Here is a 115,343-nt window from a genome sequence, read left to right as displayed (position 1 = left end):
ATTAATATTTTCAATCACATTAATGACAAAACCTAAGTTAACAATGTCAGATTCAATCTTGGGGCAATTAGGCGCAAAATAAGGATCCCAACCATTAGCCGCTATAGAATTAGCTTGTAGATTTCGAACATCATCTCCTTTACCACAGCCATAATCAAACACTGTTTTTTCTTGATTAAAAAAGCCAAAGCGTTCTAATAGTTGCATAGGTGCTGATAAGTTATAACGTGTTAATGCCGTTCTATGCCGTTGTACAATAATATTCTCAACATCAATTTTGTCATCAGCATTTTCAGGACTATTATCTTGCTCATCATTACCTAAAGGAATTAGCGTATGATCAACCAGTTGATAGCCTTTTTGAGCGATTAATTGAGACCACGTTTCTTTGAAACCAATAATCTTTGGTTGATCAAACAAGCCCAATAACTCAGCAGCTTGAGTTAAGGATTGATACTCACTGATTTTAGGATGATCAACTGGCAGAAGTAATTCTTTTCTATGCAATATAGGTGGATTACGCGACTCATCGTAAGAGCGGCAATTGACTGTTTTTGCAATCAAGTCAACCGTGTAACTAGACCACAATGAGGGAAAAGGATTATCAAAAAACTGTGAGTAGTCTAACAAAGAAATTTTCTGACCATCCTCAGCATATTTAATGACGTTATAGGTTTGCATTCCTTCTAAATGGGCCAACTTAATCGCTTCTGCTACATGTGCTTGTACATGACTCGGCTGTTGACATAACAAGCTTTCATGCCAGTAATAGTGATTTAAAACCTTTTTGCCTTGTATCACGTTGTATTCCACTATCTAAAGTCAAAATTATTTCTAAAATTTATAGCCATTACTTACACGAAAAATCATGCTTAAATTTAAATTACGTTATTTTTAATAACGTAACACGATCACATTACGTTATTTTTTGGTATAATATACAGTATATACGTTATCTTAAACTGCACTAGGATATTCTCTTTGCTCTATAGGGAAAATAAAATGAACAACCTTGACTCAGACTACTGTTATTCATTTCCTGCTGTCCGTGGTGTGCAAGCTGGTCGGCCTTTTTATATTGCCACTTGTCCACTACGAATCATTCCTAAAATTTTCAGCTTTGATGAAAATGAAGTGCCACCTGAATTACGGGCGCAACGCACTTTGAATAAATCACGTATTCCTGAGATGGTGCGTTATATCTTAGATAATCCCAAAGACTATGTTTTCTCAGCTTTAACCGCCTCTATTAATGTAGATGTTAAATTTGACGAACATACCAAATCTAATAACTTAGGAATGCTACGCATTCCGCTAGATGCACAAATTCTTATTAATGACGGCCAACACCGACGTAAAGCGATTGAGGAAGCTCTCGCTGAACGTCCTGAGCTTGGTCAAGACAACATCCCTATCTTATTTTTTGTTGATGAAGGTTTAAAACGCAGCCAACAAATGTTTGCTGACCTTAATAAATATGCTGTCAAACCCAGTCCTTCTTTAGCAACACTGTATGACCATAGAGACCATAATTCTGAATTAGCTCGGCATTTAATTAATCATGTAGAACCATTTATGGGTTTTACTGAAATGGAAAAATCAAACATTTCAACGTTGTCCAATAAACTATTTACCTTAAGTAGTATTAAGCAAGCAACAAGAGCATTACTTGGCAAAAGCTCAAAAGATACTTACACCGCAGAAGAAATGGCTCTTGCAACAGAGTTTTGGCAGCTTGTTTATCTTAATATGCCCGATTGGCAAATGGCCATAAAAAAAGAAGTTTCTACTATGCAACTCCGCCAAGAATATTTACATGCTCATGGCGTAGGGCTTCATGCTATTGGTTTATTAGGCAGAACATTACTTTGTGAACGCCCTGATCACTGGCGAGATGATTTAGTTAAACTTAAGACTATTAATTGGCGTAAAACAAATCCTGAATGGATGCGTAGAACGATGCCTCACGGTAAGTTAAGTAAAACAACTGTCGCCATTCACTTAACCTGTAATGCGCTTAAGCAAGCACTTAACATTCCCCTTAGTCCAGAAGACACCCTCATTGAACAACAGGTTATTAAATAATGAGTGATTTATTACAGGCTTATGATTTATCCGATTATGAAGACTATATTAATCAGGAGAGTTTTGCTGGCCGTCCTTTAGCAGAATACATCTCTGAAGTTCAACGTATCTATTGTTCAGATAAAAGGCCGTGGGTTATTGGTTATAGTGGGGGTAAAGACTCTTCTGCTGTGATGACATTAGTCTATTTAGCCCTTTTAGGATTGCCACCAGAATTACGAAATAAACAAGTTTTTGTTATTTCTTCCGATACATTAGTAGAAACCCCTGTCGTTGTTGATCTTATTAGTCGCACAATGGCGTTAGTAGAAAAAGCAGCTAAGCGAGATAAGCTTCCTATTACTTGTCATTCCGTTATACCCAAAGTTGGTGAGACTTTTTGGGTCAATTTATTGGGTAAAGGATACCCTGCACCTACAAAAAGTTTTCGGTGGTGTACAGAACGGATGAAAATTCGCCCCATCAGTGAATTCATTAAAGATAAAGTCAGTCTTTTTGATGAGGTTATCGTAGTTTTAGGTTCTCGTAGCAGTGAAAGCATTTCTCGGGCGCAGGTCATAGCTAAACATAAAATTGATGGTACTCGATTGGCTCGCCATACAACACTTGCTAATGCTTTTATCTACACCCCTATTGATACATGGAATGTAGAAGACGTTTGGCGGCTACTACGCGGAGCTTTCCGTTATACATCAGATATTCCAGAATGGGAAACACCTTGGGGAAGTAGCAATCTCCCATTATGGATTCTATATATGGATTCATCCAATCAAGGCGAATGCCCTTTAGTGATTGATGACAGTACCTCTTCTTGTGGTAGCTCTCGTTTTGGTTGTTGGACTTGTACCGTTGTAACCAAAGATAAAGCGATGGAAGGTTTGATCCAAAGCGGCGAAGACTGGATGCTTCCTTTATTAAAATTTAGAGATGTATTAGCAAATACAACATTACCAGAGCAAAAGGAAATCTATCGGAACTACAAACGACGTATTGGCAAAGTCAGCTACCAATATGCTAAGGAAGGTGAAGACATTAGTGTAGAACGAAAGCACGTCCCTGGCCCTTATTGGCTAAAATATCGTCAGGCATGGCTTAAAGAGTTATTACAAATTGAATATACACTCAATCAACAAGGCCATAAAATTACTCTAATCACTAAAGATGAGTTACATGCCATTAGGCAAGAATGGATTAAAGACCCCAACGAACCCGATTGGAATGATTCCTTACCCCAAATTTATCGTGAAGTATATCAGCAAGATTTAGAATGGATCGTTAATGATCAATCACGATTTGATTCATCTGATGCTGAATTATTACGTCAAATAGCTGGCGATTATACTATTGAAGCCGAAATGGTGATGAAGCTGATAGAGCTAGAAACCTCACTGGAGGGCTTAGGCCGTCGTAGTGGGATATTTGATCGTATTGAAAATATCCTTAAACAAGATTGGGGTTCTTTAGAAAAAATCGAGCAAAAACAGGCCATGCTCCAAAAAAGAAATGAACTTGATTTACATCAAGCAGATATTGACTTAATAGAGTCCGAACTTAATGTTATCCAAAGACAGATAGATAACATAGCCGAAGCGAATTTAATCTTGGGGCATACAGGACTATGATCATTAAAAAATTGGTGCTACATAATTTTCGTGTTTTTCGTGGCACACATGAAATCGATTTATCACCTCGTAAAGAAAAAGGATTATCTAAGCCCATTGTATTATTTGGCGGTCTTAACGGTGCTGGAAAAACATCAATTCTAACAGCGGTTCGTTTTGCACTATATGGCCGCCTTGCCTTTGAACATTTAGTAAATAATCAAGATTATATTAATCAACTTAACGAACTGATTCATAATGGTATAAACAATACTCAAAGCCCCAAAGAAGCCTCAGTGTCTTTAACATTCACTTATAATAAAGATGGAAAAGAATCAGAATTTACGGTCATTCGCAGTTGGGAACGTGATAAAAAAGACCAACTCTTTTTACAACAAGATGGAGAAGCTCTAACCGAGTTAAACTACGATCAATGTCAAGGTTTTTTGAATGAGCTTATTCCTAGTGGCATTGCAGATTTATTTTTCTTTGATGGTGAAAAAATCTCCGCTTTAGCAGAAGATGAATCAGGTAAAGTGTTGCAAACAGCCGTACGCCGATTACTCGGCTTAGACCTTGTTTCTAAACTTCGTAATGACTTAGTTATTTATTTAAAACGCCAAGATGCCAAAGGTTTAGGCAAAAACTTTCAAGAGCAATTGATACAGTTATCTCAATCAAAAGAAATGTTTAGCCACCAAGCAGAGCAATACCGTTTTGAGGCCGATCACATTAAAATCAACATCGAAACCTTAAAAGCTGATATTCGCACTCAAGAAGCAAAGCTATCTGCTCAAGGTGGAGCATTTGCCTATACCAAAGCACAAGAACAACAAAAGGTTAATACGCTACTTAAAGAGAAGGAGCAGTTAGAAAAAGAAATTCGCCAAGAATTTGAAGGCACACTTTCCTATGCTCTTGCTCCGACTGCTCTCTCTAAGTTGCTAGCTCAACTTGATGCTGAAAGTATCATTAAACAAGAAAAATCCGTGTCAAAAGAACTAAAGCTTTTTGCCAAAACATTAAGCAAAAACCTTAGTCGTCACTATGCAAAAATAGAAACAGAAGTCGAAGAGTCCTTAAAAAAATATTTGCATGATCATTTAAAAACGGCAAAAACCAATATCATCTTTGATCTTTCTGAAAGAGAAACAAGCGCAATTTCACATGCTATTAACAACGACAGCGCAAAGTCATGGCAGACTTTTAATCAGGCTCGTAATAAATTAGCAGAAGTAGAAATTGAACTAGAGAATGCCTCTACTAACATTCAACGCGCACCTGATGATGAGCAACTACTTGATATATTTAAAGCAGTACGTGAGTTAGATGCAAAGCTACAACTTGAAACGCAAAAATATATTGCGCTTCTTTTAAAGGCCAAACAAGCAAAACAAAACGAACTGAATTGTGCGCGGCAAATTCAAAAACTTCACGATCAGCACAAAGCGGAGTATGGCTCAAGCAGTGCGATTGAACACGCTCAAGAAACCATTCGTTTACTAGATGAATATGCCGAAGCTCTTACTGAGTCTCGTGTACAAACCTTAGCTGCTAATTTTACGCAGGCTTATCGAAAACTTGCTCGCAAAGAAGATTTGCAAATTTCTGCAAGAATCAACCCTCAAACTTTTGATGTTGAATTAGTTAATGAAGATAGTCTCGCTATTCAACGCAAATCGTTATCGGCTGGCGAAAAACAGATTTATGCTATTGCAATCTTAGAGGCATTAGCAAAAACATCAGGTCGTCATTTGCCTGTGATTATTGATACTCCATTAGGTCGATTAGACTCTAAGCATCGTGATAAGCTTATTGAGTATTATTTTCCTCATGCCAGTCATCAAGTTATTATTTTGTCTACTGATACCGAAGTGGATGAACAGTATTTTGCCGAACATTTACAGGCACATATTTCACACTCTTATCAAATCAATTTTGATGGTGCGGCTAAGTCGTCTTGGTTGACAACTGGTTATTTTTGGGAACAACGTTGTTTGGAGATTAGTTAATGTTACCTAACAGAATGCAATTGACCCTTCAAACCGAAGACCAATTAAAAAAGTTAAAAAATGCTACAGGTGTTACACCTAATGTTTCGGCTAGATTAGCGTTTTTTCGTTCTATTGAGACTGACTTTCGCTATCAAAAAAATGATCGTAAATTAGATGGTGGTTTAGTATTAGACAAATTTACTTGGCTTGGTGATACTCTAACAGTGACTGAGTTAATGCTTGATTTTTATTATCCTGAGCTGAGTAGCAAGGATAAAATGAAGGCATGGGCAGCACATGTTGAAGATGGAATTGCTGCCCTACGTAATCATCGGAGTTTAAAGGACTTTGCAGGCTCTTTATAGCCTGCATTGAGACTTAATAACTATAGAAATAACTTTCTATAATGGAGATGGCCGTATTAATTCATATCTTTAAGAAACTTTTGATAATCCTGATAATCTTTGTTTTGAATAAGCTCATTTAAAGATTTGTAATTAAGCAAAATAAAACAAACATTTTTTATTCTTGAGGCTCCTATACCTGATGCCGTAAAAAAAATGTCAGAAAAATCTACCTTCTCCAAAACAGATAATGCCTTTTTAGTTTTTTCATAATCAAAAGTACTATTATTATCAGAAAGACTTCTTTTTAATAATTCAAAAAGAGACTGAAATCCAACACTTTTAAACAAATAACTATTCGGTTTTTGCTTATCTCCTAAGACCTGATAGATAGCCTCAAAGTATTGAAAAATAATACTTTCTATTTTGGCATCCTGACCATCTAAATACAGCTGTCTTAGAGGTGTGTTTTTTGAGCCATTACTTAAACCATTCCTCCCTTTTGTGTTTTTATAGTTCAGTAGCTCATCACGATCTGACTTTGGATTAGTTGTTATTAATTTTAAAATACCATCAACTATAGTCGCTAATGATACAATCCCCTCTGCTTTTTCGCCATCAATCGATGCACCAAGTTTTATTTTTCCTTTAAGAAATGAGTGATGTGCATTCATTCTTCTTGCAATATATACAGCAAGTTTTTCAGGAGACCATTTCGCTTTGGGTTCATCCTCTAACTTGAAGCCATAGAGTTCATATGCAAGACTTTTATCGACTTTCTTCTGATTAATATTAATTGTTGCAAAAATATAAGCATGGTATGGTGCTGGGAGGTCAATAAAAACAGAACATAAAAGAGGCATTGTTTTCCTTTCTGAATGAGAAAATCCAGAAAGTCTGTGTTGACCATCTATAATAGTTACAACTTTATTTTTAGATGGAATAACAAGCTCATAGCCATCACTCTTTTCTTCTATCCTCCATCGACTTGCATTATCCTCAATTAAGCTCCCATCTTTATCAATATTTGCACCTATTATTATCGCATTAGGAAACGTTGCTTCTGTGCTATCTATAAATCCTCCAATATCGTCACTTCTTTTCTCATCAAGTTTTCTTTGATTTCCGCTATTTAAAGAAAGAATACCATCTAAAAAATCTTTTCTCTTATAGTCAGCTCTCGTACTGAACGATACATCACTAAGAAACTTTGCATCCATACATACAGCATAAAACACACCTATAGGTTGCTCTACTTTTATAGCAGGCAATCTTATTTCCTGTGTCATACCTCACCTCCTAATGAGTTTTTACTATTTACAATATTATACTTAGAATGGTTTATACGATCATAAAACCAAGTAAGAACCACCCAGAACAATCCACAAAAGGCCAATAAATAACTACGTGAAGAGACTGACTTCCAGAGAATTAAAACTGATACAAATATGCCTATAATTACAATAAGTTTATTCAAATCGCTAAGCGTTTCATCACCAGATGACTTAGTGAAAAATCTTGAGTCAAATATAACTGCCAATGTCGCTAATCCAAATGTAAAGACTGACTTTGGCTCAATGAGTGAAGTATCCCAATTTGCTAAGTATGGAAGCCAAAATCCAGCTCCACCACAACATATAACGATAAAAAATTCTTTATAAAAATAAACGTCTCTCAGAGCTTGAGACTCTCGTCTTTTCAATGATTCGCGAAAGTCCTCTCTAGAAGAAATCATTATACTTCTCCACTTGCAAAATCTCCCAAAATGCCCTATCTCGCATCTTTTTCACTTGCTTATCACCATCAATATAAAGGCTATAGTGCTTATCAAGTTTGCGAATAGTTTCCATTAATTGTTCTTGTTCAGATTTATCATCTTTATTAAAAATAGCCTTAATATCAGCATTTTTAATCTCTGACACACGGTGAATAACCCACGTTAACACATAAGAAGCATAATTATTATCACCTGTTTTAAAGTGTGTAATATCCTGCGTAGATAAAACAACACCTACACCATATTCACGCCCTTCTTTCAAAATTTTGCGTAGGCTAGGAAAGTCCTGAGACATAAAATTATCCGCCTCATCTACCAAGATCATCTTAGTAATTTGCCGATAATCACCCTGCACTTTTGGCTTACCTTTTTTCTGCATCTGCGAATAAAACAAATCTAATGTGAGAGCCACAATTAGATTTTGTACTTCACTTGGATAGCCTGCTAATTCTATAACCGTCACACCTGACATTAAATCGTACAGGCTAAGCATTTTCTCAGGGATCGTTTCAAAAATCTTAAAGCGAGCCAATTTTGATAAAGCTGCATACAAAGAGTCTTCATCAATTTTTTCAGCAGACAAAAAACGTTGCCAAACATCTTCAATCGTGGGTGCAACAAGTCCCCACGTTGAAGAATCTTCTGCGTAAATTCCAGCCGCTTCGTAGCATTCCAAAATCAGATTTTCTAATTTAAGTTGTTGCTTTTTACCAAGACCATAAGCGCGTGTCATCGTCTCGGCAAACCCAGCGGCAGTATGCACAGGTAACATTGGCGTATCGCCATACAAACTTAATGGGTTATATGGCAACTTAAACAATTTGAATTTCTTTGCACCTGTTGCCGCTATAAAAGCATCATCTACATAGTCAGATTTGTAATCAAAAATCAGAATGCCAATAGGCTCACTATTCACATTACAATGCTGATTCCGCATTAACTGGGTAATCACCGATTTAGTAAACTGAGTCTTTCCTGTCCCCATTGTGCCAATGATACCTGTATTAGTATTCATAAACTTGGCAGTATTGGTTGGCTCCCAGTAAAGTGGTACTTTGGTAAACGAATCATGACCAAATAAGATTTGTATTGGCTTTTTTTCTTCCACTGGCACAACAACAGTAACAGGCTTTACTTCTGCTTCATCTAAAGCTGTAGAGATTGTAGCTGATATAGCCTCACTGGCGTTTGCTACAGTGTTGGCTTTAAGAACATATTCAGAATTAATTTTATACGTTTTCACCAACTCAACTAACGCATTATCATCAGTTATATTTAGCGAAATTAAAGACGGTAACAGTGAGTAAGGCAATTCTATTTGCAAAATATTATCGTTGCTTAATTTGTAACTTGGTTCAAAACAAGTATCATTTTCAACATGAGCTAAAACAAAACCATCAACATAATCAGGCACGCTTGAAACATGATATTCACCATTTAGCCACCATTCGCGACGTAAAAGTAACGCATCCAACTTTTGATGACTAATCATTTGGTATAACTGAAACTTTTCAACCTGCATCAAAACTTGACGGATAAACAAACCACGATATAGACGCGATGCTAAAGTCTTTGGTTGTAATACCTCTTCTATTAAGTATCGTTTCAGCTCTTTTGCTTGCTGACCTGCATAAGCATAATCAGGACGAACACCAGTTTTAACTTCTAGAGGCAACAAATAGAGTGTATCTTCTTTAAACCCCACAAAAAGTACATCATCAGAAATGGCTCCTTTACGATAGCCATGAACAGCGCGAGAAAATTCACTATCGTTCATCTTTAATCCGACATTACCTGAAACGCGAATAATTTCAGCAACTGATAACGGAATCCAACTAATATCCGACTGACAAAGTAATGCGCTAACAAACTTATACCCACCAATAATGCCATTTTTTTCTTTACGGTCTTTTGGCGGAGCGGTTAGCATTCTCAATAGCCATTCACCATTAAAGGCATTAAACTCAGAAAGTAAGTTATCAATAGCAGAGCCACCACTCTCTTTATATAAGAGTCGTTTAAATAAATCGACTTGCTTAGTCACAGTGATCGCGTCATAACCAGCGGATGTCGTATATTGATCTGAATAATGAATCAGAACTACATCTTTTTGTGTTGTAAAAAAATCTAGTGTCACTTTGGGATCAATAATAGTTGTCCATAAGGCACTATCGTAAGAGCGTTCCAATAGTCCTTCAAAGTCTGTACTGACCGCTAAACCAATCCCATTGCCCAAATAAGGTGTATTAGCTTGCTGTGATGGCTGCCAAAGATTACCAAGTAAAGCGGCTAAACGTAATGCTTGAGAGTGATGTTCGACTTGGCGTAAGCCAAAGCTAGTAAAATATGCACCACCTTTGATTTCAGATGCCTCGCCTGCAATTAAACCGCCACATAACACACCACTTAAGGCTTCATGCGTATTAATTAAGCGACAATCGACAGGTAAATTATTTTTAAAGAATGCTAAATGAGCATAAGCAAGTTGGTCATTTTCCTTGGGAATCGTAAATTTACTATAAGTGAGTCGGCTTCTAATAATATCAATTAATAAGTCAGCCTCTCCACGAAAAGCACCGCTATTAATTGTCAACCAATCCTTTAATTCATCATAAGAGGAAGTCTCTGAGAACCGATCAAATTCATTACGAATAAGCACGTCATCATAAAAGTTCACATGAATAGAAAATGCTTTTTCTTTACGCTCTTTAAAATACTCCATCAACCCTAAAAACAACTCAGCAGCAACACCTTGATTTATAAAATTAATAATCAATGTGCTTCGAGAACCCACACTAAATAGACGTGAGTAAGCTCTAGTAAACTCATCCAATTTATCTCTGACTAGGCGTTTAACATAGTTGTAACTCACTTGTTTTTGCGGAACAATTTCGAGCCAAAATGTATTTTCTTTGACAGGAACAACATGCGCAAAATTTGATTCTTTGTGATATACAAAAGGTAAAAGCCCCGAAGGCACTAAACGGTCTAAAGTCACTGACGGTAATTTAGTAAATGAAGAATTTCCATCTGCATCTCGATCATTATTAATCTCACGTACTAATTGAAGATAATATGCCAAGACTAATGGATGTATAGGGCTAATACGCTCTCTATCTGCTTGCTTGTGTATTCCTATTTTTAATACTTGCTTATGTTCATTTTTCAAAACGTCATTTAGCGGAATTGATAGCAAATACTCTTCATAGGCATCTAATACACTTTGAACAATGCCACAAAACCCACTGCCCCACGCAACTAGGCTGGGTAGTGTTTTGTATTGGTCGAGATATTTGAATAGAGTGTCATAAGTTTGGTACAAAGTAGGAGAAATAGCTTGAAGATCATCTATTGATAATTGTTCGGAATCATTAATGTATAGCAAACGCTTGCTGACCATATCCGACTCAAAGGCCAATAAACTTTGGCGAACACCGACTACAAGGCTTTCGGAATTATCAATAATGATTTTATTTTTAGGCCGATTATATTCAGCGTTGTAATCATCAGTCAGTAATTTGTGAAAACGATCTTGATCAAATAATAATGGCGTATTGACGCTATCTTCCGCAGCAGGGCCTTCAATATTAAGTAATAGTGTTTGCTGACCAGAGCAAACATTGAATTGTACAGTATCAGTTTGATTCGCCAAGTCCTCAAAATCAACTATGCTGTAATCTTCTAAGCTAACGTTATTTATAGCACCTTCCGTAATAGCATAAACATCATCACCATCTGCTTTAATACGAAGCTGATTGCCTTCAATTAATAAAGTCATCCACGCCTTTGCAGAATCAATTCTGAAACAATTTTTAATTTCCTCTAAATAAAAACGATCTTTTTCTACTAAAAGACATTTGAATTTACATTCTTCTGAGCGATTTTCCCTCTTAATATCAATACTGATAAAAGTTGGCTCTCCCGTAAATGGTACTTGTATTTTTACCCTGCACCGTTTACCACCTGCTCGATTAACTTCAGGTATAGCTTTAATAGATGGTGACTTAATTTGCACTTGCTCTGCTTTAAGATCATTACCTAAAAAAGTCAGTACCAAGTCTATACTTTGTTGATTTTGGGGAATTTGAAAAAGTAAACTACGCTCTTTTAAACCTGCCTTAGTTTGGCTTTTTGCTCGCTCGTAGAGGACAGCATCAGCTATCTCGGCGGATTCAAATAAAAGCTTCTGTACTTTATTTGCATTTATCTCATCAAGATATTCTTTAAATTCTAAAGACTGCCAATTACTCTGGTCTTCAAAATGCTCTTTAATAAATCTTGGACTAAAATCATCCAGTGTTTTTTCTAGTTGGTCTGCATAATGTTCAACATCATGCTCAATTCTATTATAAAGATTACGGTTCTCATCTAAACGACGGCGTACCTGCTCTGTTTGACCTGCCATATTTAACAGAATAGGATCATTAAAAAGACCAAATGTATCTAGTTTTAAGCTGTCTTCTATAATTGCACTAAATAACGGTGAAAACCCAAAAACAGTTGCCCCCTCTTCGATAATTAGCTCAAGCTGGTCTTCAAGCAAACATTCATAAAGTGATCGTTTATCACTACCACTTTGATGTATTTGCTCTCTCAGTACCTTTGCAATAGTTTCTGGACTCCAAACTGAGCCACATGCACCAACATCTAATGCACTATTTATCAAGGTATCCAACATGCTATTATGGATAATAAATAAAGCACTATGCTCAAATACTCCACTACGGCCTGCTACTTCATCGCGAAGGTAAGAAATATAATTTTCGGTAAAACCTTCCCCATCTGAATTATGTAAAACAGGGATAATTTGCACACCCGAACAACTTAAAAATGGTAATTTTACGTTATTAATCTCAATGTATTGATTATCCGCTCTTCTCAAAAAAGCGTCATATAACGCTAAAGAGTTTTCAGTATTTGGTGACTTAAATTGATAGCGAAACCCTGCCTGTATATCTTTGTTAACTTCATCAAGAAAACATTGTACTAGGTAATCATTATATTGTTTTGCGGACATATACTGCATCTCCACTGTCACTCATACGTGCCACATTTCCCATCCGCTCATAAAAATCAACCAAAGCCTGCTGCGATTGCTTGTCTAAATAAAACCCTCTTCGCTCAAACTCTCTCATCAAATCATTCATGAGTAACTTATCTTTATTACCAATCGATATATTTGTCAGCAACATTAACTGATCTTGATTTAGCACTAGTACCTGACCAGACCTACCTCTTGACTGAATAAAATCACTACATAGCTCTTTTAAAGCTCTTGTATATTTTCCATTAATTTCATGGCGTGATGAGGTTGATACCTTAAATTGCTCAATTGCCAAGTCTATTATTTGTTGAAAAGCTTCAGAAGTCGATGCAGCTTGCTGATGCTGCTCAAGCCTAGTTTGACCTATACGATCAACAATAAATATTTCTAGGTATGTGTTAATATCTGTCAGTAATCTATCCTGATCAGCGTAATTAATAATGTCTTGATATACTTGCCAAAGTGGACATTTATATTCATCAAACTGCAAGTTTTCTAATGCCGATAAAACAGGAAAGACTTGCTCAAATGTATCTACTAAAAGTCTGTATCCATATCGTTGAGGTTGTGTTCTTTCTGAACTAGCCTTTTCTGTGTCCAAAATAAAATATAATGGTTTGCTTACAGGCTGCTCACATTTCCAGTCTTTTATATTTAACGATAATTGGGAGCAATACGCAAAAGCATATAATTTAAGCAAATTAGTCAATTCTTGTAGTAAATACTGCGGACGTATAGCCAAAAAAGATAAATCACTTTGAAAGGCATGAGATAAATATGGTAGATAGGCTTGTTCTCTTGCAGCATCCACATCGTACTTTTCTAACTTATTACCAAAAATTGTTAATATCTCATGCTCAATAAAATTATGCTTCTGTACAAGTTCATCTTTTAAAATCAAGTCACCCATGAGATTTGAAAATAAGTCACTCATGCGAAAATTAGCAGCACCAATGTCTTTTTTCTTTTCCCCTTGACGTTGCACTTTAAACAATAAAAATAAAGGTGAAATTTTACAAATAGACTCCTCAGTAAAATACATTCTATTTATTACATCCCAAAAATTTGGGGAGTCTATTAATTTTGACTGTAATAATAATTTGCAGTCATTTCTAAACTGATCAAATTCATATTGCTTTATTTGCTTTCGCAAAGCATGGCTCAATACAAGTCCTGTAATAATGTCCCAAGCAAAATCATTTCCTTTATTACGAACAGGAATATATGAACTAGGCTTATTATTACTGGTAAGACTTAAAACCTCTGGAATAGGATACATCTTAAACTACCCCTTTGCTTACAATAAACAAGCCATCATCTTTATGAACCTCATAGCAATTTCTACCCTCATAAAACCGTAAAATGCTCATTGACTGTGCAAACTCCGTCATTTGCTCAATAATTCCATCCAATAAAACAATGGCATTTTTATCGTATTTATTTGGGCGATAACCACGATTAAGCTTATAAATCAGTTCAAACAAATTGAGACTAACAGAGATTGGGATAAGTGATTGATTATCAAATTTTAAATAAGCATCAAAATAGGCACTCTTAGGTAATTTTTTCTTCTGAATCTCAGGGTAATCAGGCTTTACGCTCAAAGGTGCAGCAACTTGTATTGAGCCAAACTCTCCTAAAAACAAGTCACCTTGTCTTAAAAAGGGTGCGTTACGATTAGCATAGTTGAAGACTGACCTGATAAACTCATTCATATAGAATTGACGCAACTCATTCTTTAACAAATCACTCCCATCGTAATTTTTATGTAAAAACCAAATCCGTGAATACTTTTCTAGTAATTCTTCATTAAAGTCTGATGCAAAAAGCTGATGATAATTATTACCAATTGACTCGTGACGCATCAAATAAAAAAAACGAATTAAAGAGGCCGATTTACCCTTTTTAAAAACAATATGTTCTTTTTCTAATACTGATAAAAAATCTGCAAGTTCGGGATCAGGTAGCTCTAACTCATATCGCAACACGAATTGATCAAGAGCCTTCGTATGATTTAAAAGCGGATCAAAATCAGATAATCGCTGTACTAACTCATTATCTGTTGCATAAAACAAATTATCTGAAAGATACCCTTCCCCTAATAACAAATGATGTATTAAATCAAGCAAAGCACGAGTCGTAATAAATTGATCTTTCTTTAGACGTGCTTTAAATAAATTGGTAATAATGACATCTTGAACACTCTCACGAGCTAAAAGCCTAAAATTCGCAACCAATCTAAGATCCTTTTTCGCTTCCTCATCATTTTTTGCTGCAATATAAAAAGGATTACTGCTGTTAGGAGCCGTTAATCGTTGCATTAATTGTTTAGCAAATCTCGAATAATTGGTTTGATTTTCCGCGACATAAAACTTAGGGTATTGTTCAAAATCTAAAAACTGGCACTTATTATTTTCTTGCTGACCTTGCTCAAGAAAATGATCAATAAGAACTTTAATATGATGATGCCGCTCTGCACCTTCTTTTGCATAGTTTGCAAGCATGCCAACATTAATTCCTAGAATTAAAGGTTGTAGACTTTCAGTTATAGTATCAAATACCTGATCTAAAGCCTGAATAGCTGATTGATCTGGAGCAAAACTATGTGTTGCATCTAAGTGGAAATAAAATTCATTTTTATATTCATCATGACATCGCTTTAGAATTTCTGACTTTCCATCACCACTACTACCACAAAGAAATAAAATATCTCCTTGTTTTAGTTGAGTTAATCGCTTACGAAACTCTTTTTCTATATCTTGCTCGATATAAAGATAGCGTTTAATATCATCAAAGGCATCATGTTTACGATGCTCTGATACAGTAGTGACAGAAAAAGGTGAAGACTTAGCCAGAACATTTACAAGCTGCTTAAGAGTAAACGAAGTCACTTTACTATCCATATAATTCATTCTTATAGTTACAATTTAACTTACGATTAATGTATTTTTAAATTTGGCAACCCTGCAAGACTAACGTAGATTCTTGCACCATCATAAATCCGACAGTTATATCCCCAAGGTTTTGTCTGTTTACTAAAAATAAACGACTATCACCAAATACGCAACCAGTTTCAAAGATAAAAAATCCGTTACACTCGAAGACGATTTAGGCAGCCTCTACTATATCTGTCGCCAACAATAGGCTAAATCCTTATAATCCTTTACCAATTCCCCCTCTTTAATCCGTAGCTGCTTTTATGAACGTGCGTTTTATTGACGATATTCATTCCATTTCTGCTGAGACATGGCATAGCCTAGTTGGTACAAACTACCCTTTTTTACGTTATGAGTTTTTAGCGGCTCTAGAAGAAAGTCAAAGTGTTGGTGGTGAGAGTGGTTGGCAAGCCATGCACTTGTTGGTCGAATCGGATGATGGTCGTTTGTTGGCCGCTATGCCCTTATACTTAAAAAGCCATTCCTACGGCGAATATGTTTTTGATTGGTCTTGGGCAGAAGCCTACGAAAATCATGGTTTAGCCTATTATCCAAAGTTATTAGCGGCTATTCCGTTTACTCCTGCCACGGGGCAACGTTTGGTGAAAACAGCCGATTGTTCGGATGATGTCACCGCCATTGTCGCACAGGCATTACAAGACAAAGCCCAACAACTAGGCGCATCAGGTTGGCATGTGTTGTTTGTTGATGAGCAAGAATTAGCACAATGGGTAAAGACTGGGGCTGATATGCGCTTAGGCTGTCAGTTTCATTGGTATAACGAAGGATACACTGACTTTGATAGCTTTTTAGCGGCAATGAATTCTAAAAAACGCCGTACGCTGCGTAAGGAGCGTAACAGTCTAATTGCTCAAGGCATTGAGTTTAAACGGCTAACAGGTGATGCCATTACCCCAACGCTTTGGCAACGTTTTCAGGCTTTTTATCAATTAACCAATCTAAAATATAATCGACATCATGGTTATTTAACCCCTGACTTTTTTGAGCGTATTTATCACACTATGCGCGATAGTTTGTTGTTGGTTGTCGCATTTGATGGCGATGAAGCGATTGCAGGAGCATTATATTTTTTAGGCAAAAATACTTTGTATGGCCGTTATTGGGGCTGCATTCGTGAGGTGGAGTTTCTACATTTTGAGACCTGTTATTATCAAGGCATTGAGTATTGTATCGAACAGGGCATTCAACGATTTGACTCTGGCGCACAAGGTGAGCATAAAGTGCCGCGTGGTTTTAGACCGACGCTCACCTACTCTGTACATTGGCTTAAACACACTGGCTTTAAACAAGCTGTTAAACGTTTTTTAGTCGAAGAATCGGTCGCGATTCAACATTACCGTGATGAGATGAGTAAAGCCTTGCCGTTTAGGCAGGTTGAGGGAGATTAGTTAAATTGGCTTAGCGTCATTAAGATAACATTTAATCATCCTCTAGCTAAATATGCCATATCGTTATTAGCTCATAAAGAAGTGTAAAGTTGAGTGCCATCACGCAACCTTACATCTTGGTTATACCTTGCACTGAGTATCACCTTTAACGGTAATGCACAGTATCAACATAAACAACGACACGGAGGCATATCACAAATGCTACAACGGCTACGATGATGACCACCACAATACTCACAGGTATAATGCTGCGCTCTTAAAATTCTAAAGCCAAGCGTGTTAACTTTTTTAAGTTGATGAATCTTCATGTCTGTCTCCATCCTCTCAAGATAATCTTGATAAGCTATTCAGAAGAGAGGATTTTTCTGCCCTAGCCTATTGGGAGTAAACTCAATAAATCTAAGACTCGTTCATTTGCCTTTACCAAACAACGTAATTGCTGCAATAAAGACGACAATCACAATCAAAGCCACCACTTGCCCTAAAGAGGGAAACATCACCACAGGCCAAAACAAGCCACGCCCCATGTTGTAGGCAACACCCTTGTAATCGTACTGCCCCCAAATTGAGCCATAAATGCCTGTTAAAATACCAATTACGAGATAGGCACTGATTATCATGTGTTTAATTTTCATTCTCTTATCCTGATTAATTTATTGATTTTCCAAAACACATAACTTAGTTGACTCAACCATCTTGTCCATAAAGTCAGCTGGTACATAGCCTTTTTCAATCTTGTTAAAATCATCCTCTGAATACATGCTTTTTATTTTTTCATAACTGCATTCGCATAATTCTTTAGGCGCACCATTGGCTACACACCCTGTCATGTAGTCACGTTCTGATTTACTGGTACACGCTACTAATGTCGTTAAGACGATACCTGTCATTAAGATTTTGAAAGTCATCTTTTGTCCTCATCAGCCTGATTATTCCAAAATGGGATTATTCCAAATAAGGATAACACTGTCAACTTTATTACGCGGTAATGAGGTTTATGGTGAAAACGATTTATCAAGAAAGTTATCAAGCATTTATTAAACAATTGGTTTTAGCAAGAAAGGCAGCAGGCTTAACCCAAATGCAAGTCGCTGAGAAACTGTCAAAACCTCAATCGTATATTGCAAAGGTGGAAGGAGCCGACCGTAAATTAGATGTGATGGAATTTGTCGAGTTGTGTGATGTCATTCATCAAGACCCGAGCGAATTGATTAAACTACTCAAGCCCTGATAACGCCCCCACCTAAATAACCCAGTAAGTGACAATGTATGTCGCCTTGTGGGTTATTTAAGCTATAAAAGAGATAAAATCTGCTCTAAGGTTATTGATGCTTTATTGAACACCTTGGGTAATATCATGCTTTCTACGTGGACTAAAATTGAGCCTACGCGTAATTGTTACCGCTTTTATGCGATTTCATTGGCTGATGACTTATTTAACGCTTATGTGGTGTCGTGTGCGTGGGGGCGTATTGGGGCTAAAAAGTTTAGGCGTAAAGTTGTTGTTTTTAATTCTTTAGAGGAAGCAATGACTAAAATTAAATACGAAGAATCATTGCGTCTAAAACATCAGTATCAACCTGCTTAACCCCTGCTGTTTTTGATTTTAGATTCAAGCCATGCGTTGACTTCTGACTCTAGCCAACACACGGTTGCTTCTGTGAGTTTAATGGCGCGTGGAAATGTAGGGTCGTAACGCTTTGACCTCGCATCCATCATATCGTACAGCGTTGAGCGGCTTAAGCCTGTACATTCAATCAATTGTTTCATACGCAACATTTTGTAGCTTGGTTTATTGCTAATGGATGTATTGATAGGCATGTTCATTTTAGTGTCCTCAGTTATACGGGACGCTTTCCCGCATAATAGAAGCCGTACGAATAAAAAAATACCCATTCAGATCAGGAGAGCGAAGAACACCGCTCACTCCCCTTATTGCAATTTTTGCACTTTACTGCGTTTTACCAAACGTTCTTCGGCCTTTGGGCTTCATTCTCAAATATTGGTCGTCTTTTTCAGGCTTTGCCAAATAGCCTAAAGCATGAACCATGTTTTCACAGCCCACTCCATTACCTCGATGAATCATACCAATCCCTAACCGATTAGCTCGTTCATAAATTTCCTTACTCTCAGGTGTGTTACAACTGTGATACCCACCACCAAAATCAACGGCTATTGCCTTCCATAGTCGGCCAATTTCTTGCGCTAAATACCAATCTTGCTGATGCTTCGATCCCTTGAAACAGTAAAATGCGTGAATGTGATAGCCTTTTTCATTACCCTGCTCAATACACCAACCACTGGCTACCAAATGCTCAAATAAGGGTTGACGATCACGCTCACGATTCATCGTATCTAAATGCCTATAAACATCCGTAATTTTGACAAAGTTTTGTTTTTCTTTGGCATAACCAAAATCGACCCGAATGACTAATAACCGAGAATGCTGTTGTTGTAGTTGGCGTATATAATTTTCTAGGCTTTGCCTATTTTGCCGCGCTTGATAACAACGATCTGAAACCTTACGTTTAAATTCTTTTTGTTGGCTATACTGCCAAATATGATTAATTAAACACTCTATTTCAGCGTCACTTAAACACTGTCCATCATAGTAACCACCATCTAACAAGCCTAGTTGATCACAACCATACCAAAATGCGTTTATGTGCTCACTGTAGTCAAAATATTCAGGCTGAAATAAAGTAAGATGCTCATTAAGCGTTAATTTTATTTTGATCATTGACAGATGGTTCAAGACTTCTCTCAAAGGAGTTCTCTGTACAATAAGATCAACAAAGGTTTCAATTTGAATGAGTAAAAAAGATTCACTAATACTACATAATGGTCTAGCTAATATTGACATGTCTGACACTCTTATAACTAATTGGCAACATTGCCATAACAAGAGCAATCCTCATTAAATATTATTATGGATTGGCTCTATCTAAAGATAGAGCTTTCTTTAAGATTATTTTTTAATAGTTTACTAATCTTATAGGTTAACTATTATTATGTAATAAGTATTGATTATATTAATAATATTTATGGGTATAGGGGATAAGATAATATTATTTACCCACCAAATTCATCATTATTTTGATGGTGAATTTTTATAAGGGTCTATGCCGTCACTTAGGGCTAAAAAGGGCATAAATTCATGATGGAAAGTTAGCTGAGATTACGCTATCTTTACTATCAGCATCAGAAGAAAAATCAGCACCAATTTGATTTAATAGATTTAAATCATAACCGTGATTATCAAAGGCTGCTATACAATCTTCTTCAAATAATCGAACACAATATGGCTTTAGACTTGATGCGTCCTTCGGATCTTTACCGCCGAACTGCACTGCCCAAATTTTTTCTACGCTCTCCTTTTGTCCAATTAAATGGATTGAAATTAGAAAACTAGTACCCGAAAAATGATTTTTTAGTTTAATCGGTAAGAAGGCCAATTTTGCTTTATCAAAGCTAATTTTGCTTGGTAATGCACATGAAAGCAATGCTTTAACGATCAGGGCATGCTGATATGAAATACAGTAAATAAAAAATATCAATGCCATTTTTTTGTTGCTATCAATCGAACTATGTCCTTTGTCTTTAAAGGGGAAAACGTTTAATTCAATTTCACATAAAACAGAATCATCAACATAAAGGGTTTCTAATGTAATTTGCCTCCCAGACTTTTCTAATAATAATGAAGCAAAGTAATCAATTTGGCTATGCAAATACTTTAATAATGAAGTAGTTACTTCATCAGGAAAAAACTCATGTAATTTGTATGGCGCAAATAATTGAACCCACTCAATCAGTTGAACGTTAAATTTCCCAGCATAAAAATTAGTTGGATCTATTACATAATTTTTATAATCTCGAAAATACAACCCTTTCTCTTCAAGCATTTTTCTTATATTCTGTAATAGTTCAGGTAATCTATCGCCCCAATCAATATCACATTGGGAGTCATCGGTTGTTACATACTTGATAAGAGATGAAACGTCATTAGCACTATAATAAAATTTATCTTTGAGATCCTTGATGAATTTATAAACCCTGAATCCCAAATAATACTGATTATAATGATTGATGGCTGTAGTATTTAAAGCAAGCCACAACGAAGGTGCTTCAATACCCGCTAGATTATCACCACACACATTTAAGAAAAATATACCTTTGGCATGCCCAAAAATGTGCTTATGAGTGATGCCTGATACCCTACTCAGCAAATACCCCATCTCTTCAATGATACCTAACTGTGAATCCAATCGATCTGATGACATACCTGTAAGCTTTGAAACTTCAACTAAACCAAGATTTCTCACTGAGCCACAAACATCCGCATGCAAATAAAGAACTGCTAAAAGAATCCGCGTTGCTGCGGTGAAGGTATGTCCACTAGACTGCACCTCCTGTGATTCTGATTTTATTTTTTTCTTATTAATACTACGCAGAAAGTCATTACCTACCCCCCAAAATAACAAGCTTTCTAAACGTAGATCATGGTATATACATCTTGATTTAACATTTATCCCATCCAAATCATCAAACAATAACTGCGTCAACTGTATCTTTATTCTAGGACGACCAACAGTACGAACAAATTCTGGATCATTTTTTGTGTCTTTTAAATACCCCAAATCCAACAAAAGGCTTCTAGCCTTTCGGAATACAGCATCTGAGATTCCAAATTGTTTAACCACCTCCTTTGTTGACAACATCAATGTTGTATTGCCATACAAAAATAAAACTCTGATTAACAAATATTTAGCTTCTGGTGTCAGCTGATTGTTTTTCATAAGTAATACCTTATGGCAAAAATCCTTACTTAAACCGACCATCACAAGCAACTCCGAAAAAAGTTTTGTGTCCAACGTTATAGTGGGTACTGCTAACTAAAAGCAATACCCACTATCTGCCAAGATTAATCCATTAACTAGCCGCCAATCGTTTATCTCTATCTTCAATTTTATCCATAATCCAATCTTCAATCTCTGATTTAACCCAACCGACAGCTCTATCTCCTAAAGGAACAGGTTTAGGAAAAGTGCCAGCGGCAATAAATTTATAAATGGATGAGCGACCTAGACCAGTATGAAACATTACATCAGTTAATCGCATGATAATCATTTTGAGAGTCCTCGTTAATTCCTCATGTGATAAGTGAGCGATGTAATTTTTTACTCAGACGTAGATTAGCAACCTATGTGCGACTACAGTCAAAACTCTGACGCTCAAAAGCACCACTCTTAATCAATTAAAAGAAAAATCCATCTTCTATACACCAACTATCAAACACCATAAAAGCCAGTAATTCACAGCTAAAAGCCACTCTTGCATATTCCATCAGCACTGACCATTTGTTCTTGAGTGGACTGACCACGGACTCTTTTAAGTTGACCACTTTGCTTAATGTTACTGACCACCACACTGCTGTTGATGACCAGATTATTGGCTACGCTGACCACTTTTAATTATCTATTATCCATCAATAAACTATTTTTTAGCTTTACTCAGGCTATCATGCAGATACAAAAATCCCCGACTTTTATCGGTAATGACTATCTGACTGTCATCCATGTGGGCGCGGAAATACAGACCTTCTGAACCAATGAGGATGTCCACCAAATACCAGCCAAAAAATACTACTGCCATCACTTTGGTATGACCTTGTTGAAGTTCCGATCTTGCACCTTTGAGGTTCTTCGCTGGTATCACGACACACCGAGTCAAATGGCCGTCTGTGATAGTTACTTTGTAAAATCGTATCCTCCCGCGTGAGACAGGCTGTTCTCAACTATTCATTACCTGCAAAACAGAGCTAGTTTTAGACTCGCTCCGTTTTGCGTGAATAGTTGATTATTTTGCAGGCTTAATCGCCGTCACCAGTGCATTCATGCCACCCTCTGATTTCAGCTCAAACGCTACTTTTTGACCTACTTTCAACCCCTTCAACAATTTGGGGCTGGCAACCTTAAAGTCCATATTCATCGGCGGCCAATTCAGCTCTTTAATGGCTTCATGATCCAATGTGACCATACCTTGTTTGGCATCAATTCCTTTTACCACTCCGATACCGTGCGCCATTTTACTGGCAGGCTTTGCGGCAGCTTGGGCGGCGGGCATAGCCATGTCCATCTTGCTCATATTCATGTTACCCATGTTGTCATCAGCAAAAACAGGGAGTGTATAAATAAGAGATACTATTGCAACTAAGGCTAAACTACGTTTTTTCATCATCATATCCTCTACGTTAAAAAGAACAATTCAGGCATTTTTCACCTTCAACCCACCTCGCCGCAGCAATAAATACGCCGCAGGAAGCACAAACAACGACAACAACGGCGCAGTCAACATTCCGCCCACCATTGGTGCCGCAATACGACTCATCGCTTCTGAACCTGTTCCTGATCCAAACAGAATTGGCAATAGACCTGCTAAAATGACGGCAACGGTCATCGCTTTAGGTCGTACCCGTAATACCGCGCCATCAACTAAGGCGCGGTGTAAATCATCAAGCGTATTCAGTTGCCCTGCTTGTTGATAGCGGGCAATAGCCTCATCGAGATAAACCAGCATAATCACGCCAAACTCGGCCGCCAGCCCTGCCAAGGCAATCATGCCCACCCCCGAAGCAATGGAAAAATTGTGTCCCAGCAGATATAAAAACCAGACCGCGCCCACCAAGGCAAAAGGCAAGGTGCCAAGAATTAGTAGCGCTGGTGTGATACGGCCAAAGGCGAGAAATAGCAGAATAAAAATAATGGCGATGGTCATCGGCACGACCCACAACAAGCGTTTGGCTGCCCGTTCAAAATATTCAAACTGCCCAGACCACGCCAGCGCATAACCTGCGGGCAACTGCAATTCACGCTCAACCTTGGCACGAGCCTCTTTAACAAAACCCGCTAAATCACGGTCACGAATATCGACATAGACCCAGAGATTGGGGCGAGCGTTTTCACTTTTAATCATCGGTGGGCCATCGCTAATACTCAATGTGGCGATAGTGCTGAGGGGGATTGTTGCACCACTGGCTGTGACTAAGGGTAAGTCTTGCAGGGTTGCCAGTGAGTCACGGCGCTCGCGCGGAAAACGGATGTTGATCGGGAAACGGGCGCGGTCATCCAATAGTTCACCAATGTTTTCTCCGCCGACTGCGGTGGCAATAAAGTCCTGTACTTCCTGAATGTTAAGGCCATAGCGCGCGGCTTGTAGACGGTCGATGTGAATATCGACATAACGCCCACCTGTCACTCTTTCGGCAATCACCGACGCTGCGCCAGGTATCTGTTTGACGATTCGTTCAACTTCCTGCCCCAACTTCTCCAGCGTCGCTAAGTCGGCTCCTGATAATTTGATACCGACAGGGCTTTTAATCCCCGTCGCCAACATATCAATGCGATTACGAATCGGCTGCACCCAGACATTGGCCATGCCTGGCACTTGTAGTCGTGCATCCAGCTCCTTGATGAGTTTTTCGGGGGTCATACCAGCACGCCATTCGCTACGCGGTTTTAACTGGATGGTGGTTTCTAGCATTTCCAGTGGTGCTGGGTCAGTGGCCGACTCGGCACGACCCGCCTTGCCAAACACGGTTTGCACTTCGGGCACGGTTTTGATTAAACGATCGGTGAGCTGGACGATTTCAGCAGCTTTATCTGCCGACAAACTTGGCAACGCGGTGGGCATATACAGCAAGTCGCCTTCATCAAGCGGCGGCATAAACTCTGAGCCTAGTTTTGCTAACGGCCACAGCGTCAGTAATACGGCTATCATGGCGACCATGAGCGTCTTTTGGGGGTGATGTAACACGCACACCAGCACGGGTTTATAGCCTTTAATCAGCCAACGATTGATGGGGTTTTCCTGTTCTGGGCGAATATGACCCTGAATAAAAAAGGTCATTAACACAGGAATTAAGGTTACCGATAAACCCGCCGCAGCCGCCATCGCATAGGTTTTGGTAAATGCTAACGGAGCAAACAAACGGCCTTCCTGTGCTTCCAAGCTAAAGACGGGAATAAACGATAAGGTGATAATCAGCAGTGAGAAGAATAGCGCGGGGCCAACGTCACAGGCTGCGTCAATAATCACGGCCACTTGCTGCGCTCGCGTCGGTGTACCGCGTTCAGCTTGCCATTGCTCCAGTTTGCGGTGGGCATTTTCAATCATCACAATGGCGGCATCGACCATCGCGCCGATGGCAATCGCAATCCCGCCTAAAGACATGATATTGGCGTTGATGCCTTGATAGTGCATGATAATAAACGCCGTCAGTATGCCTAACGGCAGGGCAATAATCGCCACTAATGCCGAGCGTAAATGCCACAAAAACAGCGCACAAACGACAGCAACCACCAAAAACTCTTCCAGTAATTTGTGCCAAAGATTAGCCACGGCACGGTCAATTAACTGCGAGCGATCATAGGTGGTCACGACCTCTACCCCTGACGGCAGACTACGTTGCAGTGTGGCTAGTTTTTCTTTGACGGCGATAATGGTTTGACGAGCATTTTGACCAGAACGCAAGACAATCACCCCACCCACTACTTCACCTTCGCCATTTAATTCGGCAATGCCACGGCGCATTTCAGGGCCGATTTGGACACGGGCAATATCGGCCAAGAGAATCGGTGTACCTGTTTGCGAGACACCAATAGGAATCTGGCGAAAATCATCCAGTGTGTGCAAATAACCTTGTACCCGCACCATGTATTCCGCTTCACCCTGCTCCAGCACCGAACCGCCCGCCTCACTGTTAGCGGCTTTAATGGCAGCCGTCACCGTTGCTAACGGCAAGCGGTAACTTCGTAACTTGTCGGGGTCAACCTGAACCTGAAACTGTTTTACCATGCCGCCCAAGGTGGCAACTTCGGCAACATTAGGTACAGTTTTTAACTCGAATTTGAGAAACCAGTCCTGCAAGGCACGCAACTCGGCTAAATCATGCTGGCCCGTTTTATCAACCAAGGCATATTCATAAATCCAACCGACTCCTGTGGCATCTGGCCCTAAACTCGGTTTTGCGCCTGCGGGCAAACGACTGGCTACTTGACTAAGATATTCCAGCACGCGTGACCGCGCCCAATACAAATCGGTATGGTCATCAAAGAGGATATAAACAAAGGAGTCGCCAAAAAACGAATAGCCGCGTACCGTCTTGACTCCAGGCACAGACAACATGGCTGTCGTTAACGGATAAGTAACTTGGTTTTCCACCACTTGCGGTGCTTGACCTTGCCACGGTGTGCGAATGATGACTTGGGTGTCGGATAAATCAGGGATAGCATCCAACGGCGTACGCAGTAGCGCAAATATGCCCCATGCTGTGAGTAATAGAGTCGCCAGCAACACTAATAATCGTTGTTGGGTAGACCATTTAATCAGATGTTTAATCATGACTGGCCTCCGCCTGCAACGCGTCAATGACGTACGCACCATTGTCGGGCGTAGCGTTGACCTCCATCCTGACACGCTCACCAACCTTGATGTTTTTGAGTTGTTCACTATGACGCACCTTAAACGTCATGGTCATCGGTGGCCATGCCAAGGCGGGAATAGCTTCATGATCGAGTGTGATGGAGGCCGCTTGGCGGTCTATAGCGATCACCTTCGCACGGATTCCCATGTCTGCTTGAGCTGACTCATTCATGGCAGTAGGTGGGGTCGGGATGGCATTTTTGTTATTCACTGCCGCAAGACGAGCCAATACACCATTTAGTGACGCTTCTGAGTCTATTAAAAACTGCCCAGAAGCGACGACTTCTTCACCCGCCTGTAAACCCTGCACAATCTCGCTTTGACCGTTCTTCTCCGCACCTAAACTGACTTCTGCTGGCCGAAAGTGTTGGCCATCCTTGACAATGACAACGGTGCGCGTGCCTGTACTAATCACGGCTTCTGAGGGTACGCTCATCACTTCACGGCTATGCCCCGCCAATGTTGCGGTGGCAAACATGCCTGTTTTTAATACGCCTGAACGATTGGCCAAAACCACGCGCACACGAACACTACGTGTTGTGCTATCAAGTGTCGGATACAAATAATCAATTTGTCCTGTAAAACGTTGAGCAGGCAAACTCTCTAACTGCGCGTTAACGCCATCTCCTATTTTGAGACGAGAAGCATCACGTTCGGGAATGTCTAATAACAACCAAATATGGGATAAATCAGCGATTTGCATCAGGTTCGTGGCAGGCAGAATTTGCCCGCCTTCGCGTACCAGTAATTCTGTCACCACGCCTGACGCAGGGGCATAAACACCAATCCGAGGATTGGCGCGAGCAGCTTTCGTAATCGCGTTAATTTCGCCCTCATTCATGCCCAACAGTTGTAAGCGTTGACGTGCCGCTTGGCGCAAGCTGTCAATATCTCTTATGCCTGTGACTTTCAGTAATGCCAAGTATTCTTGTTGGGCGGCCAGTAATTCGGGAGCATAAATATCGGCCACTTTTTGCCCTGCGCGTACGGTATCCCCGACCGCACGCACCCATAAATGTTCAATAAAACCTGCGCTACGGGTTTGCAGGGCATACAGCCGATGCTCATCCGCCTCCAGACGACCAACGGCGGACAAGCCATCAGAAAACTGGCTGCTTTGTACTTTCACCACGCGGATACCCAAGTTCTGCGCCATACCTGCACTGACGGTTACACCGCTATCACTGACACTATCGACATATTTAGGCACTAATTGCATATCCATAAACGGCGATTTACCTGCCTTATCGAACTTTTGCTCAGGCACCATTGGGTCATACCAGTACAAGACTTTAGGTTCTGATTTCTGTTGTTGTGTGGTGTGACTTGCCATTGGCAAAGATGATGCTTGATGGCGATAGAACCACCCTACGCCTCCCCCTGTTAGCACAACGCCAGTCAGGGCAATGATGATTAATTTCGATTTGTTCATAGTGATACTTCCTCATTACCCACAACATATTGCAAACGGACTAATGCCCGTAAACGGTCAATACGAATCAGCCAATGCTCCAGCTCCACGTCCAGCACGGCACGGCGCGCCAGCCATACCGAGGACAATGGCGTTTTCCCTACTTGATAAGCAGCTTGCGCGGTTGCCAAGGCCGCTGTCGTGGCTGGAATCAGTCGCTGCATATATTCTTGTTCTCGGGCTTGAGCGGTGTCGTAGTCCGATTGTGCATCGGCGGCATCGGTGCTTAAGGCGCGTCGTTGGTCTTCAGCCAGAAACTCGGCTTGTTGAACATTTGCTAACGCAGCCGCTTGTTGATGACGTTGACGATTCTGTTTTTGCCACGGTAAATCCACCGTCAACTGCACACTAACCATATCGGCGCGTGAGCTTTGCCGTTGACCGACCATCACCTCCCAACTCCAATTGGGCAGGTCTTCAGCAGTGGCTAATTCGGCCTGATGACGATTGGCTTCGACGTTATGTTCAGCGGCTATGACCAGAGGATGTTGAGCAATACTGGCTTGTTCGGCGGTAAGTAGAGGGGTATTTAGAATAGGTAAATTGGGGCTTAAAGGTCGAGCGGCGACATCGCCCAACCACCGTGTCAGGATATTACGGGCTTTACGCGCCTCCCGTTGCGACATCAATAATTGGTCGTTCGTCATCGCTATCTGTGCATCTTGCTGTAGCAGTTCCGTCGCTGTGACGGCTCCACTCGCCAGTTGTGTGGCGGCTACTTGCCGTTCGGCATGTAGTTCATCAAGCAAACGCTGACGCATCTCTGACGTTTTTTCGGCAGCAAACACATCCAGCCAAGCAAGTGCGGCATCTCTTTTAATTAGTCGTGCCATGTTTTTGCTATTAGCACTTAGCACCTCGGCTTGTTCCTGTAATTGCGCTGAAGCGGCGACTCGTTTTACAGGTCTAACCATGTTTTGCATTAGGCCAATAGTGCTCATGGTCATGTCGTCACGGTTCAGCCGTAAACTATCGCTGCCTGTTATCGGCATATTAATGACACCGAATTTGAGCTGAGGGTCAGGCAATTGAGCCGCCTCTTGTGCTTGTTCACGCGCTGCACTGGCGGCTGACTGATAAGCCTGCACCGATGGTTGTTGGGCTAAGGCGCGTTGCAGAGTTTCGTCGAACGTTAACGGTTCCATCGCCCAACTAATTGCAGGCAGGATGAGCAGCCCGAGTAAAATACGTCCTGTTAAAATGGGCGTTAAGTGCCAAGCGTTATTCATGGGTCATCTCTCAAAAACGAACAGACACAGCCGTGGCCAGCAGGCAAATGCCCACTAGCCAGCGTGCTGGTAACTAATCTTTAGAAATACTGGAAATAACCTTGCCATCGTCGTGCTGCATCCATTGATAATGAATGTGAGCACCGACGCTGATGTCTTGCACCTGCTCAGACGTGACCCTGTATTTGCTATACATGACAATGCCTTTGCCTGGAATGATGGTGTCGTGGGCAATGGTGAGTTGAATACCATCAATCGCCGAGACACGGCCAAAGCCTGTGTGCATTGTCATTGGCGATTCTGGAACAGGGTGAATAATGCGTTCGTAAGACGCAGAAGATTGACGTGGGTCGGCATTAGCCACCACGGACGCAGCAAGGGTCAACGCCATTAGGCTGACCCCAAGGATGAGAGTACGCATGATAAAAACCTCTAGGTTAGCAATACAATTTCCCAAGCAAATACACGCAGGTATTCACTTGGCGTTAGAAAAAGTATTCAGACTCTAGGCGGTTTATCGGGGGGAGAAAGAGCGATTTTGGGAACAAAGGCAGGGGCGAGTGGCACAACAGCCGAGTAAGTTGTAAGGGTATTAGTCGTTAAAGGTGCGGTATTAATACCCACCGTTAAATGGCAAATGATATTTGCCAAACAAGGCGTGGCTTTATCGGCCATTGCTTTATCTGCGGTAGAAGGATGCGACTGATCGGCCTGAGCCATACCCGTCCCTTCATGGTGACAAGGCGACATACCAGCCATTACTTGTTGTTGGCCTGTCTCCATCATCTGCTCACAACCAACGGCACACTCACTGGCGCAGGCAAAGGCTATCGGCGGCATCAAAGCCGTCAACAGCATTAACCACAGTGTCAGTAGCAAGCGAGTGTTCTTTTTCATATTCCACAAGTGTAACGTGTTTTGACAACTAGAATATAGCTTTTTGCTGTACTTATTCAATACGCTACATGAGTGATGGTCAATAAATCACGGCAAAATGACGAAATTGTAATGTTGAGGTCATGCTCGCGTTTACTACGATGACTTAAATTTGAATTGAGAATAACACCCTCCTCCCAACTTTATTTAATGTCGAGAAATAACATGAAAACCTCTATTCGTTCCCTCCTTGTACTGAGTTTGATAATGGCAGCGAGTTCAACCGTATGGGCGCACGACCCTGCTGAACATGCCAAAGAAGCCGCCGCAAAAAAAGCCAAAGCCGATTGCGCCAGCATGCAAAAAATGGATATGACCAAAATGAACATGGATGATCCTGTCATGCAGGCTATGCACAGCAAATGCGCCAAACAGATGGCTCAAAAAAACAAGGATAAAAATACTAAAGATACAGGCCATGAAGAAATGAACCATGCCGACATGGATCACTCAAAAATGCCGATGAATGATGCCAAAATGCCTATGCCTGAATCATCCGCTGCACCTGCATCACACGCCGAACATAAACACAACTGATCTCGCGTTCATAATCAACCCGTGTGCAAGGAGAGACTGATGAAGACTGTGCTGAAAACTTTAACCGTGGCCGCCGTACTGGCTGTGTTGGGCGCATTGACTTTTCTGTACTCTGGGTTGTACCCGATGGGGGCAGACAACAAACACTTTAAGCTGACGTATTGGGCACTCGAAACCCTGAGAGAACGCTCTATCGCCCGCGACATTCGTGATATTAAAGTGCCGCCACTGGTTGACCCACAACTTTTATTAGCAGGTGGACAAGACTATAACGATATGTGTAGTAGCTGCCACTTACAGCCAGGCAAAACGCAATCTGACTTGAGTATTGCCCTGTATCCACAACCACCGAATCTGTCGCTTCAACCCGCCAAGGGCTTGTACGGCGATGCCAATGCTCGCGCTGCTCGTCATTTCTGGTACATCAAACATGGTATTAAGGCCAGTGGCATGCCTGCGTGGGGTATGACGCATACAGATGATCGTATTTGGGCGATGGTAGCTTTTATCCAAAAACTGCCGACACTAACACCTGAGCAATATCAAATTCTGACGGCACCAGAGGATGGAGAAACGGGTGGACCTATGGCTGGTATGTGAGGATAGCATCTACGTCAAAGTAAGCATATTTTGCGTATGGCACAAAGCATTTGTTGATAAGAGAAAGCTATGACGACTCGTTACGACACCCTCAAAAAGAAAATACATGGCAAGGATACAGCCTTGTTACTCGTTACTATATTTAGTTTGACTCCCGTGAGTCCTGCCATTGGACATGTAGCCCAAGTACCGTATAAGGTATTACTCGCAATGGAAAGCGATGAGTTGGACTGTGGTCGCCGAGGCTCAATTCGAGACTTGACGGACAGTACAAAGCTTATCTTTGATGGCGTGTCATCACCATTAAAAGAAGTTTTGATGGTCTCTGTTGGTAAAACTATGCGCTTGGCTATGACAAACCTTCAAAACACAGATATCTTGTTTGCATTGGGTAGCCATCCTGAGTTAGTTAATTATGGGCGGCTACTCCAGAAGCAACGCGACACTCAGTTAGTTTCTCCTAATATCGTGGCTATCGCTGCACAGGAGCATACACAATTGATTTGGCAATTTACACGGGTGGGTGAGTTTGAGATTACGGCTTTTCAGCGTGATCGCTATGGGCGATGGCAGGCTGGTGTCACGGGGAAAATTATGGTGCAGCCTACTGAACCATGAGGAGCTGTTATTACTCCGTAACGCCTGTGCCATTTGCTTCTCCATCCAAAATTTGAATCACACTCTTCTGAAAAAAGGCCACTTTATTTGTGCAAGATAGGTGATGGGCATAGATTCTTTCATGCCCACCTCGCCTGCGCGTACGCCATTTTTCTGGTAACGGTAAGTACCAAACACATGATCCCAAATCATCCAAAACTCACCAAAGTTGACTTGAGCATCTTCGTATTCTCGTTTGTGGTGCCAGCGATGAACCTCAGCAACGCCCAATAAGCGACGGAACGACCCAACACTATAATCGAGATTGGCATGTTGAAAGGCGAGATGCACGGTAATGATGGACAACCAGCAGCCAATGATCTCGGGTGGTGCGCCTAGCAGTACCACGACACTAATGCCTGGTGCTGCCAAAACAACAGCACTCAACGGATGACGACGCTCACCATTAAGCCAGTATAATCGCTCAGCACTGTGGTGTAGGGCATGCAATCGCCAAAGGAGGTCATTTTTATGACTGAGCCAATGCATAAACCATAATCCAAAATCAATGATAAATCCCGCCGTTAATACCTGAACCCCAATAGGCCAGTCTGTAGGCCATATTGCTGACACAGGCATAAATTTAAGAATGACAGTGGCTATTTCGATGCTAGTAAAAATGAGCGTTAGACTCGTTAACGCGTGGAGTATATCAACGTTGGTATCGTGGTGATCGTTCAGCCATAGGGTCTCGTAAGGCTGTAAACGCTCTAACAAAGCAACAGCCGTGAGACCAAGAGCAGCAATAATCGGAGCGAGTGGCCAATACGGCAGATGTAGCCAAAGAATTGCTAATTGCATACCTGTGCATACGCCAAAAATCAGGGGGTAACTGCCCCAACGAATCAGCGGTGTTAATATCTTCATCATCAATCTCCCATTTTATCTTGCTGGAGAGACTATAATGAATACTAGATTTCAATCATTGAACGAAAGAGCTATGCGAGTGTCAGGTGAGTCAAAAAGATCGAAGGATTCACACCAAACATTTGTACACACGTCCTAGAAAAATGCGCTTGATCCGAAAAATCTCCTTTATAGGCGGCATGAGTGAGCGTTTGACCATGCAATACTTGTTCAAGGGCATACACTAGCCGTAGCCATTTGCGATAACTGCGTAGTGGCATTCCCGTTTGCTCACTGAACCAATGAGAAAATCGCGTTTCGGACAGCTCCATTAGCATGGCGAGTTCTTTTCGACTAGAAAAAGTGGAAACTGACATATCACGCATTAATACGGATAGGACTTTTTGCAAGCGCGGGTCAACTTTTGCAGAAGTATGAGGCGCAAGCGATGTACTAAAGCGCGCTATTGCCGCTTTCAGTGAGTTGCAAGCCATTAAGCTATCACGAAATAAAACTACCAAGTCTTGAGGTAACTCACAAATAGCCGTTTGTTCACCAAGACGAGAGATCAGTGTCTTTGCCTGCACGATAGTGGGGTCAAGATAAATAGAAAAGACTGAACTCGCAATGAGTTGATGAGATGTTCCTGCTTTGACGAATAAGGCAATGGATTGATAGGACTGACCATTGGCGGTCATTTCAATGATACCCTCTAAGGCAATACTGATTTGATGCGACCAATGACGATGCTCTTTATTGTCGCCAGATTGACCAATAAATACGCCTATTCCAGGTTGCAGAGATACGTCACCTCTCCAATGGTGCGGAGTAGCGTGGTTGTAATGGTTCACGCGCCAACTACTTTTGCTATTTTTCTGAGCGTTTCTTTACTTTCGCCAAAGGTGCATATTGCATCACAGTGCTTCCTTAAATCCGAAAAAAGTATGTAGTGCATTTCAATCTTACTGATGTGTGTTGAGTTTAGCGTATGAATGGATTTGGGATAAATCAGGCAGCCATTTTAAAGCCCTCAAAGACTTGGGCTGGCGACCTAAAATTTAGCTTAGCTTGAATTCGCATTCGATTGTAGAAAGTCTCAATAAAATGTTGAATATCCTTGATGGCTTCTGCCCGTGTAATATAGTGCTGATGGTAAACCAACTGGTTTTTTAACGTTGCCCAAAAGCTTTCAATCGGCGAATTATCATAACAATTACCCTTAGCACTCATTGAACCCACAAATTGATGCTGTGTTATTACGTTACGTTACGATAGGCGTGGCTACAGTATTGACTTCCTCTGTCAGAATGGACAATTAAGCCTTTCGCCGTTTAATCGCCATATTTAATGCCTGCACCACTACTACCCCATTTAGCTGTACTCAATCAACCTCACGACGTAAACGCAACGCATTAAAAACGACAGACACAGAACTCAGGCTCATCGCTAAAGCAGCAATCATCGGTGACAGCAGCCAGCCTGTTAGCGGATATAGTACGCCCGCAGCAATCGGCACACCAATGGCATTATAGACAAAGGCAAAAGCCAAGTTTTGCTTCATATTGGCGACAGTCGCAATGGAAATACCGCAGGCCAAGGTAATACCTCGCAAATCCCCTTTCACCAACGTTACCTGTGCACTATTCATGGCGACATCGGTGCCTGTTCCCATCGCAATACCGACATCAGCTCGAGCCAGAGCTGGCGCGTCATTGATACCATCGCCCGCCATCGCCACACAGCGGCCTTCACGTTGCAGACGCTCCACTAAAGCCAGTTTGTCTGCTGGTTTTACCTCGCCATATACTTCATCTATGCCCAAACGCTGCCCCACCGATTTTGCTGTGGTCAAACCATCGCCAGTTGCCATAATGACACGGATATTGGCCGCTCGTAACGAGGCTAAGGCGTCTGCGGTCGTTGCTTTAATGGGGTCAGAAACGGCAAGTAAACCTGCCAATTGCCCATCTACAGCGAGATACATCACGCTCGCTCCCTGCGTTCTCAACTGTTCCGCCGAGCTTTGGAGGGATGCCGTCGCAACGCCTGTTTGTTCCATGAGCGTGGTGTTACCCATCACCAATTTCTTCCCTGCCACTTCACCATGGACACCAATGCCTGTATTGGACTCAAATTGTGTCACTGTCCCGAGTGTGATTCCGCGCACACGAGCGGCACTGACAATGGCGGCGGCGAGTGGATGCTCACTACCCTGATCCAGACTGGCGGCAAGATACAGCACGTCCGCCTCGCTAAAACCCTCTGTAGGTACAACACGATCAAATGCAGGGCGACCTTCGGTGAGCGTGCCTGTTTTATCGACAATTAAAGTGTCAATTTTCCGCAAATTCTCAATCGCAGAGGCATCTCTAAACAGCACGCCTTTACTCGCCCCTGTGCCCGTTGCCACCATAATGGACATCGGTGTCGCTAAACCTAGCGCACAAGGACAGGCAATAATGAGTACGGCGACCGCATTAATTAAGCCAAATATCCAGTTAGAAGCTAATAGCCCCCAGCCAAAGAACGTCATCAACGCAATTACAATGACCGAAACAACAAAATAACCTGCGACGGTGTCTGCCATACGCTGCATAGGTGCGCGTGAGCGTTGCGCTTGCATCACCATTTGTACGATCTGCGCAAGCATGGTGCTGGAGCCGACACGTTCAGAACGGATGACCAAAGCACCGTTGGTGTTGAGCGTCGCACCAATGACCTTGTCGCCTAGACGTTTGCTAACGGGAAGTGGCTCGCCTGTGAGCATGGATTCATCAACCGCACTACTTCCTTCAATGACAATGCCATCAACAGGCACTTTTTCGCCTGGACGAACGCGTAGCTTGTCGCCGACATGGACATGAGTCAACGGCACATCTTCTTCCGAACCATCCTCACTGATGCGACGAGCTGTCTTTGGTGCCAGTCTCAACAACGACTTAATCGCAGCAGAGGTCTGCGAACGCGCCTGTAACTCCATAACCTGACCGAGCAATGTCAGAGAAATAATGACAGCAGCCGCTTCAAAATAGACGGCAACTCGTCCCATCGAAACAAAGGATACGGGAAACAGACTGGGAGCCACTGTCGCAACCACGCTATAAATATAGGCGGCACCCGTGCCAAGACTAATCAGCGTCCACATATTGGGACTGCGATGAATGACCGACTGCACGCCGCGCACATAAAACGGCCAACCTGCCCACAACACAACAGGCGTAGACAGAGCCAGTTCCAGCCAACTTTGTACACCCATATCAAACCAGTGGAAGCGATGACCAAACATCGCTAGCACAAAAACCACCATCGTCAACGGCAGGGTTCGCCAAAAACGCTGACGAAAATCCTTTAACTCAGGGTTTTCCCCTTCTTCTAAATCAGGCTGCACAGGCTCCAGAGTCATACCGCATTTGGGGCAATTGCCTGGGCCAAATTGCCGTATTTCGGGGTGCATCGGGCAAGTGTATTCGGTGTCAGTGCTGGCAGAAGTTTCAACAACGGCAGGTTGTGGCGTTAGGTATCGGCTTGGCTCTAGCTTAAATTTGTCGAGGCATTTTGGGCTGCAAAAATAAAACCGTCTGCCCTCATAATCCTGTTGATGAGCCGATGCCGTAGTCACCGTCATTCCGCATACAGGGTCTTTCAGTTCAGCAGCACCCCCAGTAGGCATGGGCGCTTGTGACGAATGTGGATGACCTGCGTGGTCATGATGATGCTCATGGTCGGACATTAGAAACTCCTGTCGCCGACGGAGGTCGGCGGGGTCAAGATTCAATTGGTGCCGCAGACAGGGCGGCAAAGATTAACGCTTCTGAGAGAAGTGGTCTATTGCGTCATTTTTCATGCGTTGTAAACACCAGCGAGCGTAATAGCGAGCTAGTAGTCGTCCTAAACACCACGAAAGCCAACCCTTCGGCTTAGCATAATCAATAAATATCCGTAACTGACAACCCGCTACACTAGGGGTTAACTCAAAGCCCATGCGATAGTGACCAATCACCAGTAGTCGAGTCTCACCAATAGTTTCCCACACTTTAGATAGGGGTGGGCTTCGGTCGCTGACAATCTCTTCAACGAACAAAGGTACTCCAAGAACTCGTCCAGACATGGAAATATGCGAACCAACAGCCTGACCACGCAAAGCATCGAATGTCAGCTGCATAGAGCTTCCAGCCATCATCCATGACGACTTATTCATATGTTCTGTCAACCGTGAATGGTCGTCGAGATGAACAAAAGCCTGATCTACCGTAACCTCTAGCAGCGTATTGCATTCATCGTGATACGGAAACCGTGAGCTCAAAACTATCTCCCACTGTTGACCATTGCCACTTCATGATTATTGCGCAGGTGCTGCACCGTGATTGTGATCATGCTCGGCCGCTGGTTTAGCTGTCGATTTTTTCTGATGCTTGCGGGTTGTGCTATTTTTGCTCGGCTCTTTGGACATGCCTTTCATGTTATCCATACATTTTTTATGCATCTGCTCCATGTTAGCAGTCATGCCTTCTCCTGTTTTGGCACCCTCCATGCACTTCTCATGCATATCTTTCATGCCATTCATATCCTTCATGTCTTTCATGTCGTGCTTAACATCAGCAGGACTCATATCAGGGCCAGACATGGGTTTGTCTACAGCAAAAGCATTAGACATAGCGAGTGTAGCGATCAGCGGTAACAGCAAGGTATAGTGTTTCATGGTATTCACTCTACGTTAAAAATAACAAAAATATCAGGCTGTCCTTGAGGACAGATTAGGCAAGAAGCGCGGTGTTTTAGCGGCATAAGCTTGATAACTATCGCCAAACTCGGCTTGCATTTCTCGCTCTTCGACAATGGCCAAATGACCATACATAAACATCAGTAAGGGAAACATCAACAAGGTTAAAATCGTTGGCCACTGCAACAGAAAGCCGAACATAATGAATGTAAAAGCCACATATTGAGGGTGGCGTATGTAAGCATAAGAACCTGTTATCGCTAAGGTATGGGCGCGTTGGGCGTGATACAGCACATGCCAACTGCTAGAAAGTAGCCAAAACCCTAAAATAATAAGGGCATTACTGACGATGTGGAGTAAACCAAAATGCGGATTGCTCTTCTCGCCCAGTAAGGTTGACCATAAGTGACCCGCATCGTGTGACAGAAGATCAATTTCGGGATAGCGCACTTGCAACCAACCAGAGAGCAGATAAATCGTCAGTGGAAAGCCATACATTTCAACAAACAGTGCAACAATAAACGCCGAAAATGCGCTAAATGTACGCCAGTCGCGGCTGGTTTGGGGCTTGAAAAAACTAAAGGCGAAGATCAAAAACACCGCTGAATTAAGGATAACCAATGACCAGAGTCCGTATGCTGCTTCATGTGCGGCGTGCATGGCTACTCTCCATCCTGACGACTGCTATCTTTAGGCTGATCGGGTGCAGAATGCTCCGACCCATGATGATGGCCGTGGTGCATGAACAAGTGCATCAGAGGACAGGCCAGTAAAAACAAGTACGGCAACACTCCCAACATGTGTGCTCGATGCTCTTCTAGCAGGAAAAATAAAGCAACCACCGACATCACCAGCATGGCTAGCGCGCCTCGTGATCGCCCAAACGATGGGCTATGATTCATCGGAATTTCCCTTAGTGGTCGTTTTAATCAACTCAAATCGAACACGATAAAGTTTTTAATTCAATTATTATCACTCTCTTAAATGACAAACAAATTGTGTGGTATTTATCCTGTCATCTTCATGACGTGTAAATGACATTTATGTCATCTAGATGTTATTTTCGATAGATTGAGAAAAGTTAACTCAAATGACACCCTTTCTACTCATTTTCATGAACAGAAAGGAATAAGCGCAAAAATGTTAAGCTGCCATTTTGCTACATTCTTCCGCACAGTGACGACAAGCCTTCGCGCATTCTTGACAGTGATCATGCTCGTGTTTTGCACACTCATCGGCACATGCCGTGCAGATTGTGGCGCACAATTGACAGACCTGTGCGGCAAAAGGACTATTACGCGCCATGAGCGCAGCGGCAAGGCGGCACATATCAGCACAGTCTCTATCGAGCTGAATACATTTCGCCATTTGCTGTACATTGGCTTCGGTTAGGCAAGAAGTGGCACAATGTTCACATGTAGCAGCGCATTGGTTACACGCTTCGATACAACTAGCGTATTGGTGATGAGACATGTTAAGTATTCCATTGTTTGTGATGGGAGCTTGCAACATAAACCCATAACCTGAGCGTGTATGTTCGATGATGTACTTAGCGAAGCTTTAATTCTTATTTTTGTTTTTTAAAGTTTTTAGCGTATTTTGCACCCAGCAAATCACAACAATGGCAGAGTGCCACACAGCAACTCTGCCAGACTAACCTCTTAAGCTGACGTAGTTTCAACCACATCGTACCCCGCTTCCTGAATGGCCAATACCACCTCCTCCTGATCGGCATCGCCATCAAAACGGACTGTTTGTGAGGCTTTGTCAATTTGGATTTTGGCCGTTTTGTCCAGTTCAGCCAAGGCTTTAGTAATAGCACTGACGCAGTGACCACAACTCATACCATTCACTTTAATAACGAACATTTTATCTCTCCTAGGGTTGGTGTAGAAATACTGTGAACCTTGCCATCGTGGTAAGCTCAAGAATTATTTTCATTATTTTTTTGTAGAAAAACGCTTGACCTTCCCATCATGGTAAGCCTGATATTTGCTAAATCGCTCTTCTCAGGAAGCAAATCATGAATACTTTAACTCAGCCCAAAACACCTGAAATAGCCTTACAGCAGTTTTCGTTTACTGTTGAGGGCATGACGTGTGCTTCTTGTGTCGCCCGTGTTGAAAAAGCACTGAAAAAGCTTTCAGGTGTACAAGAGGCCACCGTCAACTTAGCCACTGAAACAGCAACCGTGCAAAGTATTGACGGCGGCGTTACGCCAGAACAATTAATTGCAGCGGTGCAAAAAATCGGTTATCACGCCGCTTTGTCTACAGACACGGTTGTCAATGATGGCAACGTACAATCAGATAGCGAGTGGTTAAAAGTCATGTGGGGGATGGCTCTCTCTCTGCCACTGATAGCACCCATGCTGTTGTCAGTATTTGGCATACATTGGATGTTATCAGGCTGGATTCAATGGCTGCTGGCAACAGTGGTTCAATTCTGGCTAGGGGCACGTTTTTATCGGTCTGGCTGGAAAGCATTGGCAGCACGGGCGGGTAATATGGATTTGCTGGTCGCCTTGGGAACTAGCGCAGGCTATGGGTTAAGCGTCTATCAGTTGTTCCATGCGAATACAGGTATGCCACACTTGTACTTTGAAGCGTCTGCTGTAGTGATTACCCTCGTGTTGCTGGGTAAATGGCTAGAGACCCGCGCCAAACGGCAAACCACTTCCGCTATTCGCGCCTTGCAAGCACTTAAACCTGAGTTTGCGCGTGTACGGCGTGCAGGGATAGAACAAGACATTGGGATTGCCCATGTCCGTCTTGGCGATTTAGTCGTCGTTCGTGCTGGCGAGCGCGTAGCTGTCGATGGTGTTATCAAAGAAGGCAGTAGCCATGTAGATGAGTCCTTTATGACGGGTGAAAGCCTACCCGTTGCTAAAGAAATCGGCGATCAGGTCATTGGCGGCTCTATTAATAGCGATGGCTTGCTGCTTGTTGAAACCACTGCGATGGCAACAGAAAGCACATTAGCCAAAATCATTCGACTGGTGGAAAATGCCCAAGCGGCTAAAGCCCCTATTCAGCGGCTCGTCGATAAAGTGAGTGAAGTGTTTGTCCCTGTTGTCATCGTCATTGCCCTCGCTACATTTATTGCGTGGTGGGTCATCAGCAGTGATGTTCAACTAGCGATTATCAATGCCGTCGCCGTCTTGGTCATTGCTTGTCCTTGTGCGCTTGGTTTGGCAACACCGACCGCGATTATGGCAGGCACGGGTATTGGTGCTCAGTACGGCATTTTGATTAAAGATGCAGAAGCATTAGAGACTGCTCATCGAGTGACAATGGTCGCCTTCGATAAAACAGGAACATTGACAGAAGGCAAACCTAAAATCGTTGGATTACACGCGATAAATGGCGATGACCACGCCTTATTGCATTTGGCTGCGTCCTTGCAGACAGGCAGTGAACACCCTTTGGCGAGAGCCGTTATCGACAAAGCGCAGGAGTTAGCTATTGATATTAGTCTCGTGACTGATATTAAAGCACTCGCAGGACGAGGTATTACTGGGCGGATGGGTCAGGTGTCCCTGTATTTAGGCAATAGCCGACTTATGCAGGAATTGGGTATAGACACAACAGCCGTTACCACGACTACGCAGCAATGGATACAACAAGGACGCACTATTTCTTGGCTGGCCTGCATCGAATCCTCTTCTGCCGTATTAGTAGGTGGGTTTGCATTTGGCGATCAGATCAAAGCCAGTGCTCAACGAGCAGTGCAGCAATTGCAGACGATGGGTATTAAAACCGCGCTCATCACAGGCGATAATGTCGCTAGTGCTACTGTCGTGGCGCATGAACTCGGTATTGACTGCATGATGGCAGACGTTTTACCTGCGGATAAAGCCTCTATCGTCAATGCCTTCAAAGCTGAAGGCTATGTTGTCGCGATGGTCGGTGATGGTATCAATGACGCGCCCGCACTAGCGACTGCCGATGTCGGTATTGCCATGAGTACGGGGACAGATGTCGCCATGCACACCGCAGGGATTACCCTGATGCACGGTGATCCTGCCCGAGTAGCGGATGCCTTAGATATTTCACGGCGCACCTACAACAAGATTAGACAAAATCTGTTTTGGGCATTTATCTATAATTTGATTGGTATTCCGTTGGCCGCGATGGGCTTATTGAACCCGATCATAGCGGGGGCAGCGATGGCGTTCAGTAGTGTTAGCGTCGTCTCCAATGCCCTGCTACTGCGTCGCTGGCGACCTGTTAGTCAACGTAGCTCGGTCAAGAATGTGGTTAATACTTAAGGGGTAAGATGATGAATATTGGTGATGCCGCGAAACAGACCCAGATATCGGCGAAGATGATACGCTATTACGAAAGCATCGGCCTGTTGCCAGAAAGCATGCGTAGCGATGCAGGCTATCGTATCTACCGCGACAAAGACTTGCATGTATTACGTTTTATCAAACGCGCCCGTAATCTTGGTTTTTCTATGGAACAGCTCAAAGAGTTGTTGTCATTATGGCAAGATCAGGAACGCGCTAGTGCCGATGTTAAAGCGATTGCCGAACGCCATGTCGCTGAACTGCAACAACGCATCACTGAACTCACAGAAATGCGTGATGCCTTGAATTATCTGGTGACTGGCTGCCACGGCGACCAGTCACCAGACTGTCCCATATTGAGTGGGCTTGAAGGTGTCGTTACAGGAAAGCACTGTGGTTAATTAGACAAGCACGTGCTTTTTCATCGTGTGTAAAGCGCATCGCTCTAATCAGTACTTGTTCACTTCTACCGTCACATGCACCAGTTCTTCATGAATGCTTATTTGTCGCCTGAAGTAATCAGGCTCAACAACCTCAGTAACTGCCAGTGAGAGGATGCAGGCGTATTTGCCTTTGCCAACACGCCAAACATGCAAATCAGTGATTTCAGCCTTAATAGGGCTTGCTTCGATAACTTCGTGGATTTCAGCCACAACAGGAGCGTCCATCTCGGCATCCAGCAATACACGCCCCGTATCGCGCAGCAGCCCATACGCCCATGTGGCAACCAGTCCAGCACCGACTATCCCCATGAGCGGATCGAGCCAGCTTGCTCCCCAAAGCTTACCGCCAAATAGCGCGAAAATGGCGAGCACGGATGTTGCTGCATCGGCTACCACATGCAGATAGGCTGATCTCAGATTCAAGTCATGATGGTGGTCATGATGATGATCGTGGTCGTCGTGATGGTGATGGTCGTGACCATCCTTCAACAGCCATGCACAGGCAAGATTGACGCATAGGCCAACCACGGCAATAGCAATAGCTTGATCATAGTGGATGGGTGTTGGTGAGATGAGACGTTCAGCAGACTGATAGAGCATCAATATAGCCACCCCCACTAACAACATCGCACTGCTATAGCCTGCCAGCACCTCAATTTTCCATGTACCAAAAGCAAAGCGTTTATCGTGGGCAAAACGTCTGGCTGCGCTGTAGGCCAATACCGAAAGCCCCAACGCCAAAGTGTGCGAGCTCATGTGCCAACCATCAGCCAACAACGCCATTGAATTAAATACCCATCCGCCAATGATTTCGACCGTCATCATGATGGCCGTCAAGGCGACAGCCCAGCGAGTGTTTCTCTCCGCGAGAGGATTACCCTCATTAAAGACGTGCGAATGCCGCCAATTTTCGACAGAAGACTGCATATACCTTTATCCTCATAACCCAATCAAATATACTATACCCCAGTATACTTTAATAAACTAAGAAAGAGGAAGTCATGTCTCATACCATCAAGAACAAAAAACAGTTGCTGACTCGCGTACGCCGTATTAAGGGACAGGCTGAGGCAATAGAAAAAGCGATAGAGCAAGCGGCGGACTGTTCAGCAATTCTGCAACAGATTGCCGCAATTCGTGGGGCTGTGAATGGCTTGATGACTGAGGTGCTGGAAGGACACATCCGCGAGCATTTAGGTACAGATGACATATCCCCACAGCAACGCCATGAGGATCTAGAGCAAGTACTTACTGTGCTGCGGTCTTACCTCAAATAACAAGGATTAATTTGGTTTTCGCTCTTTGAAAAAATCCTTTCGCCTTTTATTTTTGTTTGGGAATTAAAAGGCGACTTATCCATCCTTGGTTTTTTTGCTGGATATGCGTTTCATCCACAATATCAAAGATTTCAATAACCATATCCCAAACAGGTGGTGCCTTCAAGTTTTTGTACATAGATATGACGCAATGACCACCCTTAGCAAGGGCATCTTGATATGAGACCAGCGTTTGTAAAGGATGTTTGCTGTAATAAAGACTTTCACCAAAAACGATTAGGTCAAATTTATTAGTTGGTACGTATGCGTCAAAATCTGCTTCAATAAGGCAGTAGTTAGGCCGTATGTCCATTACTTCTTGAGCCTTCGCCAAAGCAATCCGACTCATGTCAATGCCCACATAAGACTCCATTAATGGAAGTAAACGTATCAAATTACCATCACCACACCCCACATCAAGGACGGATTTTGCGTTCAGATATTGGGCGTAACCAACAATGATGCTATACCGTCCTAACTCTTCAATGGACTGCATATAATTCCATTTACCATTCAAATACTCATTATTCCAGCGTTATTGTCGTAATTTGCGGCGATATTCTTTTAAACTCCACATAATGTCATCACTCTACTTTATTTGCCTGTGACTTTCTTTAACTCTGTAATCACCATTAGCCCTTTCTCTAACTCAACGACAAACTGCACCGCATCACCTGCCTTGACGGTTTTTACCATTGCAGGATCTTTGACACGAAAGACCATCGTCATGCCAAGCATACCCAGATTTTTGATGTCGCCATGTTTAATCGTCAGTTTGCCTTGGGCAGTATCCACTTTGCGAATTTCGCCTTGGGTATAGCGATCATCGACAGCGGTCGTGGTGTCCGTGGCTTCAGTTTTTAGCTCTGTTGCAGCAACGGGTGTCGCGCTGGAGGATTGTTCAGGGCTGGCGGTAACCGTGATTTTTCCTTCCATGCCTGCGGGTAAATGGCCAGGAATCAGACAGGCAAAGACAAACTCACCCGCCTGACTAAATTGCCAGATAATATCCGTACTTTTACTCGGCAACACATGAGCGATATTGGCACTGCTATGCACCATCGTTGGCATCGATTTCATCATCTGGGCATGCTGCATAATTTCGTCACGCGTACCCAACACAAATTCATGGGGGATTTTGCCGTTATTGGTGATTCGCAACCGTATCGTTTCGCCCTGCTTCACTAACAGATTATCAGGGTTAAAACGCAGCATGTCGTTCATGCCAATTTCAATCGTCCGACTCACATCTCTAGGCATACCTTGTTGGCCAACGGCTTGTGTCTGTGCCGTAATCGGGTTATCGACTTTCATGTTGGGATCAAGGTGTTCATCACCATGTGCCCAAACCAATAACGGGCTGAATAGCGTGGGGATGACGAGTGCTAAGGCTAATAAATTATGCTTTTTACTGTTCATGTGAATGCACTCCTGACAATAGACAATAAAATAAATAGTGGCCATGTTTAGGAATTGGCTGGTAGACGAGATAAAGATGGACAACACATCAATGCCCTTCATGCCCCGTCGGTTTGCGTACTTTCAAATCATGGTCTGTTGAAGTTGCTGGGCTGGCTCGAACGGTTGAAGGTTCTTCCCCTTCATATAACCATGCGACCGTACCCGCAGGATTGTCATACCAGCCAGGATCGCTGTAATCGCCTTTTTTTTGATTGTCTCGCACTTTCAACACAGTAAACATACCGCCCATCTCAACCGCACCAAACGGCCCCTGCCCACTCATCATCGGTAGGGTGTTGTCAGGCAAGGGCATTTCCATCTCGCCCATATCGGCCATGCCTTTACTGCCCATACCCATATAATCAGGAATGAGCTTGCGTACTTTCGCTGTCAGCTCACGTTGCGGTACACCAATCATTGTCGGTAGTTTATGCCCCATCGCGTTCATGGTGTGATGCGATTTATGGCAATGTAACGCCCAGTCACCAGCCGTTGCCGTGAACTCAACCGCGCGCATCTGCCCTACCGCAACATCGGTCGTCACTTCTGGCCAGCGTGCTGATTTGGGTACCCAGCCGCCATCGGTACACGTCACCTCAAAATCATGGCCATGCAAGTGAATGGGGTGATTGGTCATGGTCAAGTTGCCGACCCGAATGCGAACCCGCTCGCCTGTACGAGCGACTAAGGGATCAAGACCTGGAAACACCCGCGAGTTAAATGTCCACAGATTGAAGTCCGTCATCTCCGAGACACGCGGCGTATAAGAGCCAGGATCAATATCGTAGGCACTCAGTAAAAACACATAGTCGCGATCAACTTTCATAAAGTCGGGATTTTTTGGATGAACCACCAAAAACCCCATCATGCCCATCGCCATCTGCACCATTTCATCGGCATGCGGGTGATACATGAAAGTACCCGATTTTTTCATCGTGAATTCATAAACATAAGTTTGCCCTGGCTTGATATGAGGCTGACTCAACCCACCTACCCCATCCATGCCCGACGGCAGTAATACGCCATGCCAATGGATAGTCGTATGCTCTGGCAGTTTATTGGTGACAAAAATGCGGATGCGATCACCTTCTACACATTCCAGCGTCGGGCCAGGACTTTGACCGTTATAGCCCCACATATGCGCGACCATGCCTGGCGCAAATTCACGCACGACAGGTTCAGCAACGAGATGGAATTCTTTCACGCCATTTTTCATTTGATGGGGTAAAGACCAACCGTTAAGCGTCACCACGGGGTTGTAGGGCCGACCACTGGCAGGCATCACGGGCGGTTGTGTACTCGCCTCTGTTTGTATCACAGCTTCGGGAATGCCTGCCGCTTGCACTTTGGATACCAAACTAGCACCCAGCGCAGTAAGTCCCGTCTTCAACAAAAAATCACGCCGACTGTTCATGTCTATGCCTCGTTAATGCATGGTTGCCGATAAATGGAGAGTGCGTTTAGCCCGCATCGACTGTGCCTTGCAAGCTGCTGGTCAGCTCGGCTTCGGCAAGCCAAAAGTCCTGAAGTGCCGCCAGATAAGCATTCATGCTGTCAACTTGCGCCTGTGATTGTGCGAGTAATTCAAAGGTGCTAATCAGCATGCCGTTATAACGAAGCAGGACTTCATCGGCGATTTGTTGCTGCAACGGCATCACTTCATCACGATAGTGTTTGGCTAATTCATAGCTGGTACGGTAATGGGCATAAGCCGTGCGGGTTTCACTGCGGGCATTAACCGCCGTTTCTGTCACTTGCGCTAGGGAACGCTGATAAATCGCTTCCGCCTGAGCAACACGGGTACTACCAAAATCAAACAACGGCAATTCCAAGCTCACTTCAACACCCGTTTGTTTGGGCGCATCCGAATAGGTATTGCGCTGATAACCAACATCTAGCACATTAACCAAACGCGTCACTTTACTGAGTTTCAGTGCTTTCGCCGTACTCTCGGCATGGCGTTTGGCCAACTGCACATCAATGCGCTGGTTCATTGCCAACTGTTCGACCTGATTTAATACGCGGGGTGTCGCAGGTAGCTCTGGCAGTGTTTCGGGTAAGGCCAGCGATTGGTCATTGGCAAGTCCCAACTGGCGGACAAGACGCTCACGAGCCAGTGCTGCATCAGCCTGAGCACGAACACGATTTGCTGTTGCTGAGGCATAAAAAGCCTGCTCCCGCGCCGCATCCAAGCGACTGATATTTCCTGCCATTGCCAAACTACGCGCCAAATCACGACCTGCCTCAGCAGCCGTTTGGACATCAACGGCATAACGCGCACGCTGCCTACTGGCGATGGCTTCAAAATAGGCGACACGAGTATCATGAGCCAGTTTCAGTACCGACTGGACGGCGACCATTTTGGCGTTCTGGTATTGTTGTTTAGCAATCGGTGTTCGTAAGGGTGATAGCAACAAACCAATGACATCAACAACAATACTGCGACCCACTTCACTCTCATTATCTTGTGTCAGCCGCGCCAAAGTCACGCTGGGGTTGCGTGGTCGGGTGCTGGCCACTAACTCTGTTTCCGTAATACGCAAGTCGGCAAATTGCCGCTGGAGACGAGGATTGTTCAGTAATGCCAAGGTGACGGCATCTTCCGCAGACAGTGGTTTGGCCAGTAGCGCAGCCGATGCCTGACGACGACCCTCCGTCGTGGTGGGTGTCGCTTGCTGATTGAGTAGACTTGCCGCCTGAGCGCGCACTTCACCTTCACCACCATCAGATGATAATGTGGCACAAGCCCCTAAGCTGCCTGCTAACAGAAGTGTCAACCCTAATTTATGCGGTAGTTTTAAGGGCTTCTTCATTTATGCTGACCTTTTTTTGAGGTATGGTTGGATGGCATAGTCTCAGGTGACATGGTGGGCATTTTCATGTCTTGATGATTCATCCCGCCATGCCCATCCTGTTTGGTCATATTGTTCATATCCATGACAGGCTGCGATGGTTGAGCTTTAGGTTGAGGCATATCAGGCATCGCCATACCCGAATGGCCTGCATGTCCCGATGATTCAGCGGTGACTAAGCGATGAGTCTCCTGCCAATCACGCACCGCAGGTTCTTGCCAGCCCTGATAATCTTGCAACGGACTGACATAAGTATCCTGCTCGCCCACACCTTCCGCCAAGGCCAGCACAGGCTGTTGTAATAACGCACAGGCCAAAAAGAACCACTTCATAATCGCCCCATCGTCAATGAGTTAACACAAAACGCTCTCCTACTCAGTAGATAACAAGGTCTGTCTGAGAGGAGTCATGGTCATCATGGACTGGCCGTACCAACACAAAGATGACACAAAAATTACATTTTTGTTATCTTGTCCTCAGTGAGCACAAAAGCGTTTATTGTGACGGTCTTACAATCACTAACGTGATGACTTGGATAGCAAACTATGAAAATTCTGCTCGTCGAGGACGAAATAAAAACAGGTGATTACCTAAAACAAGGTCTAACCGAAGCTGGCTATATCACCGACTGGGTCAAAGATGGCCTGAGTGGTCAGCATCAAGCGAGTACCGATGACTATGATTTGGTGATTCTGGATGTCATGTTGCCTGAATTGAATGGCTGGCAAGTGTTAGCCGCAATTCGGCGTGCAGGCAAAACCATGCCCGTGTTGTTTTTAACCGCCCGCGATCAAGTAGAAGATCGGGTGAAAGGCTTAGAACTAGGCGCGGACGACTATTTAGTTAAACCATTCGCCTTCGCCGAATTGTTGGCGCGAGTAAAAACCTTGCTGCGTCGCGGACGTATTCGGGAAGACGATATGCTACAAGTGGCCGATTTAGAGCTGGATATTCGCCGTCGGCGCGCTGTGCGGGCAGGCAGGCGGATTGACCTGACCGCCAAAGAGTTTGCGCTACTGGAGCTACTGATGCGCCGCGAAGGAGAAATCCTCCCGCACTCGTTAATCGCTTCTCAGGTCTGGGATATGAATTTTAATAGCGATACCAATGTCGTTGAGGTCGCCATTAAACGGCTACGCACCAAGGTAGATACGCCTGTGGACACTAAGCTGATACGCACCGTGCGCGGTATGGGTTATGTGCTGGAGGAAGCGTCCGATGACTTTTCGGCTACCTAATACCATTGCAGTTCGCACCAGTCTGTTATTCACCCTGTTAGCGGCGGGCGTTTTAATCGTGATGGGATTGATGATTAGATCATCAGTGAGTCACCATTTTAATGAGTTGGACTCGGCTTTACTCGAAGGCAAACTAGAGCTGATTCATCATATCCTGCTCGATAACGCCATGCCTGATGACGTAGCGCGGATTCAACAATTGTCTAACGCACTGGTGGGTCATCATGACTTAGTCGTGCGCGTGGATCGTCCCGCAGGCCACACGTTTTTTGCCGAAGGCCATACCGCCATTCCCGACCAAACTCTATTAGAACCGCAACTTAGTCGCAGCAAACAGGCTTTCAAACTGAGTGCGTGGATTGCTGATGGTATCTCTTATCAAGGCTTTGCCGCACAATTGCCCACAGGCATCAACAATGAGGGATTTGTGGTTGCCATTGGCACAGAAACCACTCATCACCAACTATTTCTGCATGATTTTGAACGTCAACTGGCGCTGGTGGGCGGCAGTGGTCTGCTACTGATTGCCCTGTTAAGCTGGTTAGCAGCACGGCGCGGATTACGCCCCGTACAAACAATGGCAGTGGTTGCCGAAGGCATCTCCGCTCAACAACTACAACAACGCCTAAATTCAGAGAGTGTCCCACTTGAGCTACAACCCTTGGCACGCGCATTTAACGCTATGCTGGATCGTTTAGGTGACTCGTTGCAACGCCTATCTGACTTCTCATCTGACCTTGCTCACGAACTGCGGACTCCCATCAATAATTTGATGACTCAGACTCAAGTGTCATTGGCCAAGCCGCGTACGGCGCAAGATTATCAGGAAATTCTTTATTCTAGCCTTGAGGAGTATGAGCGATTAGCACGGATGATTTCAGATATGCTGTTTTTAGCGAAGGCGGACAATGGCCTGATGATGCCGAACCAGCAGACGATAGAACTGTCCGCCGAAATAGATGCGCTACTGGAATTTTATGATGCGCTGGCTGCCGAAAAATCTATCCATCTGCACCGTGAAGGTCATGGTGTTATTTTGGGCGACTCGCTGATGATTCGCCGTGCGTTCAGCAATTTGTTGTCGAATGCCATTCGCCATACACCCGCAGGCGGCAGCATTACGCTGTCAATCACCCAAGAAGAAAATACCAGAACCGTGCATATTGAAAACACAGGGGCTGATATTCCACCTGAGCAGATTCCACGAATTTTTGACCGTTTTTATCGTGGAGATGCTTCACGTCAGAGAACGGATGAAGGGGCTGGTTTGGGGTTGGCGATTACTAAATCTATCATTCATGCTCATCATGGGGATGTTTATGTGAGTTCTGGGCAGGGTAAAACGCGGTTTTCGGTGACGTTGCCTATTGTTATGAGCAAGTAATCCCAGCTATTGCAGAGCTTCAATTAAAATCTCTAGTTGATTTGATGTAACAAGCTTCAGCTATTGCCGAAGCCTGTTTCTTCACTTACGGTCAGACCACTTTTTGCTTCCGTAAAGAGTCACCTTTCAGTGACAGATGATGAGCCGTATGCACCAGTCGATCCAAAATTGCATCCGCCAAGGTTGGATCACCGATATAACTGTGCCAAGCACTCACAGGCAATTGCGAAGTGATAATGGTCGTTGTGGTATTGATTCTATCGTCTAGTATTTCCAACAAATCACTACGCGCCATCGCATTCAGCGGAGCCAGTCCCCAGTCATCCAAAATGAGGACATGCGCTTTCGCCAGTTGCTGCCGCAATTTGGGTAATGTGCCATCCGCATGGGCGATCGCCAGCGACTCTAGTAATCTTGGGGCACGTCTATAAAGTACAGAATATCCTTTCCGAGCGGCTTGATTGCCTAGTGCACAGGCGAGCCACGTCTTGCCGCAACCTGTTGCTCCTGTAATCAAAATATTCTGCTGGTGCTGTACCCAATCGCAACGCGACAAGCCTGCCATTTGACTTCGATCTAGCCCACGCCGAACATCATAATCAACATCCTCCATGCAAGCGGCTGAAAACCGAAGCTTGGCATCTTTAAGTAATCGCGTCAGTCGTCGATTTTCACGAAAGCTCAACTCTTCATCTACTATCATGCCTAGTCGCTCGTCAAAAGAGAGCATTTGTAGGCTAGGCTGCTGGATTTGCCGCTCTACTGCTTGCGTCATGCCCGATAGTTTAAGATGTTTAAGGGTAGTTAATGTTTGTTGAATTAACATGAGGAATCTCCAAAATAATACGCATTACCTCGCACGTTGTCGTGTGAAGTAATGGGCTGATGTTCGGCAACAGTAGTCGGTAACGGGAGCTCATCCAGTTTATTTTTCAAGATTGAACGAATACTGCCCAACGTGGGGCTTTGAATAACTAATGCTCGTTGGCAAGCTGCTTCTAATCGGGTTTCGCCGTAAGTTTTAGTCAAGCTTTGCAACCCCATACAACTGCGATAACCAGCCTCGGGATGCCGTCGCTGGAGTTGATGCTGTACCACGCCGACTGTCGATACTCCCAAGCGTGCCGCCCAATCCAGTAACCGCTCTTTGTCAGGATGAGCATAACGTTGATGAGCTTTTGGCATGTGAACGACTAATGTGGTGTGACCACCGCGTATCACACTGCGCTCATGAGTAGCTACTCGTTGCCGATTATAGAAAAACTCAATTACGGTTGCCGTTAATCGCGCTTCCACTTTTTCATGGGCCAAGTGATACGGCAGTGAGTAGGCATGATGGTCAACGATCGCATGGTAATCGAGTCCGACATGCAGCGCAGTAAGCCACTCCGCCAGTTCAAAATGATGGTCAGGCAGTGGGCGCATCGCCGACAAATCCATCGTTTGGTACACAGACTGACGACAACCATCCTGTTTTTTGAATGGTCTGGTATTGAGGTCAATCAGCAACTCATGGATAGCTGCGTTTAATGTCGTTAGTGAGTAAAAAACCTGATTACGAAGACGAGCGAGAATCCAGCGTTGTACCAAACGCACACCCAATTCAACTTTGGCTTTATCTTTGGGTCGTCTTTTACGGGCGGGTATGATGGCGACATTATAATGTAGAGCCAGTTCATGATAAGTGGGATTAATGACGGGATCATACTGACAGGCTTTACTGACTGCTGAACGTAGATTATCAGGCACAATCATTTGAGGGACAGCACCTAAAAATGCAAACATTCTGACATGGGAAGCAGTCCAGTCAGGAATCTTTTGGGTTAATGTAGCTTCCGCATAAGTAAAATTGGATAGCCCCATGACCGCGATGAATATCTCCGCTTTATGTACATTGCCTGTTGTCGCATCAACAATCGGAACAGTTAGACCTGAATAATCGACATATAAACGCTCGCCAGCTTTATGTGTCTGACGCATCACCAGACCCAAACGACGACGGTATAAACGGTAATGTTCAGTGAATGCTTGATAAGAGCAACCCTCTGGCCAAGATGCACGATACTCATGCCAGAGCAGTATCAAAGTAACGCCTTTGCGCTGCATTTCTTGATGTATGTGGGGCCAGTTTGGCTGCCATTCGCAAGCAGTCCCTTTATGCCGCTTAGGGTACAATAAGGCTTGTAACGCTTGATCTGGCATGGCTTCCAAAGCACCCCAGTCCAACTTCTGTGCATCAACTAATGCACGGAAACGCCCAGCGGTATTGTGAGAGACTTTCACCAACCTACCTGCTTGGCGATTGCTCAAGCCCAGTGAAAATAATAAACGTAGTAACTCTCGTGCTTTACGCATGAGTCATCCTCAGATAAAAAACTGATCTCAGAGCCGAACGTGTTCTAGCTCCGCCAAAAGGGAAAGGATTAACGCAGAGTAAAGCGGCTGTACGGCATCAGGTTGACAACCTGCTTGATGCCGTACAAAATACGAGCGTCTGGTTTCTACATAGACACCCGTAACGATGGCTCGTGTTCTCGTAAAACACGAGTCATCGCACTTTTCCCTGCAACCCCCTGTTTTGTTTTACCCATCATCTGTATTAGTCATTTCTCTCTCCTTTTATTGATTACATCATGGTAAAAATCAGGCGTGATTCGTCGTGCCTGTGTACCGTAATCTGGTTAACCAAACGGCTAAATCTTGTGCTAAGGCAAATTTACCTCGCCGATGAGGAATGGCAAAAATTGGTACAGGAATCGAACCTCGACTAAGTGCCTGCCGAAAAGCCTCTGATGACGGAAATCCCAATATTTTTAGTAAATCAGCCCCACCGACTAGCGGCCCATACTGACGCTGAATGTCCATCAATAATCGAGACTCTAGAGCTGAAACCTCTGATTCGGCTACTGTTCCCGTCAGAGAATCGGCATCAGGAAAAGAAGGTAAAATGGTCATCATGGTTAGCTCACGGCAGGTTACGTCTAGTTATGAATTATGTAATGAATAGACAAAAATGAACAACCTTCGTATTATTCGGAATAACTCGACTCCATGAGCTAAATACATGTCGGATACTAAAGATGGCCGAAGACGTGGTCGTCCAACACGCTGTCCAGTCGATTCGCTTCGTACTCGCGTCTGGTTCCATACGGTAAGCCTACGAACAGGTATGAGTGCCTATGCACTGGAAAAGTGTTTTCACCCTCTACAAGTTCGCTGTGTGGATGGTAAAAGTGTTCGTCCTCGTCTTTGGGATCGTTATCGGGATGGCGTGATGATTCCCAAGGATAAACCTAGCGTAGATAACCTGATTGATCGGGTTGAAGAGCATGTGCCGTTCACGGCTTGGTGGTTTAGGCATGTGCTTTGGCGAGTTTTACAGCCAAAGTTGCTATCACAGGAAGAAATCGACGAAATGCTATTTGATTTTCCCGACGATATTAAGGCCGTGTTGTTTGATGACTTACAGGCGCAGTTTCCAAAACAGAAACCTTTCAAACAAGAAATAGTAGCGCAACTATCCAACTTTAGGCATCTGGATAGCTTGGCGATAGCTATATTGATGGTACGAAGATCAGAGCTGATTGGCTCTCTTGAATTGCGTGATTTAGTACTATCACTTTATTATGCAATTCAACCCGCATTGATGCAGTTGAATGAGCTTGAACTATGCTTTCCTGATTTATTCAGCTACATCGACTCTCAATATCCACCATGGATTTATCCTTCGCCCAGTGAGCGCATGAGGGTCGTTGTTTTTTCAGAGGGGAAGTTTGGATATAAGCAAAGCTATGCTACAACGGGTAAAACACTGATCAAAAAACCGATTGATGGATTTGCCTTACACTCTGGTGATTGTGATTTAGGAAAATAAAAAAGCTCACCAACACACGATAGCGCAGCTCTAATTGCTGAGGTATGGGAGGCGTTGATGAGATTTCTCTATTGTATGCAAAGACTCAAAAATGATCAACGACAAAACTGGAGTTTTACAAAATAGGTATGGTTGTTAAAGTAATTTATTGGTTGTTGATTTGCCTTTAATATCAGGAAGAAAACGCTAAAAAACCTCAGAATCTGCCTCTTCAATATGTATTCAAATGAGCTAGACCAATACTTCTTTTAAATCTACCTAAGACTGGTCAGCAAAAAGTTGCGTGGTCAGTAGAAATTGGCGGGCTGGTCAGCGTACTCAAGAACAAATGGTCAGTGTGGTTGGAATATGCAACTCTGTAATTATATTAATTTGTCTTAATAAAATCAGATATAGAATAATTATTCTTACACCACTAATTACACGCAAAAAACAAGATATACGCTTATCTTAACTAGATAATACATGCAAAAGTGTTTATATTTATATAGTTTTAACCCCCTACATTTTTAGGAAGGCTATTACAAGAAATAACGTGTAACAAAACTTATAACAAAACTTATGACACTACGTTTAACATTGCTTGTATTACTACTTTTAACACTATGTGTTGTATAACGTGTTACAAATTAATATTGGAAAATATTTGCTTAAAATTAAGTGCGAGATAAAACAATAAAAAGGCAATGATTAGTGGAGAACTTGAATGAAAAAAATCTCTGACTTACTCAACTGGGTTGATATAAAAGATGCTGAACAGCTTGAATGGATAAAGGAGTATTTACAAAAACACGCAGCAGGAAGATATTTTATTCAGACCAACGAGTCTAATGCAGAAATTGGAGTGTACAACTTATTTAACCCTTTTGTTGAATCAGACCTACTACTACTGATTAATAAAATGCGTGCAGCTTGGCGGCAAAAAAATTTAGAAGTAAACAAAACGGCAAAAAGACTTACTCGTTTATTATGAGTACCAAGATCGAAAAAAAACTTAAAGATTTAGCAGGAAAAGGTAACGTCCGAGAGCTATTAGAAACGTTAATTAGCAACTATTATTTACAAGAAGCCCCGAAAATAAAGGAATTAAAAGATCATAATAAAGAACTACAATCCATGCTTTCTCTAGAGAAAAAAGATAACTTAGAATTAAAACAGTCAAACAAAGAGCTTAATAAAAAAGTAGAAACTCAAGATAGTGAAATAGCCAACCTTGAAGATAAGCTTAAGTCGTTAGAACAACACTATACTTATCTATCTCGCGATTTAGGGCGACTCAAGCAAGAATATGACACACTTAAGGAAAATAAAAATTAGAACGGAATAATAACAATCAAGCTTACTCGCAAATTCCAAACCATCTTTAATCAAAAATCTTTTTGTAGGTAAATTTGTAGGTAGAAATATCAGACATAAAAAAACCCATGAAAAATCATGGGCTTTTTTATTTATCTGGCGGAGAGAGAGGGATTTGAACCCTCGATAGGAGTATAACCCCTATGCCGAATTTCGAGTCCGGTGCATTCAACCACTCTGCCACCTCTCCGTAAGGTCGCAAAATATATAGTGATTACGACCAGAACTCAAGTACAAATTACTTAAAGAGGCACATCATCTACCGTATCTGCTGCTTTATCAATCGATGTATCTACTTTTTCTAAGGCAGCATCCACTTTATTGCCCGCAACTGGTACAACAGATACGACAGCCCCCACCATGCCCGTTGTCGCGCCCACAACACGCATGGGCATCGTCACGACTTTTGTTAAAAAGCAACCACTTAAGCTAGTGATTAACAGACCAATCATACTCAGTTTAATGACTTTCAACATGATACTTTCCCTAGAATTGAATGCCTAAACGCTGGCCTACCTCTTCGTACGCTTCTACCACGTCACCTAAACCTTGACGAAAGCGGTCTTTGTCTAATTTTTTACGGGTTTCTTTATCCCACAAACGACAGCCATCTGGCGAAAACTCATCACCCAAAATGATACGGTCATGGAAGAGACCAAACTCGAGCTTAAAGTCGACTAACAACATGTTACCGTCTGCAAACAAGGCTTTTAATACCTCATTCACTTGAAAGGACAATTCTTTCATACGGCTTAACTGCGCCTCCGTTGCCCACCCAAAGGAGACAGCGTGAGACTCATTAATCATGGGGTCACCCAAGGCATCATTTTTTAAGAATAATTCAAAAGTCGGAGGGCTGAGCTCCAAACCTTCTGTTACCCCTAAACGGCGACATAAACTGCCTGCGGCATAATTACGCACCACGCACTCTACAGGAATCATGGTTAATTTTTTAACCAGCACTTCATTGGGTGTGATGAGACGTTCAAAATGTGTTTCTATGCCTGCTGTAGACAATTTATCCATAATAAATGCATTAAAGGTGTTATTGACGCGCCCTTTACGTGCTAATTGTTCTACTTTTTTGCCGTCAAACGCGGAGGTATCGTCTCGAAAGACTAATACTAAATAATCGGGATTATCAGTGGTATATACAGACTTTGCTTTGCCAGTATATAACAATTCACGTTTTTCCATGATGTCTACTCAACTCTAAGAATGCCTCTACACCGCGGTTCGCTCATGGTCGGCGGTTAGTTATTTGGCCAATGTGTTAATAAAGTTTCAAAAAGACGCTGACTAACAACTGCATCAGCCAAGGTATCATCGTCTTTCTGCAAAGAAATGACATTATCATTACTCGTTCTCGTCAATTTAAGCTGATAAAGTTGTTTAACACTTTTTTCACTTAGCTCAACAAAATACAAACCCAAACTTTGATTACGGTCACTGATTTTGATATTTGCTTTGGTTAATACACGCTCTAAATCATCCCAAATTAGACGAATATCACCCGCTGTTTGTAATACAGGGTGATTGTTGCCATCTTTCACGATAATGGGTTTAAGCGGGCTGTCTTTAATAGGCGCCGCATTTTTTACTTCAGCAATCGCCAGCGGTTTAGGCAGAGGTGCAGCAAAATGCTGCTTTCTACCTTTACCTTCGGTGACAACCGCCACATTCTCTGCGGGAGTCGTGACATCTGGAATTGCAAATAAAGGTTGTATAGGACGTGTTGTTTGTCCCTCTGTGAGCACTAAAGGCGCTAACATCGGTGATTTTTGGTAATCCAACGAAGTCTCTGGCAACAGACTACATGCCCCTAGAGTCAAGACAATCCCTGCAACGAGGAAATTCCGCATCTTATAGACCAGCCTGTGTTAATGCTTGACGTACAGTATCTTGGCACTGTGGAGCCAATACGGTCAGAGGCAAACGAATACCTTGAGCAATACGTCCCATGCTAAATAATGCCCATTTCACAGGGATAGGATTGGACTCAACAAATAAATCGCGGTGTAAAGCCTCTAATGGCTGATTGAGAGCATTGGCTGTTTGTGCATCGCCCGCTAACGCAGCTTCACAAATAGCACTCATGGCTTTAGGCGCAACATTGGCAGTCACAGAGATATTACCTTTAGCCCCCATCAATATCAGGCGATATGCGGTGGCATCATCACCCGAATAGACAGCCATTTTATCCCCTACCAACGTCAATAATTCTTGACCGCGTTCTAAATTACCCGTCGCATCTTTTATACCCACAATGTTGGGGACACCTGCCAAACGTGCGACTGTTGCATTACTCATATCCACGCCTGTACGACCTGGCACATTGTATAAAATTTGCGGAATATCTACGGCTTCTGCGATGGCTTTGTAGTGTTGAAACAAGCCTTCTTGTGTCGGTTTATTATAATAAGGCGTGACCAATAAACAGGCATCTGCACCCGCTTCTTTGGCCGATTTGGTTAATTCAATCGCTTCACGCGTGGAGTTGGCACCCGTACCTGCAATAATAGGAATTCGTCCAGCAGCGGTATCAACCACAGCTTTAATGACAGCACAATGCTCATCAACATCTAAAGTAGCCGACTCGCCTGTTGTACCTACAGCCACAATAGCATGTGTTCCTTCTGCAATATGCCACTCAACCAATTGTTTGAGGGCTGGCCAATCTATGTCACCGTTATCTTGCATTGGGGTAACAAGGGCCACTAAACTGCCAGTAATCATGCGTGTATCTCCACTGTGTTAATACTGATGACACAAGCCACTTCATCACTTGCTGATTAGTTACCAGCTCAAGGGGTTGATATCAGGTGTTTGTCTGTGCGCGTCATCATTGAGCCGATAATCTTAGCTGTGGGCTCACCTAAAAAACAAGTATGGTCGGCAAATGCGCTCTATCAAACAACAAAAAAGCTAAATAACCGAACCACATCAGACTCGAAGTCTAAAATATATTGTTGGTACCTAGGGTCTGTTGACGTTTTGCGTGTGAGCCGCGTTGCTGATAAAAATGGACTCAGGCAAGGCACAAAACGAAGCTAATAGTTATTCTATTGGCAAGTTTTGTAACGCAGAATGAGTCAATTTTTAACGCAACCCACAGGGAAAGAGCTATTTTTTGAGGTTACTTCGTTGCTCATCGCTTATTTGGAATAACCAAACTACGCGATTCACGCCTCGTATCCTCTAAAAAACAGTCTCTTTCGCAACCACAATCAAAACGTCAACAGACCCTATACTAGCACGCCAAACAAAAAAGCCGACTATAAAGTCGGCTTTGATGTATAATTTGGAGCGGGAAACGAGACTCGAACTCGCGACCCTAACCTTGGCAAGGTTATGCTCTACCAACTGAGCTATTCCCGCATTCGTGGACGGCGATTTTAGAGTTTTTTTTCTGTTCGTCAAGCATCCTTTTTGAATTGTGCATTTTTTCTCAATTATATGCACACTTTTCAATCACTTAGCTTGAATTAATCAGCCTTACTTAAGTCTGGCCATGCCGCTTTGAGATAAATCAACATCGACCAAATAGTTAATATCACCGCAATATACAGCAAAACATAACCGATACGGTCTAGTAGCGGGTGTTGCACCAATAAAATGGCAATCGCACTCATTTGGGCAGTTGTTTTCCATTTGCCAATCGCTGAGACAGCCACATTTGCTCGTTTGCCTAACTCTGCCATCCACTCACGTAAAGCCGAAATTGTAATCTCACGCGAAATAATCACAATGGCAGGAATCACAACCCAAATCGTAGGCTGATTTTGTACTAAAATGACTAAAGCCGCCGCCACCATCAATTTGTCAGCAACAGGGTCTAAAAAGCGGCCAAACGCAGAGCTTTGGTTTAAGGCACGCGCCAAATAACCATCAAACCAATCGGTAATCGCCGCTAAGACAAACACCCCCGCAGTTAAACCATGTTGCCACGGAAAGGCAGGTAAATATGCCAATAAGACCAAAACAGGAATGAGTAACACACGCATGATGGTCAAGATATTGGGGATATTCCATAAGTGTTTATTTGCCAAAAAACGTGCTCCTCGTCAAATCATGAATACAACAGGGGCTCTGTTGTCGCTGACTGTCTCTAAGATTAAAGCCAAACCACAAATTGTCTTTATTTTTTGTCTAACAAGAATGGTATCACAATCACCATCAGAAAAGATAAATTTAGGTATTATTGGCTATGAGACCCTCGCGGTTACACAAGCGATTGCTTGCGCTCAGGTCTATCGTCGGGGACGACTATCTCTCATGTACAGTCAGTGTAAGACCTGATAAATCGTTTCTGCCAGCGTTGTGCCGATGCCCGACACAGAAGCCAGCTCCTTAACGCTGGCTGTTAATACCCCTTGTAAGCCACCAAAATGATTTAATAAGTCACGACGACGTTTAGCGCCTAATCCAGGAATAGCTTCTAATGGGGAGGTTTTACGTGCTTTATCACGTTTAGCACGGTGTTTAGTAATCGCAAAACGATGCGCTTCATCACGGATATATTGAATTAAGTGCAAAGCAATCGCGTCGGGCGCTAACTGAATGCTGGTCTGGTCGGTAAAATGTAGTGTCTCTAACCCCGCTTTTCGCCCTTCGCCTTTAGACACCCCCATCATGAGCACGTGTTGAATATTCAAACTACCTAATACACGTTTGGCCTGCGCTAACTGTCCCTTGCCCCCGTCAATCAACAAAATATCAGGTAGCGGACTGTCTGCGGTGACTTTACTAAAACGGCGCGTTAGCGCTTGTTCCATCGCGGCATAATCATCACCTGCGGTAATACCTTTAATTAAGTAATGCCGATAATCGCGTTTACGTGCCCCTTGACTATCAAACACCACACAAGATGCCACCGTTGCTTCGCCTTGCGAATGACTGATATCAAAACACTCTATACGCTGCGGAACAGACTCCAGTGCCAATAACTGCTGCAATGCTTGTAAACGGGCAGAAATTTGTACTTTATTGGCTAATCGCGCTTTTAAGGCTTCTTGGGCATTGAGTTGCGCCAAAGAAAGCCATGCTGCGCGGTCTTCTTTGACACGGTACTTTAAGACTAATTTTTGCTGATAGGATTGTAATAAGGCATTTAATAAAGCCTCTATTTCATCATTTTCTAAACGGTGACTGATGATAATTTCTTGTGGCAGGTCACGTTCTTGTTGCCAATAAAAGCTGGCCAAAAATTCGGCCAATATACGTTCTTCTTCGATTTCCGTGGTTTCAGGAAAATAACTTTTACTGCCTAAAATACGTCCACCACGCACAAACATCACTTGTACACAAACTAGGCCTGCCTGTATAGCTAAAGCAAAGATATCGGCTTCACCTTGCTCACAATACGCCGCTTGTTGTGCTTGTACTTGACGTAATGAGGCTAGCTGGTCTCTATAAATCGCTGCGGCCTCGAAGGCTAATTCTGCGGAAGCCTCCTCCATTTGTGCAATCAACCGCTGTTGTAATTCGGAATTTTTACCCTCCAAAAAATGCACCGTGTTTTGAATATCTTTTTGATAATCTTCGGGACTAATTAAGCCCACACAAGGGGCACGGCAGCGTTTAATTTGATGCTGTAAACACGGTCTATCCCTGTTTCTAAAGGTACTGTCTTCACATTGTCGCACTTGGAACAAGCGTTGTAATAACAGCAAACTATCGTGGACGGCTTGACTATTGGGATACGGTCCAAAAACACGGCCTGCTTTGATGGTTTGTTTGCCACGCTGCCAACTAATTCGAGGATAGGGTTTATCGGCTGAAATAATAATGTAAGGATAAGATTTATCATCTCGTAATAAAATATTAAAAGGCGGTTTGAGGGTCTTAATTAGCGTTTGTTCTAGCAATAAGGCTTCTGTTTCGGAACTGGTAATCGTCAACTCGATATCACAGATTTTAGCGACTAATGCTTTAGTTTTTGGGTGGGTGATTGTTTTATGGAAATACGAACTGACGCGATTTTTGAGTGATTTAGCCTTACCCACATATAACACATCGCCCATCTCACCTAACATTTTGTAGACGCCTGGTAAGGTGGGTAAGGTTGCTAATACGGCAGATACTTTATCATTCATAACATCAGTAGGCGGAATTATTTGACGATTATAGCCTAGGTTTAGGCTTTATCGCCTTGTACAAAACCAAAACGAATAGCTAAATGGGTGAGCTTAACATCGCTATCAATCGCCAATTTTTCATAAATACGATAGCGATAGGTACTGATGGTTTTGGGACTAACAAATAAACTATCGGCAATTTCTTGACTACTCTTGCAATTCACAATCATCATCGCGACTTGCATTTCTCGTTCCGATAATAACTCAAAAGGCGATTCAGTTTTTTTGTCTTTTTCTAACCAATTATCTGCAAGTTGTGAGGCAACATCGGCACTCAAATAACGCTGGCCTGAAGCAACTCTACGAATAGCCGTTTCCATTTCTCTAAAATCGGTACCTTTGGTGATATAACCCAAAGCACCTGCTTTGAGAATACGTGAGGGGAATGGCTCTTCTTCACAAATTGTCACCACCAAAATCCCTAATTGCGGAAAGAGTTGTGCGAGTTTACGTGTCGCCTCAATACCGCCTATACCTGGCATTTGTACATCCATCAGAACCACATGGGGTTTTAGGGATTTCACCAACTTAATAGCATCTTCGCCATTACTTGCTTCGCCAACCACATTGATGTCTGCTACATCAGACAGCATACGATTCATGCCCATGCGGACTAAATCGTGATCATCAACGAGCAAGACTTTAATCAAAACGCACCCCATCACACTAACTAAAACAATCAATAAGCGTCTTTCATGGAAAAAGACCGCGTCGCACACGCATCTAATTGCAAAAACACTATAATATAGGCAACAAGCAGGTTACAATTATAAAATAAGCACAGAAAAAAAACCGTATTTTTTAGGGTCAAATTGGCTTGAAAATACACATATAAGAACTACACTCATTATATAAACAATCATTTTGTTACAAAATCTTCTAATGAGTTGTCATGGACTTTGCATATCAATAAAAATAGTCCATGCTAGTGCTTTATTTTCAAGGATTTAACAATAATGTGACCGCTTTTGTATCTGTATGATAAGAAATGCTGCATTATTGTGCTAATCATCTCAATAAATGGTTAATAGCAGGACGCTTTATACAGAGGTCATATTTCCTCTACTTTACCAAGCTGGTGGCAACTACCCTATCGCCACGAGCCCTTCGTTTTTTTATAAAATGGGTTGCTATTATGATAAATGTTCGCCCTGCACTGTTATCGTCCTTAGTGTTAGGTTTAATGCTGGCCTTAACTCCTGTGAGCCACGCCGTTGCAAAAGAGCAATCAGAAAAACAAACGGTCAAGCAAGTCAAAGAGGCTACCAATAAAAAGGCAACGGCTAACAAAAAATCTAATAAAGCCGATAAAGCCAAAGTAGCTGCTAAAGACAAAAAAGCTAAAAAAGAAAAAGAGCTGGCTAAAAACAGCAAAAGCAAAACGAATATCGCAAAAAAATCTGCTAAAACCGATAAAGTTGCTAAGCGTGTGAGCAAAGCCGAACGTGAGGCATTACGTAAAGAACGTACACGCGAGCGCTTAGCCAAAGTTTCTCGGACGGGCAAAATTGCAAAAGCGGCTAAATATGCTGCTAAACCTGTAGTCATTGCATCTGCGGCTACAGCTACTGCCATTGCATCTGCTCCTGCAGTTGCTAATGTCCCCAAAGCGAATGTCATTCAACAAACCCCTAATGCGGTGAGTGCGTTAAATGTGGAGTCTAGAGCGGCTTTAGTCATGAATGCCGAAACAGGCGAAGTGCTTTACTCCAAGAATACCGAACAATCGATGCCAATTGCCTCTATTACGAAGTTAATGACTGTCATGGTCGTATTAGATGCACACCTGCCCTTAGACGAACCTATTACCATTAGCGAAGAAGACATTGACCGCTTAAAAAATACCACCTCACGCTTGAGTGTGGGTACCGTTTTATCGCGTGCAGAACTGATGTTGTTGGCTTTAATGTCTTCAGAAAACCGTGCGGCTTCTGCCTTAGCCCGTAGTTACCCTGGTGGCACTGCGGCGGCGATTGCGGCAATGAATCGTAAAGCAAATGCTATTGGCATGAAAAATACGCACTTTTATGATGGTACAGGTTTAAGTAGTAGCAATATGGCCTCTCCTAAAGATTTAGTAGCCATGGTAAAAGCTGCGCACAGTTATCCGTTAATCCGTCGTTTTTCGACTACTTCTGAACATGCTGTTGCTATTCGCGACCGCGTTCAGCAGTTTCATAATACCAATTCTTTGGTTAAGAATCCTGATTGGCAAATTGGTGTCTCTAAAACAGGATATATCAATGAAGCTGGCAAATGCTTAGTCATGCAAGCCAAAATCAAAACCACGCCTGTTGTGATTGTCTTAATGGACTCTTGGGGTAAATACACACGTATTGGTGATGCGCAACGTGTGAAAAAGTGGCTAGAAAACGTACCCGTCCAATAATTAATCTCGCCTTTACACATAAAAGCCTCTACCCTTGTTAGAGGCTTTTTTATTTTTTGATACCTAGAGTCTGTTGACGTTTTGATGTGGTTGCGAACACGCAAAATATCAGCAGCTCCTATATTTGCTGAGAGCGAATGGAAATGCATGAACGTTACGCATTGTCTGAACAGACATTAAATCAACTCGAAGATTATCTCGATAGTGAAGATAATGAGCATGGGCTAAATTTTTGTGGCACGCATGGTTTTTTGTGCGCAATCACTGTGGGGCCAACTGTAGCGCAACATACGTGGCTGGATGTATTGTTTGAAGGCGAAGTGGCCACTGACATTGTTCCCGATTTACTTGCATGGCAAAAAAGCATTCATGCGTTGTTATACCATGAAGAAACGGTACGCCCACCTTGTGAGCTGATGGTTGAGCAAGAAGAAAACGACCTGACCGATTGGTGTATCGGCTTTATGGAAGGTATGTTAAGTAACGAAGAGGCTTGGTATGCGCAACATGAAGATACGATTATCGAACTCACATTGCCGATAGTGACTATTAGTGGCTTAGTCGAAGATGACGAGCTCAATAAAATTCGACGTAATCGGAAATTGTTGCAGCAACTTGCACGTGAAATTCCAGAAGTGCTGACCGAACTCTATTTATTTTTTCATGCTCCTCAAACCCCACATTAAACAGAGCTGTTAAGCTATTGCATATAAGAGACTGTCTTCATGCAGTCTCTTATCAAGTAAATTAGCTGTTTGCTGTTTGCGCCTTATTTTTTTGACTTTGCCGCATACGAAAACGTGCTTTTTGTTGTTCTGAGGTTTTATCAAAACAATATTTACAGCTCACGCCTTCCTCATAGTGGCTATCTAATTCATCACCTGCCATCAGTGGATGACCGCAGCCAAAACACATCCGTGTACGCCCCAAATCTACACCATGACTCACACCGACCCGTTTATCAAAAACAAAACATTCTCCCTTCCATAAACTTTGTTCAGGAGGAATATGCGCTAAATAATTCAAAATCCCACCTTTAAGATGAAAGACCTGATTGAATCCCTCTTGCAATAAATAACTGGTAGACTTTTCACAACGAATGCCACCTGTACAAAACATGGCAATCTTTTTATCTTTAGCGTCTTTTAACTGAGTAGCAACGTATTCTGGAAACTCACCAAAACTCTTCGTTTGAGGGTCAATCGCGCCTTCAAAAGTACCCGTCATAAATTCATAGTCATTACGGGTATCAATAATTAAAACATCAGGTTGTTGAATAAAATCATGCCATTGCTCAGGCTCTAAATAAGTGCCTACTTGCTCACGAGGATTCACTTCGACGCCTAAGGTCACAATTTCTTTTTTGAGCTTCACCTTCATTTTTTTAAACGTGTGCTCTGGTGCAAAGGATTCTTTGTACTCCATACGGTCAAACCCTTGTGCAACGAGAAACTGTTGTAAGCTATCAATCGCCTGACGACTTCCAGATACCGTACCATTTATCCCTTCAGGTGCAACGATTAAGGTACCTAAAATAGCTTGTTCTCGACAAAACTGTTTGAGTGATGCTTGCAACATAGGTGCATCATCAACCACTTTAAATTGGTACAATGCAGCAATAACAATCACATCCATAAATATAACCTTTTACATTAAACATTGGCTTAGCGCTTACAGCCCGTCAGCCCTTTACAAAGGATTATACCAAATACTCAATATCATATAGATGGCAAAAGTATGATAATCCAATGCTGATATATGGGTATCGTATTGACTTCATGTGGCCATCCGATAATAGTGTAACGTGTGACTCACTAAGCGACTGACTAACCCCATATGACATTTTCTACATCTGTTTCTACACCCTGTATCGGTCTATGCTCTACGGTCTTTGGCGATAGCGTTTGCCGTGGCTGCATGCGTTTTGTACATGAAGTCATTGATTGGAATCGTTACAGTAATGAGCAAAAACAGGTGATTTGGTACCGATTAGACGAGCATCTGCATATAATTCTGCCACAATTTGTAAGGATTTACGACCCTCGTAAAATCTTTCAATCTATTGAGCGTTATCAAATTCCACAAAAAAGTCGAGATTTATGGCGCTGTGTATATAATTTAATCCGTTTTCAGGATAAATGCCGTATTGACTTCAAGGAGTGTGGATTTAGTCTTAAAGAAGGGGCGTCACTTGTGGCAATAGATCAGCAACTACATCAACTGTCTATGGCTTATTATGAAAGGAGTTTTGTGAGGGCGCAGTATTTTCATATAACCCACCAAGAATAAATGAGTGGCTAATAATAAACAATTAGATTAAATAGTCTACCCTACGTTGTTATTCGATTATCCACATCAGTTTTTCTCCTTCACTAGCCGCACATACAAATTATTACTTTTAGGTGCGCCATACGTAATACTAATCGCAAAATATGCAATCACTGCTTTATTACTCTCCTCTTTAGCTGTATCACTTGACCAATACCAAGTATAGGCAGGTAACTGCTGGAAATAGTTTTTATTTAAATAAATAGGAACTAATTCTTGATGGTGAAATAAGCCAAAAAATGCGGTTTTATCAATGGCAAACCACGGGTGTTGCTCTGGTTGCTCGGTAATTAAACTGGCTAATTGTGTCTTCGTCGGTACATGCCAGCCTTGTTGACCACACAATCCGCCCTGCTCAGCAACACGTATTTGATAAGATTGAATATTACATTGTGCTAATGTTTGACCACACGTACTGCCCAAAGCGCGCTCAGATTGATAATAATGGCGGTCTAGATAACCTTTGACTTCTGACTGGTCGTTGTACCATGTGTATTGCCAATCTTTATCACGCAAGCCATTATCATCGGTTTTTTCTTCCCACAACAAACCCGTTTGGTGGTCATACACACACGTCCATACATTGGCTTCGTCTGGCAACACATCACCTTGTTGGTCTATTTTAAGGTAGCGCTTTGCATTTTTAGTAGCAACTTCTGCATAGTCCGCAAAACTGGCTGCTTGCACAGCCGTAGAGAAACACAGGGCTAATCCGAGCACACTTCCATACTTTGTCATAATGACTCCCATTATTTTTGTTTTTACCTTTTTAAGTTTTTAAGCCTTCATCATCTCATGAAGGCGACGTTATCTTTATAGCGCAAAGAGCCTCTCATTTCGATACGTTTATTATTCGGATGCAATGCTAAAGTATTGTCCTGCACTACTCACCGCATAACAAGGTTGCCCGTCGACTTCTTCAATCGTTGCCCAATCTACTAACTGATAGAATACATTTCGTGCAATTAGCGCATCCAAATTGTCTCTCACACGTAAATAGGGTCTAGGCTCACCCGTTGCATCATAATTTACCCATAACGGATGGTTGGCATCCACAATCACGCGCTCTTCCGTTTGAGTCGTAAAACATAAATAGGCGACACCTGCCTCATATAAACGTTCTACCTGTGTAGCCACAAATGGCGCATCTTCCACATTAATACGGTATTTTTCGACAGGGGTCACTAAGTAATAATCGCCATCTGCTTCGCGTCTTAAAATCGAACTAAACATTTTCACCAAGGCTAAACGGGTAAATACACTACCTTGATAAAACCATTCGCCATTTTTTTTAATCTGTATATCAATATCACCTGTGAATGGAGGATGCCATTGATGAATCGGTGGCCGCGGGCGTTGGCTTGAGTCACTCGTGACTGTTAATAAGCGTTCTATCGTCGCAGAATCCATTTTTATCTGTGAATCTTGGGTCATAGCAAACATTTCCTATTTTTTGTCGAACAAAATATCGTATAAATGATTGGAGTTTGTATAGTGTGCTTTTATACTACGCGCGTCTAAAAATTGGCTTTGCTGTTTTGTCATCAGATTTACTTGAGTGTGACAATGACTACTGAATACGCAAAGTCTAAACTGTTTATTAATTAAGGATTTAAGCATTGTGCCTAAATCCTGCTTTTCCCCCTACTCTGAGCTGTGAGGAGATTATCGTGGAAAGAGAAGCAATGGAGTTTGATGTCGTCATCGTTGGTGGCGGCCCTGCTGGTTTATCTGCAGCCATTCGTCTACGCCAATTAAGTATAGAATCTGGACATGAGATTTCTGTGTGTTTAGTAGAAAAAGGCTCTGAAATTGGTGCCCATATTTTATCAGGTGCTGTTTTTGAACCACGCGCACTCAACGAACTTTTCCCAAATTGGAAAGAAGAAGGTGCTCCACTCAATACGCCTGTCATCAAAGACGAAATCCATTTGTTATTTAACGAAACTCGTAGCAAGTTAATGCCAGATTGGGCGGTACCTAAAGCGATGCATAACGAAGGTAACTATGTTATCAGCTTAGGTAATTTAGTACGTTGGTTAGGTAGCAAAGCCGAAGAATTAGAAGTCAATCTCTTTCCAGGTTTTGCGGCTTCCGAGATTTTATACCACGAAGACGGTAGCGTAAAAGGTGTCGCAACGGGCGATATGGGTATTGCCAAGAATGGTGAGAAAAAACATTCTTATACGGCAGGTTACGAATTACACGCCAAATATACATTATTTGCCGAAGGCTGTCGTGGTCATTTAGGTAAGCAGTTAATTAGTAAATTTGAACTCGATAAAGACTGCGACCCACAACATTACGGTATTGGTATCAAAGAACTTTGGGAAATTGACCCTGCCAAACATAAAGCAGGTTTAGTATTACACGGTTCTGGCTGGCCATTAAGCGAGTCTGGTAGTGCGGGTGGTTGGTTCTTATATCATGCCGAAAACAATCAAGTGACATTAGGTTTGATTACCGACCTCGCGTATAGCAACCCTTACCTATCTCCCTTTGATGAAATGCAACGCTGGAAACACCATCCTGTCATTAAGCATTATTTAGAAGGTGCTAAACGTGTCTCTTATGGTGCACGCGCCATTATTAAAGGTGGCTTAAATTCCTTGCCTAAGCTCACATTTGCGGGCGGTTGTTTAATTGGTGATGATGCGGGCTTCTTAAACTTTGCTAAAATCAAAGGCTCTCATACCGCCATGAAGTCGGGTATGTTATGTGCTGAAGCCGTGTTTGAAGCCTTAAAAGACGGTCGTGAAGGCCATGATGAAGTGACGACTTACACCGAGAAATTTGAAAATTCTTGGCTATATGAAGAGTTACACCGCTACCGCAACTTTGGCCCAGCCATGCACCGTATGGGCTTCTTAATGGGCGCAGCGTTTAACTTTATCGACCAAAACATTTTGCCGAGTGGTTTCCCATTCACTATCCATGACAACAAACCAGACTACGATTGTTTAGACCGTAAAGATTTGGCGCGTAAATTGGAATATCCAAAACCTGACGGCAAAATCAGCTTCGATAAATTGTCGTCTGTCTTCATTTCGGGTACTAACCACGAAGAAGACCAGCCGATTCATTTACAACTCAAAGACCCTAGCATTCCAATGAGCAAAAACTTGCCCTTGTATGACGAGCCAGCACGTTTATATTGCCCAGCAGGCGTCTATGAGGTGGTCTCTTTGGCGGGTGAGCAACGCTTACAAATTAACGCGCAAAACTGCGTACACTGTAAGACTTGTGACATTAAAGACCCCTCTCAAAACATTAATTGGGTCACACCAGAAGGCGGTGGCGGGCCAACATATCCTAATATGTAAACCCACTCCCGATAAAGGCCGCACTTGCGGCCTTTATTTTTGACACCTATGATGCATAGGACTGCTGTGCCGCTATCACAATACGAGCACAGGCTTCGGCATCCGAAGCAGCATGATGATGTTGTAAAGGAATTTGCAAAAACTGACAGACATCCGACAACTTGGTTGGTCTGATATTCCATACCTGCCGCGCAAGCTGTACGGTACAGGTATAAGGCAATATCGGCGCTTGTACGCCTGCGGCCAAACAACAGGCATTGAGTACGCCACGGTCAAAGCTGGCATTATGTGCGGCAATAAACTCAATATCCATAAACTCTGCGGCTAACTGCGGCCATAACTGAGCAAATGTGGGTTGGTCTTTGACATCTTGCCAAGATAAGCCGTGAATATGGCTAAACCAAACTCGCGGTCTCGGTGGACGAATCAGATGATACACTCGTTTGACTATGTGACCTGCACTCACCCGCACTAAACCAATCGCACACGCACTGTCTCGACCATTATCAGCCGTTTCAAAATCAAGAGCGACAAAGTTAGCAGCTAAATGACGCATAGATAAGTCCCCTATTGACTTGTCAATTTAATGGCCTAGGGTCTGTTGACGTTTGGCGTGTGAGATAAGAATGGACTCAGGCAAGGCACAAAACGCAGTTAATAGTCGTTCTATTGGCAAGTTTTGTCACGCAGAATGAGGCAATTTTTAACGCACCCCACAGGGAAAGAACTATTTTTTGAGGCTACCTTGTTGTTCATCACTTAGTTGGAATAACCAAATCACGTGATTCACATCGTGTATCCTCTAAAAAATAGTCTCTTTCGCAACCACAATCAAAACGTCAACAGCCCCTAATGTCGACATAAAAAAAGGGGAGCAAAATGCTCCCCTTTTTTATCGTGTAAATTAACCCGCAATTTTTGCTTTTAATTCACGACGACGACGGTGTAAGACTGGCTCAGTATAACCATTTGGTTGAGCACAACCTTCAAATACTAACTCTTTAGACGCTTGGAAAGCCACGCTGTCATCAAAGTTGGGTGCCATTGGTTTGTATAATGGGTCATTAGCGTTTTGACCATCAACCACAGAGGCCATACGTTGCATAGCTTCTAACACTTGTTCTTGTGTACAAATACCATGACGTAACCAGTTAGCTACGTGTTGGCTAGAAATACGCAAGGTTGCACGGTCTTCCATTAAGCCAATGTTGTTAATATCTGGCACTTTAGAACAACCCACACCTTGATCAATCCAACGAACCACATAACCTAAAATGCCTTGGCAATTGTTATCAAGTTCATTTTTGATTTCTTCAGCAGACCAATCCGTATTTTCTGCTAAAGGAATAGTTAAGATGTCATCAACATTAGCACGAGCACGAGACTTTAATTCGTCTTGGCGAGCAAACACATTGACTTTATGGTAATGCATAGAGTGTAAAGTCGCGCCTGTTGGTGATGGTACCCAAGCCGTATTTGCGCCAGCCATTGGGTGGGCAATTTTTTGCTCAACCATGTCTTTCATTAAGTCTGGCATGGCCCACATGCCTTTACCGATTTGTGCTTTACCTTGTAAACCACACGCTAAACCGATATCAACGTTCCAGTTTTCGTAGGAAGCAATCCATTTCGCTTTTTTCATGTCAGCTTTACGAATCACTGCACCTGCTTCCATAGAAGTATGGATTTCATCACCCGTACGATCTAAAAAGCCCGTGTTAATGAACATCACACGATCTTTAGCAGCACGGATACATTCTTTGAGGTTAACCGTGGTACGACGCTCTTCGTCCATAATCCCCATTTTTAAGGTATTTTGTGCTAAACCTAAAGCTTCTTCTACGCGCGTGAAGATTTCGTTAGCGAACGCCACTTCTTCTGGGCCGTGCATTTTTGGCTTAACAATATACACAGAACCTGTGCGTGAGTTTTTGCGTGTGCCATTGCCCAATAAATCGTGTTTTGCAATCAATACCGTCACTAAGGCATCCATAATGCCTTCTGGAATTTCTTCGCCTTTATACAATACGGCTGGGTTAGTCATTAAATGACCGACGTTACGCACTAATAATAAAGAACGACCATGCAACGTGAGGCTGCCACCATTTAACGCAGTGTAAGTACGGTCGGCATTCATGGTACGAGTTAAGGTTTTGCCACCTTTTTCGAAAGATTCAACCAAGTTGCCTTTCATTAAACCCAACCAGTTGCCATAGACTTCAACTTTGTCTTCAGCGTCAACGGCAGCCACAGAGTCTTCACAGTCACAAATAGTGGTTAACGCAGACTCAATTACTAAATCTTTGATTTTTGCTGGGTCTTGTTGACCAACAGGATGATTGCCATCAAATTGAATATCAATGTGCAAACCGTTGTTTTTTAATAAAATGCTAGTTGGCGCATTAATATCACCAGCATAACCCACTAACTTTTCTGGGGATGCTAAAGCAACTTTACTACCATCTTTTAAGCTAACTTCTAATGCACCATTAACAATAGCATAAGCGACGGAATCGGCATGAGAGCCAGTTGCCAAAGGTGCGGCTGTGTCTAATAAAGTACGCGCATAAGCAATCACTTTAGCACCACGAGCTGGGTTGTAGCCTTTGCCTTTGTCTGCACCACCTTCTTCGCTAATCACATCGTTGCCATACAAGGCATCGTATAAACTACCCCAACGCGCATTAGCTGCGTTTAAGGCATAACGCGCATTTTTAACAGGCACAACTAATTGTGGGCCAGCAATACGGGCAATTTCGTCATCTACGTTTTGTGGGTTAACGCTAAAATCCTCGCCTTCAGCCACTAAATAACCAATTTCAGTTAAAAAGGCTTTATACGCAGCGAAGTCAAAATTTGGATTAGCACGATGCCATGCATCAATTTGCGCTTGAATGGCATCACGCTTGGCTAATAACGCTTTGTTTTTTGGCATTAAATCAGCAACAATCGCCTCAAACTTTGTCCAGTAATCATCAACGCTGATACCTGTTCCTTCAATCGCTTGATTGACAATAAAATCATACAATTCTTTAGCAATCGCTAACTCACCACGTTGAATACGTTCGGTCATGTTGTCACCTTAAATTAAAAATGCATCACACAAGCGTGATGTCTGACAAAGTTACACTTAGGGTTGCGAAGTCTCAGCAGGAGACGCTAATGGCGGTATTATATCTGTTGCTTGCGCGTTTAAAGTCACTGATTTTTGGTCAGCTAACTTCCACATCGCGCCCGTTAGCGGGTCAACAATCAAAAAGCCGATTGCGCCGCCAATGAAGATATTACCCAAATACCACGGATTTACGCCCGCTTGCATGACGGTATGGTGGGGCTGATAACCCGATAATTCAAAGTCAAGCGTGTAATCGCCCGGGCCGAAATAACCTTTACCAGATGCCAGAGTCACCGTAAAAGGGGTTGTCCCTTTATGTATGGCAACACCGTGTTTATCTTTGATGAGCACACTTGCGCCCTGCGGCTCCGAACGAATGGTGACGGGATAGCTAGATTTACTGACTATACTGGCACAACCGCTCGTCATTAAAACCATCATGGCTGCTGTGATCTGGTAATGCTTCATGCGGGTGTAGTTCCACTTAAAAACGGCGCATTGTAACGAAAATCCTCATGGGTTGCTATTTATCTACTCACTGTTTTATGGTTTTTTAATCCTCAAATCGCCCCATCATTTGTTGTAGCGCTAATTGTCTATCGGCTTGCTTACGTTCTTCCTCAATTAACTGGCGCGCAACAAATAAAATCAATTGTCTTAACCAACGATGGGCAGGATGATGATGCAACAACGGACACCATGCCATTTTTAATTCAAACTCTGGAATATAAAATGGCGGGTCTTTAATCACTAAACGCGGATTTGTGGCTTGCAGTTTAGCAACGCGTGTTGGCAAAGTCGCAATTAAGTCCGCATTAGCGGCCAATAAAGCGGGCATTTGGTAATGACGTGTAAATAAACTGATTTTACGTTTTTTACCTAAACGGGCTAAGGCTTGGTCTATCCACCCTAAGCCCCCTGACTTTTCTGGATTGACACCAAAACCCACGCCCATACCTGTTTTACTCACCCAAATATGTTGTGCTTCTAAATACGTTTTTAGATTAAAATGGTCAACAATCGGGCTATCGCAATGCAATAAACAGCTAAAACTGTCTCGCCACACCAAGACTTGATGAAAACTTTGCGGAATCTCGTTAAAACGGTTAATTGCCATATCGACTTTACCCTGCTCCATGTCACGATAGGACACGTCTGAGGGCGTTAAAAAATCTAACACCACATTGGGTGCTTCGGAACGCATCGCTTTAACCAGCGCAGGAATTAACGTTGCCTCCGCATAATCAGACGCCATGATTCTAAAGACACGGTTACTCGTCAGTGGTCTAAACTCAGCACGTGGCTCTAAAATTTGACTTAAATCCCCTAATACTTCCCGAATACGCGGTTGTAATTCTAAAGCGCGTTCAGTCGCGGTCATGCCTTCACTGGAGCGAATCAATAACGGGTCATTAAATAACACACGCAAACGCCGTAAAATATTAGACATCGCAGGTTGAGTGACACCTAACTGCTCCGCCGCACGAGTGACATTTTTTTCACGCAACAACACATCTAAATGAGTGAGCAAATTTAAGTCAACACGCTCAAGATTCATAAAATAAATACCGAAGATTAAAATGATAAATTAGCTAAATTATGACATAAACTTTACACTTCGGACATTCTTAAACAGATGAATTCTATTTATCTGTTTATCTTTCAACCCAATCATAGGAAAGCATTATGGCAACCTATCAAGCCGCTCTTGAGCACGTACGTGCTGTTAAAGCAAAATTAGGCAATACTTGGGGCGCAATTCACCCTGAAGACGCAGCTCGCATGATTATTCAAAACCGTTTCCCAACCGGTTTAGAAATCGCTAAGTACACTGCTGCTATTATGCGTAAAGATATGGCTGCATACGATGCTGACAGCAGCAAATATACTCAGTCTTTAGGTTGCTGGCACGGTTTTGTTGCGCAACAAAAAATGATTGCCAACAAAAAATACTTTGGTACAACTGAACGTAAGTACATTTACTTATCAGGTTGGATGGTTGCTGCATTACGTTCTGAGTTTGGCCCATTGCCAGACCAATCTATGCACGAAAAAACCGCTGTGCCAAAATTAATCGAAGAAATCTACACCTTCTTACGTCAAGCTGACGCAAAAGAATTAAACGATTTATTCCGTGCTTTACAAAAAGCTGAAGATGCTGGCGATGCAGCTAAAGTTGCTGAAGTGACTGCTAAAATCGACAACTACGAAAGCCACGTTGTGCCTATCATTGCTGACATCGACGCTGGTTTCGGTAACGAAGAAGCCACTTACTTATTAGCGAAGAAAATCATTCAAGCGGGTGCTTGTGCTATTCAAATCGAAAACCAAGTATCTGACGCTAAGCAATGTGGTCACCAAGCTGGTAAAGTCACTGTTCCACACGAAGACTTCTTATCTAAGATCAATGCTGTTCGTTTCGCATTCTTAGAATTAGGCGTTGACGAAGGTGTTATCGTTGCCCGTACTGACTCTGAAGGTGCTGACTTAACTCAGAAGATCCCAGTTGTTAAGAAAGCTGGCGACATCGCTTCTCAATACATCAGCTACTTAGATACTAAAGAAATTGATATCTCTGAAGCTCAAGACGATGAAGTGTTGATTAAACGCAACGGTAAATTACATCGTCCAACACGTTTAGCTTCTGGCTTGTTCCAATTCCGCGAAGGTACACAAATCGACCGCGTGGTTTTAGACTGTATCAGCAGCTTACAAAACGGCGCAGACATGTTGTGGATCGAAACACCAACACCAAACGTTGGCGAAATCGCTCACATGGTTAACCGCGTGAAAGAAGTTATTCCTAACGCTAAGTTAGTTTATAACAACAGCCCATCTTTCAACTGGACTTTAAACTTCCGTCAACAGGCTTATGACCGTTGGGTTAAAGAAGGTAAAGACGTTTCTGCATACGATCGCGCTAAGTTAATGGACGCTAAGTATGACAACACAGAATTGTCTGCTGACGCTGATGAAAAAATCCGTACGTTCCAAGCTGACGCTGCTCGTGAAGCGGGTGTATTCCACCACCTCATCACGTTACCAACCTACCACACCACTGCATTACATATGCACGAGTTGTCTAAAGGTTACTTCGGTGAAATGGGTATGTTGGCTTATGTTGCTGGCGTACAACGTAAAGAAATCCGTGAAGGTGTTTCTTGCGTTAAGCACCAAGCAATGGCTGGTTCTGACATCGGTGACGATCACAAAGAGATTTTCTCTGGTGACAACGCATTGAAAGCTGGCGGTACTGCCAACACGATGGGTCAATTCTCTTAATAATAAGAGCAAATTGACTTAGAAAAACCCCGCGAATGCGGGGTTTTTTACTTGGTACCTGTTAACCGTTTTCTGCACTTTTTATAATAACAATCATTTTTTAGTCATGTTGTACATCACGCACTACTAAATCTTATCCTCACCTTGTGCTTGTTGTTCTAATTCAAGAGCCTCAACCAGGCTCTTAAATGTCGCTTGATTTTGCTCACTCAGTCCCATTAACACACGGTGAGCAGCAATCACTTTTTCCATCATTTCATGTTCTGAAGGTTCTATTTCTGGCAGTTCGTTTAGGCACTCTTCATGGCACTCACAATCTAAAATAATAAAGACCTGATCAAAACCCATACTTTCTAAAATACGGCTAATATCTGGATTGGTCGATAAAATGATAGGTTTGCGATGATTGTGCATTTGCAAAAACACAGAGGTCTTGGCAATCAATCCCAATGCAGTACTGTCGATGTATTCGGTTTCGGTTAAATCAATCAGAATAGCGGCAATCTGATTATCATTGAACATTTTATCTAAAAAATTATCCAATGTTGCACACATAGGTGCACGGATTTCGCCCGTAAACTTTAAAACATAGGTGCCATTGTGCACAGCAAACAAAATGTGGCCTGAAGGCATATGCGGACAAATCCTCAACAACGAGACTGAGCAGAATAGCAGGTCATAGCGTTTCGTCTACGGTCTGTTTGCTCCGATTGATTACTAATAAAGCAACGTCATCGGGAAGTTCTACTTCATCACTTAAATTTAATGCCGTAATCATATCATCTACCGTCTGGATATGGCTCGCCATGGCAGATAATTGTTTTTCCTTTTCATTCGCCGTCCCTTTGGGTAATACTTCTAATACCCCATCAGATGTCGCAATTAACACGAACTCTTCGGTTAATTCGACAACATACTCGTCATGGCTGACTTCTTTGAACAAGCCTAAAGGCAGGCCTCGTCCTGCTAACGCGGTGGTTATCCCATTATTCACTAATAAAGGTGGGGGATAATGCGCCGCGACGCTATAAGTCAATTTATTATGCTCGAAATCAATCACACCACAAAACATGGCTAAATGTTTACCCATGCGAGTCGCAATTAACTCATCGTTAATCATGGCTAATATTTTAGCAGGTGCAACGTAATTCACCGTTGTTTTTCGTTCATAGTGTTTTTGGATTCGGTTAGTAATGGCTTTCAAAAAAACCGTGACAAAGGCACTGGCCGCGCCGTGTCCAGATACATCTGCCAAATAAAATCCGAGTTTACCCTCACCTATCTTGAAATAATCAATAAAATCACCCGATAAATAGAGTGATGGTAAAATTCGGTGAGTCACTTGACAGCGTGAATCTACATGGTAAGGCGTTTGTGGTAATAATCTAAATTGAATACGCCGACCTGCTTCTTGGTCAGCTTGTAGCGTTTCTAAGCTACGCTCTAGCTCGGCATTGGCCGCTTCTAATTGCTGTTGATAATCTCTGTTTTGTCTTAATAAACGGCCACGCTCTAAAGCTCGTTGCACCGTATGTGCCAATACGATGACGTCCCGAAAATCAAAGAAATGGTCGACAGCACCATTTTTCAAACTTTCCACTACCATATCCATGGATACATCACTGGATACTGTAATGACGGGGGTTTCAGGGTAGTTTGTGCTGACTAAGGCTAAGACGGGTTTTGCCAAGGCTAATTCAACCATCACCAATTGATGATTATCTTGTTGAAATAATGCAAGCCCCTCTTCTAACTCACACACGGCAACGACTGTATGACCAAATTCCAGTAGCTTATTGACAAGGGTATCTCTGACGACAATATCAGAATGAATTATTAAGATATAACCACGTTCATTGGCTAGATTTATCATGGCTGACTGAACCGTGAATAGGATTGCATATTAATTCCTTCTAAGTTCTGCGGATACCGCTGTCGCTGACCCACGTTATAGTCATCAAGACCATCGGTTAATCATGCGGACGTCTGTGTAAGATATAAACATTCCGATACCTATTCAATCAGGGATTAGCCGATGTCGACGATTCTTCCGACGAGTCATCGTCCATATCGTCCATAAAGCTGTCTTTGACTTTACCGTCTTGCACCGCAAACTCTCGACGTTGTAAATACACATCGCGTAATAAGATGTATTCATCACCTTCAATAATTTTTTCTAGTGGAATAATATCTGCGCGCGTATCCACGACATCCAACACAAATAAGCCGATGTTGACACTGGGTTCTTCAATCAAATTTCTAGGGTTGACTAAGCCGTCAAAGGGCTTAGCAAGGGCATCACGTACCGAACTAGGGCCTAAAAATGGCAGCATTAGATAAGGACCTGAGCGTGCGCCCCATTTACCAAAGGTTTGACCAAAATCTTCTTCATGTTTGGGTAAACCTATTGTTTGCGCGATGTCAGCAAAACCTAAACTCGTCACTGAGTTGACAACAAATCGCCCCATATCGTTAGCAGCAACTTGTGGTTTAGCTTGCAAAACATTGTTAATCGCCGTTAAAGGCTCTAATAAGTTATCAAAAAAACGGCTAATACTATCGTCTACGACTTGAGGTGTCACGGCACGATAGCCTTTGGCAATCGGTTTGAGAAAATAGGTATCTGCCGTTTTGTTGAAGGCATAAATCTTACGGTTGGTTTTTTCCCAAGGGTCTGGATTTTCAGTCGACCAAGCACTGGCTGGTAAAACCATAAGAGATGTTAAAATGGCAGGAATCAAACGTGGCAACATACCTTGCTCTTATTTATTTGGTTGTTGTCACATTTTAAGCAAGAATACAAATAAAAAGAATTGCCCTACTACGAAAAAAACCGCTTTATTTGTGAGTTTATCTTATCGTTAGCACTTTTAAGGCGTTTTATTAGTACTTACCCCTCACTTATTCGCTCGGCTTCACACCCAAAATAATTTGCCTATGAACAAAGTCTTGCAATATAGCCTGCCCCATCGTTTGTATCTGTGTCATGTCTAACTGTAATTCATGCGCTAATTGAGTCAACATTTGTTGTCCCGTCAATGTTTGGTTGTGCTGTAAGCATTCCACGAGACGAGCGGTTACAGGCGTGATTTCCATAAACTGCACATGGTCAGTTAAGGTGCGATAAAACAATAAGCAACTCGCTAACTGAGGCGGCTCATGTGGTGGCAATTGCTCCGCAAATATATGCACAGGCCATTGATACACTAAAGGCCAAACACACGGATTAAGCACAGGAATCTGCTGTATTATATCGCCTTGTATGGCACAAGGCAGCTCTGCCTCTGCCATATCTGCCGCCAATTCAACCCATTCAAAATGAGCAAGTTCTAATAACCAAGGATATTGTTCTTGAACGGCTGTTTGACTTTGTAAAAACTGACAAAAAGCCTGCGAAATATCATAAAAAAAAGGGCTCTGGCAAGAATGTTCAGCAAAAAATCGACGGGTTAGTATCTGCCAATCATCTGCGGTAACACACTGCTGACAAAGCAGAAAAGTGCTTTCTAAAAAACTGAGGACATTATTAAAAAACAACTCACGATAAATTGCGAGTCGTCTGGGGTCGATATCGGGTGCAGGTGCTGTGTTAGGCTGCCGCAACCATGTGGTCCATTGTTTTTGTAAAGCGACAAAATCACTCATGATGCAGCATCTCGTTGCTGTTGCCTAATTTGTGCCAACTCTTGGTATAAATCTGCTAAGGGCGGAATATGAAAGTCACGTTCTAATAAGGTCGGTCGTAGACCAATATGTTGATAAGTCGTTGCTAATAGTTGCCAGACTTCCGAATCCACGTCCGCACCGTGCGTGTCAATACGTAAATCCTCAGCCTCAACATAGTGTCCTGCAATATGGAGATAAGCAACTTTTTCGGGCGGAATAGCCCGAATAAACAGTTTAGGGTCATAATGATGATTGATGCTATTGACATAGACATTATTGACGTCTAATAAAATTTGGCAATCTGCTTGCCGAACCACATCAAGCAAAAACTCCAGCTCAGTCATATCCTGACACGGTGCTGCATAATAAGACACGTTTTCTAAGGCGATTCGTTGTCCCAAGATATCTTGCACACGCATGACACGTTCTGCGACATGTCTTGCGGCTGCCTCGGTAAAAGGTATAGGCAATAAATCATATAAATGACCATCATCACCCGTGTAACTCAAATGCTCTGAGTAGCAACGTACTTGGTGCTGCTGAAAAAACGCTTTCAGGCGCAACACAAATGGTTCATCTAATGGTCTATAACCCCCAATAGACAACGACAAACCATGACAGACTAACGGAAAACGCTCGCTACAAGCACGTAATTGTTTAGCATAACGCCCGCCCATACCCAGCCAATTTTCTGGGGCGACTTCGATGAAGTCAGGTGCGTTTTCGTCTTCAGTTTGGCATAAGTCTGCCAAAAAACTACGACGCAGGCCTAAACCTGCGCTCATTGAGGCTAAGTGACGCATTGACATCGTCAAATTATTTTTGTGCACCACATTTACCTTCGCCACACTTGCCTTCGTGTTGGGTTTTGACTTTAGGTGTTTCTACTTTACTACCACCGCACTTGCCTTCATGGGCTTGACGTTTAGCACCACATTTACCTTCACCGCACTTACCTTCTTGGTCAGCTTTTACAGTGCCATTTTTTGCGTCTTTGTTGGTTTTTTCGATGGCTTCTTTCATGCCTGTACCGCATTTGCCCTCGCCACATTTACCCTCTTCATGGTGCGCGGCCAAAACCATCGTTGGCGCGGCAGTACTGACAAACGGATTCGTCTCTGCATGCACAGGTTGTGTCAAAGAGGCGGCTAACACGGTCGCAATCGGTGTTAAGGTTGATAATTTCATGACTCACTCCAAAAGTTTACTATTTACGATGACAACTCACCTAAGATTAAAGCCAGAATCACGAAATTCCTCAATAAGGCTTTAATACTTCTGTGACTAATACGCATTTAGAGTGACTATAGATGCGTTTGTTACACGAAAAATAAAAAAGAGGCTAAAAAGCCTCTTTTTTATGACGACATTGAATCGGTATTAGATAGCTAATACTTTTTCAAATAAGGACTTTTGTTCTGCGCTTGGACGTGCAGTTTGTAAGGCCATCAATTTGGTCATATCGCCTTCGGCTTTGATTTGACCACTCATGAATGCTTGCATCGCGGCACTCATATCAAATTGCAAGAATACTTTTTTCAATACATCAGCATTTAAGGTCAATTTAGTAGAGGCATTTGGGTTTAAGCCTTTTTCTAATTTGCCACCGTTAATTGCCATTTCGACATTACCATTGTCAGTGCCTGTTACCACTAAATTTAAGACAATGCCTGATAACGCAGGAGGTAAATTTAAGTCACCTGCAGCAGCAGTTAATTCAGCAACTTTGTCAAACCAAGCCTCAGATAAAAAAGCAGTCATTTTTTGCTCCCAATTTCTCTATTCGGTGATAGTTATGTTTACAACATTGTGTGGTGATGTGTCTTTACACTGACAGGCCATTTTTAAGGCGTAAGGATTTTTAATATATCCTGCTACGCACTACCAAATAACCCTCTGTTTATTTGTACAGACAACATTATTTTACGCTTACTCATTACGAAGCCCATGTACCGTAACCTATTGCTTGCTCGGTTGGCAACCATTTATATGCTCAACAATGCACCCCCTAAGCGAAAACTTGGCATTTTTTAGGCATTATATGCACGAAAATACACAATAAAGTGACAAGAACGATGCAGAAAGATAAAAAAAACAATAGAATGTAGGGCAGTTGGGGATGTTTCCCTTTTTGCTTCATTGCCAACATACTTTGTCCGATAGTCGTGATATCGCCAAAGTCATTAAGATGTATCAATAATTCTATGGACTAAATTGAGCACTATTTTTAATGGTTACGCTTACGTTTTGCCTATAGCTTTTTTATACAGCTTACCATGGATGGCCGTGAGGCTTTAAGGCAGAATAATTCCCCTATTAACCTTGTGGTTTAAGGAGCAATGCATGAGTCACAGCCACACCAGTAACACGCCAGTGGCGTATGAAATGGGAGTAGTTCGACAATTTGCCATCATGACCGTGATTTGGGGAATTGTTGGGATGGCCGTGGGGGTATTTATTGCCGCCCAATTAGTCTGGCCAGCTCTTAATTTTGATACGCCTTGGTTGACCTTTAGCCGTTTACGGCCACTACATACCAATGCCGTTATTTTTGCTTTTGGTGGATGCGCCCTATTTGCCACCTCATATTATGTGGTTCAACGCACCTGCCAAGCTGCCTTGTTTATGCCCAACCTTGCTAAGTTCACGTTCTGGGGTTGGCAATTAGTGATTTTAGCTGCCGCCATTACACTACCTTTGGGTTATACCAGTAGCAAAGAGTATGCCGAACTTGAATGGCCAATCGACTTATTGATTGCAGTCGTTTGGGTATCTTACGGGACTGTTTTCTTTGGAACGATTGCTAAACGTAATACATCACATATTTACGTGGCTAACTGGTTCTTTGGTGCCTTTATTATCACGATTGGTTTATTGCACATTGTCAATAATATGGAAGTACCCGTTAGCTTGTGGAAATCTTATTCCATTTATAGCGGTGCAACCGATGCCATGATTCAATGGTGGTATGGCCATAATGCGGTTGGTTTCTTCTTAACTGCGGCCTTCTTGGGCATGATGTACTACTTCATTCCTGTACAAGTAGGTCGTCCTGTGTATTCCTACCGTTTATCCATCGTCCACTTTTGGGCGTTGATTTCGGTCTACATGTGGGCAGGTGGTCACCATTTACACTACACCGCTCTACCAGATTGGACACAATCTTTAGCCATGGCATTCTCATTAGTCTTATTTGCCCCCAGTTGGGGCGGTATGATTAACGGCATTATGACCTTATCTGGCGCGTGGGACCGTCTGCGTACTGACCCCATTATTCGCTTCTTAGTGGTTTCTTTATCCTTCTACGGGATGTCCACATTTGAAGGCCCGATGATGTCAATTAAAACCGTGAACGCCCTTTCTCACTACACAGACTGGACAATTGGTCACGTACACTCTGGTGCATTGGGTTGGGTTGGGATGATTAGTATTGGTTCTTTATACGTGCTAATTCCGCGTGTATTTGAACGTAATCGTATGTACAGCATTCGCTTAATTAACTTGCACTTCTGGTTAGCTACCATTGGCGTTGTGTTCTACATTGCGTCTATGTGGGTATCAGGTATTACTCAGGGCTTAATGTGGCGTGCTGTCAATGATGATGGCTCGTTAACCTATAGCTTTGTTGAAGCCGTAAAAGCCAGTCATCCTTATTGGTTTGGCCGCTTCTTAGGAGGTGCCTTGTATTTATCAGGCATGCTAGTCATGGCTTATAACGTGGCGATGACGGTCAAGGGTAAACAACCCGTTGATGCTGACAAGTTAGGTTAAGTGGGAGAGTTCAGATGGCCGATCATAGTTCTGTCAAGAACAACCATGAAATAGTCGAAAAAAACCTCGGTGTTTTAGTCATTATGATTTGCGTTGCTATTAGCTTCGCCACCTTGGTTGAAATTGTGCCATTGTTTTTCCAAAAGGAAGTCAATGAGCCTGTACCTGGCATGAAACCGTTGACTGCCTTACAACTGGAAGGTCGTGATATTTATATCCGTGAAGGCTGTAACGTCTGTCATTCACAAATGGTTCGTCCATTACGTGCCGAAACCGAGCGTTATGGTCACTACTCTGTTGCAGGCGAATCCGTATGGGATCACCCCTTCTTATGGGGTTCTAAACGTACTGGCCCAGACCTCGCCCGTATTGGTCAAAAATATTCAGACGACTGGCACCGTGTGCATTTAATCAATCCACGCGACGTTGTGCCTGAGTCTAATATGCCTGGCTTCCCATGGTTACAAGAAAACAAACTCACAGGTGAATTAACCGCTAAGAAAATGGAGATTTTCCGTGGTTTTGGCGTGCCTTACACCGATGCCGACATCCAAAATGCTGCGGCTAGCGTGAAAGGCAAAACCGAAATGGAAGCTCTCATTGCCTACTTGCAACAGTTAGGCACTGTGATGAAAAAATGACATAACGGAGATACATGATGAATGGCATGGTTCTGCTTTATATTCTTGGCACTTTTTCAGCAATTTTTGGTTTTGGTGCTATTTGCTGGTGGGCGTACCGACCTGCCCACAAAAAGCGTTTTGAGCAGGATGCCATGTTAGCTTTAGATAGCGATCCTCTGTATCAAAACCGTCACTTAGCGGGAGATGAATCAAAATGAGCGCGTTTTGGAGTGCTTATATCACTATCTTATCACTGGGCTGTTTAGCCTTTGTGGTAGGGGCTTTCTGGTTAGCAAACAGTATCAATGTTCACCGCGAGCCCGACAATACAACAGGTCACGATTACGACGGTATTCGTGAGTATGACAATCCGATGCCACGTTGGTGGAAGTTGTTATATATCGGCGGTGTCTTATTCTTCATTTTTTATGTCGCTGCGTATCCCGCTTTAGGCTCGTATAAAGGCTTTTTAGGCTGGACATCGGTTGGCGAACATGACAAAGACCAAGCCGCCTACGATGCAAAATACGGCCCTATTTTTAAGGCCTATGCACAGAAACCAGTCGAAGAGTTAGCACATGATGAAGCGGCAATGAAAATTGCTGGTCGTTTATTTGCTAACAATTGTGCTGCTTGTCATGGTGCTGATGCCCGTGGCGCTAAAGGCTTTCCTAACTTAACCGATGACGATTGGTTATATGGCGGTTCACCTGAAAAAATCAAAGAGACCTTATTACACGGTCGTTTGGCTGTTGAAGGTGGACTAAAAATGCCCGCTTGGAAAGATGTCCTTGGTGAACAAGGTATCAAAGAAGTCACTGCGTATGTATTGACTTTATCCGACCGTAAACTGTCTGCTGAAGACCAAAAGCTAGCCGAAGTCGGTCAAGCCAAGTTTGCCGCTTGTGCCGCCTGTCATGGTGCAGATGGCCGTGGTAATTATGCCGTTGGTGCCCCTAACTTAACCGATGCGATTTGGTTATATGGTGGCAGCAAAGCAACCATCGAAGAGACCTTACGTCATGGCCGTAATGGTGCAATGCCTGCATGGGAAAAGGCTTTAGGTGCTGAGAAAGTTCACTTACTCACTGCTTATGTCTACTCCTTATCTCATGGCGGTGCTAAGCATTAAGCCATTCTTAGGACTTACACACATTCAGGTGTAAGTCCTAACCCCTCTTCATCTTTTTTACTGATAGTTTGTATCAATATTTCTTAAGCTATTGTTAATCTATATCCGTTATGCTTATACCCAAGTGATTATGTAATTATCGTCTAGCCGCAGTCCATAACTACATAATTATTGCCACCGAGGTAACCAGTCTTGTTATGAGCCATAAAATTCCTATCAATAACCAGTCACCTGACCCCGTAAAAGTCATCCCTGTTAAACAAATCGGCTTGCATGCAGACCGCCCCAAAATTTTTCCACGCGCGATTCGCGGGTTTTATCAAAATATTCGTCATAGCACGATGGCATTAGCCTTATTTATTTATGCCGCCCTACCGTGGTTAAATTGGGAAGGTCGGCAAGCTGTCTTATTTGATTTAGGTCATCAGCATTTTTATATTTTTGGCTGGACATTCGCTCCCCAAGATTTCTTTTTATTGTCTTGGTTATTGATTATTGCTGCTTTTGCCTTATTTGTCGTTACCGTGTTTGCAGGGCGTGTTTTTTGTGGTTATGCCTGCCCACAAACAACATGGACAGCCTTATTTTTATGGATTGAGAAACTCACCGAAGGCGAACGTCATACGCGCATGAAACTAGACCAAGCGCCAATGACTGCCAATAAATTGGTGCGCCGTAGTATTAAACATGTCTTATGGCTCTTAGTCTCTTTTGCCACCGGTTTTATTTTTGTAGGCTATTTCACGCCCATTCGTAGCCTCGCACCTGACTTCTTTGCAGGGGTATTAGGGGGTTGGGGTTATGTATTTATTCTGATTTTTACTGTCTTTACCTATATGAATGCGGGCTGGTTACGCGAACAAGTCTGCTTTTATATGTGTCCGTATGGCCGTTTCCAAAGTGTGATGTTTGATAAAGATACCTTAATTGTATCTTACGATGCGGCACGCGGTGAATCTCGTGGCTCACGTAAAAAGAATGTCGACCCTAAAGCCGAAGGTTTAGGCGACTGTATTGATTGTCAATTATGCGTGCAAGTTTGCCCAACAGGCATTGATATTCGTGATGGTTTACAGCTTGAATGTATTCAATGTGCCGCCTGTATTGATGCCTGTAACAGTATTATGGACCAAATGGGCTACGAACGTGGTCTGGTACGTTATACCACCGAACACATGCTCAATGAAAAAAGTGCTTACCATTGGCTCAGACCCCGTTTAATGGGTTATAGCCTCATGCTTGTGATAATGGCGTGTTTATTTGTGTATACCTTGGCAGTACGCGTACCGTTGGCCGTCGAAGCCATTCGTGACCGTAACCAACTGTTCCGCGAAAACAGTGAAGGCCTCATTGAGAATGTCTACACGCTCAAAATTATTAACAAAACGCAACAACCACAAACTTACCAGTTACAGGTTGAAGCCGATGAGCATATTCAGTTAGTTGAAAAGGTCGGTGAGATTAAGATTCATGCGGGCGAAGTACTGAGTCTACCTGTCACTTTACAAGCTGACCCTGGCTATCTTGAAAAATCGAATTATGACATTGAGTTTGAAGTCATAGATGTCAACAACCCCAATATACACGCTGAAACAGAGAGCCGTTTCTTAGCGCCTGCCAGTCGTTAATGGAGACCTTATTGATGTCTACTACCGCACCTGAGACTGTCACGACTACCGCTAAACCTTGGTATAAAAATGCGTGGGTTTGGTTTGTGATTGCGATTCCTGTCATTTCTCTGATTTTGAGCTTTAGTATGTTGTTCGTCGCGTTAGACGTGAAAGACTCCGAAGTCCAAGACGATTGGTATACTAAAGGCAAAGCCATTAACCAAGACTTTGCCCGTGATGATTACGCCACTGCACTCAGTATTAACGGGGTGCTGACCATGTCACCGCAACAAATCGTGTTGCAAATTCAAAGTCCCTATAATTTAGACGAGAAAGCCTTACCCGCCGAATTATCGTTATTACTGGCTCACCCTAGCGATAAGTTGCGCGACTTAAAAGTCACGCTAAATAAACAAAGTGATGGCCAATACCGTGCCAATATTCCGCAAACACTGACAGGTCGGTATTATTTAAGTCTCAATAGTAGTGTGTGGCGTCTAAAAGATACCGTCTTTTTACCCTTGACCTCTGCACATGTCTTAAAGCCAACGGGCTTACACGGGGAATAACAGAGAATAAGCCATATAGACGTCGGCTTAAGGAGGTATCACCTTAAGCCCTGTCTAATGATTGATAGTAGGCATGCGCGTTTAGATACCTTAATCTGAACCCCATCGCCTTATCATTCGGTGATATTTCACCGCACTGAATTGCGCTTAATCCACGTTGAATTACCCCATTTGACCTATGAGAGAATGGCATGACTGCTTGTTTTCATTGTGGCGAAGTCGTTCCGCCCGATACTCAGTTTAGCTTGCAGATTTTAGGAGAAACACGGCATCTGTGTTGTATGGGCTGTTTTGCAGTGGCAGAAACCATTGTCAGTGCAGGTTTAGAAAGCTACTATCTTGAACGGGATACTATCAGTCCCACCGCCGCTTTGCCCGAAGCCTTAGAACGCCTCAAAGGCTATGACCATCCCGATACGCAACGTCAATTTATCCATCGCGAACAAGAACTCGCTTGTGCAGAAATCAGTCTTGAAGGGGTCACATGTGCCGCTTGTGCATGGTTAATTGAAAAACGTTTACAACAAGAGCCTGCAGTAAAACAAGCGAGTGTCAATCTCAGCAGCCACCGATTACGTTTATTATGGAATGACACACACACGCCCCTTAGTGAGCTATTAAACGACTTAGAAAAACTGGGTTATAAAGCGCGTCCCTTTCGACACGATACACATGCCGCCTTACTTAAAAAAGAATCTCGTCAATTATTGATGCGTTTGGGGGTGGCAGGTTTAGGCTCTATGCAGTCTATGATGTATGCAGGGAGTTTATATGTCGCTACCGATATGACGGTGGAGTACCGTGACTTTTTTCGTTGGGTATCCTTATTAGTGACGCTACCCGTCTTTTTTTATTCAGGCTATCCCCTGTATCGTGCTGCATGGTTTGCACTCAAAGCACGCAGTTTAACCATGGATGTTTCGGTATCACTGGCGATTATACTCAGTTTTATTGCCAGTATTTATGCCACCATCGTGGGTGCGCCGCATGTCTATTATGACTCGGTGACCATGTTTATCTTTTTTTTACTGACAGGTCGCTTTTTAGAAACCCAAGCTCGGCGGCAAGCCAGTGAAACTGCCAACGACTTAATCCCCATCACCCCTCGTCTAAGCCATCGTTTACTCAACAGTGGGGATTATGAAGATGTGCCTATTAGTGAGATTCGTGTGCATGACCGCTTGTTGGTTAAGGCGGGCGAAACCATCCCGTGTGATGGTGTGATTGTCGCTGGTCATAGTGCAGTCTCTGAGGCACTCTTAACGGGAGAGCCTTTACCACTCAGTAAATCTATTGGTGACAGTGTGGTTAGTGGCAGTCAAAATCACGACAGTCCCTTACAAATTGACGTCACACAAACCGCCAGTGCCAGTACCTTAGCCACTATTCATCAACTGATGGCACGGGCACTTGCCGAAAAACCCCTATTAGCCCAAAAAGCCGACCGCTTTGCGCACTGGTTTATTGTCGTCATTTTACTGTTATCAGGCTTAGTGTATGGCCTATGGTCGTTGGTAGACCGCGACTATGCCCTGCTTGCCACCATTGCGGTCTTGGTTGCCACTTGTCCCTGTGCGCTGTCATTGGCGACCCCCGTTGCCCTGACAGCCGCGACGCATCGACTCGCTCGACTCGGTTTTTTAGCCACCCGTGGTCATGTCTTAGACAGTTTATCGGCCACAACGCACATTGTGTTTGATAAAACAGGGACACTGACCGAAGGCAAGCTAGAACTGATTAATACCGTGATTGTCGCTGGTGATACATCTCAAGCATTAAATATTGCCTATAGTTTAGAACAATACTCCGAACACCCCGTTGCTCATGCGTTTAAGCAACTCAAAATGGCTCAGTCTCTTCCTTTAGACAACCTAGAAAATACCGCAGGGGCTGGCATTGCAGGGGATTACAAGGGATTACGTTATCGCATTGGTCATGCCCATTTCAGCTTGGGCAACGCATCGAGCGACGCCCCCGAAGAAGGCGTTTTACGGGTTTATTTGAGTGCGAACTATCAGTTGCTTGCCTATTTTGACTTTAGCGATAAAATACGGTCAGAAGCAGAAACCACTATCCAACAACTGCATAGGTTGGGTTTAAGCACAATATTATTATCAGGCGACCATTCGCGCGCACCACAACAACTTGCCCAACAGTTAGCTATGACTGAAGTGCACGGTAGCTTATCACCGCAAGATAAGGCCGCTTATGTACAAAAGCTACAAGCCAATGGTGCGGTTGTGACCATGATTGGAGACGGTATCAATGATGCTCCCGTACTCAATCAAGCCCACTTATCTATTGCCATGAGTTCAGGCGCTGATCTCGCACAACTATCTGCCGATGCTATCCTGTTAGGCGACCGTCTCACTGCGGTTGTCGCTGCTTATCGCAGTGCACAGCGCACACAAACGATTATTAAACAGAATTTAGTGTGGGCTTTTGTGTATAATCTTGCGGTTCTTCCGCCTGCGGCATTAGGGTGGATTCCACCGTGGTTAGCCGCAATTGGCATGTCTCTCAGTTCATTGTTAGTTGTACTCAACGCACTGCGTCTAAAACGGAATTAGTCTAGGAAGCATTTTATCTCTTCTGTGTAATATCAATTGACACAGAGGATTTGTCTAGAGGTATGTACCGTGGATGTTGTCTATATGTTGGTCTCACTCAGCGTCGTGTTATTAGCAGGCGCGATTTGGGGGATTTTATGGGCGGTCAAAAGTGACCAATTTGAAGACCTCGAAGGCCCAGCCAAGCGTATTATTCTCGACGACCGCGAGCTAACCCGCCAACACCATGATTGATTATTTATTGATTGTGACGGCTCTTGCACAAGGCTTTTTTGGTTCACCCCATTGCTTAGGTATGTGTGGGGGGATTGTCAGCGCCCTCAGTTTTGCCCTCGCGAAACAAAGCCCTAGCCAACGCTTAATATTACAAACGAGCTATCATTTGGGGCGTTTGCTCTCGTATAGCTTTTTAGGTTTGGTGATAGGTTTTGCAGGCAAAGGATTACTCACCCCACTATTTGAACAGCAGTGGTTATACGCTCTCACGGGGGTGGTGATGGTGATGGTCGGTTTGTATTTAACAGGTTGGTGGCGGGGTTTAGACCGACTCGAACGACTGGGTGCGTCTATTTGGCAAGCCATGTCCCCCTTACGCAAACGCTTTATGCCTATTAATTCTATGGGGCGTGCGCTTGCTGCTGGCATGTTATGGGGATTTTTACCGTGTGGTTTGGTGTACAGTGCCCTACTACTTGCCTTTACCAGTGCTAATACGCAAACAGCAAGCCTCACTATGTTAGCTTTTGGCATTGGGACACTGCCCATGATGTTATTAGCAGGCAGTACAGCAGGTGTACTCAAACAGAAACTACAACAACAAGGTTGGCGTACTGCCAATGCACTCCTGATTATTGGTTTTGGCTTATGGACACTAATGCGTGCTTTTATGCAGCACGACACACATCATCACACTGCCGAGCGATTTGAGCCTCACACTACTCCGCTCATCACCTCGAACAAACTAAAGGGTAGTGACACCATCTAAACTAGCCACCCTGCGCTAAAACAGATATCTCAGTCTAATTTTTTAGGGGATAATGATGTCCAAACTAGACCCACTACATGGTTTAACCTTAGAGCGTTTGTTAACACGTTTAGTTAAATTATATGGCTGGCCAGAACTGGCACGTTTTATTGATATTAACTGCTTCAAAAATGAGCCGAGTATTAAGTCAAGTCTGACGTTTTTACGCCGTACCCCGTGGGCACGGCAAAAAGTCGAGGATTTTTATTGCCAATACGGTCATGTGGATTGGCTAGAAGCAGGTTTTGAGGACTAATAACTAATCCCTAAGGTCAGATGTACCGCACGTCGTTGTTGTTGGCCTTGCGCAACGGTTAAATAAAACGGCCCAAGTCGAGTGTCTGCGGCCAATACAGCCCCCATACTATACACCGTATTATCTAATAAGGCCGATGACCAACTGTCTTGCTGAGAGGTTGCTCCTGCTTCTGCTAATAAACCCACATATATACCTCCACCTAAAGCAGACGGCATATCTTTAATTTGTTTATAACCCAATAAACGGGTAAAAAAGAAATTATTCCCAACAAACTCTGCCCGTCTATAAGCGGATAGGTTCAATGCCCCTCCTAATTGAAATTCCTCCGCATAAGGCAAGGTTGAACCTAAGGCCGTGCCACCACGCCCTGTTGCAAAAAAAGTATAATCGTCCCATGTAAAGGCACGCCGCCAATCTAAGGTTAAACGCTGATACGCTTTATCACTGCCAAGGTCTTGGTCAGCGTGTGTATAGTCCAACTTAATCCAATTCCCTGCCCGTGGAAAACGCGGATTATCTAACTGGTCAAAGACCGCTTTAATACCATAAGCTATTTGCTCATAATGCTCACCAATACTGGGATTATTGACCTCTAATGACGAACGCCAACGGACTTGTTGGTCGGCAACAAACATTCTCACTTCGCCCCATTTGCCAATCACCGACCCAATATCTATCCCCCCACCTGCATGTAATATACGGTGTTGGCCGACTGTTTCATGGTTTATGACTAAATCTTTAGGCTCATCTTTCCACTGTAACCACGGGGCTAAAAAAAATGCACCATTCAACACCGTAGGCTGATATATTTCGGTATATAGTGCGCGCGTTTCTCCTAACTCGCCTTGCACTTGCCATTCTGCACCCAAGTCATTTAACCAACTTCGACGCAACATGGCGACCAAACCAAAAGACGAGGTATTTGCAAAGTCGGTATTCATTTTTAAGCCAATACGCGCAAAATCTTGGCCATCTTTTTCGACAGGAATGACTTTCAATGTGGCTCCATCTGGCTGATTTTTAACCTGATAACCAATACGGACAAAATCACCACGGGCATATACTTCGTCAATACGCTGATGCAAAGCAGGAATGTCTAATAATTCGCCTTTAGGCACGGCTAACACCGACTTTAAGACCTGCGGGCTTACCCAACGTGTAGGTGCAATTTCAACTTTTTGAATATGAGGCGTTTTAGCTTTGCGTTGCTGACGCTGCTGTTGCCACTGTGCATATTCGACGTCTGTTAACGCATAGCGTTGTAATTGTGCTAAGCGTGTACGTGCAGCTTGCTCGCCAGCCGCCATCAATTTTGTAGATTCCTTAAAATCTGTCGAACTGAGTTTAGCCATCTCAGGGGTGATTAACACATCCTGAGCCGTCAAGGTCGCAATTTGTGCTTGCATATCTTTTTGCACGGCAATATTGATCGTTTGCTCACTCACCGCAAACAAGGAATCCAATTTTTGGCGTTGCGCATTGGGTGATGACACATTGACTGCAATCACCACATCACCACATAACTTACGGCCTTCATCAATTGCCATATTTTTAACAATACCGCCATCCACGACGAGGTAATTTTCATAAGGCACGGGTGGAAATACCCCCGAAACACTCATACTGGCTCTCATGACTAGGGGTAAATCGCCGTGACGCATAATCACGGTTTTACCCGTTTCTAAATCTGCCCCAATCGCGCGGTACGGGGTGGGTAATTGGTCAAAGTTTTCGACCTCTATGCCTTTGGTCATTTGTCTAAAAAACTGACTGATATAATGCACTCCCACCAAATTACGCGGCGGTACAGGCCAGAAATTTTTTAGTGTCAGGGTAAAATCAAAATAATCTTGTTGGTCGTCACGCTTACGAAAATAAGGCACATCTTTACGGTGTGGTTTATCACCAAACATATACTCCCAATCTGCTGCTGACACGATACTTGCCATTTCGTCTGCGGACATACCCGTTGCCATTGCACCACCGACAATCGCGCCCATACTCGTGCCAACCACACAATCCACAGGTACTTTAGCTTCCTCCAAAACCTTAAGCACACCAATATGCGCCAGACCACGGGCACCGCCACCCGATAGAACTAAGGCTATTTTGGGACGTTCTGCGGCTTGTACCAGCGCGCTTAGACTTAACAAAAGCACGGTAAGCGTTGTCAGACAAGACTTCATATTGTTTCCCTCACAAAAATAAGGGCAGTCACAAGGACTGCCCCTACAAAAGCACTATCACAAGGGCAAGTACAAGGTTTGCCCTCATCATTTATCATTAACGCTTTTTAACAATCACACTACCAATCGAGTAACCTGCACCAAAAGAACAAATCACACCAATATCATTGGCTTGCAAATTATTACGATGCAAATGGAAGGCAATAATAGAACCTGCGGAACTGGTATTGGCATAGGTATCTAAAATCGTGGGCGACTCTTCGGGACTGGGGTCACGGCCTAAGACTTTACGGGCAATTAAATCATTCATATTGCTATTGGCTTGATGCAACCACATTCGTTTTAAGTCAGTGGCAGTAATCTCTAATTCGCCTAAATGTTGGGTGATTTGCTCGGCAACCATTGGGCAAACTTCTTTGAAGACTTTACGGCCTTCTTGACGGAATAATTTGTCACGTTTGCCAACGCCTTCTTCATCACAACGATTTAGAAAGCCAAAGTTGTTGCGAATATTGTTAGAGAATTGGGTTTGTAACTTAGTACCTAACACTTCCCATGCTTCAGGATTAGTGCACGTATCGGCTGTTTCAATAATCACTGCGGTACACACATCACCAAAAATAAAATGGCAATCACGGTCACGCCATTCTAAATGACCTGAGCAAATTTCTGGGTTAACCATTAACACGCATTTTGCTGAGCCACTACGCACCATATCGGCGGCAGTTTGCAAACCAAATGTTGCGGATGAGCAAGCGACATTCATGTCAAAAGCAAAACCTTTAGCCCCAATCGCATGTTGAATTTCGATGGACATGGCGGGATATGGACGCTGCATATTTGAGCAAGCAACCAATACTGCATCAATATCCGCTGCGGTTTTGCCTGATTGTGCGAGTGCCCCTTCAATCGCTTTTACCGCCATCTCGCATTGTAAAGATTGCTCTTCATCGGGACGGTCAGCAATCACAGGATACATACGCTCTGGGTCTAATACACCCGACTTATTAATCACATAACGCGACTTAATGCCTGATGCTTTTTCGATAAATTCTGGAAAAGACGTTTTTAAGGCCGTCACTTCGCCACGTTCAATGGCTTCGGCGTTGCGCGCATTAAATAGCTCAACATAGGCATTAAATGAGTCAATTAACTCTTCATTGCTAATACTTTCTTCAGGAGTGAATAAACCTGTACCACTGATGACGACCTTTTTCATGTTTCGCTCCTGTATAACTCGTAAGATAGGTAGCGCGTGAGCTATTTTTTAGCCCCTAGGCAACTACCCCGAAAATGTGATGCTGGCTAACCGAACACGCTCACCTGTGATTTTATAGTTGCGCCCATAATTTCTCTAAACGCGCCTTAGACACAGGAACAGCCGTTTTCATGGGTTGTGCAAATAGCGAGATGCGATACTCTTCTAACAACCAACGATACTCGTCTAATGTTGGGTTTTCTATACCGAGCGCGACTAACTGCGCTTGCTTAGCTAGCACACCTTGCCAATGCTGCGATAACTCTTGGCATGCAAGGCTATCACGATTTAAATTATTTGGCAGTCTTTCTAGGCGTACTTGCAAGCCTTTTAGATAACGCGGGTATTCACGCCAGCGCGAGGGGGCAATTTCACCTAAAAATTGCCCTGCTTGCAAGGCATTTAATTGTTTTTCCATATCATCCAGTGCAGGCTTAAAAATTGGCTGCTTAAATATATGTTTTTGTTGGTTAAGTTCTCGCCATAATCTAAAAATCTCACTGGCTATTTTGAGTGTCTCTTGCCCTACGGACAAAATCTTCGCCTTTTTTTCTGCCAGTTCTTTATTAAAATCAGAGAGTGTATAAATAGGTTGTTGGCTAAATAACTGACGAAACACGGCTTGCACAACTTGTTGCTCTAATTGGACTTTAGAACCAAATGGCGCAAAATCAATGGTGAGACTATTCGGAATACTCTTTTTTAATTGTTTAATCTCGGCTTGACACAATTGTTGCCATAAAAACAAGGTACCGCGCACATGCTCTTTAGCTGCCAGCGCAGCATTAGGCAAATATTGTAAAAATACGCCTTCTTGTTGTAGCACTAAGGCGGCATAACTGCGTGTGGGTAATCCAGCCACTGGTTTTTCTATAACAGGAATTATCTCTTGGGGAAACTGTGTCAACGCGGCCTGAGAGGGGGCAACAGCCAACTGCACTTTAGCAGTAGCCAACTGCAAACGTATGGCCGATATATCACGACCGCTTGCAATTATTTTTGATTTATTATCAATGACTTCTATATTAAATTTACAGTAATTTTCTAAGTTTAATTCACTCTCCAGCCAGTCCTCTTTGCTAATTCTCAAGCCTTTAGTGTATAAACGCTGATGAATAGCCTGACTCAAACTTTGCCCTACTTGCGGGGATAAATCCTGCATCAACCATTTCACTGTATCGGGAATCGGGACTAATTGACGGCGAATCGCTTTGGGTAAGCCCTTGAGTAAGCCCTCTACTTTCTCTGTCAGTAATGAGGGAATCAACCACGATAATGCGGCGTCGTCTATTTGACTCAGTACCGCATGAGGGACACGTAGAGTCACCCCATCATCGTCAGCACTCGGGTCAAATTTATATCGTAAGGGTAAAACCAAACCGTTGATAGCCAACGTATCGGGATATTGGTGCTGGCAAGCCAACTGCTCTTGTGTCATCAATAATTCAGTTTGGCAGAATAATATCTGTGGGTTTTTTCGTTCTGCCTCGCGTCGCCAGCCTTCAAAGGTGCGAAGGTTAGCTACCGTCTCAGGAATCACACTGGCATAAAACTGATACAAAACCTCATCGTCAACCAAGATATCTCGCCGACGTAATTTGTCTTCAATATCAATAATTTCTTCAACTAAGTTCATGTTATACTTAAAGAAAGGCGCATTGAGATTGATGTCTCCTTCCACTAAGGCTCGACGAATAAAAATCTCATGTGCCTCTTTAGCATTAATCGTTTCATAATTTAATTTACGTTTGGGATTAATCACCAAACCAAACAAAGACAACTGCTCATAAGCCACCACTTTACCTGCATTTTTTTCCCAATGCGGTTCATAGACATGGTGTTTTAATAAATGTTTCGCTTCTTGTTCAATCCATTCAGGCTCAATTTTGGCATTGGTACGCAAAAACACTTGGCTGGTTTCGACAATTTCAGCGGCCATTAACCACGGCACAGACTTTTTATGTAAAGCAGAAGCAGGAAATACTTTGGCTTTTTGATTGCGCGCGGCCAAATACTCTTTATCATCATTTTTATGGGCAATAGACGAAAGTAAGCCTGTCAATAAAGCCCGATGTACGACTTCGTAGGTGGCTGGCTCACTGTTGCGTTGTAAGCCTAAATCTTTACACACTAAGACTAATTGATGATGAGTTTCTCGCCATTCACGCATGCGCAAATACGATAAGAAATGGCTTTTAATCCATTGTTTACGTTGATTTTCGCTTAACTCGGTACGCGCTTCCTCAAAGGCACGCCATAAATTGACATAAAACAAAAAGTCGGAGTCTTTGTCTTTGAATAAGGCATGTTTTTGGTCAGCCTGCATTTGTTTTTCAGGCGGACGCTCACGCGGGTCTTGGCTACCCAAGGCACTGACAATAATTAATACTTCGTCTAAACAAGCACTATGGGCAGCCGCGACTAACATCCTAGCCAAACGCGGGTCTAAAGGAAAACGACTCAGTTGTTGGCCTAAAGGTGTGATTTTTTGTTGTTTGTCTAATGCACCTAATTCTTCTAAAACTCGTACACCATCATTAATAAAACGACTATCGGGCGGCTCAATAAAGGGAAACTCGCTAATATTCCCCAAGCCCAAGACATTCATTTGCAAAATAACGGCGGCTAAGTGAGTACGGCGAATTTCGGGTTCGGTAAATTCTGGCCGACTGTTAAAATCTTCTTCACTATACAGACGAATACAAACGCCTGCGGCAATCCGTCCACAACGGCCTTTACGTTGATTGGCTGCCGCTTGGGCAACGGCTTCGATGGGTAACCTCTGTACTCGTGAACGGTAAGAGTAACGACTAATCCGTGCAAAACCGTTATCAATGACATAATGAATATTAGGCACAGTTAACGAAGTTTCAGCGACGTTAGTGGCAATAATAATCCGTCGGCCTTTGCCTGTCGGATGAAAAATACGTTGTTGCTCGTTAAGCGATAAACGTGCATATAAGGGCAAAATTTCGGTATGTGGTGGGCCATATTTACGTAAGGTATCGGCTAAATCGCGAATTTCACGTTCGGTGCTAGCAAACACCAAAATATCGCCACTGCCTGCTCGACCGTGTTGGCGTGAGTGTTCAATACACTCTTCTACAGCTGCTACTACCGCTCTAGGCATGGCCTCTTCGAGTAGTTCAAAGCCTTCATCTTCGTCCGATTGTACGCTTTCTTCAGCAATTGGCCGATAACGCACTTCAACTGGAAAGGTACGCCCTTCGACTTGAATAATCGGCGCACCATTAAAATGACGACTAAACCGCTCAACATCCAACGTCGCGGAAGTAATAATCACTTTTAAATCAGGACGCTTGGCCAATAACTGCCGCAAATAACCTAATAAAAAGTCAATATTTAGGCTGCGCTCATGCGCTTCGTCAATAATTAACGTGTCATAAGCGTTTAGATAACGGTCATTGGCTAATTCCGCCAATAAAATACCGTCCGTCATTAATTTAATATACGATTCCGCTTTACAGGCTTCATTAAAACGAACTTTATAACCAACGACCTCGCCCAATGGGGAATTTAATTCTTCGGCAATACGGGCTGCCACACTCCGCGCCGCTAAACGTCTGGGTTGGGTATGACCAATGAAGCCATACACACCACGCCCTGCCAATAAACATAATTTGGGTAATTGCGTGGTTTTGCCTGAACCTGTTTCGCCAGCTAAAACCACCACTTGATGTTGTTGAATCGCGTCAATAATTTCTTGCGCACGTTGGCTAACAGGTAAATCTTCATTTAATGTCACTGCGGGCAAAGCCTGTTGACGTTGCGCCACTGCTTGTTGAGATTGTTGTAACTGTTGCTGCAACTGGGCAATCGCGGCAGCTTTTTTGTCTTCAGGTGTGGTACGTAAACGCTGCCAACGACTAATAAAACGTGGACGGTCTTGGGTGAGGCATTGATTCAGTATTGGGAAGAATTCGGTTTTGTGCATAACAAGCTATCAGCAATGCCTAATGGCTAAAAACCGCTATTGTAAGAGAAAAAAGGCTCCTGTAGCCAATTCTACAGAGCCTTAAATTAAAAAATGGCTTACAGCACAAAGACTTTTTGTTATCTCGCTGCACATTCTCTCGCCATCGACTGTATTTTATTTATACCTTATCTCTTAATTCACGACGCAAAATCTTGCCCACAGGCGATTTAGGCAATTCGTCCTTAAAAACGATACTACGCGGTAATTTATAAGCCGTTAATCCTGTTTTTAAGTGAATCATCAGGCTTTCTTCGGTTAACTCAGGGTCTTTTTTGACAACAAACAACTTCACGACTTCCCCTGATTTTTGGTCAGGCATGCCTACGGCTGCACTTTCTAACACCCCTGCATGCGCTGCGGCGATTTCCTCAATTTCATTAGGATACACATTAAATCCTGACACTAAAATCATATCTTTTTTGCGGTCGACAATTTTAATATAACCGTCAGGCTGTATCATGGCGATATCACCCGTTTTTAGCCAGCCATCTACCGTCATCGTCTCAGCCGTCGCTTGCGCCCGTTGCCAATACCCTTTCATTAACTGGGGGCCACGTGCCCATAACTCACCCGCTTCACCAATCGGCATATCCTGCCCCTCTTCATTGACAATCCGTACTTCTGTATTGGGGGTGGGTAAGCCAATCGTACCTATTTGAATCGCGTTAGGCGGGTTTAAGCTAATGACGGGTGAGGACTCGGTCATCCCATAACCTTCACAAACAGGACAGTTGGTTAATTTTTCCCAATCTAGGGCAACTTGCTGTTGCATCGCCATCCCTCCCGCAATCGTCAGTTTTAGCCTAGAAAAATCTAACTTTTTGAATTCGGGATGATTCATCAAGGCCACAAATAAGGTATTTAACCCCATGATGGCAGTGAATGGCCATGTTTTTAACTCTTGGATAAATCCCTTAATATCACGCGGATTGGTGATAAGCAGCGTATGCATGCCCATAATCATGCCAATACAAGAGACACCAAACGCAAAAATATGGTACAGCGGCAAGGGACACACCATCGTTTCGCGCCCTGTCTCAAGTACAGTTGCTAAAAAAGCATGCGTTTGTACCATATTACTGGTAATACTTTTATGTGTTAGCATCGCGCCTTTGGCAATCCCCGTTGTGCCACCTGTGTATTGTAAAACGGCAATATCTTCGGGTTTGGGGCTGGCTTCTTGTAATTTATTTGGGTTAGCGCTCATCATCTGCGTAAAAGGAATGGCGTCGGGCAAATTATAGGCGGGAACCTTTCTTTTAAGGTATTTGACCACACTATTCATCATCAGACGTTTAGGCAATGGCATCATGTCGGCGATTTCGCTAATCATGACATAACGAATGCCTGTACGGGGCAATACCTCTTGTACTAAATGGGCGAAATTAGCGAGCGTTAATAAGGCTTTACATCCCGCATCTTTGAATTGATGCTCCATTTCGCGCGCTGTATATAAGGGATTTGTATTGACCACCACCAAGCCTGCACGCAGAGCACCAAATACTGCAATCGGATACTGCAAGACATTAGGCAACTGAATAGCGATACGGTCACCGATGTGTAGCTCCGTGTTTTGTTGTAACCATGTGGCAAATGTCGCGCTGTATTTATCTAATTCGGCAAAGGTGAGTGTACGCCCCATATTAGAAAAGGCAGGTTTATTGGCATATTTACGACAAGCATCTTTAAATAAATCAAGTAAGGTTGGATAAATATTGGTATCTATGTTTCTTGCAATACAGTCTGGATATTTTCCCTGCCAAAAATCTTGGTAATCCATCAACTCACTCCTGTTATCTTTTTTAACGGCAAATGGTCCGTTTTTTATTTTTATCATTATTAGGGTCTGTTGACGTGTTAGGTATGAGCCGCGTTGCTGATAAAAATCGCCTCAGACAAGGCACAAAACGCAGCGGATAGTGAGTCTATTGGCCAGTTTTGTCACACCGTATGAGACGATTCTTAACGCAACCACAATCAAAACGTCAACAGACCCTAGCCTTTGAGCGTTTATCCCAAAGGCTGTTGTTATTGCTTTACTGGCCAAACAGCCATTGTTGTTGTAATAAACTATCTTGTGTTGTGCTCTTTGCACGTAAACTACACACATCAGCGATACTTGCTTTCAGTTGTACTTGACAACTCATCAGCTCGTCACGTCTAAAATAATGCACGCTAAGGGTATCACCAATCGCATAAGTGGCAATATGTTTTTCGCACTGAGCGCTGACTTTTAGACCATCTATGGCGATAATCACATCACCAGCCGATAAGCCTGCACTGTCTGCTGCCCCACCTAAATAGACGTGTTGCAATTGATATCCTCCTTCTGCTGCTTGCCCTCGAACGCCCAAGCTGGCACTGGCTTGCGTTTTTTGATTATCATATTTGAGCTCCAGCTCAATGCCTTGCCGAGCTAACAACTCTGCAAAAGGTAACTCTTGGGTACTGTACAAACAGTGTTGCCAAAAAGCGGATAAATCTTCAGAAACACATTGCTGACAAAGTTGTTGCACGGTGTCATTCGTCACGCCAATCCCTGTTTTACCGTATTGTTGCCACAATAAACGCATCACATGGTCTAAACTGGCCGTGTTATGACTTAATTGTCTGAGTTTAAGGTCTATACATAAGGCGACTAATGCCCCTTTGACATAATAACTGACAACACTATTGGGCGTATTTTCGTCTTGTTTATAATATTTTGTCCACGCATCAAAACTGGACTCCGTAACACTTTGATGGTGTCTACCTAATGTTTTGAGATGTCTGGTAATGGTTTGTGCTAATAGCTCCAAATACTCGGCAGGCTGAATGACACCTGCTCTGAGGAGCAGTAAATCATCATAATAGGAGGTAAAACCTTCAAATACCCACAGTAATTCGGTGTAATTTTCTTGATGTAAATTGGGCGTTACTAATACGTCGGGCTGTATACGTTTCACTAGCCATGAGTGAAAATATTCATGACTGCATAAGCCTAAAAATGTTTTGTATTTATCACTGAGTTTATCTTTTGGCTCAGTGACTAATGGCAAGTCGTCGCGCGAACATAATAAACTGGTTGAACTTCGATGTTCTAAGCCACCGTAACCGTTACCTACTGCCATCACTTGAAACAAATATTGCTTGAAAGGCGGTACGTCGTCTCCCCAAAACGCAATCACCGTTTGGCAAATAGCCTGTAAATCTTGCGCTAAGCGCTGCATATCGGTGCGATGCTTACCTGTAATCACTAGACGATGTGGCGTATTGGCACTACGAAAGTCTAAAGAAGTGAAGTCCGCCATCTCGACGGGATGGTCAACCAGTGTCAAATAATCGTCAGCATAATAGTCACCAAATCCCTGCTTGTTGATATGGACTGGTTCTAAACTGGTCGCTACTTGCCAATCTCCCACATTCATGGGTTTAACTAAGCTAAGGAGGTGCCCCTCTTGCTCCAATCCCTCTGCGGCCAATAACAAACAAGTTCCATTAAAATAGCCGTGTGTTTGGTCTAAATGTGCCCCCCGTACCGATAAGTCCCAAGCATAAACACGGTAATCAATCACCAACTCACCTGCATGTGCTTCAACCTGCCATTGATTTTTTGTTAATTTTTTGACATCTAATAACAAGCCTTGCGTTGTCTGGGCACTTACACTCACAATATGGCGCGCAAAATCTCGTATCATATAACTACCTAAAATCCAATTAGGTAGCCAGAGAATTTGCCCCAAAGGATTGGGCTTGGTGATAATCAGCCTAATTTGAAAAAAATGGTTACTGGGATGATTTGCTGAAACGGTGTAATGACATGCAATAGGCTTCATATGTTTGGTCAACCTTAATCAATTTCGATGCTGTTGAATGCACGGCCATTTACTGCCAATTATCAACAAGCGCTAATACGTATATAAATATATTTAGGACTGCGAGTGAATGAATAACCCGAATCTTAGCCCTGACGCAACGCTATTATATTTACCAACACCTGATGGGCATAAAATTCCTGTTCGTCATTGGCCTGTGAGTAAACCACGTGCTGTTATCCATTTAGTACATGGTATGGCCGAACACAGTGGTAATTATGATGATATCGCAGCTTTCTTAAATCAATATGGTTATGCTGTTTTAGCACACGACCATCGTTGTCATGGTTTAGCCGTTGCCGACACGCCGTTGGGCAATGTCAGCCGTCATCAACATTGGCAAGGTATTTTGCAAGATATGGCGTTATTGCATAATTGGATTAAGGCCACTTATCAAAAAACCTCTGTGATTATTGTTGCTCACAGTATGGGTTCATTTATTAGCCAAGCCTTTATACAAGCACATCCCAAAGCCATTCAAGCCTTAGCGCTATCAGGCTCTGATTATTTAGCACCTTGGTTTACCAAAAGCTCAGTTAAATTGGCGGCCTTAGAGTGTGTAAGACAAGGAAGTAATGGCCGTAGTCCCATTATTCATGCTTTAGGTTTTGGCAAATTTGCTAAAACATTCAAACCTCAGCGTACCGATTTCGACTGGTTATCACGTGACTCACATTTTGTCGATAAATATGTTGCCGACCCTCTGTGCGGCTTCAAATTAGCCAACAGCTACTGGCGTGACTTTTTAAGTACCTTAGCCACGATTTATCAACCCAAAAACATGGCTAAAACCAGCGACGGGTTACCCATTTATTTGTTTGCAGGCCGTGCTGACCCTGTAGGCCACATGGGCAAAGGGGTACAAAAATTGGCGGCCATGTATCAAAAACATACAAAAGCTGTTTTAAGCCTCAAACTGTATCCCGAAGCAAGGCATGCTATTTTACATGAAAGCAATGCTAATGAAGTCCGTTATGACTTGTTATCTTGGTTAATGACCGTCTCTTAAACAATCCAGCAGTTAGTATATCAGTTGACGTTTTAGCTATAAGTAATTGATAAACGTCAACTTTTTAATTTTATCTCTGTACTTTTCCTCTACATCCTTTTTCTAACACACCATGCCAAGCTAGGCTTTTTTTACTCGTTTCGTTACAATGTGTAAATTAGGCATACGTCTTGCGTATTTCTCTGTGACTGACCTCGTACGCAATACCTTCAAAAGCCATGACATCAATGCAAGCCCGCGCGTGTGTTGTTGTGATTGTTTTTATTTTTTGAGGTCATTATGAATACACTTCATCATATCGTCATTGTAGGTGGTGGCGCAGGAGGTTTAGGGTTAGCGACACAGCTAGGACATAAATTAGGCAAACGCAAACAAGCCAAAATTACGCTTGTTGATGCGCATTTAACCCATATTTGGAAGCCTCTCTTACACGAAGTTGCTGCGGGAACGTTAAACTCATTTGAAGATGAACTGAATTATTTTGCGCACAGCGTCAAACATCATTTTGACTTTCAATTAGGGCGAATGACGGCTATCAATCGGGAGCAAAAAAGGATTATGCTCGCCCCCTTATTAGATGATATGGGTCAAGAAGTCGCGCCTGCACGTCATATTACCTATGACACCCTCGTGATTGCAATTGGCTCTACGGCTAATGATTTTGGCACGACAGGTGCGCGTGATAACTGCATGTTTTTAGATTCGCGTGCACAAGCAGACCGCTTTCAACAACAATTTTTGAATATGTACTTACAGGCACATGCCCTACCTGCCAATACGTCTTTACCCCCAGAACTAAATGTGGCGATTATTGGTGCAGGGGCAACAGGCGTTGAATTGGCAGCCGAATTACATCATGCCAGCCATGAGTTTGCCCGTTATGGTTTAGATGATATTCAGCCACAACATGTTAAAATCACCTTGATTGAAGCAGCTGACCGCGTATTACCTGTCTTACCTGAGGCTGTTTCTGCCGCTGCCGAAAGCCAATTAAAACGTAAAGGCATTCACGTCTTAACACGTACCAAAGTACAAGCGATTCATGCACATCATATTGAATGTGCTGATGGCACGCGTATTCCTGCCGACCTTAAAGTATGGTCTGCGGGGATTAAAGCACCTGACTTTTTACAAGGCATTGCAGGTTTAGAAACCAATCGCATCAATCAACTCGTAGTGACAAAAACCCTTCAAACAACCCGCGATAGCCATATTTTTGCGTTTGGTGATTGTGCTTCTTGTACGTTGGCCAATATGGAGCGCCCCGTCCCGCCGCGCGCGCAAACTGCACACCAACAAGCCAATTATTTAGTCAAGGCATTAACTGCACATATTCAAGGCAAAGCACTGCCTGATTATCAATACAATGACTTTGGTTCCTTGATTTCACTCAGTGAAGGCAGCAGCGTCGGTAACTTGGTAGGAAATATTCATGTCAAAGGTCGTATTGCGCGTTTAATGTATGTCATGCTGTATCGTATGCATCAATATGCCCTCCACGGCTTATTTAGAACCCTGTTATTATGGGGCAAAGACCAACTCAGTAAAAATGCAAGCCCAACCCTGAAATTACATTAAGTGGCTATATTGACTTATTTACTCAGGATTTAGGCTACTTCATCAGCTGTTTTGACCAATAAAAACAGCTTAGTGGGATTTTTCACGATTTTATACAAGCATAATCATGTTACTTACAGTATGATTAGCGGCTGATTTTATGATGGCGCAATGCCCAAAGGTTTTATTATGCAAATTTCCAATAATAGCGTGGTTTCTATTGCCTACACGCTGACTAACGACGAAGGCCAAGTGATTGATACATCTGCGGGTGGCGCACCTTTAGTTTATTTACACGGCGCACAGAATATTATTCCTGGTTTAGAAAATGCATTAGTTGGCAAACAAATCGGTGATAAATTAAAAGTGACCGTTGCTGCGGGTGAAGGTTACGGTGAATACCGCGCAGACTTAGTACAAGTTGTGCCTAAACACTTATTTGCAGGCGTGGATACGATTGAAGTGGGCATGCAATTTCATGCTCAAACCGATTATGGCATGCAGGTCGTCACGATTGCGGCGGTTGAAGGCGATGAAATTACCGTAGATGGCAACCACCCTTTAGCAGGTCAAACTTTACATTTTGACGTAGAAATTGTTGAAATCCGCGCTGCCAGCCAAGAAGAATTAGAACATGGTCATGTTCACGGCGAAGGTGGCCATCACCACTAAGCCTCTTAGTCATGAGGCATTAGATGTCTTATATTTAACTGCCTCTGTCTAAGTACAAAAAGCCTCAAGTGATTGAGGCTTTTTTATGGATAGACTTAACAACTCACCTGCTTTTGTTAAACGATATTTGGCAAAATCTTCGGCTAAAAACAACTTTCCTTGATAATATTGCCCTGCTTCTTGTTGAATATCAGCAATTGATGGTGATTGCTTGGTATTATGTTGATAACGTGGGCTAAAATGCGTCAAAATTAAGTGCGGTAATTGTTGCTGCTGGGCAAATTTTGCTACTATCGCCGCCGAACTATGTTGCACCTGTGCCCCAACGTTAGCAGCAATATCTTCGGTATAGGTTGCCTCATGAATTAATACTTGAGCTTGATGACAAGCCTGTGTTAACAATTCAGGGGTATCATTATCACCACCCACGATAATCTTTCGTGCAGGTCGGCTCGACACTAAATAGTCTTGGCTATGTAATATTTTGCCTTGCCACTCAACATCTAAACCCTTTTTAAGCTGTCCCCACAATTGGCCTTGTGGTATTTGCTCAGCTAATAATTTATCGCTGTTTAAACTTGGCTCAATATTATTTTCAATAAAGGTATAGGCATAAGACGGCACACGATGCGCCAACAAAGTGGGTTGTATTTGTACTTGGTCATCATGCCATTCTGTTAACTGGTCAACTGCTAAAAAATTCACGCTATACGGCAAATATAACTCAGTTAATTGGCAACTGACTTTTAACCACTCTTCAATTGCTTGGGGTGCAATTAAGGTTAAAGGCTCTTGTCGCCCTAACATTGATGCACTGGCCAATAATCCTAATAAACCATAACAATGATCACCATGCACATGGGTAATAAAAATCGCTTTTAAAGTTTTTAATGACAAAGAACAATACAATAACTGATGTTGTGTGCCTTCACCACAATCCACTAAATACCAATGTTTACTATTTTCGGGCTGCAAGGCTAAAGCGCTGACATTACGCTGTTTGGTTGGCGTACCTGAAGACGTTCCTAAAAATAAAAGTTCCATTTAATTTCCTATAAAAACATAAGCCTCCGAAGAGGCTTATGTTATCAACGCTAAAATTTCATTTTAAACATTATTTTCCATGCTTTTCAGCTAAGAAAAACCATGTTTCTAACACAGAATCAGGATTCAAAGATACAGAATCAATGCCTTGCTCCATCAACCACTGAGCAAGGTCTGGATGGTCGCTGGGGCCTTGACCACAAATACCAATGTATTTATTGGCCTTACGACACGCATGAATCGCGCGCGACAGTAACATTTTTACCGCAGGGTCACGTTCGTCAAACAAATGAGAAACAATACCTGAATCACGGTCTAAGCCCAGAGTCAGTTGTGTTAAGTCATTAGAACCAATGGAGAAGCCATCAAAATACTGCAAGAAGTCTTCTGCCAATAAAGCGTTGGTGGGTAACTCACACATCATAATCACACGTAAGCCATTTTCGCCGCGCTTTAAGCCTTTTTCGGCTAATAACTCAATCACACGTTTAGCTTCGCCCGTGGTACGCACAAAGGGAATCATCACTTCAACATTCGTTAAGCCCATTTCGTCGCGGACTTTTTTCAGAGCACGCACTTCTAAATCGAAACAATCACGAAAATTATCCGAAATATAACGTGAGGCGCCACGGAAGCCTAGCATGGGGTTTTCTTCTTCTGGCTCATACAACTTACCGCCAATTAAATTGGCGTATTCGTTAGACTTAAAGTCAGACATACGCACAATCACACGTTGTGGGTAAAAAGCAGCCGCCAGCGTAGAAATCCCTTCGACCAGTTTTTCAACATAAAATTCAACCGGTGAGGCATAACCTGCTGCACGGTTGGTCACGGCATTACGAATATCTCGCGGTAGCGTTTCGTAATTTAATAAGGCTTTAGGATGCACACCAATCATACGATTGATAATAAACTCTAAGCGTGCCAAACCAATGCCTTGGTTAGGAATTTGTGCGAAGTCAAAAGCGCGGTCTGGATTACCGACATTCATCATAATTTTGAACGGTAACTTAGGCATAGATTCAATGGAGTTCTTTTGAACTTCAAAATCTAACATGCCTTCGTAGATAAAACCTGTATCGCCTTCGGCACAAGATACGGTGACTTCCATCCCGTCACTGAGCACTTCGGTGGCATTACCACAACCAACAATCGCGGGCACGCCTAACTCACGGGCAATAATTGCCGCATGGCAAGTACGACCACCACGGTTGGTGACAATGGCAGAAGCACGCTTCATCACAGGCTCCCAATCGGGGTCTGTCATGTCAGAAACTAAGACATCGCCATCTTGTACTTTATCCATCTCTTTAATGGACGTGACGACTTTCACACGGCCTGCACCAATACGTTGACCAATAGAACGGCCTTCACAGAGCACGACACTGCCTTTTTGCTTGAGCAAATAGCGTTCCATCGTACCGACGTTTTGACGGCTTTTTACTGTTTCTGGACGTGCCTGCACAATATAGAGTTGACCATCATCACCGTCTTTTGCCCATTCGATATCCATGGGTTGGCCATAATGTTTTTCAATAATTAAGGCTTGTTCGGCTAAGGCGGCAGCTTCGGCATCGGTAATTGAGAACTTTAAGCGTTCGGGTTTATCAACATCCACCACGAGCGTGGATTTACCTGCCGCACCCGATTCACCGTAAATCATTTTTTGAGTTTTACTGCCCAAGTTACGGCGTAAAATCGAGGGGCGTTTAGCTATTAAGGTTGGCTTATGTAAATAGAATTCATCAGGGTTTACTGCGCCCTGCACCACCATTTCACCCAAACCATAAGAACTGGTGATAAATACCACATCACGGAAACCTGACTCGGTATCTAAGGTAAACATCACCCCTGCCGAGCCTGTTTCAGAGCGCACCATGCGTTGAATGCCTGCGGATAGTGCCACACCTTTGTGGTCGTAGCCTTGATGTACGCGGTAAGCAATCGCACGGTCATTAAATAAAGAAGCAAATACTTCTTTAACGGCAATCAATACATTGTCGATACCGCGAATATTTAAGAAGGTTTCTTGCTGGCCAGCAAACGATGCATCGGGTAAATCTTCTGCGGTTGCAGAGGAGCGTACAGCCACTGCAATATTGGCATTACCCTCTGACATTTTGGCAAAATTATCACGAATTTGCTGTTCTAAGGCGGGTTGCAATGGCGTAGCAACAATCCATTCACGAATTTGCTTACCCACTTCTGCCAAACGCACCACGTCGTCAACATTTAAGTGTTCTAAAGCATCGTTAATACGTTGATTGAGGCCACTTTGCTCTAAAAAGTCACGATAGGCTTGCGCGGTGGTGGCAAAACCGTTTGGTACTGACACACCCACATTTGCTAAATTACTGATCATTTCACCTAAAGAGGCGTTTTTACCGCCAACGAGCTCAACATCATTTTTACCGAGTTGTTGAAACCAGAGGACTAATGCTTCCAAAGTAAAGCTCCCTATGCTGTAGAAAAGTTCATAAACGACTATAGCGTTTATGTGTGATAAGCCTATACCTATTTGTGTTTATATCATATAACTGAGGCCAGTGGCTGTGAAACATTTGCGTATAAAACACGTTAACTGCCCAGTGTTTATTGCCAAAGGATAAAACCCGTGATACCCCGATGTATGACTGTCGTTAAATCCTCATTGAGGCGAATAATCTTTGTGTTATCTTAGATAAATAACACAGTTTAGGACTAGGCGCATTCAAACTCAGAGTCCATACGCTTGGCTTAAACACCGCGCAGCCATCCTGAAATGGTGCAGTGCGTGAATCCGACACATCGAGGTGAAACTCTGATTTAGGTTAGCCAACGTTGGCAACAGACTATGCTAAGACTTCGATGCCAGCATCTCACTAAAGCATAACGTAATTTTATTGATTTCGCTGCTAAGCACACGGCATATTGTGTTTAATATAAAGTCTTCAACGACTGAGTACAAATGATAAAAGGGCTAAAAACATGAATCGTAGCGTATTTTTTATTTCAGACGGTACAGGCATTACCGCTGAAACATTAGGTCATAGCTTATTGGCACAATTTGGCTGTGTCACTTTTGAGCAATACACCTTACCTTATGTTGATAGTTTTGAACGCGCTCAACAAGCCGTCAAAAAAATCAATGAGGTCGCCACCGAAGATGGCTGTAAACCGATTATTATTGATACCATCGTTAACAAAGAAATCCGTCAAGTCATTGCCAACGCCAATGGCTGTATGTTTGATGTCTTTGAAACCTTTGTCGGCAAATTAGAAGCTGAGCTTGGCGTCAAACCCGCCAATCAAGTAGGCAAACACACGGTTGATACCCTCGCTTACAAGACACGTATCGATGCGGTTCATTTTGCTTTAGACAATGATGATGGTGCGCGAACTCGCCAATATGACTCCGCAGATATCATCTTAATTGGCGTTTCACGCTCAGGTAAAACGCCCACGTGTATTTATTTGGCGATGCAGTTTGGTATTCGTGCGGCTAACTACCCACTGACCGAAGACGATTTAGACGGCGAATGTTTACCTAAAGCGCTTAAAGAACACAAAAATAAACTGTTTGGCCTAATGATTGATGCCGAACGCCTGACAGCTATTCGTAATGAACGTAAAGCCAATAGCCGTTATGCCAGTCCACAACAATGTCAGCAAGAATTACGCGCGATAGAAAGTATCTACCGTAACGAAAACATTAAATACTTAAATGTATCAGAAATGTCAGTTGAAGAAATTGCCACCCGCATTATTCATTTAGCGGGCTTAAAACGACGGATTAACTAATGAAAAAAGCCATCATTGCAGGCAGCCTCGGCCTCATAGCGGTGCTCTATGCTAGCCCTTATTATGCGGTATATCAATTTCAAGAAGCGATTCGCAGTAAAAACACGGCTAAACTCAACAGCTTAATTGACTACCCTGCCGTCAAAGAGAGCCTCAAAAAATCCTTAAGCCAAACGATGAGTGCGGCATTATTAACAGAAAAAACCGACAATGGCATGAATGCCTTTGCCACGATGTTTGCCAATGCTTTTGTCAATCCACTGGTAGACACGCTTATTACACCTGATAATCTCGCGCTGATGCTGAGTGCCAAACAACCCGACGGTTTAGATAAGGAAACCACCGATATCGCCCCCTCAAAAACCACACAGGATTTAGAATTTAAGCAATCTTATCAGGGCATTAATACCTTTGTTGTCGATGTTTACGATAGCCAACAGCCCACGCTGGTTTTCAATTTTGAGTTTAGCCGAACGGGTATCCTAAGTTGGCAATTAACTGCCTTAAAGATTCCCTTAAATCGTTGATTATTTTTAGTGAAGGTTGTTATATAAACTTTCCCTCTACCCTAATTATCGGGCATAATGTTGGGCTTTTTAAGGGACAAGCCCAACGAGGATGCGACATTCCGTGGTTGTTTTGATGCGAGTCTGTTGATAGTTAGCTTGTGGTTGCCAACACACAAAACATTAACGTCTCAAATGCCCAAGGCCGCACAACATAACAACAACCGCTAATAACCATCCCTTAACTCCCTGTTTGTAACAAAAAATTGGACTCATCAACTTGTTTTATGTTGAGCTATGATCCTGACTAGCTAGGTGACTGAATATGATGCGCACACATTATTGTGGCAGTTTAAACGAATCGTTAATTGACCAAACCGTAACACTTTGTGGTTGGGTACACCGTCGTCGTGACCACGGGGGTGTGGTATTTTTGGATATGCGTGACCGTGATGGTTTAGTACAAGTTGTTGTTGACCCTGATACGCCAGATGCCTTTGCTTTAGCCGATAAAGCACGTAGTGAATACGTATTAAAAATTACTGGCCGTGTTCGTCAGCGTTATGCAGGCACAGAAAATCCTAATATGCCCAGTGGCATGATTGAAGTCTTGGGTAAAGAAATTGAGGTCTTAAACACCTCCGAAACGCCGCCATTCCCCTTAAATGACGAATTTGCTAATGTCGGTGAAGAGATTCGCTTAAAGTACCGTTTCTTGGATATGCGTCGTCCAGAAATGTTACAACGTATGCGTTTCCGCTCTCAAGTGACTTCTAAAATCCGTAACTATTTAGACCGTCATGGCTTTTTAGATGTTGAGACCCCTGTCTTAACACGTGCTACGCCTGAAGGTGCGCGTGACTACTTAGTGCCATCGCGTACCCAACAAGGTTCTTTTTTCGCTTTACCCCAATCACCCCAATTATTTAAACAATTATTGATGGTGTCTGGTTTTGACCGTTATTACCAAATTGCTAAGTGTTTCCGTGACGAAGACTTACGTGCTGACCGTCAACCCGAATTTACCCAAATCGACATCGAAACGTCTTTTATGTCTGATGAAGACATTATGAACATTGCCGAAGGCATGGCGGTTGAGTTATTTGACGAATTATTAGGCATTAAGTTTGATAAATTCCCACGCATGACTTATGCCGAAGCGATGCGTCGTTTTGCGTCTGACAAACCAGATTTACGTGTGCCATTAGAATTGGTTGACGTGAAAGACTTAATGCAAGATGTTGAATTTAAAGTGTTTGCTGGCCCTGCCAAAGACCCTAAAGGTCGTATTGCCGCCATTCGAGTGCCACAAGCTGCCGAAAAATTAACACGTAGTCAGATTGACGACTATACCAAGTTTGTCGGGATTTATGGTGCTAAAGGCTTAGCCTACATCAAAGTCAATGACTTGAGCCAAGGGGTTGCAGGTTTACAATCGCCTATCGTGAAATTTATTGAACCGATTGTTTTAGAGTTATTAAAACGTGTGGGTGCCGAAAATGGCGACATCGTGTTCTTTGGTGCCGATAAAGCCAAAGTGGTTAACGATGCCATGGGTGCATTGCGTGTCAAAATCGGTCACGATTTGAATATGCTCACTTGCGAATGGGCGCCTTTGTGGGTGGTTGACTTCCCAATGTTTGAAGAAGTTGGTGAAGGTCAATGGACTTCTGTTCACCATCCATTCACCATGCCACACGGCACAGTTGAAGACCTAAAAAATAATCCAGCCGAAGCCACGTCTGTTGCTTATGACATGGTGTTAAATGGTACTGAGATTGGTGGTGGTTCTTTGCGTATTTACAATCCAGATATGCAAAAGGCAGTATTTGAAGCGCTTGGGATTGGCGAAGAAGAAGCGCAAGAGAAATTTAGCTTCTTGTTAGACGCTTTAAAATTTGGTGCGCCACCACATGGCGGTTTGGCCTTTGGTTTAGACCGTTTGGTGATGTTAATGACAGGCGCAACGTCTATTCGTGATGTAATCGCCTTCCCGAAAACCAAAACTGCTGAATGTTTGATGACTCAAGCACCTGCCCCTGTTGAAGGTAAGCAGTTACGCGAGTTAGGTATTCGTTTACGCGAAAAAGTCGGCGAGTAACAACTCCTCCCCCTTTTCTAGGGGGAGATTGGGAGGAGGCATCATTATGATGCTAACTCCCCCCTTATTAAAGTGAGGGAACTTAATTGCTGTAGCATGTGGTTGACGTAGGAAATCCACAATTTATTAAAGAGGGGTTTCGTTCCTCAACCCATCCTACTTGCTACGCTGCATACAGGCTACAAAACTTAAATTTTAATAATGATAACGACAAGAAATAATGGTCAGATGGCTATTGTTAACCGCATAAACCAAACGATTTGTCTCATCAATGCGCCTTGACCAAAATCCTGACAAATTTTCTTTAAGGGCTTCAGGTTTTCCAATTCCTTCAAATGGTGAGCGTTTACAGTCTGTAATCAGCAGATTGATACGTTTTAATGTTTTTTTGTCTTGCGCCTGCCAATACACATAATCACTCCATGCTTCATCTGTCCATGCTAATAGCCTAGTCATCAATTAACTCTCTTTCCACCATTTGTGCCTGTTGATATTGGTTAATAGATTTTGCCAAATGAGCAGCATTAGCAGGAGAACGGAGTAAATGTACTGTTTCCATTAAGCTGTTATAGTGGTTTAGTGACATAACGACAGCATCTTCGGCATCACGGCGCGTAATAATGGTGCAATCGGCATCATCAATCACACCATCTAATACGGCCTTTAGGCTATTTCTTGCTTGACTAAAAGAGATAACATTCATAACCGCTCCACATTTGTACAACATATGGTACAAGTATAGTGAAAATAGCGTTATTTATACAAGTTGTATTTGGTTTTTATTATATTAATCCTGTATTTCGCTACGCTGCATATAGGCTTGCTATAGCGTGTGGTTGACGAAGGAAACCCACAACTTATCAATTAAATAGGATGGGTTTCGTTCCTCAACCCATCCTACTTGCTCTCTGTTGTATGAGTTATTTCCAAGACCATAAAGACTTTTCGGGTACTAATAAATATTTGCTTGAGTCAGTTTGAGATGATGATTTACCTGTCCCCCTTAGCCCGCCCCTTTCTCCTAAGAAAAAACGCACCTCACCATTATTCAAACCTAATGCCGCAGAATAATTATTCGCCACAATAAAAGCTAATCTACCATCTGTGAAAGTATTTATAGGGTAAGGCTCTCTATTACTATTACCCCCTGCTAAATCAGGGCGCCAATAAATACTAGACCCCCATCGCCATAACCGACCCTTTTCATCTATGGCTATCGGTTTTCTTTCTGTTATTTGTATAATGCGACCAATATTTTTAACTTTGACTAATTTTTTATAGTCTGATAGGTTGCCCTGACCGAGTTGACCTCGATCATTATCCCCAATCGCATGTACTGAGCCATCGTTTAATAAAAAGTAATAGGTTGAAATATCACTTCCCATACTGACCACAGGTAAAGGAAGGTGCAGTTCATAAGCCTTTATTTCGACACCTTGCTCTACAAAAGTTCGGACATTACGCACTAAGGTTTCTAAAACACCTAGCGGCTTAAATAGTAAATCAACCCTCCCTGTGCTTTTTAGGGCAACCACCCCGTCTAAGGTGGCAATTATTTTAACCGCTTGCTTATCGTGATACATTTTAGTGGGGCTTGTTAATGATCCTAGCCAACTAAATGGACAATTATTCCCTCTAAAGCTAATTTAAGAATTATGTTTGGAGAGAAGAAATGGCAAAACGTTTTAGCCCTGAATTTA

The 115,343-nt window shown here is 43.0% G+C and carries 107 protein-coding genes, 2 tRNA genes and 2 pseudogenes (1 of these 111 running past the window's edge); 39 read left to right on the top strand and 72 right to left on the bottom strand.

All coding sequences use genetic code 11. The features are described from left to right. Nucleotides 1–801: the start of a DNA phosphorothioation-associated putative methyltransferase gene (locus C8N29_RS11585; protein WP_204509345.1), read on the bottom strand. Its footprint begins 1,749 nt before the window's first position; the window shows 801 of its 2,550 coding nt (coding positions 1–801); its start codon is at nt 799–801; the stop codon falls past the left edge of the window. Between the two features lie 201 nt (nt 802–1,002). Here C8N29_RS11585 and dndB point away from each other — a divergent pair, with 201 nt between their 5' ends. The 4 genes from dndB to dndE are packed head-to-tail and all read left to right on the top strand — an operon-like array spanning nt 1,003 to nt 6,045. Then, a complete protein-coding gene (gene dndB, locus C8N29_RS11580) occupies nt 1,003–2,085 on the top strand; it encodes a DNA sulfur modification protein DndB (protein WP_107866216.1) in 1,083 nt (360 codons plus the stop codon). Beyond that, the gene (gene dndC / locus C8N29_RS11575) at nt 2,085–3,707 is read left to right on the top strand and encodes a DNA phosphorothioation system sulfurtransferase DndC (protein ID WP_107866215.1); all 1,623 of its coding nucleotides are present in this window, start codon (nt 2,085–2,087) and stop codon (nt 3,705–3,707) included. Before dndB ends, dndC begins: the two co-directional genes overlap by 1 nt. Then, nucleotides 3,704–5,698: a DNA sulfur modification protein DndD gene (gene dndD, locus C8N29_RS11570; RefSeq protein WP_107866214.1), complete on the top strand. Its 1,995-nt coding sequence runs from the start codon at nt 3,704–3,706 to the stop codon at nt 5,696–5,698. The genes dndC and dndD overlap by 4 nt, the downstream gene beginning before the upstream one ends. Next, nucleotides 5,698–6,045 (top strand): DNA sulfur modification protein DndE, encoded by a 348-nt coding sequence (dndE, locus tag C8N29_RS11565; protein ID WP_107866213.1) that lies wholly within the window; start codon nt 5,698–5,700, stop codon nt 6,043–6,045. The genes dndD and dndE overlap by 1 nt, the downstream gene beginning before the upstream one ends. A gap of 56 nt (nt 6,046–6,101) precedes the next feature. Here the strand turns inward: dndE and C8N29_RS11560 are convergent, their stop codons facing one another. The 5 genes from C8N29_RS11560 to dptF are packed head-to-tail and all read right to left on the bottom strand — an operon-like array spanning nt 6,102 to nt 15,748. Next, nucleotides 6,102–7,313, bottom strand: coding sequence for a DGQHR domain-containing protein (locus C8N29_RS11560; RefSeq protein ID WP_107866212.1), 1,212 nt, complete (start codon nt 7,311–7,313; stop codon nt 6,102–6,104). Further along, complete coding sequence (locus tag C8N29_RS11555) at nt 7,310–7,759, bottom strand: hypothetical protein (protein ID WP_107866211.1); 450 nt, start codon at nt 7,757–7,759, stop codon at nt 7,310–7,312. The genes C8N29_RS11560 and C8N29_RS11555 overlap by 4 nt, the downstream gene beginning before the upstream one ends. Beyond that, a complete protein-coding gene (gene dptH / locus C8N29_RS11550; protein ID WP_107866210.1) occupies nt 7,746–12,818 on the bottom strand; it encodes a DNA phosphorothioation-dependent restriction protein DptH in 5,073 nt (1,690 codons plus the stop codon). Before dptH ends, C8N29_RS11555 begins: the two co-directional genes overlap by 14 nt. Further along, on the bottom strand, nt 12,799–14,124 hold the full coding sequence (gene dptG / locus C8N29_RS11545) for a DNA phosphorothioation-dependent restriction protein DptG (RefSeq protein ID WP_107866209.1): 1,326 nt from the start codon (nt 14,122–14,124) through the stop codon (nt 12,799–12,801). The genes dptH and dptG overlap by 20 nt, the downstream gene beginning before the upstream one ends. Nucleotide 14,125: 1 nt before the next feature. Further along, nucleotides 14,126–15,748, bottom strand: a complete 1,623-nt coding sequence (gene dptF, locus C8N29_RS11540) for a DNA phosphorothioation-dependent restriction protein DptF (RefSeq protein WP_204509344.1) — start codon at nt 15,746–15,748, stop codon at nt 14,126–14,128. A 296-nt stretch (nt 15,749–16,044) separates the two neighbouring features. On the opposite strand from dptF, the gene C8N29_RS11535 reads away from it, so the two are divergent. Next, nucleotides 16,045–17,190, top strand: coding sequence for a GNAT family N-acetyltransferase (locus C8N29_RS11535; protein ID WP_107866208.1), 1,146 nt, complete (start codon nt 16,045–16,047; stop codon nt 17,188–17,190). A gap of 164 nt (nt 17,191–17,354) precedes the next feature. On the opposite strand, the gene C8N29_RS16765 is transcribed toward C8N29_RS11535, so the two are convergent. From C8N29_RS16765 to C8N29_RS11525, 3 genes are all read right to left on the bottom strand, one after another. After that, entirely contained in the window at nt 17,355–17,498 is a 144-nt protein-coding gene (locus C8N29_RS16765) for a hypothetical protein (protein WP_170106971.1), read from the bottom strand. A 102-nt stretch (nt 17,499–17,600) separates the two neighbouring features. Next, nucleotides 17,601–17,825: a hypothetical protein gene (locus tag C8N29_RS11530; RefSeq protein WP_107866207.1), complete on the bottom strand. Its 225-nt coding sequence runs from the start codon at nt 17,823–17,825 to the stop codon at nt 17,601–17,603. Between the two features lie 18 nt (nt 17,826–17,843). Continuing rightward, nucleotides 17,844–18,098 (bottom strand): hypothetical protein, encoded by a 255-nt coding sequence (locus C8N29_RS11525; protein WP_107866206.1) that lies wholly within the window; start codon nt 18,096–18,098, stop codon nt 17,844–17,846. 89 nt (nt 18,099–18,187) lie between these two features. Here C8N29_RS11525 and C8N29_RS11520 point away from each other — a divergent pair, with 89 nt between their 5' ends. Then, entirely contained in the window at nt 18,188–18,421 is a 234-nt protein-coding gene (locus C8N29_RS11520) for a helix-turn-helix domain-containing protein (RefSeq protein ID WP_239987115.1), read from the top strand. 126 nt (nt 18,422–18,547) lie between these two features. After that, the gene (locus C8N29_RS11515; protein WP_107866205.1) at nt 18,548–18,778 is read left to right on the top strand and encodes a WGR domain-containing protein; all 231 of its coding nucleotides are present in this window, start codon (nt 18,548–18,550) and stop codon (nt 18,776–18,778) included. Here C8N29_RS11515 and C8N29_RS11510 read toward each other — a convergent pair. From C8N29_RS11510 to C8N29_RS11460, 11 genes are all read right to left on the bottom strand, one after another. Then, nucleotides 18,775–19,017, bottom strand: coding sequence for a helix-turn-helix transcriptional regulator (locus tag C8N29_RS11510; protein ID WP_239987114.1), 243 nt, complete (start codon nt 19,015–19,017; stop codon nt 18,775–18,777). The two genes, C8N29_RS11515 and C8N29_RS11510, sit on opposite strands and share 4 nt — an antisense overlap. Before the next feature lie 124 nt (nt 19,018–19,141). Continuing rightward, nucleotides 19,142–19,930 carry a YagK/YfjJ domain-containing protein gene (locus C8N29_RS11505; protein ID WP_170106970.1) on the bottom strand — a complete coding sequence of 263 codons (789 nt, stop codon included), beginning with the start codon at nt 19,928–19,930 and terminating at the stop codon, nt 19,142–19,144. A gap of 415 nt (nt 19,931–20,345) precedes the next feature. Then, nucleotides 20,346–22,031, bottom strand: coding sequence for a hypothetical protein (locus tag C8N29_RS11500; protein ID WP_146164460.1), 1,686 nt, complete (start codon nt 22,029–22,031; stop codon nt 20,346–20,348). Between the two features lie 88 nt (nt 22,032–22,119). Beyond that, nucleotides 22,120–22,317, bottom strand: coding sequence for an AlpA family transcriptional regulator (locus C8N29_RS11495; protein ID WP_107866202.1), 198 nt, complete (start codon nt 22,315–22,317; stop codon nt 22,120–22,122). 366 nt (nt 22,318–22,683) lie between these two features. Continuing rightward, nucleotides 22,684–22,842, bottom strand: coding sequence for a hypothetical protein (locus tag C8N29_RS16760; protein WP_170106969.1), 159 nt, complete (start codon nt 22,840–22,842; stop codon nt 22,684–22,686). 204 nt (nt 22,843–23,046) lie between these two features. Continuing rightward, on the bottom strand, nt 23,047–23,430 hold the full coding sequence (locus C8N29_RS11485; protein WP_239987111.1) for a copper-binding protein: 384 nt from the start codon (nt 23,428–23,430) through the stop codon (nt 23,047–23,049). A 24-nt stretch (nt 23,431–23,454) separates the two neighbouring features. Then, entirely contained in the window at nt 23,455–26,589 is a 3,135-nt protein-coding gene (locus C8N29_RS11480) for an efflux RND transporter permease subunit (RefSeq protein ID WP_107866199.1), read from the bottom strand. Further along, entirely contained in the window at nt 26,582–28,102 is a 1,521-nt protein-coding gene (locus C8N29_RS11475; RefSeq protein ID WP_107866198.1) for an efflux RND transporter periplasmic adaptor subunit, read from the bottom strand. The genes C8N29_RS11480 and C8N29_RS11475 overlap by 8 nt, the downstream gene beginning before the upstream one ends. Further along, nucleotides 28,099–29,370: a TolC family protein gene (locus C8N29_RS11470; RefSeq protein WP_107866197.1), complete on the bottom strand. Its 1,272-nt coding sequence runs from the start codon at nt 29,368–29,370 to the stop codon at nt 28,099–28,101. The genes C8N29_RS11475 and C8N29_RS11470 overlap by 4 nt, the downstream gene beginning before the upstream one ends. A gap of 73 nt (nt 29,371–29,443) precedes the next feature. Continuing rightward, complete coding sequence (locus C8N29_RS11465; RefSeq protein WP_146164459.1) at nt 29,444–29,791, bottom strand: hypothetical protein; 348 nt, start codon at nt 29,789–29,791, stop codon at nt 29,444–29,446. Between the two features lie 77 nt (nt 29,792–29,868). After that, nucleotides 29,869–30,267 carry a hypothetical protein gene (locus tag C8N29_RS11460; RefSeq protein ID WP_146164458.1) on the bottom strand — a complete coding sequence of 133 codons (399 nt, stop codon included), beginning with the start codon at nt 30,265–30,267 and terminating at the stop codon, nt 29,869–29,871. A gap of 204 nt (nt 30,268–30,471) precedes the next feature. On the opposite strand from C8N29_RS11460, the gene C8N29_RS17055 reads away from it, so the two are divergent. The 3 genes from C8N29_RS17055 to C8N29_RS11445 all read left to right on the top strand — a co-directional run bounded on the left by C8N29_RS17055 (nt 30,472) and on the right by C8N29_RS11445 (nt 32,061). After that, nucleotides 30,472–30,843, top strand: a complete 372-nt coding sequence (locus tag C8N29_RS17055; protein WP_204509343.1) for a hypothetical protein — start codon at nt 30,472–30,474, stop codon at nt 30,841–30,843. Between the two features lie 39 nt (nt 30,844–30,882). Beyond that, on the top strand, nt 30,883–31,443 hold the full coding sequence (locus C8N29_RS11450) for a c-type cytochrome (RefSeq protein ID WP_107866194.1): 561 nt from the start codon (nt 30,883–30,885) through the stop codon (nt 31,441–31,443). A 69-nt stretch (nt 31,444–31,512) separates the two neighbouring features. Next, on the top strand, nt 31,513–32,061 hold the full coding sequence (locus C8N29_RS11445) for a cupredoxin domain-containing protein (protein WP_107866193.1): 549 nt from the start codon (nt 31,513–31,515) through the stop codon (nt 32,059–32,061). Between the two features lie 57 nt (nt 32,062–32,118). Here C8N29_RS11445 and C8N29_RS11440 read toward each other — a convergent pair whose 3' ends face one another. The 10 genes and pseudogenes from C8N29_RS11440 to C8N29_RS11395 all read right to left on the bottom strand — a co-directional run bounded on the left by C8N29_RS11440 (nt 32,119) and on the right by C8N29_RS11395 (nt 39,534). Beyond that, nucleotides 32,119–32,970, bottom strand: a complete 852-nt coding sequence (locus C8N29_RS11440; protein ID WP_107866192.1) for a sterol desaturase family protein — start codon at nt 32,968–32,970, stop codon at nt 32,119–32,121. A gap of 68 nt (nt 32,971–33,038) precedes the next feature. Beyond that, nucleotides 33,039–33,797: an AraC family transcriptional regulator gene (locus C8N29_RS11435; RefSeq protein WP_107866191.1), complete on the bottom strand. Its 759-nt coding sequence runs from the start codon at nt 33,795–33,797 to the stop codon at nt 33,039–33,041. A 157-nt stretch (nt 33,798–33,954) separates the two neighbouring features. Further along, nucleotides 33,955–34,274, bottom strand: a pseudogene (locus C8N29_RS17185) (IS3 family transposase); the annotation flags it as partial. Between the two features lie 53 nt (nt 34,275–34,327). Further along, the gene (locus C8N29_RS11425; protein ID WP_420836663.1) at nt 34,328–36,676 is read right to left on the bottom strand and encodes a heavy metal translocating P-type ATPase; all 2,349 of its coding nucleotides are present in this window, start codon (nt 36,674–36,676) and stop codon (nt 34,328–34,330) included. 72 nt (nt 36,677–36,748) lie between these two features. Then, nucleotides 36,749–37,108 (bottom strand): hypothetical protein, encoded by a 360-nt coding sequence (locus C8N29_RS11420; protein ID WP_204509342.1) that lies wholly within the window; start codon nt 37,106–37,108, stop codon nt 36,749–36,751. 177 nt (nt 37,109–37,285) lie between these two features. Next, entirely contained in the window at nt 37,286–37,645 is a 360-nt protein-coding gene (locus tag C8N29_RS11415; RefSeq protein WP_107866189.1) for a hypothetical protein, read from the bottom strand. 33 nt (nt 37,646–37,678) lie between these two features. Beyond that, entirely contained in the window at nt 37,679–38,326 is a 648-nt protein-coding gene (locus C8N29_RS11410) for a methyltransferase family protein (RefSeq protein WP_107866188.1), read from the bottom strand. A 2-nt stretch (nt 38,327–38,328) separates the two neighbouring features. After that, nucleotides 38,329–38,514, bottom strand: a complete 186-nt coding sequence (locus C8N29_RS11405; RefSeq protein WP_476726621.1) for a DUF2933 domain-containing protein — start codon at nt 38,512–38,514, stop codon at nt 38,329–38,331. 295 nt (nt 38,515–38,809) lie between these two features. Further along, a complete protein-coding gene (locus C8N29_RS11400; protein WP_107866234.1) occupies nt 38,810–39,139 on the bottom strand; it encodes a four-helix bundle copper-binding protein in 330 nt (109 codons plus the stop codon). A 188-nt stretch (nt 39,140–39,327) separates the two neighbouring features. Then, complete coding sequence (locus C8N29_RS11395; protein WP_107866186.1) at nt 39,328–39,534, bottom strand: heavy-metal-associated domain-containing protein; 207 nt, start codon at nt 39,532–39,534, stop codon at nt 39,328–39,330. A 155-nt stretch (nt 39,535–39,689) separates the two neighbouring features. Between C8N29_RS11395 and C8N29_RS11390 the strand changes: the two genes are divergently transcribed. Together C8N29_RS11390 and cueR are read left to right on the top strand one after the other, a co-directional pair. Beyond that, entirely contained in the window at nt 39,690–41,936 is a 2,247-nt protein-coding gene (locus C8N29_RS11390; protein ID WP_107866185.1) for a heavy metal translocating P-type ATPase, read from the top strand. A gap of 11 nt (nt 41,937–41,947) precedes the next feature. Further along, nucleotides 41,948–42,358, top strand: coding sequence for a Cu(I)-responsive transcriptional regulator (gene cueR, locus C8N29_RS11385; protein WP_107866184.1), 411 nt, complete (start codon nt 41,948–41,950; stop codon nt 42,356–42,358). A 48-nt stretch (nt 42,359–42,406) separates the two neighbouring features. On the opposite strand, the gene dmeF is transcribed toward cueR, so the two are convergent. Continuing rightward, entirely contained in the window at nt 42,407–43,327 is a 921-nt protein-coding gene (dmeF, locus tag C8N29_RS11380; RefSeq protein WP_107866183.1) for a CDF family Co(II)/Ni(II) efflux transporter DmeF, read from the bottom strand. A gap of 74 nt (nt 43,328–43,401) precedes the next feature. Between dmeF and C8N29_RS11375 the strand changes: the two genes are divergently transcribed. Beyond that, nucleotides 43,402–43,677 (top strand): metal/formaldehyde-sensitive transcriptional repressor, encoded by a 276-nt coding sequence (locus C8N29_RS11375; protein WP_107866182.1) that lies wholly within the window; start codon nt 43,402–43,404, stop codon nt 43,675–43,677. 46 nt (nt 43,678–43,723) lie between these two features. On the opposite strand, the gene C8N29_RS11370 is transcribed toward C8N29_RS11375, so the two are convergent. The 5 genes from C8N29_RS11370 to C8N29_RS11350 form a co-directional block, all read right to left on the bottom strand. After that, complete coding sequence (locus tag C8N29_RS11370) at nt 43,724–44,212, bottom strand: class I SAM-dependent methyltransferase (protein ID WP_107866181.1); 489 nt, start codon at nt 44,210–44,212, stop codon at nt 43,724–43,726. 98 nt (nt 44,213–44,310) lie between these two features. Continuing rightward, nucleotides 44,311–45,135, bottom strand: coding sequence for a copper-binding protein (locus C8N29_RS17050; protein WP_204509341.1), 825 nt, complete (start codon nt 45,133–45,135; stop codon nt 44,311–44,313). Nucleotides 45,136–45,223: 88 nt separating this feature from the next. After that, a complete protein-coding gene (locus tag C8N29_RS11360) occupies nt 45,224–46,591 on the bottom strand; it encodes a multicopper oxidase family protein (protein ID WP_107866180.1) in 1,368 nt (455 codons plus the stop codon). Nucleotides 46,592–46,637: 46 nt separating this feature from the next. Then, nucleotides 46,638–47,990: a TolC family protein gene (locus C8N29_RS11355; protein ID WP_107866179.1), complete on the bottom strand. Its 1,353-nt coding sequence runs from the start codon at nt 47,988–47,990 to the stop codon at nt 46,638–46,640. Beyond that, the gene (locus tag C8N29_RS11350) at nt 47,987–48,361 is read right to left on the bottom strand and encodes a hypothetical protein (protein WP_107866178.1); all 375 of its coding nucleotides are present in this window, start codon (nt 48,359–48,361) and stop codon (nt 47,987–47,989) included. Before C8N29_RS11350 ends, C8N29_RS11355 begins: the two co-directional genes overlap by 4 nt. 213 nt (nt 48,362–48,574) lie before the next feature. On the opposite strand from C8N29_RS11350, the gene C8N29_RS11345 reads away from it, so the two are divergent. Together C8N29_RS11345 and C8N29_RS11340 are read left to right on the top strand one after the other, a co-directional pair. Next, a complete protein-coding gene (locus C8N29_RS11345; protein ID WP_107866177.1) occupies nt 48,575–49,267 on the top strand; it encodes a heavy metal response regulator transcription factor in 693 nt (230 codons plus the stop codon). Further along, a complete protein-coding gene (locus tag C8N29_RS11340) occupies nt 49,248–50,651 on the top strand; it encodes a heavy metal sensor histidine kinase (RefSeq protein WP_107866176.1) in 1,404 nt (467 codons plus the stop codon). Before C8N29_RS11345 ends, C8N29_RS11340 begins: the two co-directional genes overlap by 20 nt. A gap of 91 nt (nt 50,652–50,742) precedes the next feature. Here the strand turns inward: C8N29_RS11340 and istB are convergent, their stop codons facing one another. The 3 genes from istB to C8N29_RS11325 all read right to left on the bottom strand — a co-directional run bounded on the left by istB (nt 50,743) and on the right by C8N29_RS11325 (nt 53,609). Further along, nucleotides 50,743–51,477, bottom strand: coding sequence for an IS21-like element helper ATPase IstB (gene istB, locus C8N29_RS11335; RefSeq protein WP_107866175.1), 735 nt, complete (start codon nt 51,475–51,477; stop codon nt 50,743–50,745). Then, the gene (gene istA / locus C8N29_RS11330; RefSeq protein WP_107866174.1) at nt 51,471–53,006 is read right to left on the bottom strand and encodes an IS21 family transposase; all 1,536 of its coding nucleotides are present in this window, start codon (nt 53,004–53,006) and stop codon (nt 51,471–51,473) included. Before istA ends, istB begins: the two co-directional genes overlap by 7 nt. Before the next feature lie 288 nt (nt 53,007–53,294). Beyond that, complete coding sequence (locus C8N29_RS11325) at nt 53,295–53,609, bottom strand: hypothetical protein (protein ID WP_239987108.1); 315 nt, start codon at nt 53,607–53,609, stop codon at nt 53,295–53,297. 211 nt (nt 53,610–53,820) lie between these two features. Here C8N29_RS11325 and C8N29_RS11320 point away from each other — a divergent pair, with 211 nt between their 5' ends. From C8N29_RS11320 to C8N29_RS11310, 3 genes are all read left to right on the top strand, one after another. Next, the gene (locus C8N29_RS11320) at nt 53,821–54,525 is read left to right on the top strand and encodes a hypothetical protein (RefSeq protein ID WP_146164457.1); all 705 of its coding nucleotides are present in this window, start codon (nt 53,821–53,823) and stop codon (nt 54,523–54,525) included. A gap of 706 nt (nt 54,526–55,231) precedes the next feature. Further along, nucleotides 55,232–55,498, top strand: a complete 267-nt coding sequence (locus C8N29_RS11315; RefSeq protein WP_107866172.1) for a hypothetical protein — start codon at nt 55,232–55,234, stop codon at nt 55,496–55,498. Beyond that, a complete protein-coding gene (locus tag C8N29_RS11310; protein ID WP_107866171.1) occupies nt 55,495–55,842 on the top strand; it encodes a hypothetical protein in 348 nt (115 codons plus the stop codon). The genes C8N29_RS11315 and C8N29_RS11310 overlap by 4 nt, the downstream gene beginning before the upstream one ends. A gap of 136 nt (nt 55,843–55,978) precedes the next feature. Here C8N29_RS11310 and C8N29_RS11305 read toward each other — a convergent pair. The 9 genes from C8N29_RS11305 to C8N29_RS11260 all read right to left on the bottom strand — a co-directional run bounded on the left by C8N29_RS11305 (nt 55,979) and on the right by C8N29_RS11260 (nt 62,668). Then, nucleotides 55,979–56,071, bottom strand: a tRNA-Ser gene (locus C8N29_RS11305). 52 nt (nt 56,072–56,123) lie between these two features. Continuing rightward, nucleotides 56,124–56,357, bottom strand: coding sequence for a DUF6726 family protein (locus tag C8N29_RS11300; protein ID WP_107866170.1), 234 nt, complete (start codon nt 56,355–56,357; stop codon nt 56,124–56,126). Nucleotides 56,358–56,367: 10 nt separating this feature from the next. Next, nucleotides 56,368–57,078 (bottom strand): phosphoribosylaminoimidazolesuccinocarboxamide synthase, encoded by a 711-nt coding sequence (gene purC, locus C8N29_RS11295; protein ID WP_107866169.1) that lies wholly within the window; start codon nt 57,076–57,078, stop codon nt 56,368–56,370. A gap of 56 nt (nt 57,079–57,134) precedes the next feature. Continuing rightward, the gene (gene bamC, locus C8N29_RS11290; RefSeq protein ID WP_107866168.1) at nt 57,135–57,743 is read right to left on the bottom strand and encodes an outer membrane protein assembly factor BamC; all 609 of its coding nucleotides are present in this window, start codon (nt 57,741–57,743) and stop codon (nt 57,135–57,137) included. Nucleotide 57,744: 1 nt separating this feature from the next. Beyond that, a complete protein-coding gene (gene dapA / locus C8N29_RS11285; RefSeq protein WP_107866167.1) occupies nt 57,745–58,617 on the bottom strand; it encodes a 4-hydroxy-tetrahydrodipicolinate synthase in 873 nt (290 codons plus the stop codon). Nucleotides 58,618–59,183: 566 nt separating this feature from the next. Then, a tRNA-Gly gene (locus tag C8N29_RS11280) sits at nt 59,184–59,259 on the bottom strand. A 107-nt stretch (nt 59,260–59,366) separates the two neighbouring features. Next, on the bottom strand, nt 59,367–59,930 hold the full coding sequence (gene pgsA / locus C8N29_RS11275) for a CDP-diacylglycerol--glycerol-3-phosphate 3-phosphatidyltransferase (RefSeq protein WP_204509340.1): 564 nt from the start codon (nt 59,928–59,930) through the stop codon (nt 59,367–59,369). 234 nt (nt 59,931–60,164) lie between these two features. Further along, nucleotides 60,165–61,976, bottom strand: coding sequence for an excinuclease ABC subunit UvrC (gene uvrC / locus C8N29_RS11265; protein ID WP_107866164.1), 1,812 nt, complete (start codon nt 61,974–61,976; stop codon nt 60,165–60,167). A gap of 41 nt (nt 61,977–62,017) precedes the next feature. Then, entirely contained in the window at nt 62,018–62,668 is a 651-nt protein-coding gene (locus C8N29_RS11260; RefSeq protein WP_107866232.1) for a response regulator, read from the bottom strand. A gap of 485 nt (nt 62,669–63,153) precedes the next feature. Between C8N29_RS11260 and pbpG the strand changes: the two genes are divergently transcribed. Beyond that, a complete protein-coding gene (gene pbpG / locus C8N29_RS11255) occupies nt 63,154–64,407 on the top strand; it encodes a D-alanyl-D-alanine endopeptidase (RefSeq protein ID WP_204509339.1) in 1,254 nt (417 codons plus the stop codon). Between the two features lie 137 nt (nt 64,408–64,544). After that, a complete protein-coding gene (locus tag C8N29_RS11250; RefSeq protein WP_107866163.1) occupies nt 64,545–65,093 on the top strand; it encodes a YecA/YgfB family protein in 549 nt (182 codons plus the stop codon). Between the two features lie 61 nt (nt 65,094–65,154). Here the strand turns inward: C8N29_RS11250 and trhO are convergent, their stop codons facing one another. Continuing rightward, nucleotides 65,155–66,042, bottom strand: a complete 888-nt coding sequence (gene trhO, locus C8N29_RS11245) for an oxygen-dependent tRNA uridine(34) hydroxylase TrhO (protein ID WP_107866162.1) — start codon at nt 66,040–66,042, stop codon at nt 65,155–65,157. A gap of 201 nt (nt 66,043–66,243) precedes the next feature. Here trhO and C8N29_RS17425 point away from each other — a divergent pair. After that, a pseudogene (locus C8N29_RS17425) lies at nt 66,244–66,411 on the top strand (DUF1289 domain-containing protein); the annotation flags it as partial. A 351-nt stretch (nt 66,412–66,762) separates the two neighbouring features. Here the strand turns inward: C8N29_RS17425 and C8N29_RS11235 are convergent. Together C8N29_RS11235 and C8N29_RS11230 are read right to left on the bottom strand one after the other, a co-directional pair. Further along, entirely contained in the window at nt 66,763–67,473 is a 711-nt protein-coding gene (locus tag C8N29_RS11235) for an Lcl C-terminal domain-containing protein (protein WP_170106968.1), read from the bottom strand. 111 nt (nt 67,474–67,584) lie between these two features. After that, nucleotides 67,585–68,169, bottom strand: coding sequence for a DUF1285 domain-containing protein (locus C8N29_RS11230; protein WP_239987104.1), 585 nt, complete (start codon nt 68,167–68,169; stop codon nt 67,585–67,587). Nucleotides 68,170–68,420: 251 nt separating this feature from the next. Here C8N29_RS11230 and C8N29_RS11225 point away from each other — a divergent pair, with 251 nt between their 5' ends. Continuing rightward, a complete protein-coding gene (locus C8N29_RS11225) occupies nt 68,421–70,058 on the top strand; it encodes an electron transfer flavoprotein-ubiquinone oxidoreductase (RefSeq protein WP_107866159.1) in 1,638 nt (545 codons plus the stop codon). Nucleotides 70,059–70,104: 46 nt separating this feature from the next. Here C8N29_RS11225 and C8N29_RS11220 read toward each other — a convergent pair whose 3' ends face one another. The 4 genes from C8N29_RS11220 to C8N29_RS11205 form a co-directional block, all read right to left on the bottom strand. After that, nucleotides 70,105–70,614: a 3'-5' exonuclease gene (locus tag C8N29_RS11220; protein WP_107866158.1), complete on the bottom strand. Its 510-nt coding sequence runs from the start codon at nt 70,612–70,614 to the stop codon at nt 70,105–70,107. Nucleotides 70,615–70,962: 348 nt separating this feature from the next. Continuing rightward, nucleotides 70,963–73,131, bottom strand: a complete 2,169-nt coding sequence (locus C8N29_RS11215; protein WP_107866157.1) for a malate synthase G — start codon at nt 73,129–73,131, stop codon at nt 70,963–70,965. Nucleotides 73,132–73,188: 57 nt separating this feature from the next. Then, entirely contained in the window at nt 73,189–73,641 is a 453-nt protein-coding gene (locus tag C8N29_RS11210) for a peptidase associated/transthyretin-like domain-containing protein (RefSeq protein WP_107866156.1), read from the bottom strand. An 85-nt stretch (nt 73,642–73,726) separates the two neighbouring features. Then, the gene (locus C8N29_RS11205; protein WP_107866155.1) at nt 73,727–74,731 is read right to left on the bottom strand and encodes a LysR family transcriptional regulator; all 1,005 of its coding nucleotides are present in this window, start codon (nt 74,729–74,731) and stop codon (nt 73,727–73,729) included. A 128-nt stretch (nt 74,732–74,859) separates the two neighbouring features. Between C8N29_RS11205 and C8N29_RS11200 the strand changes: the two genes are divergently transcribed. Next, the gene (locus C8N29_RS11200; protein WP_107866154.1) at nt 74,860–76,455 is read left to right on the top strand and encodes an isocitrate lyase; all 1,596 of its coding nucleotides are present in this window, start codon (nt 74,860–74,862) and stop codon (nt 76,453–76,455) included. A gap of 126 nt (nt 76,456–76,581) precedes the next feature. Here the strand turns inward: C8N29_RS11200 and C8N29_RS11195 are convergent, their stop codons facing one another. From C8N29_RS11195 to C8N29_RS11165, 7 genes are all read right to left on the bottom strand, one after another. Then, on the bottom strand, nt 76,582–77,088 hold the full coding sequence (locus C8N29_RS11195) for an STAS domain-containing protein (RefSeq protein WP_107866153.1): 507 nt from the start codon (nt 77,086–77,088) through the stop codon (nt 76,582–76,584). A gap of 43 nt (nt 77,089–77,131) precedes the next feature. Beyond that, on the bottom strand, nt 77,132–78,328 hold the full coding sequence (locus C8N29_RS11190) for a PP2C family protein-serine/threonine phosphatase (protein ID WP_107866152.1): 1,197 nt from the start codon (nt 78,326–78,328) through the stop codon (nt 77,132–77,134). Nucleotides 78,329–78,476: 148 nt separating this feature from the next. After that, nucleotides 78,477–79,208 (bottom strand): MlaA family lipoprotein, encoded by a 732-nt coding sequence (locus C8N29_RS11185; RefSeq protein WP_107866151.1) that lies wholly within the window; start codon nt 79,206–79,208, stop codon nt 78,477–78,479. A 148-nt stretch (nt 79,209–79,356) separates the two neighbouring features. After that, on the bottom strand, nt 79,357–80,100 hold the full coding sequence (locus C8N29_RS11180) for an HvfC family RiPP maturation protein (RefSeq protein WP_107866150.1): 744 nt from the start codon (nt 80,098–80,100) through the stop codon (nt 79,357–79,359). Next, a complete protein-coding gene (locus tag C8N29_RS11175) occupies nt 80,097–80,924 on the bottom strand; it encodes an HvfB family MNIO-type RiPP peptide maturase (protein ID WP_204509338.1) in 828 nt (275 codons plus the stop codon). The genes C8N29_RS11180 and C8N29_RS11175 overlap by 4 nt, the downstream gene beginning before the upstream one ends. A gap of 13 nt (nt 80,925–80,937) precedes the next feature. Next, nucleotides 80,938–81,309: an HvfA family oxazolone/thioamide-modified RiPP metallophore gene (locus tag C8N29_RS11170; protein WP_204509337.1), complete on the bottom strand. Its 372-nt coding sequence runs from the start codon at nt 81,307–81,309 to the stop codon at nt 80,938–80,940. 192 nt (nt 81,310–81,501) lie between these two features. Beyond that, nucleotides 81,502–81,882, bottom strand: a complete 381-nt coding sequence (locus C8N29_RS11165; protein WP_107866149.1) for an SCP2 sterol-binding domain-containing protein — start codon at nt 81,880–81,882, stop codon at nt 81,502–81,504. Between the two features lie 582 nt (nt 81,883–82,464). On the opposite strand from C8N29_RS11165, the gene ccoN reads away from it, so the two are divergent. The 10 genes from ccoN to C8N29_RS11115 all read left to right on the top strand — a co-directional run bounded on the left by ccoN (nt 82,465) and on the right by C8N29_RS11115 (nt 91,676). After that, nucleotides 82,465–83,892: a cytochrome-c oxidase, cbb3-type subunit I gene (gene ccoN / locus C8N29_RS11160; protein WP_204509336.1), complete on the top strand. Its 1,428-nt coding sequence runs from the start codon at nt 82,465–82,467 to the stop codon at nt 83,890–83,892. A 14-nt stretch (nt 83,893–83,906) separates the two neighbouring features. Then, nucleotides 83,907–84,533 carry a cytochrome-c oxidase, cbb3-type subunit II gene (ccoO, locus tag C8N29_RS11155; RefSeq protein WP_107866148.1) on the top strand — a complete coding sequence of 209 codons (627 nt, stop codon included), beginning with the start codon at nt 83,907–83,909 and terminating at the stop codon, nt 84,531–84,533. Between the two features lie 14 nt (nt 84,534–84,547). Beyond that, on the top strand, nt 84,548–84,733 hold the full coding sequence (locus C8N29_RS11150; protein WP_239987103.1) for a cbb3-type cytochrome oxidase subunit 3: 186 nt from the start codon (nt 84,548–84,550) through the stop codon (nt 84,731–84,733). After that, the gene (gene ccoP / locus C8N29_RS11145) at nt 84,730–85,647 is read left to right on the top strand and encodes a cytochrome-c oxidase, cbb3-type subunit III (protein ID WP_107866146.1); all 918 of its coding nucleotides are present in this window, start codon (nt 84,730–84,732) and stop codon (nt 85,645–85,647) included. Before C8N29_RS11150 ends, ccoP begins: the two co-directional genes overlap by 4 nt. Nucleotides 85,648–85,844: 197 nt before the next feature. Next, complete coding sequence (ccoG, locus tag C8N29_RS11140) at nt 85,845–87,275, top strand: cytochrome c oxidase accessory protein CcoG (protein WP_107866145.1); 1,431 nt, start codon at nt 85,845–85,847, stop codon at nt 87,273–87,275. A gap of 14 nt (nt 87,276–87,289) precedes the next feature. Beyond that, nucleotides 87,290–87,826, top strand: a complete 537-nt coding sequence (locus C8N29_RS11135) for a FixH family protein (RefSeq protein WP_170106967.1) — start codon at nt 87,290–87,292, stop codon at nt 87,824–87,826. 191 nt (nt 87,827–88,017) lie between these two features. After that, nucleotides 88,018–90,396 carry a heavy metal translocating P-type ATPase gene (locus tag C8N29_RS11130; RefSeq protein WP_107866143.1) on the top strand — a complete coding sequence of 793 codons (2,379 nt, stop codon included), beginning with the start codon at nt 88,018–88,020 and terminating at the stop codon, nt 90,394–90,396. A gap of 69 nt (nt 90,397–90,465) precedes the next feature. Next, on the top strand, nt 90,466–90,630 hold the full coding sequence (gene ccoS, locus C8N29_RS11125; protein WP_107866142.1) for a cbb3-type cytochrome oxidase assembly protein CcoS: 165 nt from the start codon (nt 90,466–90,468) through the stop codon (nt 90,628–90,630). Then, a complete protein-coding gene (locus C8N29_RS11120) occupies nt 90,623–91,381 on the top strand; it encodes a sulfite exporter TauE/SafE family protein (protein ID WP_107866141.1) in 759 nt (252 codons plus the stop codon). Before ccoS ends, C8N29_RS11120 begins: the two co-directional genes overlap by 8 nt. A 52-nt stretch (nt 91,382–91,433) precedes the next feature. Continuing rightward, nucleotides 91,434–91,676, top strand: a complete 243-nt coding sequence (locus C8N29_RS11115; RefSeq protein WP_107866140.1) for a VF530 family DNA-binding protein — start codon at nt 91,434–91,436, stop codon at nt 91,674–91,676. Here C8N29_RS11115 and C8N29_RS11110 read toward each other — a convergent pair. The 5 genes from C8N29_RS11110 to C8N29_RS11090 all read right to left on the bottom strand — a co-directional run bounded on the left by C8N29_RS11110 (nt 91,673) and on the right by C8N29_RS11090 (nt 102,935). Then, the gene (locus tag C8N29_RS11110) at nt 91,673–93,865 is read right to left on the bottom strand and encodes a patatin-like phospholipase family protein (protein ID WP_107866139.1); all 2,193 of its coding nucleotides are present in this window, start codon (nt 93,863–93,865) and stop codon (nt 91,673–91,675) included. The two genes, C8N29_RS11115 and C8N29_RS11110, sit on opposite strands and share 4 nt — an antisense overlap. 97 nt (nt 93,866–93,962) lie before the next feature. Beyond that, nucleotides 93,963–95,084: a beta-ketoacyl-ACP synthase III gene (locus tag C8N29_RS11105; RefSeq protein WP_107866138.1), complete on the bottom strand. Its 1,122-nt coding sequence runs from the start codon at nt 95,082–95,084 to the stop codon at nt 93,963–93,965. Nucleotides 95,085–95,196: 112 nt separating this feature from the next. Then, nucleotides 95,197–99,078: an ATP-dependent RNA helicase HrpA gene (gene hrpA / locus C8N29_RS11100; RefSeq protein ID WP_107866137.1), complete on the bottom strand. Its 3,882-nt coding sequence runs from the start codon at nt 99,076–99,078 to the stop codon at nt 95,197–95,199. A gap of 160 nt (nt 99,079–99,238) precedes the next feature. Beyond that, the gene (locus C8N29_RS11095; RefSeq protein ID WP_107866136.1) at nt 99,239–100,900 is read right to left on the bottom strand and encodes an AMP-binding protein; all 1,662 of its coding nucleotides are present in this window, start codon (nt 100,898–100,900) and stop codon (nt 99,239–99,241) included. Nucleotides 100,901–101,156: 256 nt separating this feature from the next. Continuing rightward, a complete protein-coding gene (locus tag C8N29_RS11090) occupies nt 101,157–102,935 on the bottom strand; it encodes a M61 family metallopeptidase (RefSeq protein WP_107866135.1) in 1,779 nt (592 codons plus the stop codon). Nucleotides 102,936–103,044: 109 nt separating this feature from the next. Between C8N29_RS11090 and C8N29_RS11085 the strand changes: the two genes are divergently transcribed. From C8N29_RS11085 to slyD, 3 genes are all read left to right on the top strand, one after another. Then, nucleotides 103,045–103,983 (top strand): alpha/beta fold hydrolase, encoded by a 939-nt coding sequence (locus C8N29_RS11085; RefSeq protein ID WP_107866134.1) that lies wholly within the window; start codon nt 103,045–103,047, stop codon nt 103,981–103,983. A 276-nt stretch (nt 103,984–104,259) separates the two neighbouring features. Beyond that, entirely contained in the window at nt 104,260–105,561 is a 1,302-nt protein-coding gene (locus C8N29_RS11080; RefSeq protein WP_239987122.1) for an NAD(P)/FAD-dependent oxidoreductase, read from the top strand. 165 nt (nt 105,562–105,726) lie between these two features. After that, complete coding sequence (gene slyD / locus C8N29_RS11075) at nt 105,727–106,212, top strand: peptidylprolyl isomerase (protein WP_239987117.1); 486 nt, start codon at nt 105,727–105,729, stop codon at nt 106,210–106,212. Between the two features lie 48 nt (nt 106,213–106,260). Here the strand turns inward: slyD and C8N29_RS11070 are convergent, their stop codons facing one another. Further along, on the bottom strand, nt 106,261–107,256 hold the full coding sequence (locus C8N29_RS11070) for a ribonuclease Z (RefSeq protein WP_107866132.1): 996 nt from the start codon (nt 107,254–107,256) through the stop codon (nt 106,261–106,263). Nucleotides 107,257–107,326: 70 nt separating this feature from the next. Next, entirely contained in the window at nt 107,327–109,717 is a 2,391-nt protein-coding gene (gene ppsA, locus C8N29_RS11065; protein ID WP_420836664.1) for a phosphoenolpyruvate synthase, read from the bottom strand. A gap of 506 nt (nt 109,718–110,223) precedes the next feature. Between ppsA and ppsR the strand changes: the two genes are divergently transcribed. From ppsR to aspS, 3 genes are all read left to right on the top strand, one after another. Then, nucleotides 110,224–111,036, top strand: a complete 813-nt coding sequence (gene ppsR, locus C8N29_RS11060; RefSeq protein WP_107866130.1) for a posphoenolpyruvate synthetase regulatory kinase/phosphorylase PpsR — start codon at nt 110,224–110,226, stop codon at nt 111,034–111,036. Continuing rightward, nucleotides 111,036–111,563: a DUF2939 domain-containing protein gene (locus C8N29_RS11055; protein ID WP_107866129.1), complete on the top strand. Its 528-nt coding sequence runs from the start codon at nt 111,036–111,038 to the stop codon at nt 111,561–111,563. Before ppsR ends, C8N29_RS11055 begins: the two co-directional genes overlap by 1 nt. A 304-nt stretch (nt 111,564–111,867) precedes the next feature. Continuing rightward, a complete protein-coding gene (aspS, locus tag C8N29_RS11050; RefSeq protein WP_107866128.1) occupies nt 111,868–113,643 on the top strand; it encodes an aspartate--tRNA ligase in 1,776 nt (591 codons plus the stop codon). A gap of 195 nt (nt 113,644–113,838) precedes the next feature. Here aspS and C8N29_RS11045 read toward each other — a convergent pair whose 3' ends face one another. The 3 genes from C8N29_RS11045 to C8N29_RS11035 form a co-directional block, all read right to left on the bottom strand. After that, complete coding sequence (locus tag C8N29_RS11045) at nt 113,839–114,099, bottom strand: Txe/YoeB family addiction module toxin (protein WP_204509335.1); 261 nt, start codon at nt 114,097–114,099, stop codon at nt 113,839–113,841. Next, a complete protein-coding gene (locus C8N29_RS11040) occupies nt 114,092–114,346 on the bottom strand; it encodes a type II toxin-antitoxin system Phd/YefM family antitoxin (RefSeq protein ID WP_107866126.1) in 255 nt (84 codons plus the stop codon). The genes C8N29_RS11045 and C8N29_RS11040 overlap by 8 nt, the downstream gene beginning before the upstream one ends. A 217-nt stretch (nt 114,347–114,563) precedes the next feature. Continuing rightward, complete coding sequence (locus tag C8N29_RS11035) at nt 114,564–115,226, bottom strand: RCC1 domain-containing protein (protein WP_107866125.1); 663 nt, start codon at nt 115,224–115,226, stop codon at nt 114,564–114,566. Between the last annotated feature and the right edge of the window lie 117 nt (nt 115,227–115,343).

It is taken from the genome of Agitococcus lubricus, assembly GCF_003051055.1.
Taxonomy (GTDB): Bacteria; Pseudomonadota; Gammaproteobacteria; order Pseudomonadales; family Moraxellaceae; genus Agitococcus; species Agitococcus lubricus.
The sequence above is the reverse complement of the archived record's forward strand: the minus strand, read 5'-3'. Positions and strand labels throughout refer to the sequence as shown.

Excerpts from the sequence above, each read along its gene's own strand:
- dndB (WP_107866216.1), top strand. The coding sequence starts at position 1,003 with ATGAACAACCTTGACTCAGACTACTGTTATTCATTTCCTGCTGTCCGT.
- dndC (WP_107866215.1), top strand. The coding sequence starts at position 2,085 with ATGAGTGATTTATTACAGGCTTATGATTTATCCGATTATGAAGACTAT.
- dndD (WP_107866214.1), top strand. The coding sequence starts at position 3,704 with ATGATCATTAAAAAATTGGTGCTACATAATTTTCGTGTTTTTCGTGGC.
- dndE (WP_107866213.1), top strand. The coding sequence starts at position 5,698 with ATGTTACCTAACAGAATGCAATTGACCCTTCAAACCGAAGACCAATTA.
- C8N29_RS11560 (WP_107866212.1), bottom strand. The coding sequence starts at position 7,313 with ATGACACAGGAAATAAGATTGCCTGCTATAAAAGTAGAGCAACCTATA.
- C8N29_RS11555 (WP_107866211.1), bottom strand. The coding sequence starts at position 7,759 with ATGATTTCTTCTAGAGAGGACTTTCGCGAATCATTGAAAAGACGAGAG.
- dptH (WP_107866210.1), bottom strand. The coding sequence starts at position 12,818 with ATGTCCGCAAAACAATATAATGATTACCTAGTACAATGTTTTCTTGAT.
- dptG (WP_107866209.1), bottom strand. The coding sequence starts at position 14,124 with ATGTATCCTATTCCAGAGGTTTTAAGTCTTACCAGTAATAATAAGCCT.
- dptF (WP_204509344.1), bottom strand. The coding sequence starts at position 15,748 with ATGGATAGTAAAGTGACTTCGTTTACTCTTAAGCAGCTTGTAAATGTT.
- C8N29_RS11535 (WP_107866208.1), top strand. The coding sequence starts at position 16,045 with ATGAACGTGCGTTTTATTGACGATATTCATTCCATTTCTGCTGAGACA.
- C8N29_RS16765 (WP_170106971.1), bottom strand. The coding sequence starts at position 17,498 with ATGAAGATTCATCAACTTAAAAAAGTTAACACGCTTGGCTTTAGAATT.
- C8N29_RS11530 (WP_107866207.1), bottom strand. The coding sequence starts at position 17,825 with ATGAAAATTAAACACATGATAATCAGTGCCTATCTCGTAATTGGTATT.
- C8N29_RS11525 (WP_107866206.1), bottom strand. The coding sequence starts at position 18,098 with ATGACTTTCAAAATCTTAATGACAGGTATCGTCTTAACGACATTAGTA.
- C8N29_RS11520 (WP_239987115.1), top strand. The coding sequence starts at position 18,188 with ATGGTGAAAACGATTTATCAAGAAAGTTATCAAGCATTTATTAAACAA.
- C8N29_RS11515 (WP_107866205.1), top strand. The coding sequence starts at position 18,548 with ATGCTTTCTACGTGGACTAAAATTGAGCCTACGCGTAATTGTTACCGC.
- C8N29_RS11510 (WP_239987114.1), bottom strand. The coding sequence starts at position 19,017 with ATGAACATGCCTATCAATACATCCATTAGCAATAAACCAAGCTACAAA.
- C8N29_RS11505 (WP_170106970.1), bottom strand. The coding sequence starts at position 19,930 with ATGATCAAAATAAAATTAACGCTTAATGAGCATCTTACTTTATTTCAG.
- C8N29_RS11495 (WP_107866202.1), bottom strand. The coding sequence starts at position 22,317 with ATGATTATCATGCGATTAACTGATGTAATGTTTCATACTGGTCTAGGT.
- C8N29_RS16760 (WP_170106969.1), bottom strand. The coding sequence starts at position 22,842 with ATGGCAGTAGTATTTTTTGGCTGGTATTTGGTGGACATCCTCATTGGT.
- C8N29_RS11485 (WP_239987111.1), bottom strand. The coding sequence starts at position 23,430 with ATGATGATGAAAAAACGTAGTTTAGCCTTAGTTGCAATAGTATCTCTT.
- C8N29_RS11480 (WP_107866199.1), bottom strand. The coding sequence starts at position 26,589 with ATGATTAAACATCTGATTAAATGGTCTACCCAACAACGATTATTAGTG.
- C8N29_RS11475 (WP_107866198.1), bottom strand. The coding sequence starts at position 28,102 with ATGAACAAATCGAAATTAATCATCATTGCCCTGACTGGCGTTGTGCTA.
- C8N29_RS11470 (WP_107866197.1), bottom strand. The coding sequence starts at position 29,370 with ATGAATAACGCTTGGCACTTAACGCCCATTTTAACAGGACGTATTTTA.
- C8N29_RS11465 (WP_146164459.1), bottom strand. The coding sequence starts at position 29,791 with ATGCGTACTCTCATCCTTGGGGTCAGCCTAATGGCGTTGACCCTTGCT.
- C8N29_RS11460 (WP_146164458.1), bottom strand. The coding sequence starts at position 30,267 with ATGAAAAAGAACACTCGCTTGCTACTGACACTGTGGTTAATGCTGTTG.
- C8N29_RS17055 (WP_204509343.1), top strand. The coding sequence starts at position 30,472 with ATGAAAACCTCTATTCGTTCCCTCCTTGTACTGAGTTTGATAATGGCA.
- C8N29_RS11450 (WP_107866194.1), top strand. The coding sequence starts at position 30,883 with ATGAAGACTGTGCTGAAAACTTTAACCGTGGCCGCCGTACTGGCTGTG.
- C8N29_RS11445 (WP_107866193.1), top strand. The coding sequence starts at position 31,513 with ATGACGACTCGTTACGACACCCTCAAAAAGAAAATACATGGCAAGGAT.
- C8N29_RS11440 (WP_107866192.1), bottom strand. The coding sequence starts at position 32,970 with ATGATGAAGATATTAACACCGCTGATTCGTTGGGGCAGTTACCCCCTG.
- C8N29_RS11425 (WP_420836663.1), bottom strand. The coding sequence starts at position 36,676 with ATGTCCGACCATGAGCATCATCATGACCACGCAGGTCATCCACATTCG.
- C8N29_RS11420 (WP_204509342.1), bottom strand. The coding sequence starts at position 37,108 with ATGCAGCTGACATTCGATGCTTTGCGTGGTCAGGCTGTTGGTTCGCAT.
- C8N29_RS11415 (WP_107866189.1), bottom strand. The coding sequence starts at position 37,645 with ATGAAACACTATACCTTGCTGTTACCGCTGATCGCTACACTCGCTATG.
- C8N29_RS11410 (WP_107866188.1), bottom strand. The coding sequence starts at position 38,326 with ATGCACGCCGCACATGAAGCAGCATACGGACTCTGGTCATTGGTTATC.
- C8N29_RS11405 (WP_476726621.1), bottom strand. The coding sequence starts at position 38,514 with ATGTCGGTGGTTGCTTTATTTTTCCTGCTAGAAGAGCATCGAGCACAC.
- C8N29_RS11400 (WP_107866234.1), bottom strand. The coding sequence starts at position 39,139 with ATGTCTCATCACCAATACGCTAGTTGTATCGAAGCGTGTAACCAATGC.
- C8N29_RS11395 (WP_107866186.1), bottom strand. The coding sequence starts at position 39,534 with ATGTTCGTTATTAAAGTGAATGGTATGAGTTGTGGTCACTGCGTCAGT.
- C8N29_RS11390 (WP_107866185.1), top strand. The coding sequence starts at position 39,690 with ATGAATACTTTAACTCAGCCCAAAACACCTGAAATAGCCTTACAGCAG.
- cueR (WP_107866184.1), top strand. The coding sequence starts at position 41,948 with ATGAATATTGGTGATGCCGCGAAACAGACCCAGATATCGGCGAAGATG.
- dmeF (WP_107866183.1), bottom strand. The coding sequence starts at position 43,327 with ATGCAGTCTTCTGTCGAAAATTGGCGGCATTCGCACGTCTTTAATGAG.
- C8N29_RS11375 (WP_107866182.1), top strand. The coding sequence starts at position 43,402 with ATGTCTCATACCATCAAGAACAAAAAACAGTTGCTGACTCGCGTACGC.
- C8N29_RS11370 (WP_107866181.1), bottom strand. The coding sequence starts at position 44,212 with ATGCAGTCCATTGAAGAGTTAGGACGGTATAGCATCATTGTTGGTTAC.
- C8N29_RS17050 (WP_204509341.1), bottom strand. The coding sequence starts at position 45,135 with ATGAACAGTAAAAAGCATAATTTATTAGCCTTAGCACTCGTCATCCCC.
- C8N29_RS11360 (WP_107866180.1), bottom strand. The coding sequence starts at position 46,591 with ATGAACAGTCGGCGTGATTTTTTGTTGAAGACGGGACTTACTGCGCTG.
- C8N29_RS11355 (WP_107866179.1), bottom strand. The coding sequence starts at position 47,990 with ATGAAGAAGCCCTTAAAACTACCGCATAAATTAGGGTTGACACTTCTG.
- C8N29_RS11350 (WP_107866178.1), bottom strand. The coding sequence starts at position 48,361 with ATGAAGTGGTTCTTTTTGGCCTGTGCGTTATTACAACAGCCTGTGCTG.
- C8N29_RS11345 (WP_107866177.1), top strand. The coding sequence starts at position 48,575 with ATGAAAATTCTGCTCGTCGAGGACGAAATAAAAACAGGTGATTACCTA.
- C8N29_RS11340 (WP_107866176.1), top strand. The coding sequence starts at position 49,248 with ATGACTTTTCGGCTACCTAATACCATTGCAGTTCGCACCAGTCTGTTA.
- istB (WP_107866175.1), bottom strand. The coding sequence starts at position 51,477 with ATGTTAATTCAACAAACATTAACTACCCTTAAACATCTTAAACTATCG.
- istA (WP_107866174.1), bottom strand. The coding sequence starts at position 53,006 with ATGCGTAAAGCACGAGAGTTACTACGTTTATTATTTTCACTGGGCTTG.
- C8N29_RS11325 (WP_239987108.1), bottom strand. The coding sequence starts at position 53,609 with ATGATGACCATTTTACCTTCTTTTCCTGATGCCGATTCTCTGACGGGA.
- C8N29_RS11320 (WP_146164457.1), top strand. The coding sequence starts at position 53,821 with ATGAGTGCCTATGCACTGGAAAAGTGTTTTCACCCTCTACAAGTTCGC.
- C8N29_RS11315 (WP_107866172.1), top strand. The coding sequence starts at position 55,232 with ATGAAAAAAATCTCTGACTTACTCAACTGGGTTGATATAAAAGATGCT.
- C8N29_RS11310 (WP_107866171.1), top strand. The coding sequence starts at position 55,495 with ATGAGTACCAAGATCGAAAAAAAACTTAAAGATTTAGCAGGAAAAGGT.
- C8N29_RS11300 (WP_107866170.1), bottom strand. The coding sequence starts at position 56,357 with ATGTTGAAAGTCATTAAACTGAGTATGATTGGTCTGTTAATCACTAGC.
- purC (WP_107866169.1), bottom strand. The coding sequence starts at position 57,078 with ATGGAAAAACGTGAATTGTTATATACTGGCAAAGCAAAGTCTGTATAT.
- bamC (WP_107866168.1), bottom strand. The coding sequence starts at position 57,743 with ATGCGGAATTTCCTCGTTGCAGGGATTGTCTTGACTCTAGGGGCATGT.
- dapA (WP_107866167.1), bottom strand. The coding sequence starts at position 58,617 with ATGATTACTGGCAGTTTAGTGGCCCTTGTTACCCCAATGCAAGATAAC.
- uvrC (WP_107866164.1), bottom strand. The coding sequence starts at position 61,976 with ATGAATGATAAAGTATCTGCCGTATTAGCAACCTTACCCACCTTACCA.
- pbpG (WP_204509339.1), top strand. The coding sequence starts at position 63,154 with ATGATAAATGTTCGCCCTGCACTGTTATCGTCCTTAGTGTTAGGTTTA.
- C8N29_RS11250 (WP_107866163.1), top strand. The coding sequence starts at position 64,545 with ATGGAAATGCATGAACGTTACGCATTGTCTGAACAGACATTAAATCAA.
- trhO (WP_107866162.1), bottom strand. The coding sequence starts at position 66,042 with ATGGATGTGATTGTTATTGCTGCATTGTACCAATTTAAAGTGGTTGAT.
- C8N29_RS11235 (WP_170106968.1), bottom strand. The coding sequence starts at position 67,473 with ATGACAAAGTATGGAAGTGTGCTCGGATTAGCCCTGTGTTTCTCTACG.
- C8N29_RS11230 (WP_239987104.1), bottom strand. The coding sequence starts at position 68,169 with ATGACCCAAGATTCACAGATAAAAATGGATTCTGCGACGATAGAACGC.
- C8N29_RS11225 (WP_107866159.1), top strand. The coding sequence starts at position 68,421 with ATGGAGTTTGATGTCGTCATCGTTGGTGGCGGCCCTGCTGGTTTATCT.
- C8N29_RS11220 (WP_107866158.1), bottom strand. The coding sequence starts at position 70,614 with ATGCGTCATTTAGCTGCTAACTTTGTCGCTCTTGATTTTGAAACGGCT.
- C8N29_RS11215 (WP_107866157.1), bottom strand. The coding sequence starts at position 73,131 with ATGACCGAACGTATTCAACGTGGTGAGTTAGCGATTGCTAAAGAATTG.
- C8N29_RS11210 (WP_107866156.1), bottom strand. The coding sequence starts at position 73,641 with ATGAAGCATTACCAGATCACAGCAGCCATGATGGTTTTAATGACGAGC.
- C8N29_RS11205 (WP_107866155.1), bottom strand. The coding sequence starts at position 74,731 with ATGAATCTTGAGCGTGTTGACTTAAATTTGCTCACTCATTTAGATGTG.
- C8N29_RS11200 (WP_107866154.1), top strand. The coding sequence starts at position 74,860 with ATGGCAACCTATCAAGCCGCTCTTGAGCACGTACGTGCTGTTAAAGCA.
- C8N29_RS11195 (WP_107866153.1), bottom strand. The coding sequence starts at position 77,088 with ATGCCTTCAGGCCACATTTTGTTTGCTGTGCACAATGGCACCTATGTT.
- C8N29_RS11190 (WP_107866152.1), bottom strand. The coding sequence starts at position 78,328 with ATGATAAATCTAGCCAATGAACGTGGTTATATCTTAATAATTCATTCT.
- C8N29_RS11185 (WP_107866151.1), bottom strand. The coding sequence starts at position 79,208 with ATGTTGCCACGTTTGATTCCTGCCATTTTAACATCTCTTATGGTTTTA.
- C8N29_RS11180 (WP_107866150.1), bottom strand. The coding sequence starts at position 80,100 with ATGAGTGATTTTGTCGCTTTACAAAAACAATGGACCACATGGTTGCGG.
- C8N29_RS11175 (WP_204509338.1), bottom strand. The coding sequence starts at position 80,924 with ATGCGTCACTTAGCCTCAATGAGCGCAGGTTTAGGCCTGCGTCGTAGT.
- C8N29_RS11170 (WP_204509337.1), bottom strand. The coding sequence starts at position 81,309 with ATGAAATTATCAACCTTAACACCGATTGCGACCGTGTTAGCCGCCTCT.
- C8N29_RS11165 (WP_107866149.1), bottom strand. The coding sequence starts at position 81,882 with ATGACTGCTTTTTTATCTGAGGCTTGGTTTGACAAAGTTGCTGAATTA.
- ccoN (WP_204509336.1), top strand. The coding sequence starts at position 82,465 with ATGAGTCACAGCCACACCAGTAACACGCCAGTGGCGTATGAAATGGGA.
- ccoO (WP_107866148.1), top strand. The coding sequence starts at position 83,907 with ATGGCCGATCATAGTTCTGTCAAGAACAACCATGAAATAGTCGAAAAA.
- C8N29_RS11150 (WP_239987103.1), top strand. The coding sequence starts at position 84,548 with ATGATGAATGGCATGGTTCTGCTTTATATTCTTGGCACTTTTTCAGCA.
- ccoP (WP_107866146.1), top strand. The coding sequence starts at position 84,730 with ATGAGCGCGTTTTGGAGTGCTTATATCACTATCTTATCACTGGGCTGT.
- ccoG (WP_107866145.1), top strand. The coding sequence starts at position 85,845 with ATGAGCCATAAAATTCCTATCAATAACCAGTCACCTGACCCCGTAAAA.
- C8N29_RS11135 (WP_170106967.1), top strand. The coding sequence starts at position 87,290 with ATGTCTACTACCGCACCTGAGACTGTCACGACTACCGCTAAACCTTGG.
- C8N29_RS11130 (WP_107866143.1), top strand. The coding sequence starts at position 88,018 with ATGACTGCTTGTTTTCATTGTGGCGAAGTCGTTCCGCCCGATACTCAG.
- C8N29_RS11120 (WP_107866141.1), top strand. The coding sequence starts at position 90,623 with ATGATTGATTATTTATTGATTGTGACGGCTCTTGCACAAGGCTTTTTT.
- C8N29_RS11115 (WP_107866140.1), top strand. The coding sequence starts at position 91,434 with ATGATGTCCAAACTAGACCCACTACATGGTTTAACCTTAGAGCGTTTG.
- C8N29_RS11110 (WP_107866139.1), bottom strand. The coding sequence starts at position 93,865 with ATGAAGTCTTGTCTGACAACGCTTACCGTGCTTTTGTTAAGTCTAAGC.
- C8N29_RS11105 (WP_107866138.1), bottom strand. The coding sequence starts at position 95,084 with ATGAAAAAGGTCGTCATCAGTGGTACAGGTTTATTCACTCCTGAAGAA.
- hrpA (WP_107866137.1), bottom strand. The coding sequence starts at position 99,078 with ATGCACAAAACCGAATTCTTCCCAATACTGAATCAATGCCTCACCCAA.
- C8N29_RS11095 (WP_107866136.1), bottom strand. The coding sequence starts at position 100,900 with ATGGATTACCAAGATTTTTGGCAGGGAAAATATCCAGACTGTATTGCA.
- C8N29_RS11090 (WP_107866135.1), bottom strand. The coding sequence starts at position 102,935 with ATGAAGCCTATTGCATGTCATTACACCGTTTCAGCAAATCATCCCAGT.
- C8N29_RS11085 (WP_107866134.1), top strand. The coding sequence starts at position 103,045 with ATGAATAACCCGAATCTTAGCCCTGACGCAACGCTATTATATTTACCA.
- C8N29_RS11070 (WP_107866132.1), bottom strand. The coding sequence starts at position 107,256 with ATGGAACTTTTATTTTTAGGAACGTCTTCAGGTACGCCAACCAAACAG.
- ppsR (WP_107866130.1), top strand. The coding sequence starts at position 110,224 with ATGAATCGTAGCGTATTTTTTATTTCAGACGGTACAGGCATTACCGCT.
- C8N29_RS11055 (WP_107866129.1), top strand. The coding sequence starts at position 111,036 with ATGAAAAAAGCCATCATTGCAGGCAGCCTCGGCCTCATAGCGGTGCTC.
- aspS (WP_107866128.1), top strand. The coding sequence starts at position 111,868 with ATGATGCGCACACATTATTGTGGCAGTTTAAACGAATCGTTAATTGAC.
- C8N29_RS11045 (WP_204509335.1), bottom strand. The coding sequence starts at position 114,099 with ATGACTAGGCTATTAGCATGGACAGATGAAGCATGGAGTGATTATGTG.
- C8N29_RS11040 (WP_107866126.1), bottom strand. The coding sequence starts at position 114,346 with ATGAATGTTATCTCTTTTAGTCAAGCAAGAAATAGCCTAAAGGCCGTA.
- C8N29_RS11035 (WP_107866125.1), bottom strand. The coding sequence starts at position 115,226 with ATGTATCACGATAAGCAAGCGGTTAAAATAATTGCCACCTTAGACGGG.